The following is a 115,343-nucleotide window of genomic DNA, read 5'->3' on the forward strand; positions in this document are numbered from 1 at the left end:
ACATGGTGCCTCCGATGCATTTTAGTACCACATAAGTGTGGCAGATCCTCGGTAGGGGGAATCCATGTCATTCGTTAACTAGCTAAATATCTATGGGTAAAGAGCCTCATGTGGTATTTGAGTTGCGAAAGGTAATTTAAATAAAGGACTTATTTGTGGCTACAACAATCGAAAAATTTGTTTTTAATCATACGAAAACAAGCCATAAACGTTGGGAATCTATGGTGATGTATGCGCTGCACTATGCGCTAAGAGATGTAAAGCTCTTATCTCAATATCCAGTTAATCAGTATTACATTGATGGATATTTCCCAGATTTAAAACTCGCAGTGGAGATAGATGAACCATTCCATGAAAGAACACAAGAGCAGGATGCTGTTCGAGAAAGGGATATAAAATCTGAACTTGGTTGTGAGTTCTTTCGAATAAATGTGAATGAGCCTGTCTACGAACAAATTGACAGGTTAATTATGAAAGTCAAAGCATCTAACCCGCCTGAGTGGAAGATAAAAGACAAACCTTTGCGTAAAAATATTGGTGAGTTTTCTCAGGATTGCTTTGACAAACTCACTGCGGCGAATGCTTTTGAATTCTTGGATAATATCCAAGAAGAAGTTGAGCAACTAGGTATTTCGGTCTCCACTCAAGAAGCTAACCCTAATACTCGTCCAAGTAATGGGATGGTGAGTTTTAACGTTATTTTTGGAGCCCTTAAACTAACAGTTTTTACCCGCAGTACGTGTAAGCCAAAGATTATAGTTAGTGAATATGATTTGGCCACGATACAACAGGTAGATATGCGTTTATCTGAACCAAGTAAAACGAACCCACCATATTGGAAGATAGTAGGTTTAGATAGACAGTTGACCCGTGATGAAACAGTATCTTATTTGGCAAACCTGTCGATAAAGTACGGAAAATAGAAAGTGCATTACAAGTTAATGGGCAACTTAAATTTTTTATTCGAAGTTCATACAGGCTTCGCTAGTTAACAAATGACTATGGTGTCAATGATTAGTTTTTGGCTGTATTTTCATCCCACATGGCGCCATCTCTCAGCATAGAGTTAAGGGTCACAACCTCTTTTGTACACACACGATTATTGCGACTGTTTTCGGTTTTCCAGATACTCAAAGTCGAGCATAAGTCGCTTTGAATATAGGGTTACATTGCATGGCTGACATGATCGCCATGTATAAAACGGTTCGTACTTACGTTCAACCGCCTTAGATTACGCGCTTACCTTGTAGGGCCCACTTTCGCGTGTTATTGGAACGACACTAATGAGTACATTTTGCTAATGTAGTCAGTAGTTTAGAGCGAGTTACTGTCTTATGAAGTATGACCTTACCATTTTGGTCTACGGCATGAAGACTAAAGTGGTTTTTAGCTAGGTCGTTACCGCAGAAATAAGAATAATCAGGCATGGTACCTCCGATGCATTTAAGTACCGCATAAGAGTGGTAGAACCTCGATAAGGGGGGGATCTATGTCAGTCGTTAGTGCGTTGAACTAAATATTTATCAGATGAATCCTTCGATATCTCTATTTGTAGTGGTTTGTTATGTTGGTTGATCTTTGAAGTGCAGGGTGATAGTACTTAGCTTTAAAGTATTTATGAAACTGAGTAAGGTTAACCTTACTCTCAACTAGGAAATCACATCAGTGTCTAAACATTCCGTAACTGTGCAAATATCTCCCTTATTGATTAAATCTCAAGTGCAGCAAAGTCCATATTTAGTCTATCTTTTAGAACTAGGTTCTTTAGGAACATATGTAGGGATGACGTCTGACTTTATGACTCGCTGGGACTACCACCAAAGCTCCGCTTACAATGCTAATTACACTGGTACTTGTAACGAAAATTTAAGGAAAGCAATTAAACGTTGTCCGGCACCCAAATTTTATATAGTTGCGTTAGCTGATACGAAAGAAAAAGCGGATGATCTGGAAGCTCTTGCTATAGACTTTTATAAACCGTCTCTTAACACTCAACCGGAATACAGCACTCATAAGACAAGCTATTCTTTTGCGCAATTGAAAACCCTATCCAAACGTATTTCAATCGTCTCAAAACGTTCACATGGCAACAATCATCATTACACTGACTCTGAACGAGATATGTACACATGCCAGATGGTTTGGAATAAATCAAAGTTAAGAGTTCAAGTTGTAGAGGGCATTCACAAGGGGAAGTACGTTGAATGTTCAAAGACAGCAAGATCAGAACATGCTTTAGGCACTCGAGTAAAAGTTAAAGCAGTACTAAAGTCTACAGGAACATGCTTAGTTGCCCCTAAGACAGATCGCTTACTTCCTGTTTGATCAGAAACAAGTTCTAAAAGCAGGGAGTAACGTACTAACAAACGACTATGGCGTTATTGATTAATTTTTGGTTGTGTTTTCATCCCACATGGCGCCATCTCTCAGCATAGAATTAAGGGCCACAACTATCTTTCGTACCCACGCGATTGTTGCGACTTTCTTAGGCTTCTCTGCAACGCAAAGTCGAGCATAAGTCGCTTTGGATTACGCGCTTACCTTTGTAGTGCCCACTTTCGTACGTGATTAGAACGACACCAATGAATTCATATTTGCTATTGTAGTCAGTAGTTTAGAACGGGTTACCGACTTGTGAGTGAGTATGACCTTACCATTTTGGTCTACGGTATGAAGACTGAAGTGGTTTTTAGCTAGGTAAGTACTGCAGAAATAAGAATAATCAGGCATGGTGCCTCCGATGCATTTAAGTACCACATAAGTGTGGCAGAGCCTCGGAAGGGGAATCCGTGTCATTCATTATGTGACAAGCGTTAATCCATCGCTGGCGAAAGCACTCGATATCTCATATTGTTAGTGTGAAACTTCCCTTCATGAGGCTGCTATGACGAATCAACTTAGACAAAACAAAGACAATGCTATTGCTTTTTATAGAACTGCTTACATGGGTGATCCAGCAAAAGCAGTAGAGTTGTATGTTGGTGATGATTATATCCAGCACAACCCAGTTGTTGCTGATGGTAAGCAGGGCTTTATAGATTACTTTGAAGAAATGTCTCGGGACTATCCAAAAAAGGATATAGAGTTTTTGAGAATTATTGCTGAAGGTGATCAGGTAGCTTTGCATACAAGGCAAACATGGCCTGCTGGTGAAGAGTACGTAACGATGGACTTTTTCCGTTTCGATTCAAATGGAAAAATAGTCGAGCATTGGGATTCAATTCAAGTGGTCCCGAAAGAGTCAGCCAATAATAACTCGATGTTTTAATAGTCACATAACAAGGCGTTCAAGCCGACCTCTAACGCATGGCACTCTCGCTTCGCGAATTGTAGTGCCATCAGCGTTGTGGCGGCTTAACTTAGCCTTAGGCAAAAAGAAGAAATATTCAACAGAGGAAGTCATGGAAATAAGAGCTGCAAAACTTGAGGACATCAGTCAAATCGTAGAACTACAGAAATCTTGTCATGTATCTAACTTGGATGAATCTGATAAATGCGATGGTTTCTTAAATACAGTGATGGACGAAGTGCTTCTAACTCAAGTTATCGAGCAAGAGCAGGCTATATATGTTGCTGAACTCAACAATACGATAGTAGCGATGGCTGCTTGTGCTTCATGGAAGTTCTGGGAATGTTCAGAAGGACTCACTTCTGTGGCGAACAAGCTTGGTTCAGTGGTAGTTGGGTGTACCCAACTAAGCTCTTCTAATTCATACTTTTGGGGACCTGTCTGTGTGGGTAAGGCTTGTCGTGGTCAAGGTGTGTTTGAGAAGTTGTTTCGGTTTAGTTGTGAAGTAAGAAGTTCTAAATTTTCTTACGTTTACACGTACGTGCATAAAGACAATGCTCGTTCTTTTGCTGCTCATACCAATAAAGCAGGCTTTAAATATACAAAAGACTTCGTTCTCAATGGGCAAACTTTTCAGGAAATGGCGCGCGAAACGAAATTTGCCTAACAAGCGCTCAAGATGAATTCCCAACGCTTTGCAGTTTCGACTTACTTGGCTTTAAAGCGTTTATGTCACAGAGGGTTCGGCCATAACGTCACTCACACCTATACATAGTGTTGCTTTCTACGAGGGAATGAACATGAAACAAGGCATTTTCAAGAATCTGAAGCTGGCATTAGGTGTTGGTTTTGGTGTTTCCATTCATCAGTACTTTTTTATGACGGATGGTGCGTTTGATTTCTATCAGCCACTTGTGGCGTTTGCTTTTACGTTTGTCGTTAGCAGTATTGGTACACTTCTAAAAGAAAGAATCATGCGTAACAAGGAGACTAATGGGACATCATGACTAAAATCTATTTCGTATGTGGCTTTATCGGTTCGGGTAAGACGACTTATTCTAAAGCGCTTGCAGAAAAGCATGGCGCCTTTCGTTTCTCGATTGATGAGTGGATGATTCCTTTGTATGGCGAGCATATGGAGCGTGAAGTTTTCGATCGCCGGCTGGCTACGTTACAAGGTTTATTCAAGGAATCTGCAATGCAGCTCTTTTCCTTGGGTGTCCCGGTGATTTTTGACTTTGGTTTTTGGCGTAAATCAGACCGAGATTCTTTTACAAGCTGGGCGTCAAACCTAGGCGTGGACAGCGAAGTTCACTACCTTGATGTTCCCTTTGATACTTGTAAGCAGAGAGCATTTAGCCGTAACTCGGAACTGAATGGAAAGTCTTATGAAATGACACCTGAAATGTTAGATCTGTTTTGGTCTTGGTTTGAGGTTCCAACTTCAAATGAAAATGTTGTTTGGGTTCAACAGGAAGCTCAATAAGGTATGCAGTCAGGTGCGAAGGTGAGTGGTATTTTTGTTATCTAGCTTGTGTTCTAAGTCTTCCGTTACATTGGGTTTATGAAAGTCTGAGTTGTCCATCGAATAGTCGTGTAACAAGGGCATTTCTCATGCCGTATTTTTGGTAATTGGTTCTTCCTGTCGATTATCGAATTGGTCCTAAACCCACTATTAAGGCAGGGAACCCCAATGAATAGAACGCTATGGTTCGCACTCATTTCGCTTTTGTTTTCAATGACAATGGTATTTTGTACATACAGTTATGGCATAGAGAGCCACGTTGAAGTAATCACACTCACTTTAGTACTATCCGGCCCTCTGATTTTGACCTTTGCGCTTGTTGTCATTTTTTGTGGCGCACCAGTCATTAACAGGTACAAGTTACTTGGAACCGTCGCAATTTGTGTGCATGGATTTACAGCCTCACTGCATGTGCTGTGGAACGGTTTTATGTTTGTCGATGTGATTAATAAACAAGGCTTAGGTCCGGGACAAGGTTATTCTGGCTTGATACTTTGGGTTGGTAGTATCAAGGCGATGCTACTTGGTTTGGTTGTGGGAGTATGCCTGCATTACTTTCTACGATTATTTAGAAAGGCCGCAGTAAGATAGCTGTTGGCTAGTTAATGGATTGTTCGTTGTCTATAGGAGTTGTCACTGTGTTTTATAGTAAGGAATTCAACAAGGGATTGCTGCTCATCCTTGTTGCGATAAGTGCTTTCATTGTCGTTACCTCTGATAATAACTTCGGGACATTAATTGCTCATGCCATCAATGGTTTAATTGCTTTGCTCTTTTTCTCCATGACCATTGAGGTCAAACACAATGTACTAAGCTGGTATTTCGGCTTTGGTGTTTGGCGTAAGAATGTAGAAGTGTCAGACATTACAGAGACATCGTTCTATCAAAGCAAGTGGTATCAAGGTATTGGTATCCGAATGCTGAGCGATGGCTGGTTGTATAATGCATCGATAGGTTCAGCGCTGAAGTTAAGCCTAAACAATGGAAAGCATGTTTACATTGGTTGTAAGGATACGGACGGTTTAAAGCTGGCCTTGAAAACCGCTAACGAACAGATAACCGAAAAATGATTTATTAGGCATGGCATTTTTTGTTCTGAGTTGGGCTAATGTTTAAGGTTCTATGCTTTAAGTGAGTACACTTTAATATCACAACAAATGAATCGGAGGTTGAATGGACCAAGCAATCAAAACACATTTCGACGAGTATCCCGCTGATGTTCGAGCTCGGCTTGACGAATTGCGTTCATTAATCTTTGAGCTTTCATCTGATTTGGAATTAGGTGAAGTCGAAGAGTCTCTGAAATGGGGCGAGCCGAGTTACAGCGTTAAGACAGGCAGCCCAATCCGAATTGACTGGAAATTGAAATCACCAAACAACTATTACTTGTTCTTTAACTGTCAAACAAAGCTAGTCGACACATTCAGAGAATTGCACGATGGCACATTGGCATTTCAAGGTAATAGGGCAATCGTCTTGAACCTAACTGAACCACTTCCCAAAGCACCAATCAAGCAGTGCTTAGAGCTAGCCTTAACTTATCAACAACGAAAACATCTACCGCTTCTTGGCGCGTAACTCTTACGCGCTGTCATTATATTTTTTAAACTGGTTACCTGTGTTCTAGCTATCACTCTTTAAAGCGCTAAGACTGTACCATCTTGATTAGTATCAAGAGGCTAGGGAAACTCGATAACCAACGCTGATTGTATTGCTTACCGTTTAAAAAGGTGTTCTAGTCACCTTGTATTTCAGACTTAAAAGGAAGTTGTATGAATTTAGATAAAGCCAAGAAACGTATCGCAAAGCAGGTTAAAAAAGGCGACCACGGATACCCAAAAATCACGTTAGCGTATTACGGGGCGACCAAAGATCTCGCAACGGAAGTCGCAGTTCAATTTATGCTGGGTGAGGGCGATGGTGTTCAAGAAGAACGTTTTTCTTGTGAAACTGAAATCCGAGATAATGAGCTGATCCAAACAACGTTACTCAAGATAATCGAACGCGCTAATGTTAACTCTGTGATTGAACTTGAAGGCGTGGCTGTTCTTTAGTTTGGTTCGTATCCGAGAGTTTATGAGTTGCCGTCGTTGTCTAGGTAATGTGTCATTACATGGGTTAGTTAATTCAGGATATTTAGAGTAATGCACGTAAGAAAAGCAGAGCTTCATGAGCTAGATGCCATTTATACAATGGGCTTCGATGTTTGGGGTGATGGCTTGACGTTAGACAATTACTTAACAGGTTGTCGTAACAGTGAAAAGTACTTATCTGGTACTTGGTATGTGTTAGTCGAGAAGGATAGAGTCGTGTCGTCTCTTATCGTTTACAGTGATATGTTTGGCCTTGCAAAAGGATGTTTCGGTATTGGCTCTGTGGCTACGCTTCAAGAATTACGGCACCAAGGTTATGCGTCTGAGTTGATCAACTTGGTAAAAACGGAGTTATTCACTCGTCATACTTGTAAGGCTTTATACCTACACAGCGACATTAAGCATCAATTTTATAATAGGCTGGGCTTTGTGAGCATAGTAGGCTCAGATTGTATGTATATTTCGAACGACTCTTCTGAATTTGATGGACGAATACCAGATTACTTTTAGGTGTCAACTCTACTTAGAACAAGACGTGTTGGTTTGGAAACGAAGCCAATACGAGAACTCAGGTGTATAATCCACATTTTTATCGAATTAGGCAGGACACATGGCGATCTCGTTTGAAACTCAAAGACTAAAAGTAGAAGAAGTTGCAGGTGAGCTTACTGTTCCTGAACGTTCGGCACTGCTTGAGCGAGTACCTGGCATTCTAGCCCCATCAGTTGTTGAAAATCTTCCACAATACTTTCACGGTATTGTGTCACGTGAGCTGGCTGAAATTTGGCTCGATCGAATGTTGTCGGAGAGCCGCTTACTTCAAGTGAAAACCCACGATAATCAACTGATTGGTTTTCTGTTCGCTTATGTGGAAGAGGAAAGTGATGCTCATATTGGCTACTTGCTTGCAGAAGAGTTCTGGGGCAAAGGTTTAGCAAGTGAGTTATTGCAGAGTTTCATCACAGAAGTCGCAAAAACGGAGTCATGGTTAACACTGATTGGCGGTGTCGACCGTTCAAACATAGCCTCTACACACTTACTTAATAAGCTAGGTTTTGTTGAGCAAGCCTCTGACGAAAGTGCCGTTGTTTTTTATGAATATAAGCTTTCTCGTCTTAACTCTTAATTATTAACTCTGAGCTCTCAGTGCTTAATTTCTAATCCCTAACTCAAGCCATATCTGCGTTTACATTCATCCCCAATGCTTAAAATCACCCGTTTGATTCAACTTTAGTGTTTACAGCACAAACTTTTAGGTACAGTAGTCGCACTTCTCACTATTGAGTGAAGCGTTATTCGCGAGAACAAGAAGGTTATATGGAAAATATTAGAAAAGCCCAAGCATCTGATTTAGCGTCAATCCAAGAGCTAGCGAGAGACACAATCAATGCGTGTTACCGTTCATTTTTGGGCGACGAAGGCGTGGATTGGTTCATCAACAGTGGTGAGTCTGATAAAGAAGTTGAGAAACAACTCTCAAATTGTGTCGTGCTCGAATCAAATAATCGGATTCAAGGTTATTGTGCGTTTGAAAATGACTTCGTACATATCTTAATGGTTTCCCCGAACATTCAACGTTCAGGCTTCGGTGCGACTCTTCTCAAGCATGTTGAGAATGAGATGAGCACATTGGGCCATGAGCATTATCGTCTTGAAACATTCAAAGGTAATGAGCAAGCGATTCAGTTTTATCTGAAAAACGGTTGGTCAATTGATAGGGAAGAAACCGACGAAGAGTTTGGATTTGTTAGGGTTTACTTGAGTAAGAACGCCTAACAAAACGTCGCTTATTACTCATAATTTATCAAGGAAGAAACGTTATGAAATTAGCTCAGTTGAATATCGCTCTGGCAAAATACCCGTTAGATGCGCCAGAAATCAAAGAGTTTGTCGATAACTTAGAGTTGGTTAATGGAATCGCAGAAAGTAGTGAAGGGTTTGTTTGGCGTCTGAAAGATGAATCTGGTGACGCCACCAACATCCAAGCTTTCGATGATCCTAATATGATCGTGAACATGTCGGTGTGGGACTCTGTGGATTCGTTAAAGAACTTCATGTTCCGCACACATCACCGTGATTTCATGCGCCGAAAGGGGGATTGGTTTCATCGTTTACCTGAAGATACTTATGTTCTTTGGTGGATCGAAGAAGACCATATTCCCACACTCGAAGAAGCGATAGAGCGACTTGAACACCTCAGAGAAACCGGTGATACGCCGTATGCTTTCACTTTTAAAACCAATTTTACAGCATCAGAAGCGCCAAAATAGCGTTCGTCCAATCAGCGTTATGTTCCATTGAAACTAAAATAGGGGCATCTGTGGTGTGTGGGAACTGTTGACGTTGGATGGGTCATCGACAGCTTGATAGTATTCAACCCAAACCTTATTGCTTCTAGGAAACTCTCGTTTCAATACTTTCTTAACGTGTTTTCGAGTGCTTGCTACATCACCTGTATATGCATGGTTGTAGTAACCCGTTTCAATGATCTGAAACTGTGTGTCACCAAGGCAATAAAGCAGAAAACCACGGTCTCTTTTGTACGTTTTAAAGTGTACGGCTTCTTTAGGTTGTAACCACTTAAGCTGCTTTTCGACTAACGTTAGTACTTGGGATATATGAATCATTTGTTGCTCACTCTTGTAGTGAATGAGGCAAGTTTATCAAACAGATAAGCTCTCGAAATATCAATAAATACTGAACATGCGTTTAGTTAAGGCTCGGTTTTATTGGGCTTAAATGGTGACGGGATTAGGCGCTAACAGAGCTAATGTACTAACAAAGCCAAGGTATTAGCATTAACAGTGTACTCTGCATTTAAACAGATAAAGGTAAGTTGTGATTGAATTTAAAACGGTCGGTCTTTTTGTACTTACGGCGGTCGCCGAGATTGTAGGGTGTTATCTACCTTATCTTTGGTTGAGAGAAGACAAGAGCATTTGGTTGTTGATTCCTGCTGCGATAAGCCTAGCGTTGTTTGCTTGGTTATTGACGCTTCATCCTACCGCGACAGGGCGTGTTTATGCTGCCTATGGCGGTGTGTATATTTCTGTTGCCCTAATATGGTTGTGGCTTGTTGATGGCGAAAAGCCGACAACGTGGGATCTGGTTGGTGGCTCAGTTGCACTACTCGGTATGGCGATTATTATGTTTGGCCCTCGAAACGCGTAACGTGCTCACATAAAAATACCGCCGTAATCAACGGCGGTATTTTTTATTATGCTTATTGCATTATTCAGCTGAGAACAGAAAGCGAAGAGCCTAGTTAACGTGGGCTAATTCAACAGTCTGCGTTTCATTCGCGACTTTCCAATCGCCACCTAACGCTTTATACACCGCAATCGTGGTGTTGGCGGTTTGAAGCTTGGCGGCCACTTGGCGATCTTGCATCGCTTTTTGTTGTCTTTGTGCGTCTAACACCGATAAGTAATCGACTAGGCCCGCTTTATAGAGTGACTTTGCCTTGCTCACCGCATTATCAACAGCAAGGGTAGCTTCATCGATGCGCTTTTGGTTCTCTTGGCTACGGCCATAGGCAAACAAACTTGAATCGACTTCTGCAAAGGCGCTGTCTACCGAGTGTTGGTAGTTAAGTGCTGCAGAACGGAACCTTGCTTCGTTCATTTCCACCATGGCTTCGCCTCGGCCACCATCGAATACATTCCAACTGATGCCTGCAGAGGCCGCCCAACCGAATGAGTCGCTACTGAATAGGTCATCAAAACTTCCTGCCGTCACACCTGGCGTGCCTGTTAGGAAGAATTTTGGATAGCGATTGGCAATGCTTGCGCCGAGTTCTTCATTAATGGCTGCCATTTCTCGCTCTGCAATGCGGATGTCTGGGCGTTGTTCTAACAAGTCAGAAGGTAAGCCTGTCGGAATAACATCGTTCATTCTCGGCAAGGTAAATTCTCCCGCTAAACGTTGGTTCACGTTCGTAAGCGACTCGCCTAATAAGACTGCCATGCGTTGTTTGTGGACTTGCTCTGCTATTTCAAGTTGAGGAACAATGGATTCAGTCGCGGCGAGCATGGCTTTGGCTTGAGCAAGATCTAACTCAGAGCCGTAGCCGCTGCGAACAACTTTGGTGACTAATTCTAAGGTCTGTTTTTGGTCGGCAATGTTTTCTAGAGCGATCGCTTTTCGCTCTTGAGCGCCACGATATTGCAGGTAGTTGTGAATGACATCGGCAGTGATCAAGGTGTTCAAACCGGATTGAAAGATCTCGGCTTGTTCCACTCGAATTGTCGCCGCGTTGGATTGCTTGTCGATACGTCCAAACAAGTCCATTTCCCACGCGATGCTCGCCCCTAAAAACCCACCATCGTGTTGGGCTTCCAATAACGACATACCTGTGGCCGATTCAACCGTATCAGAAGCGCCAAATACGGGGCCGAGTAGGGAGTCGTTCTCACTCAGTTGGTAGTTGTAATAACCGCCACCGACATTGATGGTCGGAACTTTGAATGACTCCACAACGCTCTTATATGAGTTCGCCATGTTGATTCGCTCGGCGGCCAATTTAAGTGGGATGTTCTGGTTTTGAACATCGGCCACTAACTGATTGAGCGTTGGGTCATTGAACTGTGTCCACCAATGATTGTGCTGTTCGTTTTGGCTCACGCCGTCTTGGTTCGCATCACCTTGGCTATATAAGAAGGTCTCAGCCATGGTCGTTTGTGGTTCTTCGTAATCGGGGCCAACCGCACAACCTGTCAGCAACAAGGCGAGAGCAATAGGAGCCACTTTAAACTTCGTTAATGGATACATGTTTATTGCTCCTTGTTGAATGAGGTTGTAGTGCCGCTGTTTGTAGACTGAGGTGTTGCATCAAGCACGATCACGGCGTCTTTGATGGCTTCTTCTACCGTCTTTTTCTCTTCAGTTCGATAGAAAAGCTTGTACAGCGCAGGCATTACAAACAGAGACAACACAGTTGCTGCAGCCAAACCACCGATAATGGTTGCCGCCATCTGGTCAAATAGCAGGTCACTGAGCAGCGGGATCATGCCAAGTGCCGTGGTGAGTGCGCCCATAGAGATCGCCATTGTACGGTTCACGGTTGCTTCTTTGATTGCATCAGACAGTGAGCGACCGTTTTTACGTTCAAGCTCAATTTGGTCCATCAATACAATGCCGTTCTTGATGATCATACCGGTCAAGGTTACCGCGCCAATCAATGCCATGAATCCGAATGGTTTATCCAACAGCAATAAGCTGAATGTTGCACCCGTCGCCGCAAGCGGTAGGGTGGTAAAGATGATCACTGGTTGTTTGAAGCCGTTAAACATCGCCACTAAGATAATCACCATCAACAGCATTGCTTTAGGTAGCTGCTTAAGAATATCGCTGACGGCTTTGTGCTCGTCGTAATATTCGCCGCCCCATTCCAAGTGGTAACCATCTGGAAGGTGGATGGATTCAATTTGCTCTTTAACCGAGTTTCTTACCGCTGCAGGAGTGGTGTAACGACCAACGCCAGCTTGTGCAGTGATGGTTTTTACACGGTCACGACGCCAAATCATGGTCTCTTCACTGGTCAGCTCAAAGCCATCAATGACTTGACCCAGTGGAACGCTGTGAATACCTAACAGAGAGCGAACCGGCAGAGTTTCTAGCGACTGAATTGAGCTTTCTGTGCCACGCAGTTGAATCGTCACCAGTTCGTCGTTTAAGTTCATACGACCCAGTGGCATGCCTTCTGACGCGCGTTTCATCGCGAATGCAATGTCGGCACGGTTAATACCGGCTAGACGCATCTTGTCTTGGTTGATGACAGGTTCTAGAACCTTGCTCTTTTGTCGCCAGTCGTCACGCACGTATTTGGTGTCTGGATGACGAGCAAAGATCGCTTTGGCTTGCTCTGATAAGCCGTGAAGCACCTCGACATCTGGGCCGGAGAAACGCGCTTCAACACTGAATTTATCGGCAGTCGCCAGTTTTAAGCTTCTAAAACGAGGATCGGCGTTTGGAAACTCTTCCATTAACCATTTGTCACCACGCGCAATCAGCGGGCTGAGTGACGGGAAATCGGTAGCGTTAATCAAGATCTGACCATAAGCAGGGTCAAACGGTTCTGGTTCAATGGTTACTGAGAAGCGAGGAGCACCCGCGCCAACGTATGTTGAGATACTCTCGACTTCCGGCTGTTCTAACAACCACTGTTCGATGCGCTTCATGTCCTCTGAGGTTTGTTCAACCTTGGCACCATTCGGTAGCCAGTAATCTAGAAATAGGATGGGCCTGTCGGCTTGTGGAATGAAGTTAACCGCGATGCTCGGCACAGCCAATGCCGTCACTAATATCAGCGGTATAAGCCCCGTCAGTGCTTTGAGTGGGTTATCTACCGTCCAGTTTACACTCTTACGGTATAAGCTCACTTTGGTGTTGTCAGCTTGTTTGCTTGGCTTGATAAAGAACCAACACATCAAGGCAGTGAAGGTCATCGCGACGAGCCAAGACAATAACAACGAAGAGGCGATGATAAGGAATACCGAGCTTGCAAATTCCGCCGCATCGGTTTTGGAGAAGATAACTGGGCTTGCACCCATGATAGCAATAACTGTCGCGCCAAAGAGTGGTGTTGCTGTCTCTTTAACAGAATCAATTGCGGCTTTTGTGCGGTCGACGCCTTTGTTGATTTTCACAATCATCATATCGGTGATGACAATGGCGTTATCCACCAACATGCCGAGCGCAAGAATGAACGTACCTAGCGAAACTCGGTGTAAGTCAATTGACGCGATGTTCATGTAGATAAGCGTCAGCAAGATAGTCAGCAGTAAACTTGATCCGACGATGGTCGCGCTTTTTAGTCCCATGAATATCGATAGGACGATGAACACAATCGCGACACTTTCAAGTAAGTTTTGTACGAAGTTATCGATCGATTTCTGAACTTCTTCAGGCTGGTTTGCTACCGTCGAGATATCAACGCCTAACGGCAGAGTTGCTTGGAAATCGCTAACGATCTGATTGATTTCATCGCCAAGCGATACCACGTTAACGCCTGGCACAGGGCTCATCGCTAGCGTCACCGCAGGTACGCCGTTGTAGCGGTTTTCCGTCATCATTGGCTCTTGGTAGCCCATGGTGATGTCTGCGATATCGCCCAAACGGATTAAGCTGGTTCCGAATTCACTCACGCCGCCTTTAATCATCAGGTTTTTGATGTCGTCTAATGAACCAAACTCGCTCGACTGTTGAACGCGAATACGTTCAGTGCCCGCTGAAAATTTGCCCGCATCAAAGGTCATGTTCTGAGTATTAAGCTGTGACCAAACTTGTGTGATAGATAAACCGTATTGCGCCAACCTTTCATCTGGAATATCGATATGAACAACACGTGGCTGAACACCGTGTAACTCAATCTTTTTAATGCCATCGACGGTTTTAATTCTACGTTGAAGTTCTTCGGCGTAACGTCTTAGCTCAGCAGGCGAAGCATCCTTACTGTGGATAGAGAAAAGCATGCCGTAGACTTCAGAAAACTCATCCTGCACGACACTGATCTGCGCCGTCGAAGGCAATAACAGCTTCATGTCTGACACTTTACGACGCAACAAGTCCCACTCTTGTGGTAGTGCTTTTGAATTAAGAGACTCTTTAAGGTCAACAAACACCATCGACATGCCCGGACGAGACAGTGAACGCAGTCGGTTCAATGACCCCATCTCTTGCAGTTTAGTTTCGACGGTATCGGTGACTTGTTGCTCCACTTCTTCTGCAGACGCGCCGGGGTAGAGTGTCACTACAACGGCCGTTTTGATGGTGAAACTTGGATCTTCGAGCTTGCCAAGATCAAAGTAAGAAAACAGGCCTGCGATAACACTCAATGCAGTGAAAAACAGGATGAAGGTGCGTTGTTTGATCGCAAAATCAGCTAGATTCATCATGATTTACCTACAGGCTCTTAATTTGAATATCAGAGAAGTGTTGGCCTTCCATGACGTACTGAGCACCACTTACCACAACGAAGTCGCCATCGCTAAGCGTAGATTCGACACACACGGTATTTTGGGACATCGAAACCACGTCCACAGTCACGCCATGCGCTTGTTCGTTTTGAACGGTGAATACTTGCTCGATACCCGATTGGTTGACGATCGCTGAATACGGTAAGCAGAAATTATTGGTTGGTTCGCCAAGTTGAGTCGTCAGTGTGACGGCTTTACCCGGCAACACCGATTTTTTGGCTGACTCTACATGGTAAGTCACAGCGTAGGTCTGCTTAATAGGGTGAGGGGACGTGGCAATTTCAGTTGCGTGCCCAATCAGTTTTTCCTCTGAGCCATACCAGTTGATACCAGCGGTTTGATTCGGTTGGAACTCATGAATCAAATTTTCTGGGACTTGGATTTTAACTTCAAGCTGCTCAGGGTTGTGGATGGTGAAAACTGAAATGCCCGGCAGGACTTGTTCAAACTGATCGAAGTTAGATGCCGCGACCACGCCGTCGAATGGCGCGAGCAGTTGGGTGTAACGAATTGAATCTTTTGCGCGGCGTATGTTTTGCTCAACCACTTTAACCGCGGCTTCACTTCTTTCATAACCACTGATTGCACGGTCTAGATTAACATCAGCAATCGCGTTGTCGGCAATGGCTTGTTTCACTCGAGCAAGTTCAGTCTTAGCTAGCTTGTGTGCGGATCTTGCTTCAAGAGAACGGGCTTGCAACTCTTCCAACGCCACTTGGTAATCGTGCGGGTCGAGTTGTGCCAATGGTTGGCCTTTCTTAACTGAATCGCCAACAGAGACCAGCATGTTTTGAATAGTGCCGGGTACACGAAACGCGACGCCAGCCGTTTCTGATGACTGCAATTTGCCCGTGAACGATTTTTCACCTTGATGAGAGAGAGGCTCAAGTTGAATAACTTGAATCGGACGCGTTTGTTTTTGAGCTGTCGTCGCCTCAGAGTCATTACAGCCAAACAGAGCAGTTAAGCTTAGTGCAATGACTGTGTATTTGAAGATAGGTGTCTGTTGAAAGATAGACGAACGCTGCAAAACAGATGAATGTTGAGATATAGGCTTCATGGATTACTCCTGTCAATTTATGGAGCAATTCTATCTTTCAGTTTTGTTTAGATAATCTAGTCTATTCGCGAAACACTGTCATGATATTCGTTACAATAACTAAAGATTTGGAAGTTCTTGTAATAGAAAATCAATCAAAAGTTGAGCAGAATGACTCAGCGCTTTGCGTTGCGGGTAGAGTAGCCATGCTTCTTCTTGTTGAAGGTTCTGGTCAGGGAACAGGTTAATCAAGGTTCCGTCTTTGAGCTGTTGTCGTACCAAGAGTTCCGGCAGTAATGCGATGCCTCTGTGACGTGTCGCACCACCGATCACGAAGCCGATACTGTCACTCACCACCGAAGGTTCGACCTTGATGATGTGGTCTTTGATGTCCCATTGCTTGTCGATGTCACCACTTGGCCATCGAAAGCACACAAAGGGGTAGTTGGTGATTTCTCTTAAGCTTGAAGGCGTGCCTTCTTTCTCTAGAAACTCAGGGCTGGCGACAAAAACACGCTGTAAAGTCATAACTTTGCGCGCCACTACATTCGCATCACTCAACGTACCACCGTGCATCGCGAGATCTAACCCTTGTCGGTACATATCGACAAAACCATTACTGACCGTACGAATATCAAGCTCGATCTTTGGGTACATATCTTGGAATTTAAATAGCGTCGATTGCATGATGTCGCTGGTTTCTGGCAACAGACCAATCTTAACTTGCCCGTGTGCAACTTCTGATAGGTTGGAGGCGATATGGTTCGCTTTGTCGAGCGCACTTAACGCATTGAGGAGCTCTTTATAATAAAGCTCACCAGATTTGGTTAAAGAAAGGCTTCGTGTGGTTCTAAAGAACAGTTGAATGCCAAGAGACTTCTCAAGGTCGTTAATTCTGCGGCTAACGTTAGCGCGGGGAAGGTCAAGTGCATTGGCAGCGGCAGTAAAACTACCCAGTTCGACAACGGTGGTAAACAGCTTTAGATCTTCGATTTTCATAACAACGGCATTTAATCGTTTTTAGAACAGTATGTTGGCATCGTATACCAATTGGATTTTAAAATCGAAGCGTTCTTTAAGTTGGCTTGTTTTGAGGCAGTAAAAAGCCAGCCGATAAATGATTATCAAAGCTGGCTTTGTGTTCACATCGGACAAGACTGCTCTATTTACCACCTTGGACTAAGCAGCTTGTTCTTTCACCTTAGACCATACTGGTTTAGCGACCTCGACCATCTACCATGACGATGATTGTTTTAGAGATGATACTAAGATCTGCGGCAATCCAAGACTTAACCGAACATAGGCTTAGTGCGTAACTGTGGTCAAAACCCACTTTACGACGTACATCATCAATGCAGGTGTCGTAACCTTGATTCACTTGTGCAAGCCCTGTAATACCGGGCATTACACCGTATGTACGGTCTGCAAAGTAAGGGATTTCGTTCTCTAGTTTGGTGTAAAAAGTAGGGCGTTCAGGGCGTGGGCCAATTAGAGACATTTCACCTTTCAATACATTGATCAGTTGTGGGAGCTCATCAAGACGTGTCTTTCTCAAAAAGCGGCCAACGGGCGTGATTCGTGGGTCATTCGCGGTAGCCCAAACGGCACCAGAGCGAGTTTCTGCATCTTCATACATGCTACGGAACTTCATGATCTCAAAGATTTCCATTTTCTCCGGTGTCGATTTACCAACACGCAGTTGACGGTAGAAAATAGGGCCACGAGACGTGAGTGCAATCGCCATCGCAATCAACGGAAATACTGGCGCTAGTAAAATCAAAGCAATCAGTGAGCTTACGAAATCGAAAGTACGTTTAGCACGTGAGATTTTGTATTGGTATAGGTTTTGGGTAGATAGCTGTTCAATGTTCATCATAATAAGTCCTTAATGATTCGCTCGTGTCCAAGGTGAGTTTTCTAGTCCGATTAGGTAACGAATGCCACCAATGAAGTTGGCATAGTGTCCAACTATCAAATAAGAGATTAATGAAATAGGTTTGTTTACTAGACGCTTTGGCAAGATACAGCCGAGTACACCAATGATATAAACGGCAACTTGAGCCCATAACAGCGCTTCAAATACCAAGTAGTTGCTAAGTAAGATTGAGCACACTAAGCACACAATCATTAAATATGGCGTGAGTAGGCGAAGCCCTTTTCCTGAGAAGAACGCAAACGCGATGCCTTTGAACTTCGGGCTGAACAAACCAAATAATCGAATCGCTTGTTGCATGTTGCCCGCTGAAATACGAAGTCTTCTTTTGAAGTCCGTTTCTAGGTTCGATTCCTCTAGCTCTAATGCCACCATTTGGGTTTCGTATTCTGCGATGTAACCTTGTTTAACAATTTGCATCGGTAAGATGAAATCATCATTAATAGTGTTAAGTGGAAGCAGTTCAAACAGGTGTGTTCTAAACAAGTAAAAAGCGCCATGGGAACCCAAGCTAGAACCTAATGAAGCCTCTGACTCTTTAACCGCGGTTTGGTACTGCCAATACGTGTTTTCGCCTTCATTGCCTGTCGGGCAAAGCTGATACGTTGCGTTTACCACTCCAACCTTGTCACTTTTAAAATGAGCGGCGGCTATAAGCAACGCATCCAATGAAATAAGGGCAGAAACATCACTCATCGCCGTGATATCACTGGTTATATGTGTCACTTCTTCATTAACAACCGCGACTTTACCTCGGTTTAATTTATGGTCATGTATCTCAAAATAAACATCACTGCACATTGCTTCTTGGATGGTCATTTGTGCAATGGCGACTGTGTTGTCGGTACAACCATCACAAGCAATAATCACTTGTAGCTTCTTTTTTGGGTAATCGAGTGAAGCAAGGTTACGAATCTTGTCTGCGATCCACTGTTCTTCGTTAAATGCAGGAACAAGAACGGTGATGGTCGGCAACGTGCAATCTTGCTGTTCCTCTTTGTAGCAACGATGACTCTCTTCAACTTGACGTGCAGGGTGGCTTTTAGCATACCAACGCAGTAACAAAGGGTAGGCTGCGTGATGATAGACAATCAACGCACCTGAAAACAAACAAAGTCCCGCAAGTAACCAATCAATCATGCGTAAGCTCCTTCTGAGATATCGTTGTAAGACGAAACCATTTTGATGATGTCGAAGTTCTCAAGAACGTAACGTCGAGGTGATAAAAAGCGTTCATTTTGATTCTCTAACAAGGCATTGGCTAATCCCGTGATACTACCTTTTTTAACGAGTGTTCCGCTTATAGGGCACAAGGTTTCATCGACAGCGCCAACGTCCATTGCGACGGTTGGAATATTGCATGCTTGAGCTTCGAGTGTAGAAAGCGGCAGACCTTCGTGGCGTGAAGGTAGGCAGAAGGTATCCAACGCTCCGTAAAACGTGGTCATGTCTTCAACTAGGCCAAGAAAGATCACTCGGTCACTCAGATTCAAGCGGTTAGTAAGTTGCTCTAGTTGATTTCGCTTCGTACCGCAGCCAGCCAATACGACAACCATGTTTTCAGGTAAAAGAGTCAGTGCCTTAATAAGTTGGTCTTGGCCTTTGACATGTTCTAGTCGACCTGCACAACCGATGATGTGTTTGTCTGTCGGCAGGTTTAGGCTTGCTCTCGCTTGGTTTTTCGACATTGGCTTAAACTTCTCACAATCGACGCCATTTTTGATGGTAATGATGTTCTCATAAGAAAAAGCAGTGCGTAGTTGGTTATAAACACGTGTCGCGTCGGCAACTAACGTTGGTTGAGCAGCTTTTAAAGCGAGCGCTTGTAATCGACGACGTTTGCTGTTGTTCAGATGCCAAGCGTCATGTTCGGTATGGATTCGAGTTGGAACCCCTGTTACGCGAGCGGCATAACCAGCGTATAACAGTGGGCCAATATGATGGGTATGAACCACATCAGGGCGAATCGCGTTGAAGGCTTTAATTAGCTTAATAATGATATTGAATTGTACGCCTGGTGCTTTATCCAAAAAGACGATTTGCTCGTTGTATGGCTCTAGCTTCGGCCAGTTGTTTATAGATTCTTGTTTTGTACCTTCTAAACTGACAATCAACACTTGGTCTGTTGGTTTAGCAAGGCGCAGCAAATCCAGAGTTAGGGTTTCTAATCCACCCGGTGCAAGGTGCTGAACAACGTGTATGATCTTTTTGCCATGCTTCGTTAAATGCGTATTCATAGTTTGGACCCTGCCTTTATAATTCTTGTTTCGCCGTTCTGACGTTTCTCTTGAAGTAAATTCTTTAAAACGTTTAACTACACAATGAGATTGCAGGAGTTGTGCCAATTAAATAGTCTTTATTTTTCAGTTATTTAGATTGTTCAATTCCAGGGGGATTTTCATTTCTCAAAATGGGAATCAAAACAAAATACGATAGAATCGCAGTTTGAAACATAGGGCTTGGGTAAATCGAAAGTAGCATTAGAACTTGGGGCTTTAAACAAACAAAACGCCAAGCGAGTGTTGGCGTTTTGCTCTAGGATGCACGAAGCAAGGAAATTAGAAAGCTGTGAAGCTAGCAAGTCGAAAATGACTTTGAGGCTGACTAGCTCATTTTAGGGATCACCGTAATCACTGGGACGCCTAAGATATCTTCGATTTCGTCTTTGCGTTTGATTGAAGAGTCGAACAGTTCAAACAACAAAGCTAAGCCAACACCCAATCCGATACCTGCAACGAATCCAGCCAGAATAAAGACAAAAGTCGGCATGTTAGATTTGATACTCGGTGTGAAAGGCAAATCAATAATCTTCACACGTTTGTTTTGCTCGAATACACCAAGCGAACCCGTTAGCTGAGCCATTTCATAACGCTCTGTCAGTTCATCATATAGTTGACGTTTGATTTCAACTTGACGTTTAAGGCGGTACATCTCTTTTGCATTTTCGCCGAAGTTATTCGCCTTGTGTTCTAATTCGAAAATCATAGTACGAAGGCTTTTGGTCTCTTCGGTTAAAGACTCAAAGCGAGCACGAACCAGCTGTAGGCTGTGTAATTGAGTGACCAGAAGAGGTTGGGTATCAGAAAGTTTGTTCAGTGTCGTGCTACTTGCGATGTCCCAAAGCTGGTCGCTGTTCATCGTTGGCTGGGTTACCTCGAGTAAACTCTTACGTTCATTCTCTAGTCTGTCTAGCTCACGCACTTTAGCTTGCACAGCACTGTGTTTATCTGTGTATTTTGCTTGTAACAAGGTTAGATCGCTTCGAATGTCGATGATCTGGTCTTCTAATTTACCTATCACAGGGTTGGTTCGTGAAAGTTGTTGGTCGATTGACCCTAAACTTTTTTCGACACCCGATAACTCAGCCTCTTTTTCTGCCAGTGTTTGTTTGAGTGACGCTAAGCGATTCAAACTTTGACTTTGTACCTCAGGTGTCGACTGGACGTTTTCGTTCATGTACAAGGCTAAAGCTTCTTCCGCTTCTTCAAGTTCCACACTCCGTTTGTCGATATGAATTTTTAAGAAGTTACTTGAGTCTTCAATTGATGAACGTTCCGGCGCGAGCAACTGTTCAATGAAATGTTCACTTACCGAGCGCAGCGTCGCTTCCATTCCATTTGGTGTGTTCGACGTTAGACTTATCTTTAGAAAATCTTTTCCAAGCTGAGTCACCGATAAACGCTGAGACAGGTCTGTAATGATCTCTTGTTTCTTAATTTCAGGCATATCTGGCGTGGTTAGTTGCAGTTCATCAGCGACTGAGTAAAGCACATGTCGACTGTGAAGCAGTGTTCTCAATGCGTTCAGTCGATCTTTGAGCATCGTCGAAACGGCGATGTCTTCCAAGAATGGATTCATCTTGGCCGTTTCTTGAATCAACATACTGGTATGCGCGTCATATTTAGTTGGAGCCAACTTGCTCACACCAAAGCCTACAAATGGCAAAATAAGCATTGGCAGAACGATAACGTAGCGTTGGCGCCACATCGCATTGATGATAACTAATAACCGCAATTTCAGATTATTCATAATAGCTCCAACATCCAATGTACGAAGTTACCACGGTTTTGCCAGCTCTCTTGTTCGACGACAGAGATAGGTGAATTGCTGAGTTGGCGTGCATGATCAAGCGCCCAAATCATTTGGTTCGCACTACCAACAGTCGTTACGTGCTCTTGATATGGAACCAAAGCAGGGAACGGTGTTGTGATAATGGGTGTGCCAGCCGCAAGGTATTCCATTAGTTTGAGTGGGCTACAAGCTCGGATCTGCTCGTTATCAACAAACGGCAGCAAGCTCACATCCCAGTGTTGAGAATAGCTTGGCAGCGTGTGGTGTGGACGTGGGCCAAGGTAATGTACGTTACTCAACTTAGGTAGCATGAGCGTATCAAGCTCGTTTGGGCCAATGAAAACAAAGTCCCATTCCGGCATCGCATTCGCAACTTGACCAATCATTTCATAATCCAGCCATTTAGAAAGGCTGCCATAAAAACCAGCAATAGGGCGGTGGTTGCTTGGTAAATCATTCGCTCTGGGTGCGGGTGTTGAAAATAGGTCTACGTCGACACCATGTGGTAGCAAGTGCGCTTTATGCTTTGGAAATTTATCCATCAATTTTTTGCTAGCCGCGAATATAAGCGTCGATTTATCGATTAGTTCCGATTCGTGCTGTGCAACGGTTTCATGATCAACACCAGCCAGCGCGCTAAAATCATCACCGCAGTAATAAACCACAGATGACTCGCCTAAGTGTCCGCACAAATCAACAGCGGTCGGAAGAGAAGTCCATAGGATAGGCGCGTTAAGATTAAGCTCCGCAATAACCGGTTTTAGTTGGTGCAACATCATTTGCTGAGCCAACTTTCTAGAAAATTTAGAAGCAGGCGCAGGGATTGTCTTTAAGTTAACGATAGTAATGTTGTCGTGTCCCTCAGAGTCGAGCATGTTTTGAGTAACGGCTTTGGTTTTACCAAACAGCTTGTTGAATGCTCGGCTTACATCTTTGGCGGACAGCTTCGGTTGTCTTAAGCCAATAGAGTTGACCCATAAGACTTTGTGTTGCTTAGCAAGATGACGAACTAAATGTTGAGTCGATGAAGGTAGGCCACCAAAGTCTTCACCAAATACGATTAAATCACGCATGGTCACCTCCATGAGTCTCTAACGAATCGAACATATCGGATTCTGTCACTTCAACGGGTTTAATGTGACCGACAACTCGAGCTGGGTTACCGCCTGCGATTGCGAAGGCAGGAATATTCTTTGTTACTACGCTGCCTGCAGCTATTACGGCACCTTCGCCGATGGTAACGCCACCTTTAACCGTCACATTCGTGCCCAGCCAAACATCGGGTTCAAGAATGATGTCACCGATTTGCTGAGGATCATCGCCTTCACCTAACGCTCGGCGCTTTGCATCAAGCGGGTGTCCGGAGTATCCAAATAGGAAAGCGCCGCCTGCGATTCGTACGTTGTCAGAGATAACGACTTTACCGCCAACAGCGATAGTCGACTGCCAACCGATGTCGACGTTGTTGCCAATCGACAACAGTGGGTGTTCCAAGCCTTCTAGTGGCTGAGTACAACCAGAGAATGTCGTGTGGCCAGAGATACGGCAGTTATCGCCAATCGAAATTTGTACCGGACCACTGACGAAAGGCAGACCACCATACAAATACAGGCGTTTGCCACATTGAGCCACACGACCTTTGAAAGCCGGAGTCCAGTAGAAGAATCGAGTAAAGCCAGAAACCAAATTCACCACTAGCTTGTGCGCTTGATATAGGCAACGATTAAGTATTTGAGGGGTAGGTAGCTCTGCGCTTCTGATGTCTTTCAAAATGAAAAACACATTTCTAATTCGAGAATTAGGATGAAACTTAAGCCAATGTTTGAATTGATGTATAGATACTGACGTCATAATGAAAATCCTCTATTTTGTTATATAGAAGTACTTTCATATACTGTGCCATCTAATAAACACAATATTTTCAATGAGTTAAAATATAGCTTTTAGGTTTTCTCATTTTGACAGGCAGTTTGAGATACGTTTGAGACGCAAACTGTGAGTGCTGCGAGGATATAAATCGGCCAGTTGAAGCCTTGAGTTAAAAATGTACCCGACACGATTGTTCCAATCAGACCTGCATAGATCGCATAGGCGACCGCATTAAGCTCGGGGTCGATTTCTGTGGTCGAGTTTTTTAATCTCGTTAGCGTAGAGCGAGAGGTTTTGATCAAAGAAACGATAAGGCAGACAAAAATGATCAGACCAATAAAGCCAGTCTCTGCTAACACACCAAACCAAGTACTGTGAACGGCGTGATTCAGTCCGTCCCAGTGCGAACTATAAAAGAAGTAGTTCGAGAAGAAGTTGTTCAACCCTACGCCAGTCAGAGGGTTCTCGACTGCCATTTTTACTGCTGCTTCCCATGCATAGATTCGTCCCATTGCAGATTCATCGATACCTTGTTCAGCTGCACCCCCAGAAGATCTGTCTGAGATCCCAGCAACCAAGTAGAGCACCACGGCCGCGACAGTTCCCACTGAGATTAAGAGAACTTTAGAGCGCACTAGTTTCCACGCAAAAATACCAATTACCGCAATACACCCCAGTAGTCCGCCACGGCTTTGGGTCGCAATAATGGCGGCGAGTAGTAACAGACAGACTAAGGCACTGATTAAACGTTTGGACCTTGAGATGCCAGTCGTGGTGGCTTGGCTTATTGTAAAGGCGAGTGGGAACATCAGTACCAGTGCTAGGTCGTTCGGGTCGCCTAACATAGAGCCAAAATCGCGGCCAATAGTCACACGTGAGCCTTCAACAAGCCCAATGCCATTTACTGAGTTGTACACTGCAATAGAGCTGACTAAAGCGCCCGCGTAGATAATCGTCATCGCGGTTTTTGCTAGATTTTCCGTGGTGTTTACTAACCAAGTAATCGCAAGCGTCATCACGATAATTTTCCAATAAACACCTTTGAATTCTGCCAGTGCTATGGGCCTGTTAGACGCGAAGATAATACCAATGAAAACCAACACCCAAAATATGGCGAGCCAATTTAAACAAGGGTGCCAGAAGATTTTAAGTTCTTTACTGATTAATGCATGCCAGAGAAGAGCCGACAGAGCACCTAGTGAAAGCATCAGCGGTATTTTTAACGAATAGAGCTGAGGTACGGCTTCGTGAATTCGGAAAAATGAAAAGACAACGAACAATAGAACTAACCAGAATGTCTTGTTTAACACGAATAACCCGGCCAATGGCACAAGAGCGAGCGCAACAATGACAGCAGGGTGAGGCACAAAGTACCAAACAACACCAAGCCCAACACACAAGGTGCTGATCGTGATGATGACTGGCAATCTATTGGCTTCAGGGTTGACCATTGTGACCTCTATTGGCAAATAAACTCTTCATGACTCGGCTCGTAATCTTTTAAGACGTAGTTACGCCTGATGTTAAAGATTGCAAAGTGAGTGCCAGTTATGCATTTTATTTAACTAACTGATTTACTGTTGGATTATTAAGTGAGGGCGTAGCCTTGAGGTGAGTTTTGTCATTTTGAGAATCAGTATAAAACTGACTAAAGCACTTAAATCATCAAGCCCAAATGACCAGTTAACTACTAAGACGAGTATTAACGGTCGAGTTGATAGATTTCCAACAACTGCGGGACAACAGCTTGTGGCGAGTATTGGTTTTTGACGGTTTCTATCGCGTTACTCTTGAGAGAGTCACGTTGCTCGTTCGTCAATGATATCCACAAAGATAAAAACTGTTGTAGCTCGACCTGTGAATTGGCGAGGTAGCCGTTAACTTGATGCTTGATGAGCTTAGGCAAGTTACCAACTGAGGTGGCGAGAACGGGAATGCCACGAATCATGGCTTCTAATGCCGCCATAGGTAAGCCTTCAAAGCGAGAAGGGATGATTAACAGATCGATTTGGCTCCAGACGTCATCCATATTGGTCTGATGCCCATGAAAGGTCACATTATCAGGCTGCGATTTAACTAAGACGTCCATTTCTGGTCCGTCACCAAAAAGCTCAAACCGAACATCAGGAAACTGTTTGGCTAATGCGACAAATCGATCCGGCGCTTTTTCATGGCTCAATCGCCCCACAAAACCAACATGGAATGGGCTTGATGAAGGGGAGTTTGTTAACCCAGTTGGAACTTTAACAAAGTTATTCAATTGATAGGTTTTACTCGGTACCTTCGCTTTAATCTTCTCACTGACCACGAGCGACTGATCGGAAAGAAAGCTGCTGTAACGGTCGAGCCAGTCATAAAGCCATACTTTGCCTGTTGGGGTTTCACCTGCGTGATAAGTGGTGATTTGCTTTGTGTTGTTTAAGCGAGGTTGGATCTTGATGAGCTTGCTGACCAAACTGGCTTTGTAACCATGAGCATGGATAAGCCTTGGCTGATAATGTTGAACTGCACGTTTAAGCTGTGTCGCGCTATTGCTGCTTGAATCTGCAGAGCAAGAGGCTAAATCGGAAAGGTAACTAAAAGGGATGTTCAGCGTATTCAACTTTTCAACGATGATCGCTTCAGGATTAAACTTAGTTAAAAGAACGATGCGAACAGCCTCTGAATACTGAGCGCTTTCAGAGATCAGGCCTTGTGCTAATTCTAAAACATGCGTTTCTATGCCTCCAAAAGTTTGGCTGTCGATCAACAGCCAAATCTCATGAAGGTTTACGTTAAGTACACCTTGGCTAGGCTTGATTGTACTCATCTTCCGATTCCCAAGCCTGTTTCTTACGATAAACAGTAGAAGGGCTCAGTTCTAACAGCACAGCAGCGTTTAACACATTCCCATCGCAATGATTGATGGCATGTTGAATGGCTTCACGTTCTATTTGCCACATTGGACGAATAGCACCTTCGCTTGTGGTAAATGCAGGCGTCATCGGCTCGTTGTGAGTTTGAGCCACTGACGATTGTTCCAACTCTTCCGGAGTAATCGGTGGCAACTTAGCTTCTGGTGCTTCAACAACTGCAGGTTGGGGCGCAGTTACTCGAATTGGTGTCACTGATTTAGATGATGGAGCTACATCTACTTTATTAATCGGAGGCGGTAACATGTCTTTAGTCACGCTCGTTTCATTGTTCAACACCACGATGTTACGGATGACGTTTTGCAACTGACGTACGTTGCCTGGCCAAACGTAACGTTTAAATAGGTTCTGCGTTTCTTTGTCTATTGATTTAAACTTCTTCTTATCTTGCTTCGCGTACAGCTTCAAGAAATGATTGCAAAGGGTGACAATGTCACTTCCTCGCTCGCGAAGCGGCGGCATCTCAATAGGCACAACGTGAACACGATAGTAAAGGTCTTCTCTGAAGCGTCCTTCTTCTACTTCGACCAGTGGGTCGCGGTTGGTCGCACAGATAATTCTGACGTCCACTTTAATCTCGCGGTTGCCACCGAGTGGGGTAAACGTACCGGTTTGCAAAAATCTGAGGAGCTTCTTCTGCATCTCCAGTTCCATTTCACAAAGCTCATCGAGAAATAGGGTGCCGCCATGCGCTTGCATTGCTGCTCCTTTACGGTCGGTTGTTGCGCCGGTAAACGCACCTTTTACGTGACCGAAGATTTCACTTTCCATTAGGTCTCGAGGGATAGCACCACAGTTAATAGCCACGAAAGGTTTATCATTACGCTGACTCTCTTGGTGAATCGCTTCCGCACACACTTCTTTACCTGTACCACTTTCGCCGTTAATAAACACGCTGGCAGTGGTTGGTGCTACCGAATCAATGATCTTGTAAACCGCCTGCATGGGTAGGCAAGAGCCAATGAAATTATGAAAACGATCACGATCGAATTTGCTTTGCATGTTATCGACGAGGTTTTCGAGTTTCGCTCTTTTTAGATGCAAGCTAACAGAGGTCTTGAGTCGATCGGCTTGAATGGGTTTCTCTAAGAAGTCTTCTGCACCGCGTTGGATAAGGTCTACCGCGATGTTTACTGAACCATGCGCTGTCGCGATGATGACAGCGGTCGGTATTTCGTTAGCAGTAATCCAATCTAAGACTTCTTCGCCTGGCATGTCAGGAAGCTTAAGGTCGAGAATCACAAGCTGTGGAGAGTGCCTTTCAATGAAGGTCTTAGCTTCCGCGCCGGTTTCGACGTGGAAAATATCATAGGGCTCGTCTTTTACGTACTGCTTGTAGAGTACGGCGAGTGAGGTGGAGTCTTCAACTAACAATACTTTAGGGCGCATTGTGTATTCCTTTTGAAACTTTATCCTAACCAATCAATAACATAGTGACATGTAACCATCAATACGATTCGAATGTAATTGTTATCTACCGCATGCAATCTCTTAATATCACTTTGTGTTATGGGAGTGCGCTGTGAATAGATACATGAGCTGTGAGAAAACGATCAGCTGAATCCCACTTCTTTTCGTTCAAGTAGGGCATTGATTGAGCGGTCTGCAAGTTCGAGCAACTCATCAATTCGAAGAAACGCTTCGTCATGTTGCTGCTCTAAACATTGTTGTTCTAAAGCACGTGATAACTCGCCCAATGGACGGTTACCTAACGAAAGCGCAGTACTGCCGAGAGTATGTACCTCGAACTCGAGTGTTTGAGCGTCTCGATTGCTTGTAGCTTCTCTGATCGCCACTAAACGAGTTTGTGATTCTGCCACGTAATGGTCGATTAATATGGGGATGATGTCCGCACTGGTGTCCCGAATCATTTGCTCCAGAACGCTTTCATCAACAAGCTCGAGGTCTACTTGGTTAGTTACATTTTGAGGTGTGTCTGACGTTAAAGTCGAATTCATCAAACGATGTCCTTTTGTTAAGTCGTAATCCAATACGTCTGCTTGAGCTTAATATCGATAGGTACTATTAAGTTTTAGTCATTTTCTAGAATAATTTCAACTGCTTGCCTTAAAAACTATGGCATAAAATCGTGCTGATAGACGTTTTCTAACACTCTAGCTATGGATGTAACAAGTTGATTTTACGAGTTTTTACTTATGAAATATGAACTTAAGTGTCTAACAAACGATTCGCAAAGAGGAGATGCCTTAGAAAAGGCTGAACAAAACTAAAGGCCACTGCATCAAATCAATACAGTGGCCTAGGTTAAGTTGGTGCGTAGAATCCAGTTACGCTAAGGATTAGATTCTGTCCAATTACAGTAAAATAGCGTTTAGGCTAAGAAGCTTTAGCTATCTTTGGCTTTGGGTCGGCTTCTATTTCTTCCTCGCTACTTTCCGAGAAGATATCAGCAACAGCGCTTCTCTCTAATTCACCTTTTAGATTACCGTCTTCATCCACAACCGGAAGAGAGTAGTCACAAGACATAGTGTCTGGTAGCACTTCTTCAATCACCGCATCAGGTAAGATGGCAGGGACTTCTTCGTATATCTCATCACTAAAGTCATGTACCGATGAATCTTCAACGGCGTCTTGTAGGCTCTCTTGTGTGACTAGGCCTTGATAGCCGTCATCCGTTACGTGATAAGCGTAATCGTTTTTAAGCATCTTCATTTGTGCCAGAGCACCTTCAATCGTTTCTGATGTGATTCGATAGAGAGGAGGCTGCATAACGGTTTCAACGGTCAATGCGCGAGCACGGTTTACGTCTTTCACGAACGCTTCCACGTAATCATCGGCTGGATTTAGCAGAATCTCATGTGGTGTGCCTTGTTGTACTAACTCGCCGTCTTTCAAAATTGCGATTCTATCGCCTAGGCGGAGTGCTTCGTCCAGATCATGAGTGATGAAAACAATCGTCTTATGAAGCTTCTCTTGAAGTTCGATAAGCTGATCTTGCATTTCACTTCGAATCAAAGGGTCGAGTGCCGAAAAGGCTTCATCCATTAACAAGATTTCAGCGTTAGTACACAGAGCGCGAGAAAGGCCAACACGTTGTTGCTGACCACCTGAAAGTTGCGCTGGGTATTGCTTGCCGTAACCTTTTAAGCCCACCGTTTCTAACCATTCGTTGGCTTTCGCTAAACGGTCTTCTTTTTTGATGCCTTGTACTTCCAACCCGTACGCAACGTTTTCAACCACAGTGCGATGAGGCATTAAGCCAAAGCGTTGGAATACCATCGACATTTTATGACGACGGAACTCTTCTAGCTGTTTAGTGTTGAGGCTCATCACATCAATGCCTTCAACCATGATCTTACCTTGAGTCGGGTCAATCAAACGGTTGAAGTGGCGAATCAGCGTCGATTTACCCGAGCCAGAAAGCCCCATGATTACGAAGATTTCGCCACGGTTAATCTCAAGGTTAATCTCTTTTAAACCAACGGTATGACCCGTATCCGCAAGAATCTGATCTTTGTGTTCGCCGTTTTGAACTCGGTTCATAACAGACATTGGTTTCGGTCCAAACACCTTGTATAGACCACTAATTTCAATCAATGGTTTAGTCATGCTTGAATCCTCCTAAATGCGCATTAGTTCTTCTTGCGTACGCCTGAGAAGCGCGGTCAAAAAGGATTGCGAGGGCAACGATGGCGAAACCATTCATCAAGCCTAATGTGAAGTACTGGTTAGTAATCGATTTGAGAACCGGTTGTCCTAGGCCTTTCACACCAATCATGGATGCTATAACAACCATAGACAGTGCCATCATGATGGTTTGGTTGATACCCGCCATGATCGTTGGCATTGCTAACGGAAGTTGAACACCCCATAAGCGTTGCTTTTTGCTCGCACCAAAAGCGGTAGCGGCTTCAAGGACTTCCTTGTCGACTAGGCGTATGCCTAGGTTAGTTAAACGAATCACAGGTGGAATCGCGTAGATAACCACGGCGATTAGCCCTGGAATTTTACCGATGCCCAGTAGCATTACCACTGGAATCAAATAAACGAATGCAGGCATGGTTTGCATGATATCGAGCATCGGCGTAACGATAGATTGCGCTCGATTTGAACGAGCCATCGCAATGCCAATCGGAATGCCTAAGAATATCGAAACCAAGGTACACACAGTAATGATACTGAGCGTCCGCATGGTGTCTTCCCACATTCCAAAGTAACCAATGAGAAGTAGAGATACAACACAACCTAAAGCCAGTTTCCAAGAACGGCTTGCTGCGTAGACAAGGCTGGTACACACAGCCAGGACTATAATCCAAGGTGTTGAGATAAGAAGTTTTTCAAACCAAACAAGGAATGAAAGAAGAGGGTCAAAGAGAGATTCAATCATTTCGCCGTATTCACGGGAAAATTCACGGTATGCGCCATCTAGCGTCTTTTTTATGGTTCGTAAATCACCGCGTTCCATCTCTGGAAAGCTTGATAACCAATTGCTGTCAGCCATTTTATATCCTTATAGTTCGGAGCCACTTGTCCATGCGATAAGAAAATCAGCAATGAAAAGGGCTCCGAATCATGAATAACATCAAGTATAGCGACGTTATTTCTATTTTATTGTTGAAGCGTAATTACTTGTTATTAAATCAAGCTCTTACAGCTCTGCTTCAACTTTCTTAGCCACTTCTTCAGAAACCCATGGGTGCCATACTTCTGGGAATTCACTTAAGAAATGCAGACTCGCTTCTTCGCCATCAGCTTGGTTGTCTTCCATCCAAGCAAGTAGCGAGTTCATTTTGTCGTTTGTGAAACCACGTTTAGTAAAGTAGTCGTATGCTTCAGGAGCACGTGACGCAAAACTTTCAGTGGTAATCGTGTGGACAGGTGAAGGCGGGTACATGGTTGCTTTTGGCGATTCACAATCTTCTTTGGTGGTACAGTTAAGGAACTCTTGCTCATTAACGCCACTGCCAAAGTCGACTTTAACCATGTCGTATTTACCTAGCACAGCGGTCGGTGCCCAGTAGTAACCAAACCAAGCTTCTTCACGTTCATACGCTTTTGCGATAGAGCCAGATAAGCCGGCACTCGAGCCTGGATCAACAATCGTGAAACCGCTGTTTTCTAGCTCAAGAGCATTAAACAAGTTTCCGGCGCTGATCTGACAGTTCCAGCCTGCAGGGCAGCTGTAGAATGCAGATGTATCTGGGTCTTCAGGGTGTTTGAATAAGCTTGCGTTTTTGCGTACGCCTTCGATGGTTGCCATTTCAGGGTACTGTTTAACTAGGTAAGCTGGAACCCAAAAGCCTTCTTCGCCGCCGTTCACAAGTGCTTTACCTGCGTAGCGAAGACGTTTTTCTTCAACACCTTTATCTAATGCGTCTTTTAAGCTGTTGCTCCAAAGTTCAGGTGCAACATCAGGCTGGCCTTTTTCGATCATAGACGTGCCTGTTGGCATAGTGTCGCCAGGGATAAGTTCAGCATCACACCCATAACCATGTTCAAGGATGAATTGGTCGATATTGGCGATCAGTGTTGCAGAGTTCCAGTTCATATCTGCGATTGTTACGCTGCCACATTCTCCAGCGTTAGCATTACCGCTGGCTGCTGCTACTAACAAAAATACGGAGCTTAACTTGTATTTCATATTGAGTTTCCTTTCTCTTTAATAATACAACTAAGGTAACCAAGGTAAATTGATTATCTAAATTGCTCGATGGTGATCCTTTCCGTGTATTTGAACCATTTGAGCAGAAGGAGGGATGGGTGAAGTTTGAATAGATAAACGTGCAAAGTCAGTGAAGTGTGATTTGCCAATTCATCCACTGTGTTTCAACAGCCATCGGATAACTTTGTCAAACTATTACAAATTCGTCAAAAACCACCTCTATTTATAATCTTAGGGAATAATCGTACGAATTCCATCTTTGATTCGATTTACATGGCACTTTAACCGTCTGTGTCACATTACCGCTAAAGTTAGGCGTGGGGCTGTTGATTTTTGAAGGGATTTAAAGGTGGTAAGACCATGGTTGATGTGTGTGAAATGCGTTGAATGGTTTTTAAAATCTTATTTTTAATAATAATTTCGCCAAAAACACCCAATTTGGTTTTGAGTTATTAAGAATTTTCGGGGCTTGAAGTCTAATAGGATAGGTGGCTGTCATGATTTTAATGACAGCCAGAAAGTAGCAAAAGAAAGCTACATTGGAAGGTTCAAAAATTCATTTTGATACAGCTTGTTTGCCAAGCTATCGCGAAGCTTAACGGGGATGAATTTCATTCGATTGATTTGTCTGACCAACTCTTGTGCAAAGCTGGGTTTTTGTTTCATGTTCATCACGCAGCCCATTAGGTTGATGCTTTGTGCATCAAGCAGCTTTTTCGCTTGTTCTAGGTGGTGAGTCGACGTTTCACCATAGGCGACAACCATCAGTGTACTGTCACAAGCGCTCGCGACAGACTGCGCCGGAATATTGCCTTTGTTTATGTTGAGAAGCGGTGAGGTATCAATGATGACTCTGTCGTATTTCTCTAACCATTTGTTGACTACTTTTTGTAACGTTGTCGGATCTTTATAAGCCAATTGCGTTGAAGCAACTTGTGGAGCAGGGACACCGATAAACGTGCGCTGAGATTCAACGTGTTCTATCAATTGGCCTTGCTGATTGTCTTCTAGCATATTCAAATCTTTGAAAGCAGGGTTGAACAAGTTGAGATCAACATAAAGCGTTGAATGACCCGCAAGAAGAAAACGCTCGGCTAATGCGGTTGCAATAGATGTTACCCCGTCACCTGAATGGCAGGCGGTGACGCATATTGATTTTTGGCCGTTAAGTTCAGAAGCTAAATACAGTTGCTCGACTTCGGCATGGGTCGCTGAAATAGTCATTATAAAGCTCCTATTAATACGATGGTGGTCGTAATACGCAGTATGTCATCAAGTCCGACACGTGCTTTTTCAATAAAGCTTTCGCGACGGTCTGGAATGTAAATCGTGTCACCAGCGCGTAGCACCGGCAGGTTGTAAATGTTCGCCGTTTTACTGAACTCTACAAGGTCAAAAGTACGAGCCTGACCTTGGCAGCAAGACATATTCACAATGGTAATTTTCTCTACGTAAGCATTGTCGGTAGGGCCTGCTGCTTCTGCCAGAATATCTAGAATGGTCATGTTGTCGTTGAACACATAACGCCCCGGATTGTTAATAGCACCAAGCACACGAACGGTTTCTTCTTTCGGTGTATCTAGCCAGTTTTTGCCTTTCTCTGGGATGTAAATTGTGTCGCCAGTGGTTACGTTTGGCAGTAACGATTCGTCACCGGTTTCGAAGTACAGTGATAAGTTAAGTTTGCTTACTTGCGAATAGGTTTTGTCACGATGCGTTACTCGAACGTTGTGGATGTCAGCATCCTTTGTTGGACCGTCAGCCGCAGACAAGATATCAAGGAAGTGCATGTCTTTGGTGAAGCGGTAACGACCGGGCGCATTCACTTGTCCAAAGATGTAGATCGAAGCATCAGAGCTTTGACGAACCCATTGTGATTTATTGTCTGAAGGATCTTGTGGCAAGTCGTGAACGCGCACGATAGAACCCGCGCGAATTTGTGGCATTTGGTCACGTGGCGCGCCATTTCGAATGAAATCATCAAGGTTAAATACAACCAACTTTCTACCAGTCACGACTTCAATTTTCGATGTGTCAGCGCGTAGCGTAGGGCCGCCGACGTGTGCCAGTAATCCCATGAAGTTCATTTCGTCTGACCATTCAATACGACCAGGTCGATTTACCTCACCAATCACGTTAACTGCTCGGTCTGGCGTGATTTTCAACCAAGACTTCTCGTTCATGTCGGTTTTCTCAGGAACGAAAATCGCGTCACCCGCTTTGATGCTTGGAGGGTTAGAGTTTGGTAAGCCTTCGGTGTAAGCCGCTAAATCGAATTTAAGCACTCTGCCATCTGCTTTGATGACACGGATTTGTCGTGACTCTGCAAATCGAGTTGGGCCGCCCGCATTGGCAAGGATATCCATAAATGTCGCGTCTCTCTTGCCTTCAAAAGCACCTGGAGCTGCGACTTCACCCATCACGTAAACCATGTTTGCGCCAGATTTGATCTCTTCTTCTTGCTTAGGAACGAAAATGGTCGCACCCGGGCGTAAAATTGGAAGCAGGCTTTCGTCACCAGAGTCTAAGTAACGTTTTAGGTTGAATAGCGTTGGTGTGTTGTTTGAGATTACTCGGATTTGTTCAACACTGGCATAACGAGTTACACCGCCTGAACGCATAAGTACGTCGACAAGGTCGGTGTTCTCTTTGTAAGTGAACGAACCCGGCGCGTTTACCTCACCAAACACTTTGATGGAGTTACGAGAGTCGGCACTGTCGCCTGAGTTAGCAAGCTTTGCTGCATCGAACTCTTGTTCAATGTTACCGACTAATGGAGAAGCTGGAACGAACAGTGAATCCAGTGATTGCAGAGTAGGTAATGTCGACTCGTCTCCTGAATCAAGGAATCGTTTGTAGTTAAACTCTTTCTTATCTGCGCCTCGCTTTAGAATAAGCTTGTCCAGTTGTGCGCCCGGGCGTAAACCACCTGCAGCGTAAAGTGCCATTTGGATGCTAGAACCTAATGCGAGCGTGTATTCGCCAGGCTGTTCTACATAACCTTGCACGTAGATGATGATTTGCTGCTCTTTTACATACACTGAAGCGTTCGAAAGATCCTTATAAGCGGTTGCCAGCGACTCTAGAACGACTTTGTTAAGCTGCTCACTGTCGTAACCTGCAACAAACACTGCGCCTACTTCAGGAAGGGTAATACGGCCACGCTTATCCACTTGGAACCCCGTGTTTAAGGTACTTTCACCAGGTACGTTAACTTGGATAAGGTCACCGACTTGAACTGCGTCTGAAAACTCATCGTTAGCATTGACGACATTGGCAAAGCATAACGATAGGGTGATGATAAAAGCGATCAAGGATTTCATAGTCCACCTCCCATTTTCTCGGCATTCTTAGGCGAGATGATTTCGATACTCACTCGGCGGTTCGTTAAACGCGTGCCGTCGGATTCACCTTCAAAAAGAGGGACGGTTTCGCCAACAGAGACGGCTTTGATTCGTTGAGCGCCTAGACCAAAAATAGTCAGGTAGCGTTCGACTTGTTTCGCTCGTCCAAGTGCTAACTTATCGTTGTATTCTTCGGTGCCTGTCGCATCAGCATGGCCGGTAACAACAAGGTCTAGAGATTTGTGTTCTTTGAGTAGGCTGGTTGCTTCCGCAAGTCTTCCCATGTACTTCGGGTTTACTTCAATCGAATCTTCCGCGAATTGGTTATCAACATTAAGTAGGTCATACAACTGTTCGATAACTGACAGTTGCATTCTAAATTGGGTTTCATTTTTTGGTGGCTCACAGCGGGCTTGAGAGGTTACGTAATCCAGTTGGACTTCAAGTTCATTTAGGCGTTTTCTTTGGATCACTAAGTCGTTGGCTGCATCCAGTAGTAGACCACCTTGAAGTTCACGAGCAATACGATTTTGCTTTTCGATCGCTTGGACAACAGCAGCGGGGAAGCACCAACGAGCGCCTTCTTGGATCAAGGCATCAAGGTGCAATTTAGCAAGCTGCCAATCAAAACGTAATCCATGTTCTGGACCAAGAGGCTCGTCTGGCATAACAGGAGAGAAGTCTGAGTTTTGATAGTTGATAGAATCATAACTTTCCGCCAACCCCCCTGTGCCTTGTTCAGGATAGCTAGTACAGCCACCCAGAACGAGAGCGGACAGAGAAAGGGCTATGTAGTTTTTCAGTATTTTCATGCCAACGTCCTATGTTTCTAATTTTTATTATTATTTTTTGTTACTTCTAGCTTAGTGGATCTTCATGAATTTGTAGGATTTTTTGAATTTACTGGGATAGCGTGGCCAATACGTAGTAGGTTCATAATTTCAAGAGGCTGACCAGTCACATTTTCAAGTCGCATGTTGCGTTCGCGCTCAGTCAGGCGTTTGAACATATAAACAATCGCGCCAACACCAGATGAATCTAAAAACTCGACCTGGCTAAAATCAACTTCGATTTCAGGGTGGCCATCGTTAGAAATCACATCATCGATGTCTGTTTGTGCATCACGACTGCCTGCTGCATCCAAATCACCGAAGATAGAAAGCGTCAGTGTCGTTGTATTCAAATCAATCTTACGTAGTTCCATAGCGATATCTCCTTTTAAGTATGTATGGACAATTGCACTGAATGTGCCAACTTTTATATTGTTATTTTTCAATGAGTTATATTTAGTGCGAATTCCCATCTCATATTGAGAAAAGACGTTTCTCAATATGAGAACTAAAAACGGCGGAACATATGAGAGTTATAAGTCATTAATTTAATGAATAAACGCAAAGGTTAGATAAGGTTGATGAGTGGATCGCATCTTCTGCCAAAGATTGTCTAACTGCGTGTTAGAGCGCTTAGGATTAAAGACATTTGTTGACCACTACAGATATTAATACGGAGCAGATGATGAGATTAACCAAACTGGCTTTAGCCACTCTGTGGGCGTGTTCGCTTTCATCTCATTCATCCTATTTACCTCCTGACCATTTGGTGCTTGCAAACTCCTACCAGCAAGGCATAGATGTTTCTGAATACTGGAAGAGTGAAAAACTTGATGGGATTCGGGCTCTATGGGATGGACAGCACCTTTATACACGCAATGGCAATCGCATTTACTCACCTAAGTGGTTTACTGAAAACTTGCCTAAGGTCCATCTCGAAGGAGAGTTGTGGGCAGGAAGGGGCAAGTTCCACCTCGTTCAATCTACCGTTCTCGATCATACGCCGAGTGACACAGCATGGCGCCAAATCGATTTCATGCTGTTTGATATGCCCGGCGCCGCAGGAGATTATCAAAAGCGCTATTACAACATTTTGCATTGGGTAAGCGTGATTGGAGAATCTCATGTCGGCTACATAGAACATGTACCAATTCACAGTGAAGAGGCTTTATTTCATCAACTTGATAATGTCGATGAGCGTAATGGTGAAGGTTTGATGCTTAGAAAGATCACCAGTCGTTATCAAGCAGGCCGAAGTAATGATTTGTTAAAGCTTAAAAGGCATCATGATGCCGAAGCCACGGTTATTGGCTACAAGGGAGGTACAGGGAAGTATAAAGGGATGATGGGTTCAATTTTGGTTCACACAGAAGAGGGTGTGGAATTTTATATCGGCAGCGGGTTCAGTGACCAAATGAGACTCGCACCGCCAGAGATCGGCAGCCGTATTACCTTTCGCTACAATGGTTTTACTCAAAACGGAAAACCCAAGTTTGCCCGCTTTGTTCGAGAGAAGAGTGAATATTAAGGCAGATACGATCTACCTGACCATTAAACGAAAAGAGCCCTGAAAATCAGAGCTCTTTTTTGTATTCGAAATCAGATAGACCGACTTAGTGAGTGCGAATCTAGCGTGAACTAAACTCTAGCTGTACGTCGTCGTCTTGTTTATGCATCCAGTGTAGTCGCATACCCAGCATAATCGCTGCTGATGTTAGACCGACAATGAAACCAATCCAGAAACCGTGCGCGCCCATAGGTTCAACAATCCAATCTTTCATTCCTAAGATGTATCCGATAGGAAGGCCAAGCAACCAGTAAGCAACGAACGTAATATTGAAGATTGAACGCATGTCTTTGTAGCCACGTAGAGCACCTGCAGCGATAACTTGGATGGCGTCAGTGCATTGATAAACCGCCGCGAACAACAGCAACTGCATTGCAACGGTAATTACCGCAGTGTTCTCTGTGTAAAGTAATGCAACCTGCTCTCTAAACAGAACCGTTAACGCCGCTGTCATTAAGGCTGTAACTAAACCAACAATGATACCCACGTGTGTCGCTATCTTAGCGCCTTCGGTGTTGTTTTCGCCCAACTTATGGCCAACGCGAATACTCACGGCAGCACCGATACTCATTGGAATCATGAAAACCAGCGAAGAGAAGTTGATCGCGACTTGGTGCGCGGCAACAATCAATGAACCCAATGGTGCAACTAACAGAGAAACCACCGCAAACAGAGTTACCTCGAAGAAGATAGCGGCCGCCACTGGGAAACCAAGTCTAAACAGACGGATTTGAGCTTTAAGTTGAGGCTTGTGGAACGTACCGAAGATGTTGATTTTCGCCAAACGCTTTGATGTTAAAACGTAAGCGAACAGCAGAGCAAACATCACCCAATATACGATAGCCGTTGCCACGCCACAGCCAACACCACCCAGAGCAGGAGCACCAAGTTTTCCGTATACGAACATCCAGTTCAGCGGGATGTTTAATAGCAAGCCAATAAAACCAATCACCATTGCAGGCTTAGTTAAAGACATACCATCGGTAAAGCTTCGCAATGTTTGGAACAACAAAAACGCAGGTACAGCAAACATCACTGCATTCATATAACCGATGGTCTTTTCCGCCATGAGTTGTTCAATGTCCATCCACTCCAATATCAATTGTGTCTGGAACAGGACGCCAATGATAGGAAGAGAGATAACGAGCGCTAAAAACGCACCTTGTTGAATCTCAAATGGAATTTTAACTTGTCGACCAGAACCATTCAGCTGTGCAACGACAGGAACCAACGCCATCAATAGACCGACACCAAATAAGATAGATGGTAGCCAGATACTTGCTGCAATCGAAACCGCCGCCATATCGATAGCACTTACGCCACCGGCCATTACGGTATCAACAAAACCCATTCCAGTTTGTGCAACAGATGCGATCAATACTGGGGTCGCAAGTTTGATTAGATTCGAGGATTCTTCTTTGTAACGATGCACAAACAACTCCAAATAAGAGGGAAAATTAGAATAATAGTGTAGGAAAGGACATTCTGAAGGAATCAGAGACAATGATCTTAAGCTTCCACTGGACGAATCATAAAGAAATGTCACAATAACTGCTATGAAAAACTGTTATTAGAATGCTAAATAGGAATCTTATGTTTACAGGTATCGTTCAAGGCATGGCAACACTGGTTGCTATAAACAAAAAAGAGTTGTTTCAAACTCATACCATTGAGTTAAGTGACGAAATGGTTGAGGGATTAGCAATTGGTGCTTCAGTAGCTCATAACGGTTGTTGCTTAACGGTAACGGAAATTTCAGGTAACCAGATTGCTTTTGATTTAATGCAAGCGACATTGCGATTGACGAACTTAGGTCGGCTAAATGTTGGTGACAAAGTGAATGTTGAGCGTGCAGCAAAGTTTGGTGACGAAATTGGCGGGCATAGCATGTCTGGCCACATTACTTTGATGGCTAATCTCGTTGATGTGATTAAGACAGAAAACAACCGCACGCTTTGGTTTGAGCTGCCTCAAGAATCAATGAAGTATGTGTTGAGCAAGGGCTACATCGGCGTTGATGGTTGTTCATTGACGATTGGTGAAGTGGAAGGGAACCGTTTCTCTGTTCACCTGATCCCAGAAACGCTGAATCGCACTCTGTTTGGCGGCCGTGAAGTAGGCGACCAAGTAAACATTGAGTTTGATCCTCAAACACAAGCGATTGTTGATACTGTTGAACGTGTACTAGCAAACCAAAAATAGTAGTTGCGGTTTATCAACAGCACTTGCTTAAAAAGCGCTGACTAAGTCAACGTCGAAGACATTAAAAAAGAGCACATTGAGTGCTCTTTTTCTATTTGTATGTATCTGCGTTTTTTTAGGCTAGCCTCAAAATCGAGGGTAGCTTTAAATAGAGGTGTAGATCCAACTCGACAAGAGAGTAGGTGTTAGAAGACTTGTTCGTCGTCTGCATCAATCGAGAGATTAATCCTGTCTCTTACTTCATCTACCTGCATGTCTAGGTGAATGGCATTGCAACACGCTGGGCAATCGTCATAAAAATCTTGGCTCCCATTAGAAGCATCAAGCGTTATGCTGATGGCATGCCCACAGTGGGGGCAGGAGACATGTTTCTCTGTGTATTTATGCATCGCGAATTCTCCTCACTGTAACTTGTTCCAATCGTAGTAGCTTTATCGATCGCAGTAGCTTGTATAGATCGTAGTAACTTTATAGAACGACTTAGCTCGCTGTGATTGGTATTAAACGGCCTGTATCTTCTGAATGCATGCTTCAGTTTGTGCTAAATATTCGCCGCCAAATTGATTGCAGTGGTTAAGAAGATGGTACAAGTTGTAAATGTCTTTCCGATCAGTATAGCCAACGTCGAGTGGATTGACGCTCTGGTAACCGTCATAAAACTCTTTTGGAAATCCTTCAAACAATTCCGTTAACGCCAAATCGCATTCATGATCGCCCCAGTAACAAGCCGGGTCGTAACAGATTGGCCCAAAGGCTGAATTTGCTACATTGCCATTCCAAAGATCCCCATGAAGCAAAGAAGGGCGAGGGTTGTGGCCGGCAAGACGCATATTCACCACATCAACGATGTCATCAATATCACCAAACTCGATGCCTTTCTCTTTGAGCAGTTGCAGTTGGAAACCAATGCGTTGCTCAGAGAAAAAGCGCCCCCATTTCTTATGCCAAGGGTTGGGTTGAAGTGTGCTGCCGATATAGTTGTCTTGGTCGCAACCAAACTCTTTTTGCTCGCCCCATTGATGAAGCTGCGCAAGCTGAACGCCGAAATCGAAGCTATTGTTGCCCGTCTCAAGCGGCTTGGTAGGTAAGTAATTGAGAATAATGAACGAGCACTCTTTGGTTTTGCCAATAAGCACCAACTCAGGAACGTAAACGGTGGAGGTTTCTCTTAACAAGCGTAAGTTCTCAGCTTCAATTTCAAACTTAGGTAAAAATTCTCGCTGATTCACTTTCACAAAGTAACGTTCATTACCATCGCTGATCATATAGCAATCGTTAATGTCGCCACCAGAAACTTTGGTACGTTCAGTAATCTGAAAGTTAAATAGAAGAGTATCTGAAAGTTGTTGAGAAATGGCCTGCCACATAGGAAATCCTCAAAGACTGAAAGTTAAAAAGATTGAAGGTTAGAAATACTGTTTGTTTAATAGCAATAGTTTAGGATAAATCTGAACAATTTATAGACGCACTCGTCAATGTTCTTAGCTCTTCTTCATCTTACGCAGAATCAATTGGCCGAATTGTGAACTCGAACTGATTCAAGCTCTTTGAAATACAAACATAAATTGAAAACCTGACGTGATGAAATAGTTTGGAACTGGTCTCACAATCGAAACGGTTTTGAACGCCACAAACTGGAAAAGTGGTTTGAGCTTGTTATTGTCTACCAACCAATTTAAATGAGCTTTTAGAGTAAGTTGAAAGGGCTATTGTTAACTGGCGCAATACTTTGCTTCAAAGTTTGTCTTACACTTTGTTAGGCGTGAATTTACTTATGGCTCAAGTAGGCAGGTATACCACTTAACCCTATATCGATTTAAATTTAGGCTGAAATACTAACTAGGATCATTTTAATGCGGTTTTGGGCAATAAAGTGATGACAAATAGCTTCATTTACATAGTATTAGGCAAGTACGTATTAATCTGCGCTAGAGCTTAAAACGGAGAATTATTGTGGTTGTAGAAACCGATGGCTATTTGGCTTTAATCGAGCACCTATCATTCAACCTTGATGTGTTTACCAATAGTAATGGTGATACTGGAAACGAAAGTGTCGAAGACATTGTTACCGACATGATTTCAACGAACATCATGGCTATTTTCGAGCAAAACCCAGAGTTGCATTCGAGCGTTCGTTTTCAGCTTTTGAAAGAAGCCGATGCGGTAGTAGCGGATCTTGGTGAAGTATTAGCGGGTGTGTGGGCTAAGAAAGCGACTAACGAACAAATTGTATTCCTTGATGAGTACATCGCGTTAGTGAAGAACCTGTTTGATACTGCTGTTGCTAAATACGACTAACGGTTTGTTTGTCCATTTATTGTCGTAATTAGTCAGCATAAATAAAAACGGGCGTTTAAGTCGTATCTTTCTAGAGTTACCTCGCTCAGCGGTTTATCTTTCGAACCGCTATAAACGCCTAAAGTGCCAAAACTTGGATGCCCAGTAGGGGTTATCTAACCTAGAAATAATGACACCTTTAGATGTCGAGGCATGTAGGAATTGGTTGTTTCCTAAGTAAACGCCTACGTGTCGCACCGTCATCGAAGTCTTGAAAAACACCAAGTCACCGCTTGTTGCTTCCCCATACGCAATTTCTTTTCCCTTTTTACTCTGGTCTTTTGTGGTTCTTGGTAGGGCTTGTTGAGTCGCATTTTGCACGGCGATTTGAACAAAAGCAGAGCAATCTATACCTCGAAATGATGTCCCACCGAAATGGTATGGCACACCTTTCCACTGTTCATACACGTTCATATAAGCGTTTGTAGTCAATTGTTCTGACTTTGATAAAGGTTTCTGTGCGGTTTGACTAAGCTGAGAAGGCGATGGTGACGAGCTACAAGCAGCCAATGTTGCTAAAGTTATTGTAACTACAGCCATTTTTCTGATTTTCATATGTAACTCTTCTGACAAAAAACTGAAATAAAAACGTCATCAAGGACTTCTAGTATACGAACTAACTTAAGGATATCTCTTTTCGTAGTCAAACTGGATTTCACATGCCCGACACAAATTTATCAATAAAACCCTCACGTTATACATTCTCGCTCATTCAAACCGTCACTGCTGTATTTATTTCCATTCTTTTACTCGTTAGTTTTTTATCAATGGTTAGCATTCGGGGCGTTGAACGGGTCGGGGGACATTTTGATGCACTCTCGGAACAAGCATTACCCCTTGCTCTACATAATGCCGAATTAACGCAAAGCGTATTAGAACAAGTAAAACTTCTCACTTACAGCACCCAATCAACCGACTTAGATACACTGAATGCCACAAGGGGCTCAATTGACCAACTCGCGACAGAGAGCAATACCACGCTAGAGGAACTCCTTTTTATCTCCCAATCTTTTCCTGATGCAATCTCTTTAGAGCAACAACAAAACCTTGTCGATGACATGGCGCAATTGCAAACCATGACCAACACGGTACTGCTGGCGCAGATCGAAATTCAAAGTAAGCAAAATCTGATCGACAGTAAAATGGGCGAGTTCCGTTATGGCGTTGGGTCTATCGGACCAGAAATGAATAGAATCAGCTCATTCTTGGTTGAAGACAACCCAGAAGCGAGCGATGCAGCGAACCGATTTACATCCAGCGCGTCTGCTATGGCGAACACCTTCTTGATGCTGATGATGCAATCTGACATTGATAAAGCACAAGACGAATACCGTCAATTGAGAAACCGAATCGCAGGCCTTAACTTGGCTTACAGCGATTTTGCCGATTGGCACCCAGACATCGCTGAGTTCGCGAGCTTAACGGCGCCTTACGAGATGGTGAAAGAAGGCTTTACCGAAGAAGGCGTAATAAAACAAATCCTCTTGAAACTCGAACTGGTTCAGCAGCAAGAGCAGAACTTAACGCAAGTCATTAACTTAGCGAACACCGTCATTAGCACATTGAATCAGCTGTCTTCTACCGCTTCCCACCTGATTGATGAAAGTGAACTGATTGTAAATCAAACCATCACCAATATTGATCGTGTATTGTTTATCAGCGGGTTAGTGATTGCCGTAATCATTGTGATTTCGTGGTTCGTGTTACGCCGTTGGATGAATAAAGGACTTAAAAACATTACTCAACAGTTGAGTTCACTGGCAGATCATGACTTCTCTAAACAGAGCGAATTGCTTGGGCCGCTAGAGCTGCAAGTTATTACTTCAAAGCTCAATACGGTCGTTGATTCAACCGCAGACTCGGTTCGTTTAGTAACGCGTAACTGTGAGACGCTTTATCAAACGGCTGAAGTAAGCCATGACGCTGCAGAGCAAACCAATTCGAGCTTGAACGAACAGAACGAATCACTTCAAAATATGATCACCACCATTACTGAACTAGAAGCATCGATTGGTGAGATAGCTCGTATCTCTAACGCATCGAACGACGATGCACAAATAGCCGAAGATGAGTCAGTGAATGGTAGCCAAGTGGTTGGCCTTAACCAACAACGATTACAAGCGCTTGAGCAGTCTCTTAGCATGAGTGAAGAGTCGATGGCTGACTTGGATGGTCGAGTGAAACAGATTCGTGAAATGGTCGACATGATCAGTGGTATCGCTGAAAACACCAACTTGTTGGCATTGAACGCTGCGATAGAAGCGGCGCGAGCAGGTGAACAAGGTCGAGGTTTTGCGGTAGTTGCAGACGAAGTGCGTAAATTGGCGAGCGGCACATCCCAGCAAACCACCAATATTCGTAGCATGATGAACGAACTAGTAGCAGCAGCCGATCGCTCACGTGCTTCCGTAACGGAATCGAGAAGTGAGATGGCCAATGCACTGCAAACCAGTGGCGATGTAAGACAAGCCTTCGAGAAAATCGAATTCGCGGTGAGCCAGATCAAAGGGCGTGTTGAGCAAATCATGGTGGCTACGGAAGAACAAGCTCGTGCGACTGTCGATGTAACCCATTCAATCACCCGAGTATCTGAGCAGGGCGAGAATACTAAGCTGCAACTTGAATCTATGATCGAGAGTTCAGAGCAAGTCGGAGAGATAGCAGGGCACCAACAAGCCATGCTTCATAAGTACGTTTTAAAGTAAACGAGCGTGCTGAAATAAGCGAGCGTGCTGAGTTAAGCCAAACAGCACAAGAGTTGAAGCCTAGCTGCTCTTATAATTCTATCGATACAGAAACGCCCTTAAATTCTCACATGAATCTAAGGGCGTTTTGTTTTCGGATTAAGCTAAGGTTGGTCTCAATATAATCTTGAGACTCAACCGAATTCGAACCTAATCTTTCGTTGTCGGGAATCGTGCAAATGGCTGACGCAACATTAAATCTAGCCGTTGCTCTTTACCATCTTGAATCTCGGGAACACCAATATGCACCTTATCATGGCCAAGCTTGGGTTGGGCGCGGTAAGTCTTAAACCAGATGTCCCACACAGATAAAAAGAAACCAAAGTTTGAATGGGTTTCTTTCACAATGACCGAGTGATGAACGCGGTGCATGTCTGGTGTCACAATCACTTTTCTTAATCGTTTATCGAACCATAACGGAAGACGTGCATTGCTATGGTTAAACATCGCGCTGGCATTAAGAACAATTTCAAAGATCACGACAGCAATGACAGGCACACCAAGCGCGATCACCAAACTCACCTTGATGAGCATTGAAAGAATCATCTCAATAGGGTGAAAGCGCGTTCCGGTTGTGACATCAATATCGAGGTCCGCATGGTGAACTCGATGTAGCTTCCACAACCAAGGAACACGGTGAAACACCAAGTGCTGTAGGTAAATGGCACAATCCAAGAGCAATACACAGATCAGAATGGTGAGTTCTTTCGGAAGTGACAGGGTATTGAAAAAACCCCATTGGTTGTCTTGTGCGATAACCGCCGCTTGGAATGCTGCAATAGGAATTAGAGTGGCCAATAGAAAGCTGTTCAAAGCGACTAACGCAAAGTTGTTTCCCCAACGAAACCATTTACTCTGAGTCAGCGTTTTACGTGGAAAGCGGTATTCCCAAAGCGCACACAGTCCGAAAACGACAATAAAACAAACAAGGCGAAGCAGTGATGGGTCTTGCATGGGAATTCCTTCTATCATTCTAGGGACACTGTAAGTACAATCGTGCCACTTTTCTAGATTTATCGTTATTGTCCATGAGAATCCACGCTTTTCACCGTTTATATCAACACCGTTTGTCTCTTTCTACCAAGCCGTTTAACGCGCGCGGGTGTAAAGTGGTTCGATGTGAGTTCTGCAAAATCAAACAAGACAGCTGTATCTGTGAACATCAACCAGACGTAAATACGAACGTCGCGACCATGTTGATCTTATCGGACAACGAAATACTCAAGCCAAGTAATACCGGCCGTTTAATCCTTGATACCGTTAAAGACAGCTATGCCTACCTTTGGCACCGCACTGAACCGAATCAAGAGATGCTTGATGTGCTGAAAGACGATAAATATCAGCCAGTCGTGGTCTTTCCTGAAGATTATACCGATGACAAATCGCGCGTGGTTGCAGACCTTTGTGAGATGCGAGATTCGAACAAGACGTTGCTGCTGATTTTTATTGATGGCAGTTGGCGAGAAGCGCGGCGTATCTTCCGTCGTTCAGAGTATCTGCAAGACTTACCCGTGTTGTCGATTGAACCAGAATCGGTTTCGCAATACATGATGCGTAAGTCAGACAACGAACAACATCTTTCGACTGCAGAAGTGGCGAGCTTGGTTTTGAAACAGGCAGGTGAAGAGCAGGGCGCTCAGACTTTACAGCTGTGGTTTGAGACATTTCGCGAAAGCTACATGCTAAGTAAGACGCGTTATAAGTCCGATCCAACCAAACCAAGCCTGAACGCTTTCATAGAGCACACTAAAAATGAGACGTCACTCTAACCTTTAACCGCTTTGTGCTGACTTGTTGTTCAAACAGATTCGAACACGAGATAAGTTTGTTATCTATCACGGTTTGTAGGGGGAGTGTTATGGATAATGCTTCCTAGATGTTTAATTTGAAAAATTTATTTGCCCGAATTTAGGGAAAAATTGGAGAGATTTCATGTATTACGGCTTCGATGTTGGCGGCACAAAAATAGAGTTTGGTGCATTCAATGAAAAACTTGAGCGAGTAGCAACAGAACGCGTACCAACGCCTACTGAAGATTATCAACTGCTACTTGATACGATTGCCGGTTTGGTGAAGAAGTACGACAACGAATTTTCTTGCGAAGGTAAAATTGGTCTTGGTCTTCCTGGTATGGAAGATGCTGACGACGGCACAATGCTGGTTGTTAACGTGCCAGCTTCAACGGGGAAACCACTACGTAAAGACCTAGAAGCGCTTATTGGTCGTAGTGTGAAAATTGAAAATGATGCGAACTGTTTTGCGCTTTCAGAAGCGTGGGATGACGAGCTTAAAGACGAACCATCAGTAGCAGGCCTAATTCTAGGTACTGGTTTTGGTGGCGGTTTAGTTTACGAAGGAAAAGTGTTCTCTGGTCGTAACCACGTTGCTGGTGAACTGGGCCATATGCGTCTTCCTATTGATGCTTGGTTCCACCTTGGCGACAACGCACCGTTACTCGGTTGTGGTTGTGGCAAGAAAGGTTGTCTAGACAGCTACCTATCAGGTCGTGGCTTTGAATTGATTTACGAGCACTACTTCGGTGAGAAGAAGAAAGCAATCGAGATCATTCAAGCGTACAACGAAGGTGAAGCAAAAGCGGCTGAGCACGTTGATCGTTTCATGGAGCTATTGGCTATCTGTTTCGCGAACCTGTTTACCGGTCTTGATCCACACGTAGTTGCATTGGGTGGCGGGCTTTCAAACTTCGAACTTATCTACGAAGAGATGCCAAAGCGTATCCCTAAATACCTATTGTCTGTAGCGAAATGTCCAAAGATCATCAAAGCGAAGCATGGTGATTCAGGCGGCGTTCGTGGTGCTGCATTCCTTAACATTAAGTAGTCGTGACTTAAGATAAGCTAGCTAAGGTTAGATAGTTAAAAAGCACAAATAAAAATGCCGCAATCTCGAAAGAGGTTGCGGCATTTTTTATAGTTCAGTGTTTTCGTTTCTTTCGCTCTAAGAACTTAGAGCTTAACTACAAACGAAAAGCTAGAAGCGACATATCAAGAAAAGAGCCAAGAGGGATTACTTTTTCTTTTTACCAACACCAAGGTTGTCTTTTTGCTTCAACGTAAGCTTAGTAAAGCCAAGCTTGCGGAAGTAGTTGTCTTGGTAGTTGCGAACCGCTTTAGTATCAGAAATCAACTCAAGCTGTTGCTCAGTTTTTAGATACTCAGAGATGTCGATGCCTTCCGCTGCAGCAACAGCTTCTTGGATCGTGCGGTGTTCTTGTTTTGAAAACAGTAACTCTTTGTCTTCGTCTTTGTAAGTGTACAGAATGGTACGAGCCATGGTGCTCTCCAATAGAATTATTACTTTGCGCGCACTCTACATAAAAACCGTACGTGGCTCAAGGTAATGGTAAGAAATCTTAAGATTATCGTTCTAAACGTTTAGCGTAATTTAAGCTATTTGTCTTTTAGGAAACGAACAGGTTGTTTTTCACGAAACGAAAAGAACAAAAAGCCCCTTAACATCGAAAAATCTATATAGGGGCTTCGTCTGTGTCTTGACAAAGATCTTCTAAATCAATTAAAAAGCTGCCAAGTCAATTTAAGTGTTTGCTTTGAGTTAAACGCGACCTTGCAGAGGAATGATCGTCACTGTCTCGCCAACTTTCACGGTATCAACCGCAGGTGAAATCTCGATTAAGCAGTTCGCTTCGCTCATTGAGCGCAGAATACCTGAACCTTGCTTACCCGTTGTTTTCACTTCAAGCACGCCGAATTCATTCATCGAGAACACACCACGGCTGAACTCAGTACGGCCTTGGCGTGAGCGCAGTTGTTCCGTCGCTACAGCATTTGCTTTCACTGGTGTCCAGTTCGTTTGACCTTGAAGCTTGCGGATCGCAGGCTCAACAAAGTTAATAAACGACACCATTACTGCAACTGGGTTACCCGGCAAACCAAAGAACGGTTTGTTTTCAATCTTACCGTAAGCCAATGGGCGACCTGGACGCATGTTGATACGCCAGAAGTTGATTTCACCCAGCTTATCTAACGCAAGTTTGATGTAATCCGCATCACCAACAGACACACCACCAGAAGTCAGAACCATATCGGTTTCAAGAGACGCAGAGTGGAGCACGTCCATCATCTTTTGTTCGTCATCTTCAATGATGCCGTAATCGACGATGTCACAGCCGAGCTTTTGAAGCATACCAATAATAGTGAAACGGTTTGAATCGTAGATAGAGTTTGGTTTTTGCTCGCTACCCGGTGCTTGAACTTCGTCACCCGTTGAGAACACACCCACTTTCACTTTACGCAGAACAGGGCAGGTACCAAAACCTAATGACGCCATCATGCCCATTTCTGGCGCTTCGATGCGTGTGCCACGTGTAAAGACAGGTTGGCCGATTTCTAAATCTTCACCTGCCATACGGACATTTTGTCCAACCGAGATTTTAGCATCAGGGAAGCTCACTTTATCGCCATCTTGAACGGCTTGTTCGCGCATAACGACAACATCAACGCCTTCTGGCATTGGTGCGCCCGTCATGATCTTAACCGCTTCACCTTGTTGAACGGTTTTTTCATAACTGTGACCCGCCATGACTTCAGCAACGATGTTATAGCTGTCCAATTCTAGATCTTCACTACGAATCGCATAGCCGTCCATTGCAGAGTTGGTATTCTGAGGAACGTTGATTGGTGAAATCACATCTTCAGCCAGCACGCGGCCGTAGCCTTGCAGTAATTCAACACTCTCTGTGAGATCAAACGCGTCAATGCTATCAACAATCTTTTGCTGACCTTGAGTAACGGTTAAACCTGCAGGAGAGAACGAATCACAACACACTGCGGGCGTTGTGTCTTTTGAAGGTGAGCATGACACGGCTTTGCCTGTTGTAGAGGCAAGGTCAAAGGACTGCGCGTAATCGATGATGAAATCACGAATCGCTTCTAAGTCGCTGATCGCCATTTGTGGCAAATCGGATTCAACTTGGCTGTCTGCCGCGATAGCAATAATGTTGTTATCGTTCGGGTACAACCAAGGTTTGCCCACTTCATCTCGGTGCAGTTCAATTTTAGGGAAGGCGATGTTCTTACAGCCTTCAACCAAAATCAGATCAAGCGTGTTGGTATCAAATCGAGTCAGCAGGTAATCAAAATCTGCTTCGGCTTCTGGTGTTTCTGTCATCATCACGTGACGATTACGAGAAGCAATCAACATTTGGTTCGCGCCCGCTTTACGTAAGCGGTAACTGTCTTTACCCGGCTTATCGACATCAAAATCGTGGTGAGCATGTTTTAACACGCCAACTTTTAAACCCGCATCAGTCAACAGAGGAAGCAGGGCTTCAAGTACGGTCGTTTTGCCTGTACCGCTATAAGCAGCAAAGCCCAATAAAGGAAGGTTAGGGCGTTGTTTAGAATCTTTCATTATTGAAGCGTTCCGAATTGGGTGAGTTCTTCTGGCGTGTTGAGATTAACAAAGCAGTTAGGAGAATCGCTGAAATCGACGTATTCGGTAACACACTCTTTGTATAGCAAGATGATTTTACGATCACCACGTTCCAAAAACGCTTCTAACTTTGGTAGAACACGTTTGTGGAATAGGGTGAATACAGGTTGCTTAAATTCGCCATCATGCGCGACAAGAATGTCACTGTCTTCTTTAACTGCAGAACAAAAACGCTCAACAAGGTCGTCACTGATTTGTGGGCTGTCGCACGGGACAAAGCCAACCCAGTCGGTGTTCGCATTTTTAAGGCCAGCATGAATGCCACCCAACGGACCCGGGTAGTCAGGGAAAGAATCAGAAACAACCGGAGCAAATGCTTTATAACTGTCTAAGTTACGATTGGCATTGATAATGATGCTGACATCTTGTTGTGACAGCTTGTTTATAACGTATTGAATAAGCGGAGAACCGTTGAGCTCAACGAGTCCTTTATCTTTTCCGCCCATACGGCTGGCCTGTCCGCCAGCCAAAATAACCCAACTAGTTTGCGTTGGAAGCAGCATAAATATTCTCTTGTGCTTTATCTTTCTGAATAACTTGCAGAAGCGGGGATTCGGTCAAAGTATTGTCTTTGATCCACCACTGCTTCTTACATAAATCGGTTAACGCGTTAGTTTGGTGACTGGTGATGACTAAACTCGCGCCTCTCTGAAGAAGATCTTCGGCCATAATCACCAATCTTTCAATAGATTCTTTGTCTAAAGAAGCACTTGGTTCATCCATAAGCAAGATTGAAGGCTTAAGAATCCAAGCTCGAGCCATTGCTACGCGTTGACGCTCACCGCCAGACAACACAGAAATGTGCTCATCTGCCAGGGTTTCTAAACCTACCATTCTCAATGCATTAATTATTTGAGCTCGCTTATCTTTTTGGCTCTCTTTGTTAAAGCGAATGCCATAAGCGACATTTTGGTACACCGAGCCATCAAAAAGATAGGGGGTTTGATGCAGGTAGATGATGTCTTTGAACTTGAGTCGAGGGAATAATCTTTGTTGCCAGCTCTGTGTTGGAGATTGAATGCGGCCAGAGCTCGGCTGAATTAATCCAGACAAGATTTTAAGTAGGGTCGTTTTACCAACACCATTGTCTCCTTTGAGATAAATGGCATCGTTGGGGCCGATCGACAATTCGGGAATGTGGAACAAAACACGCTCTTTGTAGCGCATTGAAATTTGCTGCGTTGTTATTTTTATACTCATGACAGCGTTCCTAAGTTCTTAAATAGCCTTTTCCTCTCACACTGGAAAGGAAAAAGTTAAGGGCTAATGCCAATGCTAATAACACCATGCCGAGGGCGACACCTTGAGCAAATGCGCCTTTGTGGCTTTCCATGGCGATAGCTGTAGGGATGTTTCTTGTCATCCCCATAATGTTGCCACCAACCATCATTGAACAACCTACCTCTGTCACGATACGAGAGAAGGCAGCAATGGTTGCAGCCAATAGAGGAAAACGTGTTTCCCAAATCAAGGTACACGCCACGCGTGTTGTTGATACGCCAAGTGTGCGCGCTGTTTCTACCGCTCGGCGGTCACTGGCCTGCAGAGCGCCGTGCATCATCGCAACTAGGATAGGGAAACAGATCACCATCTGACCTAGAATCATCGCCTTTTGGGTGAACAGCAATTGCCAATCACCTAACGGGCCAGAGCGAGAAAGCATCATGTACATCAACAAACCGATCACCACAGTAGGGATCGCTTGCAGGGTGTTGATCACTGAAAGCAAAGCCCATTTCCCGGGGAACTCGGTATAAGCCAATAAGAAAGCCATAAGGATTGCAGGAACAATCACCAATGAAATGGCGGACAAAGATACGCTGAAGGATACCGCGACGATTTTCCACAATTCGTGGTCAAAACTCACAAGTAGATTCATTGCATCAATCGTTGTTTGCCATAGGGTCATGAAGTATCTCGTGTAAATCGATAATAGGTTTTATCGGTAATGACTGATGTTAATCATAGCTGACCCAAACTATTTGAGTGTGTGTTGGTCAGCTATTGCTCTTAAGCATGATTGTGTTTCTATGCGTGAACGTTATTAAAGCGAGACAGCTTTATAGCGATCTGTTGTTAAAACAAGATAGTTTTTAAAGCGATATTGCTTAGGTGCTTCTGTTAACTGTTTAGTTAAGCGTAGCGCTAATTGATTCGGGTTGAACCCTTAGCGCTACTTTTACTTACAGAAAACGACGGTTCACTTACAACAAACTATTCTGCGCTTGCAACAAACAGTTGTTTGCCATGCAGTTTAAAGTCGTTAATCAGTTTCTGACCTTTAGGGTTAACCAACCAATCACTGAATACTTTCGCTGCTTGGTAGTTAATGCTTGGGTAGCGCTCAGGATTGACCAGAATCACTTGGTAAGGGTTGAAGAGGTTCTTGTCACCTTGGAAAAGGATTTTTAGATCCAGTTTGTTTTGGTAAGCCAACCAAGTACCACGGTCTGTCATGGTGTAGCCTTGCATCTCTGACGCCATGTTCAGAGTAGGGCCCATGCCTTGACCAACACTGCGGTAACCACCAAAGTTTGGTTCAATTTTAGTTTGCGCCCAAATACCCATCTCTTTCTTATGAGTACCAGAGTCGTCGCCACGAGACACAAACGTCACGTTATTAGTCGCGATCGCTTTAAACACATCTGCCACTGCTTTTTGAGATTCAATTTTTGCAGGGTCGCTTTGTGGGCCGACGATGACAAAGTCGTTGTACATCAACTTACGAGGTAAAACGCCGTAACCTTTTTCTACGAAATTCGCTTCAGCCTTTGGTGCGTGAGTCATCACCAAATCAACGTCACCATTTTCACCCATGCGAAGTGATTTACCTGTACCAGCGGCAAGAACATCAACCTTGATACCAGAATCCTTTTCGAACTCAGGCAATAAGTAGTCCAGTAGACCAGAGTGATAAGTACTTGTGGTTGTCGCCAACTTAATATGAGTGGTGTCTTCCGCGCTGCTAGCCGTGTAACTGACGATCGATAGAGCTGCAATAGTTAGGGGAATTGCTTTCATTATTATTATGTCCATTCTGTTATAAATGAATGACATGCCTTCAGTTTTAAAGGGCTCAAAGAAGGGCATGTGCATAAGACGCTAATTGTTGTAATTAGAAATCTACACCTTATAAGCAATCTTAATGCCAACAAATAATGCATCAGATTTCATTAAATTGCTGTTATTTCGGACAAAACTGCGCCATTTACCCCGTTAAAATGAATCAAAACATGAGCTAGGACAAAATGTCGCACATTGACCCTGTTGGACAAAAGGTTAATTGGTACACTCTGTCCCAACTTTCCTCACTGGCTAATCATTATGTCTTTACCTAGTTCATCTGTATCCAATCTCAACCCGAACACATTGACTCAGTATCAGGCGTTTTCCGTTTTGGTCGTCGATGATGAATTGGGTATGCAGGCTATCTTAAAGAAAGCACTAGGTAAGTTCTTTGGCAAGGTATCAAGCGCGGGTTCGGTTGAAGAAGCTGAAACGCTACGTTCTAGCGAACATTTTGATCTCATCGTCCTTGATATCAACCTACCAGGTCGCTCTGGTATTGAGTGGGAAGAAGCCTTTAACGATAGCGACAAACGCGCCGATGTGATTTTCATGACGGGTTATGCCGATCTGGAGATGACCATATCTGCACTTAAGCTTGGCGCTTCAGATTTTATTCTTAAGCCTTTCAACTTAGAACAAATGATACAAGCGGTTCTGCGTTGTATGGACAAACGCCTTGACCAAAGAATGCAGTACGCGTTGAAGCGCGATGTTAGCCGTCATATAAAAACCGAATTAATCGGTAATTCAGACAAGACTAAACAACTTAAACTACTTATCAGTCAATTTGCACCTTCTAGAGCATCGGTCCTAATAGAAGGTGAATCTGGTACGGGTAAAGAGCTGGTTGCACGTGGCGTGCATGAAGCCAGCAAACGCACAGGGCCGTTTGTGCCGATCAACTGTGGTGCGATTGCGCCTGAACTTCTAGAAAGTGAATTATTTGGACACACCTCTGGCGCATTTACTGGTGCGAAGAAAAACCGCGAAGGTCTTTTCCGAGTCGCAAGTGGTGGCACCTTGTTCCTTGATGAAATCGGTGAAATGCCACTACCAATGCAAGCTGCGTTGTTACGTGTATTAGAACAAAGAACCATTCGTCCGGTCGGTAGCGAGAAGGAAATTGCCGTTGACGTACGAGTGGTGGCGGCGACTAACCGAAACCTTCAGGAAGAGGTCGATAAAGGCCACTTCCGTCGCGATCTGTTCTACCGACTCAATGTACTTAAAATCGATGTAGTGCCATTGAGAGAGCGTCCATCAGATTTGATTGAGCTTGTTCCATACTTTACTCGTCTTTTATCACAAGAGCTTGGTATGCCAGTTCCAAACTGGGCGCATGAAGATATATTGGCGATGAATGAATACGAATGGCCGGGGAATATTCGTGAGCTTAAAAATTTAGTCGAACGATGCATTCTGTTAGACAAGCCACCAGCACACTATTGGCGAGAGATTAATGGCGATCCTGTACCGGCTAGTATTTCAGTGACGGTGTCACATGGTGCAGAAATGCCAAACTTGAATAATGCAGACGCTGCCGAGGGTTATCCAAACACCTGGACACTCAAAGAAGTGGAGAAATCTCACATAGAACAGCTTGTTAGTTTCCATGATGGTAATAAGTCGGCGGCTGCAAGAGATCTGGGTGTTGCTCGTAAAACGCTAGAGCGTAAGTACAAAGATTGGAACACAGAAGGTTCAGAATATGCCGATTAGACGTCATTGGTGGTCTAAATGGACGTTCCGATTCAAAACCATGGTGCGTTACCGCTTATTATTCCTAACATCTGCACCGATCATTTTGACCTTGTGTGCACTTGTGGCTATCACTCTTTATTGGTCTGTTCACTATACGTGGCAGGGCGCATTGATTGATGTTGATGAGCGTTTGGATGTTGCCGATAACAGTATTCACCTGATCCAAAATCAGCAAGCATACAACGTTCGTGCGTTTGCCGAGTCTTATAACTTTCGAACCAAACTCGCGAGTGATCTTTCACACGAAGAGCTAACTCGCTGGGTGTCTGAGAACAAATCTCGCTATGAGCTCGATTTTCTGCGTTGGCGCAGTGTCGAGAGCATGGAAAAGAAACTCGAATATCTAAACTTAACTCACAAGTCTTCATTTTTCAGTGTCTTAAGCCGTAATGAACTCAATTATCTCGATCGTGACCTCGCTAAAAAAGCAGAAGTTCCGATGCTCAACGGACAAGAAGTCGAGACTCGAGGATTGGTAAGCCGAACCGTTGTATCCATCAAAGATGAACATGATCATGTAATTGGTTTTCTAGATGGTGGGATCTTACTGAATAACAGCACTCAACTTGTTGACCAAATCAGTAACCTTATCTATCCACAACGAGAAGGGTTTAATCGTCATATTGGTACGGTCACGGTTTTCCTTGATGATCTTCGTGTTAGCACCAACGTGCCTTTGAGCAGTGAAGACAGTGTAGGGCGCGCGATTGGAACACGTGTTTCTCACGAGGTTCACTCGAAAGTCTTGAATGAAGGTAAAGAGTGGCTAGATCGAGCGTATGTTTACGATGCTTGGTATATCACAGCTTACCAACCAATCCATGACCAGTTTAACAATGTGATTGGTATGCTTTACACCGGTTATTTGATTTGGCCGCTGATAGAAACCTACTTGACCAACCTTGGCGAAATCAGCATTACCATTGTGTTGCTGCTGTTGGCATCCGGCTTGATCGTTCACCGTGGTGCGCGTGATCTTTTTAACCCAATTGAACGCATTCATAAGGTCGTAAAGCTAGTACAGATGGGGCAAGACAAGCGCATTGGTACGCTAGGTTTGGATGATCAACACGAACTGACACTGCTCGCTAAACAATTCGACAAGATGTTGGATCTACTGCACGAGCGCAATCAAGAGATTCAACAAGCGGCGTCTGAACTAGAGTGCAAAGTGCATTCTCGTACCGCGAGTTTGAAAGAGAAAACTGAAGAACTCGAACTGCATATCAAGCTTCTCAATCAAGCCAGAGATAAGCTGGTGGTCAATGAAAAGCTAGCCGCGTTAGGTGAATTAACAGCAGGCATTGCTCATGAGATCAATAACCCAACCGCCGTGATTCTTGGCAACGTTGAACTGATGAAGTTTGAACTGGGCGATGAAGTGAGCCGTGTAGACGAGGAAGTCCACGCGATCATGGAGCAGATTGACCGAATTCGAAATATCACGCGAAGCCTGCTTCAATACAGCCGTCACGGTGGCGTACAAGACGAAATTACGTGGCAACATATCAATCCAATTGTCGATGAAAGTATTACGCTCGTAAAAACAGGTGCGAAGAAGAAAGGCATTGTGTACGTATCACAGCTGAACGCTAAAACCTCAGTCGAAGTCAATCGAAACCAATTGCTACAGATTCTGGTTAACCTACAAATGAACGCGATTCATGCAATGGACGGTCAGGGCACGTTAACCATTTCGAGTGAAGACTGGGTTGAAAATGGCGTGTCTCACGGCGCTATCGTTCATGTTCAAGATGAAGGCTGCGGTATTAAGGAAGAACAACTGAAACGTATTTTCTCGCCTTTCTATACCACCAAACGTGATGGCACAGGCTTAGGGTTGTCAGTGTCTCAGAGTATCTTGAGCCAAACTGGCGGCGAGATCCGAGTTGAATCGGAGGTAGGTAAGGGAAGTTGCTTTAGTATCTATCTTCAACAGAAAGCGACGCCTCAATTGCTAGTATCAAACCTATAAGTTCTAAGAACCAATTCACTGATATCATCATCTGATAATATTTCTAACGCGCCTGGGCTATTGCACGAACGTTTTAGCCCAAGCACGAAAATTCCGCACTACTAATCTATCTCAAACCAAATCTCAACCTCTGCCGGTTTGACGAGCACCTCTTTTTGGTTATGTAACACAGTGTATATCTTTTGATCTTGATGCATATCATCTGAACTGTACGAAATTTTGATACCTTGGCCGAAAATCCATAATCAAAACAAATAATAAAGTCAGCCAGCTATGAAATTAAGTAACTTATCTATCAAATCAAAACTCGTCTCCATCGTCATTTTATCGGTTGTTCTATTGGTAATGGCGTCCACTTTTAATCTAATGCAGCAGCGTGCGAGTTCCATGCAAGAGCGCCAAGATAAGCTCAGTGCTCAAGTCGAAACTGCAGTCAGCTTAGCGAGCTACTATTACAACCAACGTAATGTGCTCGGTGAAGAGGTCGCAAAGAAACAAGCACTTCAAGCGATCGAAACCCTTCGTTATGACACCACCAATTACTTCTGGATCTTAAACCAGCAACTCAACGTTGTTATCCATCCATTAAAGCCTGAACTCAATGGCAAGAACGCGGGTAACTTTAAAGATGGTGCGGGGAAACACCACTGGCGTGAGATGGTCACCATTTCTCGTACTCCAGAAGAGAAAGGCTTTCTTGATTACCAATGGATGAGCCCGCAAGGTGAACTCAAAGACAAGATCTCCTACGTACAACTGTTCCCAGAGTGGAATTGGATTGTTGGCTCGGGCATCCTAGTTGCGGACATCCAAGAGGCGTTCTATGCATTGGCGCTCAAAGAGGGATTGGTTGCGGTCGTATTGTCGGGCCTGTTGTTTGCGATGGGTTACGCGATTTCAAATAACATCTTAGTGCCACTAAATAAGCTTATCGACAACACCCATAAGATTGCCGATGGCGATCTTCGTGTACGCATGAACATGACACGTAAAGATGAACTGGGCGATATGAGTCAGCAAATAGATACCATGCTCGACAAACTGCAAAGCACGCTTCGCACAGCCAATGAATCGGCGGATTTATCCAGTAATATGGCGAGCCACATCGCTCAAGCCAGCGAAGAAGCGGCAACCAGTGTTAACTCACAGCATGCACAGCTTGAGTTGTTATCGACCGCAATGACAGAAATGAGTGCCACCATTTCTGATGTCGCCGTTAATGCTGAAAACACTGCCGCAAGCACCAATAAGGTTGTAGACCACGCAAACCAAAACGACCAAAACATGCAGGTAACGTCTGATACTATATCTCAGGTTTCAGAAAACATTTCGACCGCGAACAACTTAGTCAGAGATCTGCAATCAGGTGTGACTGAAATAAGCCAAGTCGTTGGTGTCATTCGTGATGTATCAGAACAAACGAACTTGTTAGCGCTCAACGCAGCAATAGAAGCGGCGCGTGCAGGAGAGCAAGGAAGAGGATTTGCGGTTGTTGCTGATGAAGTCCGTAACCTTGCTAGCCGCACTCAGAATTCAACTAACGAAGTGCAATCCACAATTGAGAAACTGACTCAACAAGCAGAACGCACCTTTAAGGCAATGCAAAGCAGTAACGAGAAGGTTGATCACAGCGTTATCGCGTCTAACGAAACTCGCCAACAACTCGATGTGATAGTGAATGAGCTTCACAACGCCAACGACATGGTCGCACAGATCGCCGCCGCATCGGAGCAACAAAGCACGGTAGCCACTGAAATGAGTGAAAGTGTCACTGGGATTCATCTCGCTGCAAATGAGGTACTGCAGGCCTCACAATCGCTTGCAGAAGACAGTCAGAAAATGGCGAACACTACAGAACACCTTACTGAGCAATTGAAATACTTTAAGGTTTAGCATCAATAGGACTATTCGCTTGAAGATAAAAAGCTCATAAAAAAACACCTCCGCACTTGCGATAAGTTCGGAGGTGTTTTTATTTATGGCTAGTCGCTAGTCATTTGCTATAAGAAACAGACATCTAAAGCATCAAGCCTAATGCGCCGCCACTGAAATCTTCGGTGGGTTGATGTTGTGCTTCTTAAACTCTTTCATCACACGCAGGGTAATGTCGGTTTCAAACAGCTTCTCATATGCAGTATCGACGACATAAGCCTTACAAGTTAGCTGTATCGCTAGATAGTTATCGGTAATCGTCTGTTTAACCAAAACCGTTACAGGCTTCGGCAAGTGGATGTAACGACTTGAAGACGCCGCTTCTTGAATCAGGTCGCGGGCTAGGGTGATGTCTTCATCCATACCGACGTAAAACGGAATCACCACCTGCATGTCCAACGCACCGTAGTTACCACTGGTGGTCACTTCATTTAAGAACTTGTTGTTCGGAATGGTAATTATGTCATCGTTCAGGGTTCTCATTCGCACTGAACGCAAACCGATGGTAATGATATCACCGTAGTTGCCTTCAAACGTGACACGGTCACCAACTTGAAAGGGTCTATCAATCATCACAGTGATACCCGCGATAAATGATGCTGCCAAGTCTTTAAGCGCAAAGCCGACCGACACGGCGAGGGTACCACCAATCAAAGCCAGTATTTGGTCGTTGATTCTAAAGCTCATCATGAACACGATAAGACCAGTGCTCACGTAGATAAAGAACTGAGTAAACGACTGCAGTTTTTGTAGCAACATTCGATATTGCACGAATTGGCTACCAAAACTGGTCACCATTGAGTTGATGAACTTGAGCAGTAACCACATCGCAGCAATAACGATCATGGAGAAGAACACGCCGCTCCATCGCACTAGGCTAGCTATCTTTGAGATGTTTTCTACATTGGCTAACTCTTCCGTCGCAAAGGTCGGGAAACTGACAGCACTTGCCAAGCCAACAAATAGTAGGATAAATAATTTCTTCATTTTACTTCACCAGTAGATGTTGACGGTCGAGAACGTTAGTAATGTGGCGGAACCAGTGCTCGGAAATTCGAGCCTTTTCTTCATGCCAACCAATATAACCACGGCTTTCAAAGTAACGCAGAATGCCCGTTATCTCAGCCGTGCTTAGCTGAGTACAATCAGACAAGACTTCCGGAGATGCGATTTCCAACTGCACGATAGAGCGAAGCACAGCCAACATAGGTTTTGGCATGTTTTCCAGCTCTTGTGCTTCAGGAACATGGAACAAGCGCACCACGGCTTGATCGGTATCTTTGTTTCGATTCAAAGAAAGTCGGAAGAAGCGCAGAGCAACGGTAGGGTTACCATCAGAGTAATGCCACAAGATTCGGTAGAAACCTTGGCGTGCGCGGTCTTCCTCGCTCATGTCATCTTGGTCCCACTGTTTAGGCACCACCAAACCATCAAACGACAGCGGCTTCTCAAGCTCTGTATTGATACGGCTATTCAGAAGCTCACCGACCTGTTTCTCTGTCCAACGTGGTAGAAAACACACCAAATCAAACAGCAGACGTTCACCACGCGCACGATCGACAAATCGCCAGCTCGATTTAGCAATCGAAATCACGATACGGTGGTTCTTTTTAGAACGGCGCAGTAGGTTGGTTAAACGAATCAAATCAGACAGGCCGCCAACCATTGGCTTAACTAGACGTTGTGCATTGTCGATCGCAATCAAGTACGTGGTCTTGCTTTTACGAAGGTGCGCCAAGATCTGAATCTCAGTCGCTTTCTCTTCCAAGCCGATGCTCACCGCTAGATGTGCTAACAGCTCTTGATAACCTGCGTAAGGGCAACTTACGTAGACAGGTTCAGCGTTAGAGACTTTGTGCAATAGGGTATAAAGCAGCGTTGTTGCGCCCACACCACGTTCACCTGAAACAATACAGATAGCAGGGCTGTCTGACATCAGGTAGCGAGACAGTTGCTTAACCTCATCACCGGCGTAATCAATTAGAGTGCTGTCGATATTACCCGGCAGGATGTACTCATAGGTTTGATCGCCTTTGATTCGAACCAAGTTTTGTTGGTTTTTATCAAGGTCAGACTGCTTAGCCACTTCGATTCTAAATAGATAAGCCAAAGCTTGGCTAAACAGCGTGTAATTAGATAGCAAGGCCATGATGCGGTGTTGGAAGCTGTACACGCTCAACCATACGATGCCAATTGCCGTCGCTAATATATTGAGTAGGAAGGTTTCCTTACGGTTTACTGCCCAGTTCACCCATACCGGACGATCGGAGATATGTTGCAGCGTATCAAAGACTTTCGCGCGCCATAATCTAAGCACTGAAATGGTAACCAGTACAAACCAGAAAAATAGGGCGCTGTAGATCCAGCTATAGATAGTACCTTTGCCTAGCGTGATGCTCGATATCTGAAGGGTCACACCCGCAACAATGAAGCTCCATACATAACGGCGAATAGTCGATAGGCGCAGCGCAATCACTTCTTGATTGGATGTGCGACCCAAACGATACGCAAATTCCAAAATAAAGCTGATGGCAATCGAACCACCTAGAATCCACCAGGTGAAGATCTCAAGGAAAATCAGGTGTTGTAGGCTAGGGATGCTGGAGAGCACTCTTAGAGAAAGCGTAATCGCGATTAACCAAGCAATCGCACGATCAGCGCGGCTGATATACCAGATCACACGTACTAAAAATGGAGGGTTCGTTTTCGCTTCAAGAAAATTAATTCTGAACAATTCGATCAAGCGAGTGCTGTTAGCAAGCCACCACACTAAACCAAAATAGATAAACAACACTTTTAACGATGCACCAATCACAGGCACTGGCGAAATAAAGATGTCTTTAACGAGCGCTTTAAAGCTACGAATCTGGAAGTAAACAAGATACTCAATGTTGAGCTTGGTTAATTCCCACTCTTGTTTAAATTGAGTTACGCCGTAAGGGCCAAAACCCGTTAGACGCTCTTTATTAGCGGAGTTCGTCTGCTCTAACAGGTGTTGCTTGCTCACATTCAAGCTATTCAAAGTGACGTAACTGGTTTGAACGGCAAACCATTGTTCGGCGTCGTTGTTCACTCTGTAGGCTTTTATCTGTTGCTCGAAGGTTTTGATTTCCTGCTTTTGAACTTGTAGCACTTCAGCAAGCAATATATTGACTTGGCGTCTGTCCGAAGGCTCCATAAAGAGGGGATCAGGTAACGAATCAATTCGGTCATCGAGATCAACAGCGGAATCGGATACCTGCGGCTGAGATTGTAAGTCATATTCCAAGTTGGCATGACTAGGCCAAGAGAGAATGGCCAAAGTGAGGATTAAGAAGCGCGATAGTGAACGCATAAAAGTCTCTTAGAATTATGAGGTTAGGATTACTATAGTTAGATAATCTGACTTTGTGAAATCCAACCCCGTGTCGGGGGCGAGTACTTTATTCCTGTTTCGAGCGATTTTGTCATGAAATTGTCAGGGATTAAGCTAGTATTTGAGCATCTTTGTTATGTCTGCTGTTGCGTTGATCGGGTTGTTTTTTACTGTGACCAATCAGCATACGATATATTCAATGGTTGGCATGATTTGGGGCGTTATATACCGCCTATTATGAGGCGCTGTTCGATATTTTGTTTTTCCTTAAAATCGACGGTTTTACGGCGATAAATAGAAAATCAAAAATGTGAGTCAGCTCAAACTATGATTTGGCTAGGTTATCACTCACTTAATGGCCAGTAATTGCAATCAATACTTGCAGTTAAAGCCCTGAACAAGTAACGTTGCGGCGTTTTTCACATTAAAAAGGTAATGGCATTGATCTCCACAGCAAATATCACCCAACAATTCGGCGCTAAGCCACTTTTCGAAAATATTTCAGTTAAGTTCGGCGAAGGCAACCGCTACGGTTTAATCGGCGCGAATGGCTGTGGTAAATCGACGTTCATGAAGATCCTATCTGGTGAACTAGAACCAAGTGCTGGTAACGTAAGCTACGATCCAAACGAGCGCGTTGCTAAGCTAAACCAAGACCAATTTGCTTACGAAGAATTCACGGTAATCGACACGGTTATCATGGGTCACAAAGAGCTTTGGGCTATTAAGCAAGAGCGTGACCGCATTTACTCTTTGCCAGAAATGAGCGAAGAAGACGGCATGAAAGTGGCTGACCTTGAAGTTCAGTTCGCTGAAATGGACGGCTACATGGCAGAAGCTAAAGCGGGTGAGCTTCTTCTAGCGGTAGGTATTGAAGAATCAATGCACTTCGGTCTGATGAGTGAAGTAGCACCGGGTTGGAAACTTCGTGTTCTATTGTCTCAAGTACTGTTTGCAGACCCGCATATCATGCTTCTTGACGAACCAACGAACAACCTGGACATGGATACCATCAAGTGGTTGGAAGATACGCTAAACCAACGTAACTGCACAATGATCATCATTTCGCACGACCGTCACTTCCTAAACTCTGTTTGTACACACATGGCTGACCTTGATTACGGCGAACTTCGTCTATTCCCAGGTAACTACGATGAGTACATGACGGCTGCGACTCAAGCTCGTGAGCGTCTATTGTCTGACAACGCTAAGAAGAAAGCACAAATTGCTGAACTTCAAACGTTCGTATCTCGTTTCTCTGCTAACGCATCGAAAGCGAAGCAAGCAACGTCACGTGCTAAGCAGATCGATAAGATCCAACTAGACGAAGTTAAAGCGTCTAGCCGTCAAAACCCATTCATCCGTTTCGAACAGTCTAAAGAGCTATTCCGTAACGCACTTGTGGTTGAAAACCTATCTCAAGGTTTTGAAGAAGACCTATACAACAAGTTCGACGGTATTTTCGAAGTAGGTGAGCGTGTTGCTATCATCGGTGAAAACGGTGTGGGTAAAACAACACTGCTTAACACACTAGCGGGCGCTCTTGAGCCTCGTACTGGTGAGTACAAGTGGTCTGAAAACTCAAACATCGGTTACTACGCTCAAGATCACGCACATGACTTCGAACAAGACATGAACCTGTTTGATTGGATGAGCCAATGGCGCCAAGAAGGCGAAGACGAGCAAGTTGTTCGTGGCTTCCTAGGTCGTATGCTATTTGGTCAAGACGACATTAAGAAATCTGTAAAGGTTATCTCTGGTGGTGAGCAAGGTCGTATGCTTCTTGGTAAGATCATGATGCATAAACCAAACATCCTTCTAATGGATGAGCCAACAAACCACATGGATATGGAATCTATCGAAGCGCTTAACTTGGCTCTTGAGAACTACAAAGGCACATTGTTCTTCGTATCTCACGACCGTGTATTCGTAGACTCGCTTGCAACTCGTATCCTTGAAATCAAAGATGGCAAGATCAACGATTTCCGCGGTACTTACGCTGAGTTCTTGAAAGCACGCGGCTAATACCGTGTAGCAAGAGCTAATACGTAATAACACGTTAGTGCGTATTCAAAATTAGAAAGGCCTCTATCTTAGCAATCAGATAGAGGCCTTTTGTTTTTCCATACCGCATAAATCAACTAGCTTGCGTTAATCACTAATCACTAATCACTAGTACTTAAACTGCGCGACAATCTTCTCTAGCTTCACACTCACACTCGAGACTTGTTCACTGCAACGTACTGATCCAGAAACCACGGTATAGGTATCACTGGCAAGGTGAGCGATATCCGTAATGTTTCGGTCAATCTCAACCGAAACCATCGATTGCTCTTCGGACGCTGTTGAGATCTGACTGTTTAAGTCGAACATCTCGCCAACTTGGAAGTGTATTCCTTCTATCGCATTCACCACGTCTTTGGTTTGGCTTTTCACCAGCTCAGTTTGTTCTAAGCTCGCTGTCATCTTAGCGACGGTCTTGTCTATCCCAGTGGTTAAACCGTGAATCGTGGATTCTATTTGATGGGTTGAGTCGTTGGTCATTAATGAAAGCTCTCGCACTTCCGATGCAACCACAGCGAAACCTCGTCCATGATCGCCAGCACGCGCTGCTTCAATCGCAGCATTAAGTGCTAATAGGTTAGTTTGCTCAGCAATACCTTGAATAGTCGTGACCACCTGATTGATTTCACGGCTCTGTTCTTCGAGCTGAACGATGAGATCCTGAGACTCTGCGATGTTTTCTACCAAGACATTAATACTGTCGTTGGTTGATTGTGTTTTTTGTAGCGCTTGATGGGCATTTTCTTTGATCTTCTCGGCATTGGTTGCGGCATTTTCGATGTTCGCCGTCACCTCATTACTGGTCATCACTAATTCGTTGACTGCCGTCGCTACCGATTCAGATTGCTGCTTTTGTTTCTCTGCATTGCTCATGCTTTTAACTGCCGCTTCTTCAGAGCTGCATGAACTGTCTGTCAACACCGTCATCACACCGGATAGCTCTTTGATGTTACCGTGCAGTTTATCGATGAAGGTATCGAACGAGTGGGCAAGTTGAGCGAGCTCGTCGTTACCTTTGGCGTTCATTCTGACGGTTAAGTCTCCATCTCCATTTGCAATAGACTCCATCATCACGTTTATCGCTTTGATACGACCCAGGATGTTGCGACCGATGAACACCAATAACAGAGAAAGCAGAGCGACGATAGCTGCACCAAACAGATGTAACATGTTTTGTGTGTTTCTAACTGCCGCTGTAATCGCTTGGCTTATCTCATTCTGCACTTCTTCAATGGCTTGTTCCGTTTGATGAACATTGCTACGTAAGGCGCCTCTAAGCCCCAACTCTGCAGACAAACCTAGATTGCTGTTAGCAACCAACAGAGTTTCAACCGCAGCCTTATATTCGGAATAGGCTTGTTCAGTCGCAATCGAAGTTTGGGAGTAGGGTTCAAACTCAACAAGAGCCTTGGTTAACGCTGCATTCGTTTGACTATTAATATGTGCGAGGTAATGGAAGTCTTTTTCGATCAGCTCTAACAACGCAAGTTCCAGTGCCAAACTTGATTCTGATTCGATTGCTGATTTCAGCGTTGTTCTTTTTCCATCGAGAGTTGCGACAATGCCCAAAGGTGGGGTTGTGCGTTCGATGTCGTTCACTTGATTGACGATCTGGTGGAACTGTTTCTGATATTGATGAAGGGTATCGGAGATCTTGGTCATTTGATCGGTCAGGTGAAGCTCGTGCGAGGTTAGGGTTTGGTTCAACGTCACCAATCTTTGATTCAATGTCTCGGCGGTTTTATCGAAACGCTCTGCGTATTTTTGATCGTGGCGAGACAAGAAGTCTTTCTCATGTCGCCTAAGCGTTAATAAATCGACTGAGCTTCTGAGATTTTCGGTTGCAGCGATCTCCAATGATTCCAATTTGTCTAAGCTGAATTGCTCGTAGATGGCATAGATAAAAACAGAAATAAACAGGGTGAGGTTGATTAAAATAAACTTACTGCGAATAGAAAGAGACAGCAAACGATGCTGAGGTTCTGATGGATTGTTCATGGTTAACTCCCTTTAGCCGATGACGTTTCATGTCCATCTATGCTTAATAGCTATTAGATACATTTAAATGATGGATATGTAACTAATAGCCTATAGAGTTGTTAAAGCAAGGTCAGTTGGTGGGGAAAGCAACTTAATCGATGATATGAACCAACTTAACGATTAACTTAGTAATTTGAAGAGCCGACTTTGCTGGATAAGATGAGGTTAAGCACGTGAAATTAGATGCGAAAAGAAAAAGTCCTCATTAACACTCATGTCTGCAATCTTTGAAATTGCAGGCATCGCATTAAGTGAGGACTTTCAGTTATTTTAAGTAGTTAGCTTACTATCGAGTTAACAGTTGTTAGTAACTTTACCGATCAGCTTTATTCGTTTTGTTCATCGAGAAAGTCGGTGTGCTCTAACCACAGCGCATTAATGATTCCAAACGCGCAGGCGAGTAAGACGCCCAGTACCCAACATAAATACCACATAGGTTATCCTCCTATTTCATCTTTAATTAATACAGTGACGAACTGTTATCGTGAATGTATTGGCTATCTAGTCGACCGAACATTTTGTAGTAACACCAGATTGTGTAACCCAAAATAATTGGCACCACGATAACTGCGACAACCGAGATAATGCTTAGTGTCAACTCACTCGATGTTCCGTCCCACAGCGTTAAGCTATGCGATGGCATCAAGCTAGATGGCATGATCATTGGGAATAGCGCAACGCCTGCTGTCGTTATGATGCTTGCTATCGATAAGCTCGACGAAGCGAAGGCCAAACCAGCGCGGTTAAGTCGAGTCATCACTGCACAACTCAGCATTCCGATGATGCCTAGAGCAGGGATTCCCCAAAGTACTGGATAGTTTTCGTAGTTATGTAACAGTAAGTCATCAAACTTCATGACATGTTTTAGCAACGGGTTTGAAACACCATCAGTCACAACTGGGCTAGTAATCAGGTAACCCGGAAGTGTATACGCGTATATCCCACCAACAATAAACAGTCCGACAGTGACAAGCGCCATGCATACGATCACTTTCTGCGCGCGTTGTTTTAAATCACCCGTCGTTTTCATCTGTAGGAATGCCGCGCCTTGCGTGACAACCATCGCCAAGCTCACCAAGCCACATAGTAGTGGGAAGGGCGTGAGTAGATCCCAGAAACCACCTTGGTATGACATCATTAGCAATTCGTTAAATTCAAACGGAACACCAATCATCAAGTTACCGAAACCAACACCAAAGATAACCGGAGGAATGAAGCCACTGACGATAAGTGCAATATCACACGCTTTCTTCCATTGCGGGTTATCGATTTTAGCGCGGTAATCCATACCGAGCGGTCTTAACCACAAGGTCGCCAACACGATAATCATGGCTAAATAGAACCCGGAGAACGCAGCCGCGTAGATTGCAGGCCATATCGCAAAGATAGCGCCACCCGCGGTAACCAACCAAACTTGGTTGCCATCCCAGTGAGGGGCAATCGAGTTAATCATGATTCGTCGATCAACTTCTGACTTGCCTAGAACAGGGAGCAACGCCGCAACGCCCATGTCGAAGCCATCGGTAATGATAAAACCGATCAACAACACGCCAATAACTGCCCATGTAAACAGGCGAAGATTTTCGTAATCAAACATCTGAATTCCTTAATGAAGGTCGATAGTTTTATCTAGCTGACGCGGTGCGCTTTGCTCACCTGTAACGGCTAGATCTTGGTTTGATTGCTCATGGTGATAGCGACCCGTTTTCAGTGCGCTCGGGCCCATTTTTGCAAACTTAACCATCAGGAACATTTCTACAATTAGGAATGCGGTGTAGAACAAGTAAACCAATCCGATAGAGATCCATAGACTTGAAGCGGGTAGATTAGAAGCCGCCATGTTTACTGGCAGAATTTCACCAATAGCCCAAGGCTGACGACCGTATTCCGCAACAAACCAACCGGCTTCACAGGCAATCCAAGGTAGTGGAATCGCGCATATTGTTGCTTTCAGTAACCAACGGTTGGTACCAATCTTATGACGACAAATTTGTACGAATGAAAGACCAATGATGGCAAACATCAAGACGCCACACACCACCATGATGCGGAAGCTCCAGAACAGAGGGGCAACCGTTGGGATTGTGTCTTTGGCTGCTTGTTTGATCTGTTGCTCTGTTGCATCCACTACGTTATCGCTGTATTTCTTAACCAGTAATCCATAACCTAAATCATGTTTAACCGATTCAAAATCATCGATATTTTGTTGTGATTTATCACCAGAACGCAGTTTTTCTAATAGCCCATAAGCTAAGATACCGCTGCGAACACGTTCTTCATTCTTTGCCAATAGATCATGAATACCGACAACTGGCGTATCCAAAGATCGCGTTGCGATAATACCCATCACGTAAGGGATCTTAATCGCGTAGTCCGTTTCCATGGTTTCTTGATTCGGGAAGCCGAACAGTGTGAATGAGGCAGGGGCTTCTTCTGTATGCCATTCAGCTTCAATAGCCGCTAGCTTCACCTGTTGAACATCACCCAATTCATAACCAGATTCATCACCTAGCATCACTGTCGAAACAATCGCAGCCATACCAAAAGCACTTGCTACTGCAAATGAACGACGAGCGAACGGTAAATCACGCCCTTTAAGCATGTAGTAAGCACTGATACCCATGATAAATAGCGCGCCGGTTGTGTAACCTGCCGCAACGGTATGTACGAACTTCACTTGAGTCACTGGGTTGAAGATCACTTCGACGAAGTCTGTCATCTCCATACGCATGGTTTCGAAGTTAAACTCTGCGCCCACCGGGTTTTGCATCCAGCCATTGGCCATCAGAATCCACAGACCAGAGAAGTTCGAACCCAACGCCGTCAACCAAGTTACCGATAAGTGCTGACGCTTAGAGAGCTTGTCCCAACCAAAGAAGAACATACCGACTAAGGTTGATTCCAAGAAAAACGCAATCAAGGCTTCAATGGCGAGCGGGGCGCCAAAGATATCGCCTACGTAATGCGAGTAATAAGCCCAGTTAGTACCAAACTGGAATTCCATGGTTAAGCCGGTAGCAACACCGACAGCAAAGTTAATACCAAACAACTTACCCCAGAACTTGGTCATGTCCTTGTAGATGGTTTTGTTGGTCATGACATACAGCGATTCCATCACTGCGAGTAAGAAGGAGAGGCCTATAGTTAGGGGGACGAATATAAAGTGATAAAGAGCGGTACTTGCGAATTGAAACCGCGACAGATCAACGACATCTGTAAGCATAAAAACTCCTTCCCGCCACGAGTGTGACGGGTAAGATAATGGAAAATAAGATGATAATTAGAGAGAACTAATTAAGGGTTTTACATGTAGCTGTGTGAAAAGAATCTATTACCAACGAAGTGCTTTGTTTTGTTTTTTAGAGAACTGTTTACGTAGCCAGTAATCTGCACTCACGTAACGGCCACCACCGTAAACAAGCAGTACTAACAGCATCACGAAGTAGGTGCCTGCGAACTCCATACCGTTGTTCAGCATTACCGGGTCGCCAAGTTCTGTGATGTAGTTGTAACGACCTGGGAAGTTAACCGCGAGCCATTCGATGAAGCCGTTAAGTCGAACGGTTGCTTCCATACCACCAGTCGCAATCGCATCCCAACCGTGTTTCCAGTGAACCATTGCACTTGCTACGCTCATCATGAAAATCATTGGAATCGAGATAAAGCGAGTAAACAGACCTAACGCGATACAGATACAACCTAATACTTCGGTCGCTGCCGCTAGGAATGCCAGTAGCTCAGGGAAGGGAAGGTTAAGACCACCATCGGCTGCTGAAGCACCAAACCATGCCACTGTTCCCGAGAAGCCCAGCACTTTAGAGCGTGCACCGACGTAAATCACCGGAATCAAATAAAGACGTACTGAAAGCAGTACTAAGTAATCGTATTGTTTGCATTTTTCGACAATAGCGTCGTACCAGCTGAGGGCTGACTTAATCATAATTTTTCTCCTAAAGAGTGAACGCCAATCAGTTCAACTTCACTGAAATGTTCGACCCAATTAATAAACTCGAATCTCGCCAATTGTTGAGCAATTATTTGTTTTATATCGGCTAAAGAACGATTTGGTTGTTGTTGAATTATTTGAATAATCGCAACATCAATTTCTCTTAGTTTTATCGTGTTGACGCGTTGGTCACGGTCGCGATAAATCGCGTAATAAATGGGGTGTCGCCTTTGTGTTAGAAACGTCAGTGACTCACCATGAACAAGGAAAGGTACCTGTACGAGCTTCATCGTACTGTTGACTAACAAACCCAATTGAAGCTGTTGTTCATCAACACGAAGATCACCCGTCCATGACATCGGCAATACTTGCTTTGAAGCGTCAATTTCAACGCAAAAGGCACACCATTCGTACTCCAACACCGCAAGCTGGTCGGCTGTAAGGTCATGACTCGCACTCAAAGTAGACAAATCACTTAGATTAGACATACCCATTGGCTGAGTGCGACGCTGGATAAAGCTGACAAACTCAGTTGCTATATGATGAAACTCCGGCTCTGAGGCGTAATGCACGACAACAAACTCATCAACCAATATCAGTAGTTGGTCTTGGTCGACTTGCTGGCAAAACAGCGGGAATGTGTTGTTCAATACACCAAATACGTTATCTCTAATGAACTCGCTGTATCGACACACTGCGTTGTCTTCAAGTGGCGAACGTATCAGTGCGGTTAGTGCGTGTGTTTGAGTGATCATCATGCTAGGAGGGTTATGCATAAACCAACTCCTGATTCATTGGGCGATGAGCAATACCAGCATCTAGAACCTGACTGTGCATCGTTCGTAATTCCTCAGTCAGCACGACCAAAGGTGGTACGTTGTTGTCTCTTTCGAGCAATAACGGTTTACTGCCATGAATAGAGAAGGTGTAACGCGCCAAGTCAATAACCGCTTGCTGTACCGGCATTCCGTGGGTATCAATCAGCGATTTGTAGCCTCCACCTGAGCCATCACTTTCAACTAAATGTCCAGCAATGTGGTAATAGCGAATAGCATCGCTCGGTAAAGCTTTAAGCATTTCAGCCGCATCAAAGTGGTGGTTCTGACTGTTCACGTAGAGATTGTTGATGTCGACCAACAACTCACAGCCACTACGCTTTGCTATTTCAGCGATAAACTCACCCTCAGGCATCTCATCTCCGTAGTTGTGGTAATAAGATATGTTCTCCATTACCAAAGGACGTTGAATGATGTCTTGGACTTGCTTGATTCTGTCCGCTAAATAGCCGATGTTTTCTGCGTGACGTGGCACGGGTAACAGTTCATACAGATACCCTTGGCTGTCTCGAGAGAAGCTCAAATGCTCGCTGTATACCTGAATATTCAGTTCATCGAGAAATTGACCAACCTGACGTACAAACTTCGTGTTAAGCGGCTGACAATCTCCAATGGATAAGCTTAAACCGTGTGCGATCAAAGGGTATTGCTTCGCTATATCCTGTAGTTGTTCGCGCTTAAGACCACCTAAGCTCATCCAGTTCTCGGGAGCCAGTTCCAGAAAATCAATATCAGGGTGCTTTGGGGAACGAGCGAGCAGTTCAATATGCTCACTGCGTAGCCCAATGCCTTTGTCTGTATTCTGAATGGTTCGCACTTTATGGTTTAACTCGCTGCTTTTAGGGGCTTGGTCATTTGATGCTAAAGCTTTGGTTTTTAAAGCCTTATTTTTTATAGCTTTAGTTTTATGCGTTTCTACTGGCCACATACACCACCTGTCACCTTGCTATTCGCCGTTAAGATGCGCTCTTTGCTTGGCGAGATACCTTCAGCCGTTAAGCCACATTTCCCGTCACGAGCACGCACTAAACGGTCTTGAGGGTTGCTGGTCAGTTCCGCTTTTTCGAAGCGTTTTTCTGTACCACATTTACCCGCAGCACATTTACCACCGTGTCCTGAAGATTGTTTAGCTTCAACAGGGGCTTCGGCAGGTGCATCAGCAAATGCCATTGCAGAGTTAAGGCTAATCACAGACGTGATCGCGATTGATAGGGCGATTTTGTTGTTCATATTATTTCTCCTTTACAGCAGACATAGGGAAGCTCGCTAAATCACGACCAGACATGATTGGTCCGTCGTAGTATTCGCGTACAATTTTGATTGATTCAGATTTGCGCTTAAGGCCTAGACCCATCCAGTGGTTAAGTACCAACATTTTTGGATTGATCTCTTTTGCAATTTCACCAATGACAGAAGGCTTAGCGTGCATGAATGTAGAGACACCATCGGCTTGTTCATGAATCGCCATTGGCATCATCATGATGTCGGCACCACGAGCGAAGTCTAAGAACGCAGGGTTGCTACCGTTTTGGTCAGCCGAAATCACCATTACGCCTTCTTCACTTTCAATTCGGTAAGCGAGACAAGGCACATCACCATGAGGAATACCCAGAGCAGTGATCTTCAAACCATCTTTTTCATAAACAACGGTTGGCACTGTGGATTGATAGTCAACATCGGTAAGATTGACTGGGAATAGACCATCGGTTCCATCGTATAAGCCAGCAAGGTAAGCGTATGCGCCATGGTCTGGGTCAAAGTTCGCTGCAAAGTAACCGTTGAGGCTTGGAAAGGCTGAGCCTGCGGCTGGACCTGAAATCTCCAACGCCTTTTCACGTTCAAAGAAGTAGCCACCTTTAAGAAGAGCAGGCATGTCATTGACGTGATCGGTATGGAAGTGAGTAATACCCATAAAATCTAGGTCTTCAAGTTTTGCACCCGCTTGACCGAAACGTAGGTAAACACCGCCACCGGCATCAATCATGATTCGTGATTTGCCTTTCCACCATACGATTTCACCTGAGGATGCACGTAGGTCATCCGAGATAGGACCACCTGAACCCAGTATTTGTAATGTAAAGTCAGTATCGACCGGCTTAAGTTCAATTGCGTGACAGTTGGCGCCCAAGGTCAATCCAAGAGCAATTGCTAAAGCTTTTAAAGGCTGTTTCATATTGTTATCCAATTCTTTTTTCTTATGTGTTTTCTTCGAAGTGAGCATTCAAAGAAGTGAAACTTTCACCAAGCGGCACAATAAGTGCGTGCTTCGTTCTGTTCACGGAGCACAAGATAAAGAATTGTTAATGTTTGGTATATCTAGTAATTTTGAAATTAACGTTAAGTAAAACTAAACAGTAATATTGAGCGCGTTCTGTTGCTGAAATAACGTGCAGAAAGGGTGGTAACAGCGAACTGGCTGTAAAAATTATGCGAATAAAATGATGGAGCAAGGAGAGAGAATGATAAGGAGACTAAATCGAATAGAGGACACAAAAGAAAAAGGTGCAAGCCTTCGCCTACACCTTATATGAGTTCATCTGAAAATTGGCTTTAGATAGCACTTGCCTTTAGAGAAGTTTGTCTTTAAAGAACTTACGCTGATTGTTCGCCTTTCACATCAAAGTCGATCTTGTCTGCGCCTGTGAACACTTGGAAGCGTAAACCTTTTGCGCGTGCAATAGTGGTGATGCCGAACTTCTGAGCAAGGTCTAAGCCCATTTGTGTTACACCAGAACGTGATAACAGAACAGGGATACCCATCTGAGCAACCTTAATTACCATCTCAGACGTTAAACGACCTGTGGTATAGAAGATCTTGTCTTCACCTGACTCTTTGTTAAGCCACATCTCACCAGCCAATGTATCAACGGCATTGTGTCGGCCAACATCTTCAACAAACGATAGAACCTTGTCGTCTTTACAAACCGCACAGCCGTGTACCGCGCCTGCTTTCTTGTAGGTATCGTTATAATGAGTCAGCGCTTCAAGCGCTGTGTAGATTTCAGATTGTTTAATCTTGTTTTGAGGCACTTGGTAATCTTCCAACTGCTTCATCACGTTGCCATACATAGTGCCCTGACCGCAGCCAGAGGTTACTGTCTTCTTCTTAAGCGCTTGCTCAAGTTGGCTCGTGTCTTCTTTGGTGATAACCGCAGCAGAGCTGGTTTCCCAATCGATGATAATAGATTCAACCGCTTCAGGGTCGGAAAGGAAGCTTTGATTTTTCAAATAGCCTAAGACTAATGACTCAGGACGAGAGCCCAATGTCATTAAGGTTACGATCTCTTTCCAGTTCAACATTACGGTAAGAGGGCGCTCACACGCGATCTGTTTCGTTAGCTTTTCGCCATATTCATCAAACACTTCAACTTCGATTGTCTGAAGTGGGTTCTCACTGGTTTTTATTATGTTTGGTTTTACCACAGTCATTTCCTACTTAATGAGATAGCGATTTTATGAGATAAGAAGTCAACAAGAGCAATAAGGCTCTCATTCATCAATGCGCTAGTTTGTTGGTTCGCTACGGCCTAGGTTTCGATTATCGTTCTGAACATGCCATAGATCTGTGAATACATATCTCTGTGAATAACATTAGCGAATTAGCTAAGGCAAATCTCATTCCAAAATAACGGGGATTGATGGAAACATGAAGCATTAGATTAAAATAGCGCAAAATATGAGAGTTCACCGGGTGGAGTTGTCTGAAATAACCAGTATCGACTAACGTTATAGTGACAACTTGATAACGAACGCTATAGATACGCTCTCACAGTCAATCCGTATTGGCGTGTTTATTGCTTTATGGGGTGTATATGAATGCGCACAGTACAAAATGTCCTAAGTGTATTCAGACCAAAGAAAATCAATTGGGTGAAGTATGTCTGAGATAAAAGAATTCAAAGAACAATATGAAAAAACAGAAGCAGCTTGGCCAATCGGTGTCCAAAGAATAGAAAAAGAGATCAAAACAGGTATTTGGATAACAACGCAATGGGAATTGACGGGGTTTGAACTGTCGCCAGAAGATAATGCCCAAGACGTTTGTTTGCTCCAACTACATAAAGACGAGCGTACAGACTATCGTTTCAACCTCAGCTCGCAGCAACCTAAGCTTTTCTTAGTGATGGATAATGTTGATTCTGGTGTTAAGCCCGTCATTCAGTTACTTACAGCATCACAAACCGTTGCAGGGCAATACATGGACGGTGACAACCAAGTCCTTTCATACGACATTCCATTGCCTGTACAAGCTTGGATGGAAGCATTCATCGGTCGTCATGGCGAGTTATTAGAAGCAAGACGTAAGAAACGTAAAGGCGCGGGTCGATCAAATGGCAACTAACTTTTTTAGCCGTTGGTCTCAACGAAAGCTTGATGAATCAACCGACCAACCATTAGAAGCGCAACAAACGCTAGAGGAAACTGAGCTTACTTCCACTGAAGCTTCGTCTGCTGCTTCATCTATAGACGCAGAAACATCGGAGTCACTAGAACGTGGAGCTTTGGAAAAAGAGTCTCCAGAACACGCTGTCGATTCTCAAACTATTGACTCTCAGGAGATAGCATCAGAAACGACTGAAGACTTGTCTGTTGCTCAATTATTGGTGTCAGAAGCCTCAGAAAGCGTAAAAAAAGCGGCATTGCGTAAATTATTCCTCTCAGAAGAGTTCAACGTTCGTGATGGTTTAGATGATTACGACGACGATTACAGTAATTTGAAGTCTCTTTCTGAAGGGGTTGCGGAAACCTTGCGTGATTGGGTTAAAGATAAAACGGAAGAAGAAGCTGCGCCAGAAGAAGAGCAACTCATTGATAATAAAGATGAAGGTGAAGTTTTAGAAAATTCTGAAGGCGATCTTGAGGTATCTGATAATGAACTTGAAACGTCAGAAAGTGCCGAAATTACCGAACAAGAAAAAGAACTGTATAAAAACACAGTATCAGATAATAACGCTACAATGTCAGACGAAGCTGACCTGAAAGAGATGGGACAAAATATACCACACAAAGAATAGGTACATTTTGACTAAACACTCAATGAACCGCTTGCGACAAAATGTCCCAAGCGGTTTTTTTATACGCACAATAAACGTTATAAAGAACTAAATTACTGATATATAAGGTATATTAAATTGGCATGGCATTTGCTAAATAACGTTCATTATCAACTTTTTTGTAGATAGACGAGTTCACGGTCTGACAAACGACACACTGGCTAAAGGGTTAGTTGTTAACGGATTACTCAGCAAGTTCTCTATCGCTTACTACAATGAAAGTTGAACAGATTATCCATGTCCAAAGATGGAACTGAGCAATGCTTAAACAATTATTAGAACAAGCAAATTCAAATAACGCTAAAGCAAGACTGTATGCATTTGAAAATACAGTTGAGTTAACAAATCTGATTCCACCGACAGTCAGTTATGAAAGCGGTGGTAATACGCTGATTATTGGTCCAACTACGATCATCGAAAGTGCTGCGGCGCAATTGCCTCAATTGACGAGCCTAACCTTATTGTCAACAGATGGCGAAAAAGGCACAAACCCAGAACTGTACTTTGCGAATTCGGTTCAAGTATCCGGTTTCCTTGGTACGTTTGAAGTTGTGATCGAAAGTAAAGGTACATCAAGCAACCTGGCAAAAGTCGCGATTAATCACGATTGTTTCGATGTTGTTCTAGACCTATGTCTGAATAGCTGCATGACAGAAGAAGTACCTGTACCGGGTTATTACCCAGTTGGCCGTGGCTATCCTAAACTGGCTGAAGCGTTAGAAGAAATTCCTACGTTAATGGGCACGTTTGATAAGCCTAAGTTCTTCCGTTTGGACACCGACCTTTGTGCGCACAGTTCTCGTGGCGTAAAAGGATGTGAGCGTTGTGTTGATGCTTGTCCTGCTGGTGCGCTTTCAAGTGAAGGCTCTGATAAGACGGGTCACAAGATTGAGATTAACCCTTACCTATGTCAAGGCGTGGGTACTTGTGCAACGAGCTGTCCTACAGAAGCTATCTCTTACGCATTGCCTAATCCTGATGATACTCAAAAATTCATTGAACGTACGCTAGCTAACTACGAGCAAGCGGGCGGTCTGGATCCTATCGTGCTTATCTGTAGCTCACGTCATGAGACCTACAACGTGATGGCACTTAAAGCGCTACCAGACAACGTGATTCCAATTGTTGTTGAAGAACTGCCTTCTATTGGTATCGATACTTGGTTTGCAGCATTGGTTAATGGTGCGACTCAAGTTCTCTTTGCAGCATCTCGCTTTATGCCAGAAACGATCATTCGTGTTCTGAATAACGAAGTAGGGATCGCTCAAGAGCTACTAGACCAAATCGGAATTCCGAAAGAAACCATCGATATTCTGTACTTAGAATCTCTACGTGAAGGTCCTCCAACACTATGTGTGGATTCATTCGACCTTGCACTTGGCGATCTTCAAGGCAATAAACGTCAACGCCTGTTCACAGCACTTGATGCTATGTCTTCATCTCGCATTCCTGTTGAGAACATTGTTGAACTTCCTTCGAATGCGCCATATGGCACGGTTTCGTGTGAAAGCAAAGATTGTACTTTGTGTATGAGTTGTGTGGCGGTTTGTCCTACACGTGCTCTTCATACTGACGGCACATCTCCATCACTTAAGTTTGTAGAACAAGACTGTATTCAATGTGGCCTGTGTGAAAAAGCGTGTCCTGAAAATGTTCTGACTCTAACACCTCGCATGAACTGGGTGAAAGAAGAACGTCAGAAGGCTGTTGTGATTCATGAAGAGAAAGCAGCGGAATGTATTCGTTGTCATAAGCCATTCGCACCGCAGTCTATGATTGACATGTTACAAAGCAAGTTACGCGGTCACTCTCATTTTTCAGACGAATCTGCAATTAACCGTATTGCGATGTGTGAAGACTGCCGTGTGATAGATATGTTTGATTCGATGGCTCAAGACCCATTGAAGCAACTGAAATACTAGGAGTAGGCATTGGAAACTCATTTAGATCAAGCACAAAGCAAATTTGAACAAGACCAGACACTAAGAACTGAAATCTATTTGGTTCTTTCTGCATTGTTTCGTAGCGCACCTTCTGAAGAGGTCATTGATTTCCTAAAGACGCTAGACATTGAAGCGTCTGAGAGCGCGATGCAAAAAGCTTGGATTGCTATTCAACAAGCGGCAACGGAATCAAATCGCGAAGCATTAGAAGATGAATATCAAGATCTGTTCATTGGCATTGGCCGTGGAGAGATTGTTCCATTTGGTTCATGGCATAGAACTGGCGCCATGATGGAAAAACCATTGGCAGAGATTCGCCATGACCTAGAGCTTTTAGGCATTGAGCGTGATGATCAAGTGAAAGAGCCAGAAGATCATATTGCTGCATTGTGTGAAGTAATGGCAATGCTAACTGGTGAAGAAGAAGCGCTTCAACAAGCCGTTTTCAATAAGCATCTTGGCCCTTGGTTTAACTCTTTTACGCGTCAGCTTGAAAGCGCAGAAAGTGCGAACTTCTACAAATCAGCAGCTCAGCTGTGTGAAGCATTCTTAACGTTAGAACAAGTGCGCTTTAGCGTTAATACAAAAAGCAGTAAGCATAAATTAAAGATTGATGTGAAAAACGTCACTGATTACGAGTAATCGAGCAGTACGCGATTATATCGATAGAGGGGCATTAAGCCTCCAAAAAGATCTACCGTAAGGTAAGGAAGCAATGATGAAAGATAATAAAGAAATAAACACAAGCCGTAGGGACTTACTCAAAGGCTTAACGACTGCAGCCGTAGCTGGTGCCGTTGTCGCTGGTACAACAAAAGTGGCAACTGCTTCAGAAACGGTTGAAATGCCGAAAGAAGACATGAAGAAGACGGGCTATCGTGAAACGCAACATATTCGCGATTACTACGACACGCTTTAGGAGATAACGGATGAAACTTGTCAAACGCTCCGATAGTGTGAGCAAAGAAACCAATCAACTGGGTGTGTCTCGACGTGCCTTCATGAAAAACACCTCATTAGCCGCTGGTGGCGCGGTAGTAGGTGCAAGTCTATTTGCACCTGGCATGATGAAGAAAGCACAGGCTAAATCAGTCGATCCAGAAGCGAAAACAGAAGTGAAACGTACTATCTGTTCTCACTGTTCTGTGGGTTGTGGTATTTACGCTGAAGTTCAAAACGGTGTTTGGACGGGTCAAGAGCCTGCATTCGATCACCCATTCAACGCTGGTGGACACTGTGCGAAAGGTGCAGCACTTCGTGAGCACGGCCATGGTGAACGTCGTCTTAAGTACCCAATGAAATTGGAAGGCGGTAAGTGGAAGAAGCTTTCTTGGGAACAAGCGATTGAAGAGATTGGTAACAAAGCGCTAGAACTTCGTAAAGAGTCTGGCCCTGATTCGGTTTACTTCCTAGGTAGTGCAAAACACAGTAACGAACAAGCTTACGCGTTTCGTAAGATGGCGTCGCTTTGGGGCACCAACAACGTTGACCACCAAGCGCGTATTTGTCACTCAACCACAGTAGCCGGTGTTGCAAACACTTGGGGTTACGGTGCGATGACAAACTCGTTCAATGACATGCACAACTGTAAATCGATGCTGTTCATTGGTTCAAACCCTGCAGAAGCTCACCCAGTAGCGATGCAGCACATCCTTATCGCGAAAGAGAAGAACAACTGTAAGATCGTTGTTGCGGATCCTCGTCGTACGCGTACTGCTGCGAAATCTGATCACTATGTTTCTCTTCGCCCAGGTTCAGATGTTGCATTTATCTGGGGTGTATTATGGCATGTCTTTGCTAACCAATGGGAAGACAAAGAGTTTATCCGCCAACGTGTATTCGGCATGGACGAGATCCGTGAAGAAGTCGCAAAGTGGAACCCAGCAGAAGTTGAGCGTGTAACTGGTGTAAGCGAAGAAGACGTTTACCACACAGCGAAACTACTTTCTGAAAACCGTCCGGGTTGTATCGTTTGGTGTATGGGTGGTACTCAACACACGACGGGTAACAACAACACACGTGCTTACTGTGTACTTGAGCTTGCGCTAGGTAACATCGGTAAATCAGGTGGCGGTGCAAACATTTTCCGTGGTCACGATAACGTACAAGGCGCAACAGACCTTGGCGTACTATCAGACACTCTTCCTGGATACTACGGTCTGTCTGAAGGTTCTTGGCGCCACTGGTCTAAAGTTTGGGACATCGACTTTGACTGGGTGAAAGGACGTTTCGACGACAACGCATACGGCGGCCAAAAACCAATGAACAGTGCAGGTATTCCTGTTTCTCGTTGGGTTGATGGCGTGCTTGAAGACAAAGACAAGATTCGTCAGCGCGAAAACATCCGTGCCATGTTCTACTGGGGTCACGCAGTAAACTCTCAGACTCGTGGTCCAGAGATGAAGAAGGCGATGCAGAAGCTGGATATGATGGTTATCGTTGACCCATACCCAACCGTTGCAGCAGTAATGAACGATCGCACCGACGGCGTTTACTTGCTTCCAGCAACCACTCAATTTGAAACCTACGGCAGTGTAACGGCATCAAACCGTTCGCTACAGTGGCGTGACAAGGTTGTAGATCCTCTGTTCGAATCTAAGCCTGACCACGAAATCATGTACCTTCTTTCTAAGAAGCTTGGTTTCTCTGATCAGCTGTTCAAAAACATCCGTGTTGAGAACAACCAACCATTGATTGAAGACATCACACGAGAATTCAACAAAGGTATGTGGACGATCGGTTACACAGGTCAAAGCCCTGAGCGTTTGAAAGAGCACCAACAGAACTGGCATACATTCCACAAAACGTCTCTGGAAGCAGAGGGCGGGCCTGCAAATGGTGAGACTTACGGTCTTCCTTGGCCATGTTGGGGCACGCCAGAAATGAAACACCCAGGCACACATATCCTTTACGATACGTCTAAGACTGTCGCTGAAGGTGGTGGTAACTTCCGTACTCGTTTCGGTGTCGAATTTGAAGGTCAAAGCCTATTGGCTGAAGACAGCTACTCAAAAGGCAGCGAAATCAAAGATGGCTACCCAGAGTTCAGTGACAAATTGCTGAAACAACTTGGTTGGTGGGATGACCTAACAGCAGAAGAGAAAGCCTCTGCTGAAGGGAAAAACTGGAAGACCGACGTTTCTGGCGGTATTCAACGCGTAGCTATCAAGCACGGTTGTATTCCTTTTGGTAACGCGAAAGCGCGTGCGATTGTTTGGACATTCCCAGACCGTGTACCACTTCACCGTGAGCCACTTTACACACCACGTCGCGACTTGGTTGCTGACTACCCAACATGGGATGATAAAGAAGCAATCTTCCGTGTTCCTACGTTGTACAAGTCGATTCAAGAGCAAGACAAATCTGGTGAATACCCGATTATTCTCACTTCTGGTCGTCTGGTTGAGTACGAAGGTGGTGGTGAAGAGACCCGTTCTAACCCTTGGTTAGCAGAGCTACAACAAGAGATGTTTGTTGAAGTGAACCCTAAAGATGCAAACGATATTGGCTTTAAAGATGGTGATGACGTTTGGGTTGAAGGTGCTGAGAAGGGCCGAATTAAGGTGAAAGCGATGGTAACACGCCGTGTGAAACCAGGTCTGGCGTTCATCCCATTCCACTTCGGTGGTAAGTTCCAAGGTGAAGATTTGCGTTCTAAATACCCAGAAGGCTCTGATCCTTACGTTATTGGTGAAGCTGCTAACACAGCGACCACTTATGGTTACGACCCTGTCACGTTGATGCAGGAAACGAAAGTAACCCTTTGTAATATTCGTAAAGCGTAAGGAGTCTTAAAATGGCTAGAATGAAATTTCTTTGTGACACCAAGCGTTGTATCGAATGTAACGGTTGTGTCACTGCATGTAAGAATGAAAATGATGATGCTCTGGAATGGGGTATTCAACGTCGTCGCGTTGTGACATTGAACGATGGCGAACCGGGTGAAAACTCTATCTCAGTAGCGTGTATGCACTGTACTGATGCGCCATGTATGGCAGTTTGTCCTGCAGACTGTTTTGAACATACCGAAGACGGCATCGTACTTCACAACAAAGATCTGTGTATCGGTTGTGGTTACTGTTTGTTTGCTTGTCCGTTTGGCGCACCTCAATTCCCTAAACAGGAAGCGTTTGGTGAACGCGGTAAGATGGACAAATGTACCTTCTGTGCTGGCGGTCCTGAAACAGAACCAGGTTCTGTTGAAGAGCGTCAAAAGTACGGTGCAAACCGTATTGCCGAAGGCAAACTGCCAATGTGTGCTTCGCTTTGTTCAACCAAAGCACTGCTAGCGGGTGACGCAGAGAAAGTTTCTGATGTTTTCCGTCAGCGTGTTGTTGAGCGTGGGGCGAAAGGTGCGGGTTGGACAAACGGCAATGACCTGTCTTACGACGCAACTAAGAGCTAAGTAGGAGAGACATATGCTTACAATGTTTAAGCGTCTCTTCCTTGTTGTGCTGCCAATGTTGGCAGCACTAACAATGCTTTCTCCTATGAGTCATGCATCTGAGACGAACTCATCACAAACTCAAGCAAGCTCAGCTGAAAGAGAAGTGGTTCAACTTGCTGGTGCGGATTACTGGCGACAAGTTAGAGATGGACAATCAGGTTACACCACATCTCAGTCTCCTGAGCATGGCGTACTCATCAGTACTCCGGGTCAGACTTGGTACATACTAAAAGAGAAGTGGATGTCACCAGCCGGTGCCGTTGCTATCTTTGGCAGTATTGCTTTTGTCACCCTAATGTACGTAGTAATTGGTCCATTGATGCTCAGTGCGCCAAGAACAGGTCGTAAGATCAAACGTTGGTCTCGACTGGATCGTGCGTTGCACTGGAGTATGGCGTTTACTTTCTTAACACTGGCATTCAGTGGTTTGATGTTGGTTTACGGTAAACACTTCTTGAAACCTTATATCCCAACGGATCTATGGGGGTTCATCGTTCTACTGGCTAAGCAATATCACAACTACATCGGCCCGATTTTCTACGTGCTGTTGATGGCTGTTCTTATCAAGTGGTGGCGCAAGTCTATCTTCAAGATGGTCGATATCCAATGGTTCATGAAGCTGGGTGGCATGGTAGGGAAGCATAAAGGTTCTCATCCATCTGCAGAGTTTTCGAACGCGGGTGAAAAAGCACTGTTCTGGCTATTGATTGTTATGGGTAGTGTGGCTGCGATCAGTGGCCTGGTTTTAGACTTCCCAATCTTCGGTCAAACGCGTCGAGATATGGAGCTTTCAAACCTAGTCCACATGTTGGCTGCTCTGATCCTTATCTGTGGTTTCGTGTTCCACATCTACATCGGCTTGTTCGGTATGGAAGGGGCACTAGAAGGCATGGTAACAGGCGAAGTTGATGAGACTTGGGCTAAAGAGCACCATGACCTATGGTACAAAGAAATGATGGAACAAGAGAAAAACGGCGTTGAACAAAGCGCTAACGCAGCAACAGAGAAAACGGAAGGGGTGAATAAGAATGAACAAACCTCATAAAGGTATTTGGGTTGCTTACATCCTAAGCTGCTTTACACCATTTACTTGCCTTCTCTCTGGTGTGGTTGCCATCATCTACGCGGGCTATCGTTTAGATAAAGGCGAAGACGGCGAAGTAGTGGATACCCATTACTACGGCCTTATTCGCTCGTTCTTCTTGAACCTGACGTTCTTTGTGGTGCTTATCGTAACGGTAGCTACATCTAACGGTATTTTGATTGGTGTTAACGATTATTGGTATCAGAACCACTTTATTGATGACATCGCTTACTACATTCCTTACGTGGGTATGTTGTTTGGTGGTGTCGCGATTGTGGTTTGGTTTATCCGCATGTATCAAGGTATGCAGCGTTTGAGTCAAAACTTACCGCAAAACCCGTCGACAGGACCAAACCTGTAACGCTAACACGTTAACGACATATCTAAAGAAAGCCCAGTGATTCATTTCACTGGGCTTTTTGTTTTTTAGGCTCTGGAACCGTAAATAGTTTGCCAGCCGATCTCTGGATCATAACCTATTCATTGACCGCTTCAATATGGTGCAACTCCCTTATTTGGTGCAATTGTCGTTGTTGTTTTTTCAATTTTCAAGAACCATAAAAGTGCGCATAAATATTTAGATTATAATAATCAATAAGTTAAAATTTAAAACTGTTGCACGAAAATTACCCTTCACACTTGGAACACATCTTGCGTTCATTGTTGAGTCTTTAATTAATTACAACATTGAATCGCACGATATCAGTGCAAATCAGATAAAGCGAAGGAGAATGCTTTAATGAGTGAAACGGTGACTCAAGTTCATAGTGCAGTACAAACCCTTACCCAAAGTTCAGATACTTTATTCCTATTACTCGGTGCCATCATGGTTTTCTTGATGCACGCTGGCTTTGCATTTCTAGAAGTCGGTACCGTTCGAAAGAAGAACCAAGTAAACGCGCTCGTTAAGATCCTGTCGGATTTTGGTGTCTCCGCCATTGCTTACTTCTTTATCGGTTACTGGGTTGCTTACGGTGCACATTTTTTTGCAGACGCAGAAACACTGTCGCAAGGCAACGGATATGAGCTGGTTAAGTTCTTCTTCCTTATGACATTCGCAGCGGCAATCCCAGCGATCGTTTCAGGCGGTATCGCAGAGCGTGCACGTTTCTACCCAATTTTGATTGCGACACTGTTTACGGTTGGTTTCATCTATCCATTTTTTGAAGGCATCATTTGGAACGGAAACTTTGGATTCCAAGATTGGCTAGAAGGTCAGTTTGGTTATGGATTCCATGACTTCGCAGGTTCTGTAGTAGTTCACGGCGTAGGTGGTTGGATTGCTTTGGTTGCGGTTTACTTCCTAGGGATGCGTAAAGGTCGAATCCGTGCGGGTAAACACACCAACTTTGCACCATCGAATATCCCATTCTTAGCACTAGGCTCTTGGATCTTATGTGTGGGTTGGTTTGGCTTTAACGTGATGTCAGCTCAAGCGATCAATGGTATCAGCGGCTTGGTGGCGATGAACTCACTCATGGCAATGGTTGGCGGTATTCTTGCGGCTCTAATTGCAGGTAAAAATGACCCGGGCTTCATCCACAATGGTCCTTTGGCTGGTCTCGTCGCTATCTGTGCGGGCTCAGATTTGATGCACCCACTTGGCGCTTTGGTGACGGGCGGCGTGGCAGGCGCGCTATTTGTTTACCTATTTACTTACATGCAAAACAAAACACAGATCGATGATGTACTCGGTGTGTGGCCTCTACACGGCGTATGTGGTGCTTGGGGTGGCATTGCTGCTGGTATCTTCGGTTCACAAACATTCTGGGGACTAGGTGGCGTGAGCTTTGCTTCTCAAGTGGTCGGCACACTGGCGGGCATTACTGTGGCTTTGATTGGCGCAATGATTGTTTATGGTGTGTTGAGCAAACTAACAGGCCTGCGTTTAAGTGAAGAAGACGAATTCAACGGCGCGGATCTTTCAATCCATAAGATCTCGTCTATCAACGAAGACTAACTCTAGTTGCTGCGATGAGCTCTAAACTCTTCAAGTAAACGCCAGTTAAATCAATATAGAGCGGCTTCGGCCGCTCTATAAGTTCCCTAAGCATAAACTCTCTAAGTTAAGTGTTTTCAACTGGTTTATCTGCGGAATAACCTTACCAGTAACATAGCGGGGAGGAGCCAAAGAGGTATACTACCACCGCCCGAACCACCTTGTGCTTCCGTAGGTTCTGTGGGTTCTGTGGGGCTAGTTATTGGAGGTATTGCTACAACATCAGTCCATTGAGTATTCAACGCCATCAGATCAACACTTGTATCTTGCACTTCATCATTACCAATCACTACAACGTACACACTCTGTACAGTATCATTCGCTTGTTCGAATAAAGGGTGTAAGTCAGTGAATGGCACTTCTACCAATTGCGACTCGGTTTCGCCAGAGTCAAAAGCAATACCAATGGGTTCTAAGCTTGTATTTCCAGAATTAACATATCCTCCAGCAATATACAGCTTCATCATTTCTTCGTTAGTAACGTTTAGTCGAGTAGCTTTAAAAGTGAAAACTTGGTTAGTAATATCTTCTTTGATTTCAACACTTACAGTCCGATTGCCAACAGTATCAGTATAATTGGCAGCTAACGGTGCGTAGTGATTAATGAAGTTAATCATATTTGCTTGAGCATCAGAGCAGCCAGTAGCCCCTGTCATTGTCAATTGAGTGTATGGAGTTGAAGATACTGACGTATGCATTAATGATGAATAACCATTATCACATACTTTACCGTACCCATCGACACGGCCTAATCCATCATCATTAAAGTCATCAGAACTTACGTGCTCGCCACCAATGGTATGCAAAATTTCATGTGTTAGTACATAAGGTAGTGAGGTTTGATCATCAGTACCAAGCATCACGCTATGACCAATAGCAATCTTACGTGTTCCTGTTGGATTGCTCGTATAGTAACTTGATAGCATTGCCTCTGCTAATGCAAGTGCAGAACCTGTTTGTTCGAAGACTCCAACAGCCATATCACCGATATTAGTTTCAATGTCGACACCTGACCCGCCATCCCATTGCATAGTTGCTTGACCCCAGTTAACCGTTTCACTTGTACCCCAGCTATTAGTCGATTTAATGCTAATTGGCTTAAGTGTAAGGTCCACTCCATTATCAATGAAGAGTTGATTACCAATTTCCAGTGAACGATAGAATCCAATGACTTCTGCTGACACTTCATAATTCGGGTCTGAATCGAAAGAGTCAGGGTAGAACAGGCTAACCTCAAATGTGTTCGCAGCTACTTTTGAAGCCACTAAAGCTAGACCTAATCCGAGTACCTTTTTCATGTGCATTTCCATGTATATTTAATTAACTGTTACTTAACATATAACGCGACTTAGCATTGTCGCTGTATCCAAGAGGTAACAAGCGAGTCATGTCACAAATAACCAATGAATTCAGTTGGCTAAGACTATGGTCTAATCCCTAAAACTATTGTTGGAATTTGAACAGTGCTAAGCTGTTACAAAGTGACATATTGAAAAGGACGTTGTATGCATTTCCCATATCGAAATATCGTAATTCTTACTGGCGCTGGCATCTCTGCGGAGTCGGGGATACAAACATTCCGAGCACAAGACGGGCTATGGGAAAACCATAAAATCGAAGATGTCGCTACTCCAGAGGGGTTTGCAAAAGATCCCGACTTGGTTCAAGCATTCTATAACAAGCGTCGCCATGGCTTACAAGGTGAGAGCATTCAACCAAACTCTGCCCATAAGGCGCTAGGTGAGCTCGAAGACAAACTTGATGGCAAAGTAACAATCATCACTCAGAACATCGACAACCTGCACGAGAGAGGCGGTAGCAACAACATTATTCACATGCACGGCGAACTTTTGAAAGCACGTTGCAGTGAATCCAATCAAGTTATCGACCATAAAGACAACATCGAAACCGGCGAGCTTTGTCATTGCTGTCAAATTCCAGCGCAGATGCGCCCTCATATTGTGTGGTTTGGCGAAATGCCATTAAGAATGGGCGACATCTATTCAGCACTGGAAGAAACGGATCTGTTTATCTCTATCGGAACTTCAGGTGTTGTTTATCCAGCGGCAGGCTTTGTTCATGATGCGAAAATGCATGGTGCACATACTATCGAGATAAACCTCGAACCTAGTGCGGTTGAAAGTGAATTTGAAGAGAAGCGTTATGGCAAGGCGAGTATCGAGGTGCCTAAACTGGTTGGCGAGCTGTTATGTTCAGAGAAGGGCTCTTTAACGGCCTAAGCCTTGTCTTTAATAACACACATCAGTTTCTGAATCTGAAAAAATAAAGCGGCTTACGCCGCTTTATTTACTTAACTGGTTAACTAACAATAACCTAGTTGTTTACTTTAAGTTTTTGGAAGTACTCGTCATAAATGACACTCGCTTCACCAACTTCGTCTTGCCAAACACCGTTATCCATCACTGATTGTGGTGGGAAAACGTTCTTGTCTTCAGCAAATTCTTTAGGAAGAAGAGGGTAAGCGGTTTTAACTGGCGTCGGGTAACCGATCTCTAGAGCAATTTTCGCAGCGTTCTCTGGGCGAAGAAGGAAGTCGATCATCTTATGAGCCGCTTCTGTGTTCTTAGCACCTGCTGGAATTGCTAGGCTGTCCATCCAGAAGATAGCGCCTTTTTCTGGCCAGATAATGTCAATCGTTGCGCCTTCTTGGCGTGCCATGTAAGCAGAACCATTCCAAAGCATACCAAGAGACACTTCACCTGCTAGGTAAGGGTTCGCTGGGAAATCTGAGTTAAATACCAATACGTTTGGCATTAGCTTACGAAGTTCTTCGTAGGCTTCTTTGATTTCTTCTGGGTTAGTCGTGTTTGGAGAATAGCCCAGTTTAGATAGAGCGATATGGAAAACCTCACGAGAGTCATCCATCATCATCAATTGACCTTCCCACTGCGTATCCCACAGATCGCCCCAGTTTTTAACTGAAGACTTGTCTAGCATGTCTGAGTTGATACCAATACCCGTCGCACCCCAGATGTATGGGATTGAGTAGTTATTATTTGGGTCAAATGGCTTATCTAAGTAATTTGGATCCAAATCTGCAAAGTGGCTTAGCTTGGTTTTATCAAGCTCTTGAAGCATGCCTTCTTTACGCATCTTAGAAACGAAGTAAGTAGAAGGAACCACTAAGTCGTAACCCGTACCTTGAGTTTTTAACTTAGCGTACATGCTTTCGTTAGACTCATAAGTAGAGTAGTAGACTTTGATGCCAGTCTCTTCTGTGAAGTCTTCTAGTACTTCATTTGGAATATATTCAGACCAGTTGTAAAAATACAGTTCTTGGTCAGCTGCGAAAGAGGGTGTAGAAAGTAAAGTAGCAGCACACAATGCGCCGGTATACAGTGTTTTTTTCATTACTGTTCCGTTCATTTGTTTGATTTGTTTGATTTGGAGCTGGGTAGTGAACCCAAGGTAAAGGATTTCGAAAAATCGTGCCATATTATAGCAGCGATATAATAAAATAGGCAGCCTAAGCTGCCTATTCATTGATATTCTTATTTTTAACTTATTGAATCTCTATATCGGCTTGTTAAGTAAACCAGTTACTTAGTTGCCATGAGATAATAAGCTAAATTACTGACCTGCTTTAAGTTTCATGAAGTAATCTTCGTACTTCACTGTCTTATCGCCAACCGCAGCTTGCCATTCAACACGATCAAGGTCTTCTTGCGATGGGAATAGCGCAGGGCTGTCTTTGAACTTCTCGTTAGACGCTTTAACGGCTGTTAGGTAGCCTGTGTCACGAGAAATCTGCTCAGCAATTTCAGGGCGAAGTAGGAAGTCGATCATCTTATGAGCCGCTTCTACGTTTACCGCACCAGAGCTAATCGCAAAGTTATCAACCCAACCGATGCCGCCTTCTTTAGGGAAAACCAGTTTGATTGGTAGACCTTCGTTTTGCGCTGCAGCAGCAGAACCGTTCCACAGCATACCAAGACCGACTTCACCAGACATGTAAGGCGCGCCTGGGTTGTCTGAGTTAAATACTAGAACGTTCGGCATTAGCTTACGCAGCTCAGCGTAAGCCTCGTCGATCTCTTTTTCGTTAGTCGTGTTACCAGAGTAACCTAACTTACGTAGTGCGATGTGGAACACTTCACGAGTGTCGTCCATCATCATCAGTTGACCTTCAAGCTCTGGCTTCCATAGATCAGCCCAGCTTTGGAAATCTTCTGGGTCGTACATGTCAGTGTTAACAGCAAGACCTGTGATCGCAACGACGTGTGGAATAGAGTAGTCGTTGCTTGGGTCGTACGGCTTATCTAGGTAGTTAGTATCTAGATTCTTGAAGTTGTTCAGCTTAGTTTTGTCGATCTTTTGTAGCATACCTTCGTCACGCATCTTAGATACGAAGTAAGTCGACGGCACAACTAGGTCGTAGCCTTTGTTGTGTGTTTTTAGCTTTGCGTACAGGGTTTCGTTCGACTCGTAAGTCGAGTAGATAACCTTGATACCAGTTTCATCAGTGAACTGTTCTAGAATCTCACTGTTGATGTAAGGTCCCCAGTTCATAAATACCAATTCTTTGTTATCTTTTGCAAATGATGGTGCAGATAACATTGAAAGCGCACATGCACTACCAGCTAATAGAGTAGCCCATTTTTTCATTGACGTTAGCTCCAAACTAAACGTTGCCCGAAGGCAGTAGATAGAAAAACAGAATGGCAATTTACCATTCTGTTTATGATTAACACTTTTTTGAACTTGAAGTCTCTTAACTTCTTATCAAGCCAGTCTCTATACAGAGTAGGAGACTTACTTGATTTTTTCTCTCGCTAATAACTGAGAAATGATCACCAGTATCAACGACACCACTAACATCACTGTTGCTAGGGCATTTACCTCAGGAGAGATACCCACTTTAACCATTGAGTAAATCTTCAGTGGTAATATTTCATACGTTGGGCCTGTTACGAAAGAGCTGATGATCACATCGTCCAAAGACAGAGTGAAGCTCAATAACCAACCCGCAGCAACCGCTGGCTTAGCAAGAGGTAGAATGATCTGCTTTAGAATCGTCCATTCACTTGCGCCTAAGTCTTTTGCGGCTTCTAGCATCTTCACATCAAAGCCATTCAAGCGACTGTATACCGTTACTACAACGAACGGTAGACAGAAGGTAATGTGAGCAGCAAGTAGGGTAAAGAAGCCCAGTTGAACACCCATTACCAAGAATAGCGCAAGAAGCGAAATCGCCATTACGATATCTGGAGACATCATTACGATGAACAGCATGCCATTTACGATGCCTTTACCTTTGAATTGGTAACGGAATAGGGCTACTGCTGTAAGGCTCCCGACAATCGTTGCAGCTGTTGCAGAGAACACCGCTACGTTGATCGAGTGCCACGCAGCCTGCATTAGGCTGTCGTTGTTAATAAGCGCGTCATACCATTTAGTGGTGAAGCCACCCCATTTCATACCAAACTTATTGGCATTAAACGAGTTAGCGATCAATACGATAATAGGTAGGTATAGAAAGGCGTATACCAGCGCCATAAAGCTGAACTTAACTGTGCGACCCATTAGTCTAGCTCCACTTTCTTGTTCAATAGCTTACCTGCTCGGTAGTAGGCATACAGCATCACAGCCATTGCCATGGTCAGTGCGATACTCGTCGCTGCGCCAAACGGCCAGTCTCGAGCGTTGAGCACTTGGCTCTTAATCACGTTACCAATCAATAGGTTCTTAGCTCCGCCTAATAGGTCAGAGATGTAGAACATACCTAACGCTGGCAGTAGTACTAATAAACAGCCGCCAATAATGCCCGGCATTGTTAGTGGCAGTACAACTTTCAATAGCGTTTGCAGTTTGTTCGCACCTAAATCTTTAGCCGCTTCTAAGTACGTATCGTCAAGTTTTTCAATCGCTGAATACAGCGGCAGAATCATAAACGGAAGTAGGATGTACACTAAACCGATCATTACTGCGGTTTCTGAGTACATGATACGTAGCGGTTTATCAATGATATCGAGCGCTAACAAGCTTTTGTTCAAGACACCTTGCGTACCCAGTACAATTTTCAATCCGTATGTACGAATCAAAGAGTTAGTCCAGAATGGCACTATCACTAGGAACAACATGATTGGACGCCACTTCGCAGGCATTTTTGCCACGATGTAAGCGAACGGGTAACCAATAACTAAACAAAGTAGGGTTGCGACAATTGCCATATAGAAAGAGTGCATCAACACTTTAAAATACAGCGGGTCAGCCAAACGCACGTAGTTATCGAGAGTGAAGGTCATCTCGATCAAGTTCGCTTCATCACGAGTTAAGAAGCTAGTACCAATGATCATGATGTTTGGAATCATCACGAACAGCACTAACCAACCTGTGATTAAAGCAACAATTGCGTTTTGTAAATTAAACTTCTTGCTCATCTTCTAATACCACTTCCCAGCTCTCAACCCAAGTTACTGCAACTTTTTGGCCCAGTGAGTGATCAACATCAGGGTCATCTTCGTTGAAGAATTCGCTAACCATGACACGCATACCAGATTCAAGTTCTACGACTGAATCTAATGTCATGCCTTTATAGGTTCGCTCGACAATGTGGCCAACAATACCGCGTTGCTCAGACTCTTTAATTTCTTCGATTCGAAGATCTTCAGGGCGAAGCAATACTTGCAGTTTTTGACCCGGTGTTACGTCTTTATCGTGATAGATAATGGACTCTTCACCTTCGATTGTCGCAACAATGCGTTTTTCATCTTGACGAGATTTCGCTGTCGCTTCGAATACGTTAATTTCACCAATGAAACGCGCTACAAATAGGTTCTTAGGCTCTTCGTAGATCTCTCTTGGTGTTCCGTCTTGTTCAATCACACCATCACGCATAACAATAATACGGTCAGACATAGACAGCGCTTCTTCTTGGTCATGCGTTACAAAAATGAACGTGATACCAAGTTGGCGTTGTAATTGTTTCAGCTCGATTTGCATCTGTTTACGTAGTTTGTAATCCAGAGCAGATAGAGATTCATCCAACAAAAGAACTTTAGGCTTATTAACGACAGCACGAGCGATTGCGATACGTTGCTGTTGGCCACCAGATAGCTGGTGTGGCTTTCGTTGTGCCATTTGTTCTAGGCGCACCATTTTCAAAGCATCCATTACACGAGGTTCAATCTCGCTGTTTGGAACTTTCTGCATGCGTAAGCCAAATGCCACATTGTCGAAAACGGTCATATGCGGGAATAGGGCATAGCTTTGGAATACAGTGTTTACATGCCTTTGTTCAGCAGGAACTTGGGTTACGTTTTGTTCAGCTAATAGTATTTGACCACTATCTGCCGTTTCAAAACCCGCAATCATTCTTAGCACGGTTGTTTTACCACAACCTGATGGGCCTAAAATCGTGAGAAACTCACCATGATTTACGTTTAAATCCAGATTGCCGATGACTTCCTTACCATCGAAACTTTTACTGATGCCAGTTAGCTGTACTACTGGCTTTCCTACTGATTTTTTAGCGTTCAACGTCTGTTTTTCTCCACCTTGGTTCTATTTGAGACCTGTTGCTATACACCTTTGAGGCGCGCATCATAATCACCAAAAACGTGAATTCAAAGCATTTTTTACCTTTCGAAGATAAAAAATTTCGCAGGTAAAAGTAAACATCCTTTACCATACTGTTATTTACTGGGTTTACACCCTAACAAGTGTCTAATTATTAACCATTAAGACGCAAAAGCAAGCCTTGTTACAGATTCATATTTTAGTTTGTATCCGACATATGAGTATAATGAAGGTAATTTTTTATCAATAAGTTAGGTGGCTTCGCTTAATCGGCACACCTAGGTATCAATATGAACAACGACATCGAAAAAGATTTTAATTTGGGCGGTAGTATCAACCGTGCACTTTCTGGCGATTATGAGCTCAAAGCAACGGCTGTATTCCAAGAAGCTTGGAAACATACAATAAGTCACTTTCTTTCGTTTTCCCCAGCGATTATTGCTTTGATGTTTGTCCAGCTCGCTATCTTTTATATCGCATTAAAACTACAGCTTGGTGATCCTGCGGTTATCTTGGATGCAGTTATCGACCCAGAGTCGTTTACGCCACAAATCGTTGAATCGATTTTTATTGCGAACTTTAGCTATGAAGTGATCAGCGCGCCTATCTATGCTGGTATCTGTTTAATGGCAATGAGCCACGCCGCTGGCCTACAAACCAAAGTACGCCACATCGGTAAAGGTTTGCAGTTTACGGTTCCCGTGATTCTAGTGACTTTGTTTAGCCTAATGCTTCAAGGCATCGCAGGTATGATTCTGCCGTTCTTGTCGATTTACTTCTCGCTTGCGTTCAGCCATTCAATTCTGCTGATTTGTGATAAGAAAGTGCCGCCAATGCAATCGCTGCTGCTTTCATTAAGAGCAGTAAATAAGAAGATCTTCGTAGTCGCGTCTATTTACCTGATGGTTATGTTGATGTTCATCGTGGCTGCGATGATGTACGGCATTGGCTTAATCTTCGTTCTTCCGTTCTTCTTCCACGTGAAAGGTATCCTTTACCGTGAAATGTTTGGCATCAAGTTGAAACTGATTGCTTCGGATCGTCCAAAGAGCGATGACGATAACAACGACAGCAATAACGACGACAATAACAAAAACCCACAGGTGTTCGATGCATAAAGACACACAGGCAAGCACAAGTAAATCACTTGCGCTTAAAGTGACGGCACTGGCTCTTGTTGGCTCTATTTCACTGATTGGTCCTTATATTTACCAAGAAGAAGAGCGTCGACGTACGACAGAGCAGAGCTCCAATTCAGCTGACCAGTTTGGTGACTTGACGGTTTCTTCGAGCACACCGAACTTTGCGGCCATCGAAGATGTGAATGAGAAAAAGGACACGTTCTTTTCGTTCCTACGTCCAAGCATCAATATTGAAAACAAGCGTATCACCAAAGAGCGCGCGTTTTTATCTAAGCTCTCTGAGTCTGGTTTAAGCAATATTGATTCTGAAGACGCGTCTTATGCGAAAAGGTTAGGGAAGTTGTACAGCCTGCCAGTACCTAGTGAAGGTTTGGTTCAGGCATGGCTGACAGAGATGCTTAACCGCGTCAATGTGCTGCCAGAGGCGCTTGTACTGACACAAGCTGCGAATGAGTCAGCTTGGGGAACGTCACGTTTCGCGACTAAAGCGAACAACTATTTTGGACACTGGTGTTACACCAAAGGTTGTGGCCTTGTTCCGCTACAACGTAACGAAGGTAGCTCGCATGAAGTCGCCACATTCTCTTCAAGCCAAGAATCCGTACATCGTTACTTCATGAACCTTAATCGTAATCGTGCTTACGCCGATCTAAGAGCGATTCGTGCAAAACTTGCTGCGCAAGGTGATGACCTTTTAACAACCGCAACGGCGACAGAGCTCACCAATGGCTTGTTAAAATATTCTGAGCGAGGTTCCGACTATGTGACTGATTTACAAGCTATGATCCGTCACAACGAGGTATACTGGAAAAAGTAACTCATTTTGATACCAACTTGGTTGCCTTCGATAGTCGGCTTACACCAAGTAATATCACCAAAAGAGCAGCTCATTGGCTGCTCTTTCTATTTATAAACGCTCAACTTCGACAAGATTATAATAATGAAAAAGACAGCACTCGCTTTATTAGCCTCATTAAGCCTTGGGGTTTCTCTTCCTGCTTCAGCGCAAGAATACATATTCACGTATTCTAAGCTTTATACTCAGCTGAAAAACAACACCAAAGAAGGGCATGATGATGTCAAAGTTGCGGTCTTCTTTGTTGATCAACAAGCTCAGCAAACCTGTCACATCAGCAAAGCTTGGATGGAAAAAGAAGAGCACTACGAAGAGCTAAAAGTCTCTCCAGCCAATGAACTGCTTCTACCGGTAGATCAAAACCTACGCTCAGCAAATCCTCTTATCTTTGTACAAACTCAGGAACAAGAATGTGCGTATTCTTTAGTTGTGATGACTCAAGAGCCTTTAGCTGGCACAGTAGAAGTTGCACAGATAGAAAACCTATTACCACAGATGCAGGCGATGCTTGAAGACGTCAGCGGCATGTTCTCTGGTTGGTTCACGCCAGATATCCAAGGGCTAACGCTAGAGTTCGCTAATAAGCTGGAAGGTAACATCGAGCTTTCAAATGGTAAGCAACTACCAGTCAAAGAAGGGCGAGCGAAATTCACCTTAGAAGAACTGAATGGAAGTGACAGCATCACGTTACCAGAACCAACAGTCCGCGTATTGCCGTACATTCCCGCGCAATAATTTTTAACGGAATCATTGTTAGTGAAGTAAAAGCTTAGCGAAATTATTCCTCTAAGCTTTCATGACATATCTTAAAGCAGCCTCATCGAATAAGAACAGGCTGCTTTTCTTTATCTGCAATACAAACCGAGAGCTTGTGAAGCCGCGTTTCTCTACCGTTTAGGGCGCTTATCGAACAACAAAAGCAGAATCTTTCTATTACTCAGCTTGTTTATACTGCCGTTACTATTTCAACATCAAATAAAAATCCGTATAATCCACGCCCTAAAACAGTCCCACTAGCAATCTACAGTCGGTAATACGACGGTGTGAGAGTCGCAATGAACCAAAACGATAATAGAAAAGAAACACTTGAATTCAACAAACTTCAGAAACGTCTGAGAAGAAATGTTGGAAATGCCATCATCGACTACAACATGATCGAAGAGAATGACGTAGTAATGGCATGTATTAGTGGCGGTAAAGATTCATTTGCGATGCTAGACATTTTGCTACGTTTACGTGAAGCAGCACCGATCAAATTTGATGTTGTGGCAGTAAACCTAGATCAAAAACAACCTGGGTTCCCTGAACACATTCTTCCTGAGTACTTTGAAACGCTGAACATTCCTTACTACATCGTAGATAAAGATACGTATTCAGTGGTTAAAGAGAAAGTGCCAGAAGGTAAAACAACGTGTGGCCTATGCTCTCGTCTTCGTCGTGGTACTTTGTACTCATTCGCAGAGAAGATTGGTGCAACTAAGATCGCTCTGGGTCACCACCTAGACGACATCGTTGAGACCATGTTCCTAAACATGTTCCACGGTGCACGCCTAAAGGCTATGCCACCAAAGCTTCGTTCAGATGATGGTCGTAACGTTGTTATTCGTCCACTGACTTACTGTCGTGAAACGGACCTAATCAAATACGCTGAACACAAAGAGTTCCCAATCATTCCTTGTAACCTATGTGGCTCTCAAGAGAATCTACAGCGTCAGAACATTAAAGCGATGTTAATTGATTGGGATAAGAAAACGCCAGGTCGTGTTGAGAAGATCTTCAAGTCAATCCAGAACGTAAGCCCAAGCCAACTGGCTGACCGCGAGCTGTTTGACTTCGTGAACCTTCCACTAGACCGTAGTGAAGACCGCAAAGCGTACGAATTCGAAGAAGCTGAAATTTCATCTTCTAACATTGATGAGTCAATGTTCATCGACGTAACGAATGTTTAGCCATTTGATTAGATAAAGATGCTGCTAGCCATTCTGTGTTTGGAATGGCGTTGCTCTAGGTAGATACCCCCGTGCATGCACGGGGTACTTACTGTTACAACTCCATGCGGAGTTGACCAGAATCCTTTTCGCCCTGATGCCTAACATAATTCGCTATAACCTGTTCATTCACGCCTACGCTACTGACAAAGTAACCTGGCGACCAAACAATGTTCTCTTTCCAGTAAACCTTACTTAGCCAACTGAACGTTTTTCGCATGTGATGCGACGATTGGCTTTTTAGTTTACCCATGACGTCTGAAATGCTGTATTTCGGTGGGATAAGCATCATCATATGCAGATGATCTTCATCAAAGCCTATCGTCTCGATCTCAACGCCAGGTAAACTTCGCAGTAACTTTGGCATTACCTTCCGTAGGTAGCTGCACATACCAGGATTCAGGATTTTCCGACGGTACTTAGTCACCCAAACTATGTGATATTTCGTGTAATAGACACTGTGGGAGGAGGTGTAATATTGCATTTAGCCATCGTACCGCCTACAAAGGCATTCATCCACGGGTAAACCCGTGGTTTTCTGTATCCACAGAATAAACAAAAACGCCTCAAGCAATGCTTGAGGCGTTTTTTTATAAGTTAAACTTGTCTCTGACTTAACCTTTCGAAAGGTTAGGGTCTAGTGGGCTCACGTAACCAGACGGTTTAAGAGCCAACACATCACAGTTAATCTTATCGATAACATGTTCCGCTGTATTACCAATAAACACGGCAGACAAGCCAGTACGACCCGTTGTGCCTAGGATCACCATAGCAGCGTTATTTTCAGAAGCGACACGAGGAATAACATCTTCAGGCAAGCCTTGCTCAACCACAGTTTGTTCTTCACACATACCATGCTTCTGGCGCAATGCTTTCATCGCCGTTAAGTGATGGCCACGAACCGCGTCAGTATAAGACGTTGGATCAAACTCTGGCAGTTCAATGGTGATATTCGCAGGTGTCACTGGGTAGGCATTCACCAAGAACGGTTCCGCATCCAAACGACCGGTGATCTCTAGCAATCTGTCGACCATCGTATCGTTAAGCTCTAAATGAGCTTCTGTTTCAGAACCTACATGAACTGAAGCAAAAATCTTCGCGTGATCTGGCCAGAAATCGTTTTTAACCAATAGCACTGGACTAGGGCACTTTCTCAACAGATGCCAATCGGTTGGAGTAAAGATGACAGACTCCAAAGTATCATGCTTACGCGTGCCTTTGATTAAGATGTCGTGTTCGCCACTGTAAACCTCGGCTATGATCGCTTCGTACGGGCGGTTGTGCCAAACCACTTGTACGTTAAATTCAATAGAATCATCTAGGTAAGGTTCTGCGACTTTATTCATCCAAATTTCGCGTTGATGAATTACCCCTTTGCGCATTGCGTCTCTTTCATCGATAGAGAGCATAGATGTCATTTCATACGAGAAGTCGTATATCGACAAAAAGAAAGTGATGTGGCTTGTTGAGGTGCTTTTCTTAGCAAGTTGGATAGCACGAACTAGAGCAGGTTGCTCGTCGTGATTAATGTCTGCGACAACTAAAATTTTGTTATAGATACTCATAACTAAGCCTACTTTTCAGACCGAACATATAAATAATGTAGCGTAGTTATGGAGAGATTAAGAGAAATATAAGAGGTTTTAAGAGAGAAACATGATGTAGCTCATTATTGAACTACATCATTGATATCTAGACTATTCTTTTGAAACGCCAGCAAGTTCCATCAACGCATCGTGATCTTCGATAGTGATATATTTGCCTTTAACGCTCAAGATGTCTGCTTTTTGGAAACGACCTAGAAGACGGCTGATCGTTTCAACAGTCAAACCAAGGTAGTTACCAATATCGCCACGAGTCATCGTTAGGCGGAACTCACGCGGGCTGAAGCCACGTTGAGAGAAGCGAGTAGAAAGGTTGTAAAGGAATGCAGCAAGACGCTCTTCCGCGTTCTTCTTAGAAAGAAGCAGAATCATTTCTTGGTCACCTTTAATCTCGTTACTCATCAGGCGCATAATTTGCTGACGCAATTTAGGCATTTTTCCTGATAGGTCATCAAGAATCTCATATGGGATTTCACATACCATAGAAGTTTCTAGCGCTTGTGCGAAACTAGGGTGTTGGTCACCAGTAATCGCATCGAAGCCAACAAGATCGCCCGCTAGATGGAATGCAGTAATCTGCTCATCACCTTGCTCGGTAATCGTGTAGCTCTTGATCGTTCCAGAGCGAATAGCATATAGAGATTTAAGCTCGTCACCGGCTTTAAATAACTCTTGGCCTTTTTGAATAGGCTTTTTTCTCTCAATGATCTGATCAAGTTGATCGAGTTCAGATTCATTCAAAGTAAACGGAATACAGAGCTGGCTAATACTACAATCCTGGCAATGGATCGCACAGCCACCAGACTGAACACGTTTCGTCACAGGCTTTTCAGAAATCATAACAATCTTTCACTATTTGATATACGTCAATATTTTAGCATTCCTTTATCCAGTTGGGTAGTAAAAAAACCGGATTTAAAGATTGCCTATACGGTATAAATAATGAGCTGCAATGCCATATATCCGGTATAGAAACCATATAGGAGGATTAAAATTGCGCCTAATTGGCGAAGTAAGTCAGCTTGTTGCAGTTTTTTGAGGAAATTAGCGCCCATGCCAACGGTGAGCATTGCTGGAAGCGTACCTAAACCGAAAGCAAGCATGATACCGGCTCCGTTGTACCAACTTCCTGATACGGCCGCCCACGTAAGCATTGAGTAAACTAAGCCACATGGTAGCCAACCCCAAATAAAGCCAAACGGCAAAGCGTGGCTAGGGTGCTTTAATGGTAGAAATGATTTACCTAAAGGAGAGATATAGCGCCATAGCTTCTGTCCGACTTTTTCAAAGAACAACAAGCCGAACCACCATTTACCGATATACAAACCTAAGACGATCATAAAGCCAGCAGCAAATAATCGCAGCCAACCCAGCAGAGCGTTAAAATCGCTTAGCTGACCTATCGAAGAGATTGCACCGCCGATCACACCACCAATCACGGCATAACTTAGCAAGCGTCCTAGATTATAAAGTAGGGGAATAACAGGGGAAGGTTTACTGTTGCCAATCGAAAGAAGCGACGCAATACCACCACACATTCCCATGCAGTGGCCTGCGCCGATCAATCCAACAACAAAGGCTCCGATCCAATCAGGCGTCATCGTTCTTTTTGTCTACGTTAGTTTGGCTTTCGCTGTAAGCTTTCTCATTATTGACAGGTTTGCTATCAGAATGGTTGTGAGCCTTTTCGTCTTCATCAAATAGAATGTTGTGGCCTTGACGTTCTAAGTCTTCAAACTGTTCGCTCTTCACCGCCCATAGAAAAATACCAACAGCGATGCACACTAGTACAATCGCAATGGGAATCAGGATGTATAAACTTTCCATTATTTACCTTGCTCTTTTAAAAGCCTTAACGAGTTAGACACAACAATAATAGAGCTGGCAGACATGCCAACAACGGCAATGTATGGAGCAACCAAACCTGCAACAGCCAATGGAAGAATGAGTAAGTTATACCCTAATGACCAAGCTAGGTTTTCACGGATTATCTTACGCGTTTTTAACGCCAAAGTACGCGACTTAAGTAATCTATCGAGCTTATCACCCAACAACACCATATCCGCAGAAGCTTTCGCCACATCCGTACCGCCGCCCATAGCAACGGAAAGGTGAGCACCCGCAAGAATAGGGGCATCGTTAATGCCATCGCCAACCATCATGGTAATGTCACTTGCATCTCGAGAGTTCAAGTAAGCAAGTTTATCTTCAGGCTTCGCGTTAGCAACAATGTCTGTAATACCGATCTCTTCAGCAACAGGCTTCGCGTTAAGCAAAGAATCGCCAGTAAGCAGAGTCGTTTTGATTCCCGCTTCTTTAAATTGCTTAATAAACTCAATGCTTTCTTTACGGATTGGATCTTCATAAGTAAATGTCGCGATATGACGACCCGCCATCGACAAGTAAATGCCGTTGCTTTCCGATGGTTGAGCTTCACCTAGAATGAATTCGCTACTACCAATCGCAACTTCTTGGCCGTTCCACTCACCAGTGATGCCTGAACCAATTACGTTATTGACAGACTCTACTTCGATATCATCTGAAATATGAGTCTTGAACGCTTTAGCGATAGGGTGGTTAGCGTATTGTTCCAGGCTCGCCGCTACTTTGAGACAAGTGTCTTTATCAAGTTCAGCGAAGGTTTCAACTTGGCTGATACGAATATCACCCTCAGTCAATGTGCCTGTTTTATCGATGATCAAGTGATTCACTTTGCACAAGGTTTCGAATACGTGGCCTTTGCGCAGCAAAATACCGAAGTTACCCATGCGAGAAGTGGAACAGGTAATCGCCGTCGGTGTTGCAAGTGACAGAGCACAAGGACACGTTGCAACCAATACCGAAAGCATGATCCAGAAAGCGTCTTCTGGTCGTGTTTGGTGCCAGTAGAACCAAGTACCGAACGAAATGATTAAGATCACCGCAACAAAGTATCGAGCCACAACATCAGCAATTTCTGCGATGCGAGGTTTAGACAGTTGTGCTTCGTCTTGCAGGCGAACGATATTAGAAATCACCGAATCCGCTTTTGACGTCATCACTTCCAATTCAAACGATTCATCACCATTCAATGTGCCAGCAAAGACGGTATCGCCTTCGTTTTTGACCACATGGATAGATTCGCCAGTCAGCATCGATTCATCAATATGGACTCTGCCAGATAATACTTTGCCATCGGCAGGAATGTGTTCACCCGGAAGAACGCGAATTTGGTCGCCAACTTTTAAGGTTTTTACCGGAACTTGTTCGCCATCTAACGTTGTTGCCATAGCAGGAACGAGCTTAAGCAGGTTACCACTAGCAGCTGCTGCTTTACGACGAGCGCGCATTTCAAGGAAACGACCAAGCAGTAGGAAGAAGGTAAACATCGAGATGGATTCGAAGAAGACTTCACCTTTCTCTGTCACCGTTGCGACCAAACTTGCAACATAGGCAAACAACAGAGCAATCGACACAGGTACATCCATACCCAATGTTCGACCTTTGAGGCTACGCCACGCATTGATATAGAAAGGCAATGCAGAGTAGAGCAGAACCGGTGTTGCAAAGATTAAGCTCACCCAACGGAAGTAACTTTTGAATTCGGGCTCAAGGTTACCAAAGACTTCAAGATAAAGCGCCACAGCCAGCATCATGACCTGCATGGTTGCTAAACCAGCAATACCTAGACGATAGAGATAATTCTTCATCGAACGATGATAGGCGGCTTCTTGTTGATCAGCCTCGAATGGTGCGGCTTTGTAGCCTAGGGTATGGATTGCAGACAACAGCTCGCTCAGTTTAGTCTGAGTGTTGTCCCAACTGAGCAGGGCGCGGTTAGTCGTGGTATTAACACGAATACTCACAACCCCTAATTTTGAAGAGACTTGCTTCTCAATAAGCCATGCACAAGCAGCACAAGAGACACCTTCTAGTGACAATGTCACTTCAGAGGTGTTTTCAGAGTTACGGACGAACTCCAATTGAACATCTTCGTTGTCGTAATGACTGAGTGCCAGAAGTTGCTCTGGCACGAGATCCGCTTTTTCAGCTGGAGCGGTACGATATTGGTAGTAAGAGACCAAACCGCTATCAACGATTGTCTGGGCTACGGTTTCGCAACCCGGACAACACATAGGTCGCACCGATCCTAAGATTTCTACTTTAAAATCCGTTTCCGCTGGTACATCTTCACCGCAGTGATAACAGGATTCACACATAAGCTTTAGTTCGTTAGTTGAGTAGGAGTATCAATAGGGAAGTTCATGCGACCTTGCACTAACCATTCAGAATCATGCGGAGAAAGCTCGATAAACCATGGACCTTGCATTTCATGGTCCAGAGTCAACGTGTAGTTGCCTCTCGCATCAGCGGTCAGTAGCTGAGTAAAATCACGGTCAGGCAGCGTTCGGTGCACGAACATTGCGCTAATAGCAGGGAAGTGGTCTAGCTTGCCTTTGTCTAGGGTAATGATAACTGAGTTACCTTTCTCGCTAACTGAAGCTGATAGGCCAAGCTCTTTAGCAACGTTTACTTTTGAAATGTCGACATTAATACCTTTACCTTTTTTATAGTAATCTTCAGTGACAACGTTAACTGAATGGTTGGTAAGTATCGCGACTCGAACCAATGTTAGCATAGAAACGCCAACGGTTAGGAAGATCAAAAACCACGGCCAAAACTGCTTATACCAAGGTTGTTCCATATTATTATTCTCAATATATACAATGAAATAAAACTAATTTTTACAAACACTTAAGGTTATAACTGTAAAAGAAACACAGCCCCTTAAGAAGGGGCTGTTATTATTATGTTACTCTTTATCTGAGTTGCTGAGGCTCCAGACGTAGGCAGAGACGAGCTGAACCTTATCCTCACCGAGGATGTCCTTCCAAGCCGGCATTACACCAGAACGTCCGTACATGACTGTTTCCGTCACATCAGCGCGAGAATCGCCGAATAGCCAGTCACGGTCAGTCAGGTCAGGTGCGCCAACAGCAGGGTTACCCTTACCATCAGTACCGTGACACGCTGCACACACTACAAAGCGCGCTTTACCAGCTTCTGCTTCACGTGCGTTTACGCTACGACCTGAAAGGCTAAGCGTGTAGCTAACTACTTCTTTTACGCCTTCTTCGCCAAGAGCGTCTTTCCAACCTGGCATTTGACCGACACGACCATGCATGATGGTAGTCACGATAGCTTGTGGTTCACCACCATATAGCCATGCGTCATCAGTTAGGTTCGGGAAACCTTTCTGACCACGTGCATCAGAGCCGTGACACTGAGAACAGTTTTGTAGGAACAAACGTTGGCCCACTTTGATTGCATCAGCATCTGATGCAATGTCAGGGACAGAACGTAGACCATTTTCGTCGTGAGCTAGCTTTCTGAAAGCTTCACCAAAGTAGGTGTCTGCATCATCAAGCTCTTTCGCGTATGCGTCTAACTGTTTGTTTGCTTGCGCAGCAGCGATTGCAGAGCGAGACTCTTCTACGCTACGAACTGTTTGGTTTGAACTCGTCCAACCTAGTAGACCTTTAAAGTTGCCAAGGCCTGGGTATAGAGCTAGATAAACAGCTGCAAATACAATTGTGCTAACGAAAAGGTATGTCCACCATTTAGGTAGCGGGTTATTAAGCTCACGAATACCATCGTATTCATGGCCCATATCCTGACCTTCTTCTACACCTGTTTTATCGTTGGAACACCAACGAAGTAAGGCTGCACAGCCAATCAATGTACCGATTGTGATTACTGTTACCCAAATACTCCAGAATGTACTCATTACTTCGTCACTCCTTGATTTTTATCTTTCGCAGGTGCTTCATCAGCGAACACTAGGTTTGCATCTTCGTCGAAGCGCGACTTACGATTTTTACCGAAAGCCCACCAAACGATGCCGATGAAACAAGCAAAAACAGTAACAGTCCAAACACTTTGAAATGTAATAATGTCCATAATTATTCCTTATTTCATTGCGTGGCCAAGCGATTGAAGGTAAGCGATGATTGCATCCATCTCTGTTTTTCCTTCAACATCTTGTTTAGCGTTAGCAATTTGTTCGTCTGTGTAAGGAACACCAAATTGATTACGGAAGATTTCAAGCTTCTGTTTAGTCAATTTGCCATCAAGTACATTCTCAGCAAGCCATGGGAAACCAGGCATGTTTGATTCAGGAACAAGTTCGCGAGGGTCGATAAGGTGAACACGGTGCCACTCATCAGAGTAACGATCACCAACACGCGCTAGATCAGGACCAGTACGCTTAGAACCCCATAGGAATGGGTGTTCCCAAACACTTTCGCCAGCTACAGAGTAGTGACCGTAACGTTCAGTTTCAGAGCGGAAAGGACGAATCATTTGGCTGTGACATACGTTACAACCTTCGCGAATGTAGATATCACGACCTTCCATTTCCAGAGCAGAGTAAACACGTAGATTTTCTACAGGTTCAGTAGTCTGCTTTTGGAAAATAAGTGGGGTAATTTCTACTAAAGCACCAAAACTGATAGCAATAACGATAAGAATCGCTAGTAAGCCAACGTTCTTCTCTACCAACTCATGGCGATTATTTGAATTTGAGCTCATTCTAAATCTCCTTAAGCCGGTTGAGGGATAGCTTTAAGGCTATCTTTAGGTGCAGAAACAGTTTTGTACGTGTTGTATGCCATTAAGAACATACCAGATAGGAAGATGAAACCACCTAAGAAACGTACAAAGTAGAACGGGTAAGACGCTTCTACAGATTCTACGAAGCTGTAAGTTAATGTACCGTCAGAGTTAACTGCACGCCACATCAAACCTTGCATCACGCCAGAGATCCACATTGCAACAATGTAGAAAACCGTACCAATCGTTGCCAACCAGAAGTGAACATTGATTAGAGATACAGAGTACATACGCTCTTGACCAAATAGTTTAGGAACTAAGTGGTAAACCGAACCGATAGAAACCATTGCAACCCAACCTAACGCACCAGAGTGAACGTGACCGATAGTCCAGTCCGTGTAGTGAGATAGTGCGTTAACCGTTTTGATTGCCATCATTGGGCCTTCGAAAGTCGACATGCCGTAGAATGATAGAGAAACGATTAGGAAACGTAGGATTGGGTCGTAGCGAAGCTTATGCCACGCACCAGATAGAGTCATAATACCGTTGATCATGCCACCCCAAGATGGAGCAAACAGAACCAAAGACATAACCATACCTAGAGATTGAGTCCAGTCAGGAAGTGCAGTGTAGTGTAGGTGGTGAGGACCAGCCCAGATATACAGAGACACGAGAGCCCAGAAGTGAACAATCGACAAACGGTAAGAGTAAACAGGGCGACCAGCTTGTTTAGGAACGAAGTAGTACATCATACCTAGGAAACCAGCTGTCAATAGGAAGCCTACCGCATTGTGTCCGTACCACCATTGCACCATTGCATCGATCGCACCGGAATAAATCGAGTACGATTTAAACGCAGAGACAGGAACAGCAAGGCTGTTAACGATGTGCAACACGGCAACCGTGATGATGAAGGCTCCGAAGAACCAGTTTGCTACGTAAATGTGCGATGTCTTACGTTTAATCATGGTTCCGAAGAACACGACCGCATAAGCTACCCACACAAGAGTAATAGCAATATCGATTGGCCATTCAAGTTCTGCGTATTCTTTACCAGAGGTTAAACCTAACGGTAAAGTAATTGCAGCGGACAGGATAATCGCTTGCCAACCCCAAAAGGTAAAGGCTACGAGAGGGCCACCAAAGAGACGCGTCTGACAGGTACGTTGTACAACATAATATGATGTTGCAAACAGCGCACTTGTACCGAACGCAAAAATAACCGCATTAGTATGCAGGGGACGTAAACGACTGTACGTCAACCACGGCGTATCAAAGTTTAGCTGTGGCCAAACTAATTGAGCGGCAATCAAAACACCAACGCCCATACCGACAATACCCCACAAAATTGTAACTAGGGTAAATTGACGGACGACCGTATAGTTGTAGTTTTGTTCAAGCTGCTTTTCTTGGCTCATTTGCATGCTTCCAATTTCTTATTTACTACACTTTACTTCCAACACGACTCACGTCGTAATGCCACCCAAATTAGAAAAGGAAATTCAGCCTATTCAGGGCTTTATTTCCACTTGCTGATTTTAAAAAAAAGTGGCATTTTCAACGCGACACTATACTTGAATTAACAAATCAATGACAGAGTAGTAACCTTACGCTTGGTCTGGAATTGGATTTTTATTTAAAAACTTTGAACTTTGTAACAAGGAGTAAAGATTATAATGGCGGCACAAAAGCTAACAAAAGGCAGGCTTGTTCAAATTATCGTCATGTTGGTTATTTTAATAGCTGCATTTACTTGGAGAACAGTAACATACGATAATAACGAAACAGTGAACTGTATAGTTTCAAAACCTTGTGAATTTGGTATTGATAATCATAATGTTTTAATTTCGGGCGATAACCTAGGGTATTCGATCGAAACATCTAAAACTGGCAAATTTATCATTAGCTATAATGAAAGCGGAATTCTGGAAGAAAAAGGGCCATCAAATTGGCTGTTACAAACTAATGATAAGACCTCCTCAATAACGGTTACATTTCCACAACAGGTGAGCACGTTTTCTGTAAACTTGTCCAAAGAGTAACAGAGATAAAACTGGGGCACGCCTCGGGTCTTTTGATAGAAATATGTACCAAATCAGTGAAACACAGTGCATTAAAGTGTTATAAAGAGAGCATTAATAAAGTTACCCAGAATCTATGAAATTTCTATCAAAAGTCTCTTACTCCCTAGACGATAAAATCGCAGTAGATGAGTTGCTCAGCGGGGTGGAAAACCCTGACGATATTGCTTGTCTTATTTGCTACTGCACAGAAGAGTATTCGACACTCGCTGTGCAGAGATATTTCGTAGATGCTCTCCCGAACACTCCCATACATGGCTGTACTACTTGTCATGGCATTATGACCGAAACTGGTTTTCATTCTGGTCCAGTCATTGGCGTCCTCATTATATATGACTCGGGGATCAACGCCTATGGTACGGGAATCGAACATTTCAGCGACTCCATCGGCCGCAGTACCTTCAACGCGATAGACAAAGCACTCAAGAACGCCAACCGAGAAGGTGAAATCCCTGATCTTATCTTGTTGCATTCCACACCGGGTAACGAAGAAAAGGTGATGGCGGCTATCGATAAGAAATTTGGTACTGAAGTGCCAATTATTGGTGGCAGTGCTGCAGACAATCAGGTTTCAGGAAACTGGAGTATCTTCACCGAAGAGTCGCTGTCTATAAATGGCGTATCTTTGACGGTAGTGTTTGCGTCTCAGTCCATCTATTCCTCTTTCAGCGCCGGTCATACACCTACGCGCTATTCAGGCACCGTGACCAAAGTAAGAAACCGAATTTTGTTGGAGATAGACCACAGGCCAGCCGTCACCGTTTACAACGAATGGACAAATTTCCACTTAGGTGGCAGTGATGATGGTTATATCTTCGAAAAGTCGTCTGTCTACCCACTAGGCAGGAAAGTCGGCTCTTCATACGATTACCCATATTTCAAATTGTCTCATTCGATCAGAGAGACAGAATGTAATGGGATTGAGCTATTCACAGACATCAGTGAAGGTGACACCATCTACTTGATGCAAGGTTCTAAGCAGCAATTGATTAGCCGCGCCGCGAATATCATTCAGTCCTCATACTACAACGACATGGATCTTGAAGAGAAACTAGGGGCGATCAATATCTTTTGTGCAGGCCCAATGTTGAACCTTAAACAAGATATGGATGAGGTTTGTGAGCAAATAAATCAAGCACTTAATGGGCTTCCGTACATATGTCCATTTACGTTTGGTGAACAAGGCAGGCTCTCTGGTGGTGAGAATGCACACGGGAATTTAATGGTATCGTCTGCAACGTTTTATAGGTTGAAAAAGTAATGGGTTCTGAAGGTCAAGAAGCGCTGCAAGAAGCTCGTATTGAACTGCAAAAACTAAAAGCCCGTGAGCGAAAACTGGCTGAAGAGAACAGGGTGATCTTATCAACCATCTCTGCGATCAGTAAGGCAAGTAACATATCTGAGATATTCTCCAGTCTTGAGTTTGTGCTCAAAAAATACATTAAGTTTGATGACTTTATCGTGGTATCAAGGGTAGGGAACGAAGGCAGTTTCAAAACCCTGCTAAGTAATAACAAAGTCTTCGAACAGATGAATTGGAGCGATTGTGGCAAGCTATCGCGAGTCATTAATGGTGAATGCGCCATTCTTTTCGAACCCAAGTCTCTTGGGGAATTCAACTCTCTGCATCCCATTATTCTCGACCAAATCAACTCCGTTCTGATTACAGGTATAGATAGCGGCCTAACACAATCCGTCATCATCTTTATCCACTCGAATACCAAGCACTTTAGTATTGAAACCAAGGCCACACTAAACCGTTTCCGACCGTTGATAGAGCGTGCTGTTTTCGATATTGAGAACAAAGAAAAGCTTGAAGCAACCGTTCGAGAACGTACAGCAGAGCTTGTCACAGCAAGAAAAGACGCAGAAAGAGCGAACAAGGCCAAGTCTGAATTCCTCGCAATGATGAGCCATGAACTAAGAACACCGCTAAATGCCATCATTGGCCTAATAGACACCCTAAAATCCACATCACTGGACGAAGAGCAACAGTCTATACTGCTTAATATGAGCACATCATCTGAGCTTTTGTTGGCAATTATCAGTGACGTGCTGGATTTTTCTAAGATTGAATCTGGATGCTTCTCACTAGCACCTCAATGGAGCAATGTAAGAGACACTGTAACTTTTGTATTATCTGAACAAAAGAAGACAGCAGACGATAAAGGTTTGTCGCTAACAGTAACCAGCGATATCCCTGAGGGTGAGCTTCATTACATAGACCCAAGCCGATTAGCACAGATCCTATTTAACCTGATTGGTAACGCGATTAAGTTCACAGAGCGTGGGCATGTCCATGTTTCTATCAAGTACCAGCAGAGCTCTTTCTATATAACAGTAGAAGACACAGGGATTGGCATTAGCTCACAACAACTTTCGTCGCTGTTCAGTCCATTTGTGCAAGCTGATAGCACAATCACACGTAGATTTGGTGGCACAGGTTTAGGCTTGGCCATCACTAAAAGACTGGTTGAGCTGATGCGTGGGCGCATATCGGTAAAGAGTAAGCCTGGAAAAGGTTCCAAATTCGAAGTACAACTACCAGTGCTTACTAGAGTTACGAATAATCTGGCCAACAACGAAGATGAATCTTCTCGAGAGTTAAGAAGCCGTTATTCAGTGTTAGTTGTCGAAGACAATCCAACCAATCAAATGGTGATCAAATTAATCCTAACGCGACAAGGCCACGAAGTTTTCATCGCAAGCAACGGTGAGGAAGCGATTGGTTTTGTGGAAAGAGCCAATGACTCGATAGACATTATCTTAATGGATGTGTCGATGCCGGTCATGGATGGATTAACTACAACCAAATACATGAGAGACGCGAACATCAAAACACCAATTGTCGCGCTAACAGCACACACATCAGTAGAAGACAAATGTTCGTGCTTAGATGTCGGCATGAATGATTTCGTGACCAAGCCAGTAAGAACCAAAGAGATCACAGAAGCAATTGATCGATTAATGCTTGAAGTCTAATAAACGTATTCTTAATCGAAGATTAGGAAATATGTTTATTAGGTATTTTATGGTAAATAGCCTTACTGTTAAATAGAACGTCGATTTGATAGATAAACAAGAGGCAGGGCGTCATACAAAGATACCTGCCTTATAAACACCAAAGACAATTTAACATAATATACATAATACGCAGTGATGGAGATTGAAATCTGAGAAGTTTCAGCACCTTAGTCTTTGCAGATTTTGCACACAGCGCCGGATTAAGTCCTTAATGTCGTTGGTTTTATGGATTTTAGCTGCACGTTTATGCATGTTGAGTCCAATATTGTTGGCTATACTTGGTTTTCGTGTCTCTGATTTTTACGCTGACGTGTCGCCGTTTCCAGAGGCTTTCTACTACAAACACACTTTATGAGGAGGAAAAAAACTTTGCGCGCTTGTCTTAATTTTTGAAGGAGATCACATGCTCACGCCACACTTTGCGGATCTCGTGCATCATCACTTTGATGGTATCCACGACGCCGCGGCCTTTTTTCACGTTCAACCGATCACGGTCCAACGTTGGCTCTCAGGTGAAGTCCCTGTGAACCCGATGGCCGAAAAATTGATGAACATCCACGCTCGCGGTTATTTGCCTTTAGACCATCGTTGGAATGGATTTAGGGTTCACTTTGACCGTGCCACCTTGATCACGCCTGAACGACGCGAGTTTAATCCGAAAGAATTGCTCAGTTTTGCGTATTGGCGAGACGAACACCGTCAGCTCGTCGAACGCCATGGTCGAATTGATTCCCCAAAGTTTTACCCACCTAAAGAGCATCCGCTGCCATTTCGTGGCGGTCGTCGTATGCCAGCCAAGCCTTGGGTGCCGACCAAATTCAAGTAACACTTCACGCAGGCCTTAGGGAGTTACCATCCGCATAATAAGAACAAAAATTCCAAATTGTGGTAATGAATCCCTATTGTAAGGTACCGAGAAAAAGGTATGACTCTCCTATCCCACTTTTATACGCTGGCTGTGATTCACTCTTAAATTTATTGTTAGGCTTATTTGCTCTGAGTTATGCGCAATATTCTTTCAATCTGTTCTTTCGTTACCTCACACTTATGAGATGCTCGAACACTGAGCATCACGTCTTCCATGTTGTAGTTTGAAGACATAATAAATGACTCTTTTTCCGAAAGAGCTTTGGTAACAAAGTAAATAATTTGATTTACTTGAACAATGATCTGCGCTGTTAGTTGGTAATCAACAAATACAACTGAGCCATCACTTTGAGTAGCTTTCTCGTTTCGATTTTTAGAGTTTATTTTAATAGACTCTTCATAGGTTTTTATCCGCTTAAATAAGCGCCTATGTTCTGGAAGAACATTTTCTCCAAGATTTTGTTGCAGCGAGTTAAAGTAATCCCAATCAATATCGACAGGGTAAGAAAAGTCCGTTCTCTCCGGTGCTTCATATTCGTTCAACAAAGCTGTTGTGTACCAACTTAAAAATTCTTCTTCGATTAACTTCAACTCTGAATACAAACTTCCTTTGATGTTCTGGATTTGTCTTTCTCGCTTGGAGTTCGAAAGCCAATAACCGAACCATACTGCAAATAAAGTTGAAACGACGGATAATATTTCCAATGTAACTCCTAAGAAGCTTAACGCGCTGTTAAGGTGTGTGCAACGCAATGTCGAAGCTCCCGTATACCACCTTAAACAAAAAACGCAACGCATAGCAAAAATGCGAAGCGTTGCGAATCACTCTTAAATGCTTTGTTAAGTTATCTGATAACGACTAATTCACCATTGTCTAGTGCAAACTTTAACTTATAGTCCTTTGGTAAGTACTCTTTATATATATTAATATTTGGACTCAGTTTTTTAAATGAAAGAAGCTCATTTAATATTGTTAGAAATTCCAGTAGTACCTTACTTTGATCTATTGCGATTTTTCGTTTACCCATCTCAGACAACGGATATTTTTTACCATCTACCGTAATAAAAGGCTTATTTTTGCATAGGGACAATGAGCCATCTTTATTAGTATAATATCCATCCATTTCCTGGTCATACAACGGACACATAAATCCATGCACCCCAGTTTCAACATGATTCAGCAGGATACCATGGTCTAAGCAGAAAACGTGACTTGGAGTATGCTCATAAATTTCACCAACCTCAAACCAATCTTGGAATGTGGTAAATTTCTTTGCTGAACTTGAAAAACCAAAAATATACCCTTGAGGTGAAGTCGTGGAAACAGTATTCCACATAACTGTATCTGCATTTAACTCATAAACAGGATCTACCGGCATTTCTCGAAAGGATTGTTTTATAAATTTTAGCTTTTTTACTGATTTGATATTTTCAATCGCTTCAGTCATTTTCTTTTTGCTTAGTGTTGTCTTAACCTCAATTACCGCATATACAAAATCAACTGGAAAAAACTTAACATCTGTCTGAGCAAATATCTCAGGGTAATTGAATGCGTCATAAATGATGATGTCACACTGCTTACTTTGCTGCCCTTCGTGATCTACTACAACCCCAGTCCCAATCGCATACTTTTTAGGCAGGAACTTCTCTAATAGTTCCACTAATACATTTTCGTTACCTTCGCCTTTAACCCCTTGATGCTCAAATAGATCATTGATATCTGAAACTTCGGCATCGATTTTTTGGGCTATCGCTTGATAATATGGTGATAAAAGCTTATCCATTATTCCTTCCTAACATTTTAAAGTAACTTAACGCCCAATTAAGGGGTGAACAACGCCTCCCCCCAAACCTAAAGCATTATGTTATAAACAATCTGAAGTGCCAAGCGTTGAGAGTCCCTCTTAAATTGCTTGTTAGAATTGTTTATTTTGCACAGAAAATAGACTGTAGAAATACTCAACGGTAGCACCACACAAATTTTTCAGTTCATCAACTCCAATATCAATAGTTTCGCCAACACACTGCTCGGTATCAACTTCTGAAACAAACTTCTCATCAATTTTACCATTTCTATGGATGATAATATGTCTTATTGACTCAATTTTTTTCAGTTGAAGCAAATCAGATTCAGATATTGAAAAACCATATAGTTCTTTGAATATTAAAGAGTACTGGGAAATATTAAACCCTTTGTTCAATATATGCAGGTCATAAAGTTCTTCTAGCGTAAATCCCCCTTGTAGAAGTTGTGTTTTAATCTTGTTTAATAGTGTATTACAACTAGATGATCCTATTTTCAATCCACTAGTGCTTAAGACTGTTAATGCTGATTCATAATCTTTAATTACAATTTCTTTTAAGCACAATTTTGAGTACTTTTCAATACAGCCATATGCATTAGCTAGGATAGAACTATATAACTTATAGTACTTCTCTTTAACTTGCTCTACATCGCTAAGGTGCTGAAATGTTGGAACAACAGCATCAAGTGCTTTTAAATACAGTTTTTCTTTAAATATGAAGTCTGAAAACTCTTTACTCTTTTCACACCCTGCTTTAGCTCTGATGATTAACTCTTTTTGGAGAGTTGTCTGACTAATACCTGAAGCCAGAAAAGCAACAAAAAAAGGTAGGCTACTGACTTCGAAAATTCCCCTAATTTCGTGTAGACATTTTGAATGAAGATCAGCGAAGCATGGTAGAATTTCTCCAATTTCTTCAACTTTATAAAAATCATCATTGCTCAATTCTTTTTTTGTATAAAAATAAAACTTTTCTTGGTATTTCTCGAAATCCCACTCTTCTGACATACATCACCTTAAAATTCTAACGCCCAATTAAGGTGTGAACAACGCAATACTGAAGTTCCCGTATACCACCTTAAACACTAAAACTAACGCATAGTAAAAATGCCACGCGTTGCGAATCACTCTTAAACAGTTTGTAATGCTTTTATTGTGGCGAGCCTTGCCTCTCTACCAGCCTTTAAATTACGAAACAGTTTATCCAGGTCATGCCTAGCATCAAAGTGCGCATGCCTACAATTAGAGGCATTGCCACCAAGAGACTCATAAATAGTAAGGACTATTTCCTTTGCCACATTTGATGCTTTAGTCAGGTCATTTGGCGTAATTCCAGCTCTTTCATAAGCACTGAGCTCTGTAGTATTGCCGCTAACATGTGCGTACACATTATGACGAGGGTGCTTAATATTCACCCAAACGTCATCGCATGATGAATACTTTTCTCTAAGCTCTTGAGTAAGATCCTCACCGATTTGTGCTTCAACTAAATCTAGCAACTTAAGGATATTTACA

110 protein-coding genes and 4 pseudogenes (1 of these 114 running past the window's edge) are annotated in these 115,343 nt (G+C 43.8%); 44 read left to right on the forward strand and 70 right to left on the reverse strand.

Annotation, left to right across the window (positions count from 1 at the left end; translation table 11 throughout):
• Positions 1–155 precede the first annotated feature (155 nt).
• Entirely contained in the window at positions 156–923 is a 768-nt protein-coding gene (locus tag MSG36_RS19950; protein WP_248369428.1) for an AbaSI family restriction endonuclease, read from the forward strand.
• 91 nt (positions 924–1,014) lie between these two features.
• Here the strand turns inward: MSG36_RS19950 and MSG36_RS19955 are convergent.
• Positions 1,015–1,288, reverse strand: a pseudogene (locus tag MSG36_RS19955) (transposase); the annotation flags it as partial.
• A 7-nt stretch (positions 1,289–1,295) separates the two neighbouring features.
• A pseudogene (locus MSG36_RS19960) lies at positions 1,296–1,427 on the reverse strand (IS110 family transposase); the annotation flags it as partial.
• A 238-nt stretch (positions 1,428–1,665) separates the two neighbouring features.
• On the opposite strand from MSG36_RS19960, the gene MSG36_RS19965 reads away from it, so the two are divergent.
• Positions 1,666–2,325: a GIY-YIG nuclease family protein gene (locus MSG36_RS19965; RefSeq protein WP_102502879.1), complete on the forward strand. Its 660-nt coding sequence runs from the start codon at positions 1,666–1,668 to the stop codon at positions 2,323–2,325.
• Between the two features lie 60 nt (positions 2,326–2,385).
• Here MSG36_RS19965 and MSG36_RS19970 read toward each other — a convergent pair.
• Positions 2,386–2,526 (reverse strand): annotated as a pseudogene (locus MSG36_RS19970) (IS110 family transposase); the annotation flags it as partial.
• Between the two features lie 63 nt (positions 2,527–2,589).
• Positions 2,590–2,730 (reverse strand): annotated as a pseudogene (locus tag MSG36_RS19975) (IS110 family transposase); the annotation flags it as partial.
• A gap of 154 nt (positions 2,731–2,884) precedes the next feature.
• Between MSG36_RS19975 and MSG36_RS19980 the strand changes: the two are divergent.
• From MSG36_RS19980 to MSG36_RS20035, 12 genes are all read left to right on the forward strand, one after another.
• Entirely contained in the window at positions 2,885–3,268 is a 384-nt protein-coding gene (locus tag MSG36_RS19980; RefSeq protein WP_059019760.1) for a nuclear transport factor 2 family protein, read from the forward strand.
• Positions 3,269–3,401: 133 nt separating this feature from the next.
• Positions 3,402–3,956 carry a GNAT family N-acetyltransferase gene (locus tag MSG36_RS19985; RefSeq protein ID WP_059019762.1) on the forward strand — a complete coding sequence of 185 codons (555 nt, stop codon included), beginning with the start codon at positions 3,402–3,404 and terminating at the stop codon, positions 3,954–3,956.
• Positions 3,957–4,089: 133 nt separating this feature from the next.
• The gene (locus tag MSG36_RS19990) at positions 4,090–4,296 is read left to right on the forward strand and encodes a hypothetical protein (RefSeq protein WP_248369430.1); all 207 of its coding nucleotides are present in this window, start codon (positions 4,090–4,092) and stop codon (positions 4,294–4,296) included.
• Positions 4,293–4,775: an ATP-binding protein gene (locus tag MSG36_RS19995; protein WP_248369432.1), complete on the forward strand. Its 483-nt coding sequence runs from the start codon at positions 4,293–4,295 to the stop codon at positions 4,773–4,775. The genes MSG36_RS19990 and MSG36_RS19995 overlap by 4 nt, the downstream gene beginning before the upstream one ends.
• A gap of 207 nt (positions 4,776–4,982) precedes the next feature.
• Entirely contained in the window at positions 4,983–5,405 is a 423-nt protein-coding gene (locus MSG36_RS20000; protein ID WP_248369434.1) for a hypothetical protein, read from the forward strand.
• Positions 5,406–5,419: 14 nt separating this feature from the next.
• A complete protein-coding gene (locus tag MSG36_RS20005) occupies positions 5,420–5,884 on the forward strand; it encodes a hypothetical protein (protein WP_248369436.1) in 465 nt (154 codons plus the stop codon).
• A gap of 103 nt (positions 5,885–5,987) precedes the next feature.
• On the forward strand, positions 5,988–6,392 hold the full coding sequence (locus MSG36_RS20010) for a DUF1801 domain-containing protein (protein ID WP_248369438.1): 405 nt from the start codon (positions 5,988–5,990) through the stop codon (positions 6,390–6,392).
• A gap of 194 nt (positions 6,393–6,586) precedes the next feature.
• Positions 6,587–6,868 (forward strand): hypothetical protein, encoded by a 282-nt coding sequence (locus tag MSG36_RS20015; RefSeq protein WP_248369440.1) that lies wholly within the window; start codon positions 6,587–6,589, stop codon positions 6,866–6,868.
• 90 nt (positions 6,869–6,958) lie between these two features.
• On the forward strand, positions 6,959–7,417 hold the full coding sequence (locus MSG36_RS20020) for a GNAT family N-acetyltransferase (protein ID WP_248369442.1): 459 nt from the start codon (positions 6,959–6,961) through the stop codon (positions 7,415–7,417).
• A 100-nt stretch (positions 7,418–7,517) separates the two neighbouring features.
• Complete coding sequence (locus MSG36_RS20025; RefSeq protein WP_248369446.1) at positions 7,518–8,033, forward strand: GNAT family N-acetyltransferase; 516 nt, start codon at positions 7,518–7,520, stop codon at positions 8,031–8,033.
• A gap of 191 nt (positions 8,034–8,224) precedes the next feature.
• Positions 8,225–8,683, forward strand: a complete 459-nt coding sequence (locus tag MSG36_RS20030; RefSeq protein ID WP_248369449.1) for a GNAT family N-acetyltransferase — start codon at positions 8,225–8,227, stop codon at positions 8,681–8,683.
• A gap of 44 nt (positions 8,684–8,727) precedes the next feature.
• Positions 8,728–9,177, forward strand: a complete 450-nt coding sequence (locus MSG36_RS20035; RefSeq protein ID WP_248369451.1) for a DUF3291 domain-containing protein — start codon at positions 8,728–8,730, stop codon at positions 9,175–9,177.
• 33 nt (positions 9,178–9,210) lie between these two features.
• On the opposite strand, the gene MSG36_RS20040 is transcribed toward MSG36_RS20035, so the two are convergent.
• Positions 9,211–9,534 carry a hypothetical protein gene (locus MSG36_RS20040; protein WP_248369453.1) on the reverse strand — a complete coding sequence of 108 codons (324 nt, stop codon included), beginning with the start codon at positions 9,532–9,534 and terminating at the stop codon, positions 9,211–9,213.
• A gap of 211 nt (positions 9,535–9,745) precedes the next feature.
• Here MSG36_RS20040 and MSG36_RS20045 point away from each other — a divergent pair, with 211 nt between their 5' ends.
• Positions 9,746–10,078 carry a YnfA family protein gene (locus tag MSG36_RS20045; protein WP_004733816.1) on the forward strand — a complete coding sequence of 111 codons (333 nt, stop codon included), beginning with the start codon at positions 9,746–9,748 and terminating at the stop codon, positions 10,076–10,078.
• 90 nt (positions 10,079–10,168) lie between these two features.
• On the opposite strand, the gene MSG36_RS20050 is transcribed toward MSG36_RS20045, so the two are convergent.
• The 21 genes from MSG36_RS20050 to MSG36_RS20150 form a co-directional block, all read right to left on the reverse strand.
• On the reverse strand, positions 10,169–11,677 hold the full coding sequence (locus tag MSG36_RS20050; protein ID WP_248369455.1) for an efflux transporter outer membrane subunit: 1,509 nt from the start codon (positions 11,675–11,677) through the stop codon (positions 10,169–10,171).
• 2 nt (positions 11,678–11,679) lie between these two features.
• A complete protein-coding gene (locus tag MSG36_RS20055; RefSeq protein ID WP_248369544.1) occupies positions 11,680–14,799 on the reverse strand; it encodes an efflux RND transporter permease subunit in 3,120 nt (1,039 codons plus the stop codon).
• 10 nt (positions 14,800–14,809) lie between these two features.
• Positions 14,810–15,943, reverse strand: a complete 1,134-nt coding sequence (locus tag MSG36_RS20060; protein WP_248369457.1) for an efflux RND transporter periplasmic adaptor subunit — start codon at positions 15,941–15,943, stop codon at positions 14,810–14,812.
• A 99-nt stretch (positions 15,944–16,042) separates the two neighbouring features.
• Positions 16,043–16,921, reverse strand: coding sequence for a LysR family transcriptional regulator (locus tag MSG36_RS20065; RefSeq protein WP_048612041.1), 879 nt, complete (start codon positions 16,919–16,921; stop codon positions 16,043–16,045).
• A 217-nt stretch (positions 16,922–17,138) separates the two neighbouring features.
• Positions 17,139–17,798 carry a sugar transferase gene (locus tag MSG36_RS20070; protein WP_017063903.1) on the reverse strand — a complete coding sequence of 220 codons (660 nt, stop codon included), beginning with the start codon at positions 17,796–17,798 and terminating at the stop codon, positions 17,139–17,141.
• 9 nt (positions 17,799–17,807) lie between these two features.
• Positions 17,808–18,995, reverse strand: a complete 1,188-nt coding sequence (locus MSG36_RS20075) for a glycosyltransferase family 2 protein (RefSeq protein WP_248369459.1) — start codon at positions 18,993–18,995, stop codon at positions 17,808–17,810.
• Positions 18,992–20,092 (reverse strand): glycosyltransferase, encoded by a 1,101-nt coding sequence (locus MSG36_RS20080; RefSeq protein WP_248369461.1) that lies wholly within the window; start codon positions 20,090–20,092, stop codon positions 18,992–18,994. The genes MSG36_RS20075 and MSG36_RS20080 overlap by 4 nt, the downstream gene beginning before the upstream one ends.
• Positions 20,093–20,459: 367 nt before the next feature.
• Positions 20,460–21,884 (reverse strand): Wzz/FepE/Etk N-terminal domain-containing protein, encoded by a 1,425-nt coding sequence (locus MSG36_RS20085; protein WP_248369463.1) that lies wholly within the window; start codon positions 21,882–21,884, stop codon positions 20,460–20,462.
• Positions 21,881–22,999 carry a glycosyltransferase gene (locus MSG36_RS20090; RefSeq protein ID WP_248369465.1) on the reverse strand — a complete coding sequence of 373 codons (1,119 nt, stop codon included), beginning with the start codon at positions 22,997–22,999 and terminating at the stop codon, positions 21,881–21,883. The genes MSG36_RS20085 and MSG36_RS20090 overlap by 4 nt, the downstream gene beginning before the upstream one ends.
• Complete coding sequence (locus MSG36_RS20095) at positions 22,992–23,777, reverse strand: acyltransferase (protein ID WP_050649018.1); 786 nt, start codon at positions 23,775–23,777, stop codon at positions 22,992–22,994. Before MSG36_RS20095 ends, MSG36_RS20090 begins: the two co-directional genes overlap by 8 nt.
• 92 nt (positions 23,778–23,869) lie before the next feature.
• The gene (locus MSG36_RS20100) at positions 23,870–25,246 is read right to left on the reverse strand and encodes an O-antigen ligase family protein (RefSeq protein ID WP_248369468.1); all 1,377 of its coding nucleotides are present in this window, start codon (positions 25,244–25,246) and stop codon (positions 23,870–23,872) included.
• A 251-nt stretch (positions 25,247–25,497) separates the two neighbouring features.
• Positions 25,498–26,604 carry a glycosyltransferase family 4 protein gene (locus tag MSG36_RS20105; RefSeq protein WP_050052517.1) on the reverse strand — a complete coding sequence of 369 codons (1,107 nt, stop codon included), beginning with the start codon at positions 26,602–26,604 and terminating at the stop codon, positions 25,498–25,500.
• Positions 26,585–28,096, reverse strand: coding sequence for a sigma-54 dependent transcriptional regulator (locus MSG36_RS20110; protein ID WP_248369471.1), 1,512 nt, complete (start codon positions 28,094–28,096; stop codon positions 26,585–26,587). Before MSG36_RS20110 ends, MSG36_RS20105 begins: the two co-directional genes overlap by 20 nt.
• Before the next feature lie 164 nt (positions 28,097–28,260).
• Entirely contained in the window at positions 28,261–28,665 is a 405-nt protein-coding gene (locus tag MSG36_RS20115) for an Hpt domain-containing protein (RefSeq protein WP_248369472.1), read from the reverse strand.
• A 379-nt stretch (positions 28,666–29,044) separates the two neighbouring features.
• Positions 29,045–30,277, reverse strand: a complete 1,233-nt coding sequence (locus MSG36_RS20120) for a glycine betaine/L-proline ABC transporter ATP-binding protein (RefSeq protein WP_050634350.1) — start codon at positions 30,275–30,277, stop codon at positions 29,045–29,047.
• Positions 30,270–31,169, reverse strand: coding sequence for a proline/glycine betaine ABC transporter permease (locus MSG36_RS20125; protein ID WP_019823103.1), 900 nt, complete (start codon positions 31,167–31,169; stop codon positions 30,270–30,272). Before MSG36_RS20125 ends, MSG36_RS20120 begins: the two co-directional genes overlap by 8 nt.
• A 147-nt stretch (positions 31,170–31,316) precedes the next feature.
• Positions 31,317–32,309, reverse strand: coding sequence for an ABC transporter substrate-binding protein (locus tag MSG36_RS20130; RefSeq protein ID WP_052878420.1), 993 nt, complete (start codon positions 32,307–32,309; stop codon positions 31,317–31,319).
• Positions 32,310–32,864: 555 nt separating this feature from the next.
• Positions 32,865–33,554, reverse strand: a complete 690-nt coding sequence (locus MSG36_RS20135; RefSeq protein WP_048612053.1) for a tyrosine-protein kinase family protein — start codon at positions 33,552–33,554, stop codon at positions 32,865–32,867.
• Positions 33,554–35,653, reverse strand: a complete 2,100-nt coding sequence (locus MSG36_RS20140) for an SLBB domain-containing protein (RefSeq protein ID WP_048611051.1) — start codon at positions 35,651–35,653, stop codon at positions 33,554–33,556. The genes MSG36_RS20135 and MSG36_RS20140 overlap by 1 nt, the downstream gene beginning before the upstream one ends.
• Positions 35,650–36,486 carry an OmpA family protein gene (locus tag MSG36_RS20145; RefSeq protein ID WP_248369474.1) on the reverse strand — a complete coding sequence of 279 codons (837 nt, stop codon included), beginning with the start codon at positions 36,484–36,486 and terminating at the stop codon, positions 35,650–35,652. Before MSG36_RS20145 ends, MSG36_RS20140 begins: the two co-directional genes overlap by 4 nt.
• Positions 36,487–36,548: 62 nt before the next feature.
• Positions 36,549–36,878, reverse strand: coding sequence for an STAS domain-containing protein (locus MSG36_RS20150; protein ID WP_004733793.1), 330 nt, complete (start codon positions 36,876–36,878; stop codon positions 36,549–36,551).
• Between the two features lie 311 nt (positions 36,879–37,189).
• On the opposite strand from MSG36_RS20150, the gene MSG36_RS20155 reads away from it, so the two are divergent.
• The gene (locus MSG36_RS20155) at positions 37,190–38,032 is read left to right on the forward strand and encodes a DNA ligase (RefSeq protein ID WP_048611046.1); all 843 of its coding nucleotides are present in this window, start codon (positions 37,190–37,192) and stop codon (positions 38,030–38,032) included.
• A 100-nt stretch (positions 38,033–38,132) separates the two neighbouring features.
• On the opposite strand, the gene MSG36_RS20160 is transcribed toward MSG36_RS20155, so the two are convergent.
• Positions 38,133–39,503: an MATE family efflux transporter gene (locus MSG36_RS20160; RefSeq protein WP_048611045.1), complete on the reverse strand. Its 1,371-nt coding sequence runs from the start codon at positions 39,501–39,503 to the stop codon at positions 38,133–38,135.
• Positions 39,504–39,664: 161 nt separating this feature from the next.
• Between MSG36_RS20160 and MSG36_RS20165 the strand changes: the two genes are divergently transcribed.
• Positions 39,665–40,273, forward strand: a complete 609-nt coding sequence (locus MSG36_RS20165) for a riboflavin synthase subunit alpha (RefSeq protein WP_248369476.1) — start codon at positions 39,665–39,667, stop codon at positions 40,271–40,273.
• 185 nt (positions 40,274–40,458) lie between these two features.
• Here the strand turns inward: MSG36_RS20165 and MSG36_RS20170 are convergent, their stop codons facing one another.
• Together MSG36_RS20170 and MSG36_RS20175 are read right to left on the reverse strand one after the other, a co-directional pair.
• On the reverse strand, positions 40,459–40,662 hold the full coding sequence (locus MSG36_RS20170; protein WP_004733789.1) for a CPXCG motif-containing cysteine-rich protein: 204 nt from the start codon (positions 40,660–40,662) through the stop codon (positions 40,459–40,461).
• Positions 40,663–40,773: 111 nt separating this feature from the next.
• Positions 40,774–41,640, reverse strand: coding sequence for a fructosamine kinase family protein (locus MSG36_RS20175; RefSeq protein ID WP_048611040.1), 867 nt, complete (start codon positions 41,638–41,640; stop codon positions 40,774–40,776).
• Positions 41,641–42,226: 586 nt separating this feature from the next.
• On the opposite strand from MSG36_RS20175, the gene MSG36_RS20180 reads away from it, so the two are divergent.
• On the forward strand, positions 42,227–42,571 hold the full coding sequence (locus tag MSG36_RS20180) for a DUF3802 family protein (RefSeq protein ID WP_010440912.1): 345 nt from the start codon (positions 42,227–42,229) through the stop codon (positions 42,569–42,571).
• 108 nt (positions 42,572–42,679) lie between these two features.
• On the opposite strand, the gene MSG36_RS20185 is transcribed toward MSG36_RS20180, so the two are convergent.
• Positions 42,680–43,165 carry an NlpC/P60 family protein gene (locus MSG36_RS20185; protein ID WP_061039002.1) on the reverse strand — a complete coding sequence of 162 codons (486 nt, stop codon included), beginning with the start codon at positions 43,163–43,165 and terminating at the stop codon, positions 42,680–42,682.
• 104 nt (positions 43,166–43,269) lie between these two features.
• Between MSG36_RS20185 and MSG36_RS20190 the strand changes: the two genes are divergently transcribed.
• Complete coding sequence (locus MSG36_RS20190) at positions 43,270–45,315, forward strand: methyl-accepting chemotaxis protein (protein WP_061039001.1); 2,046 nt, start codon at positions 43,270–43,272, stop codon at positions 45,313–45,315.
• A 189-nt stretch (positions 45,316–45,504) separates the two neighbouring features.
• Here the strand turns inward: MSG36_RS20190 and MSG36_RS20195 are convergent, their stop codons facing one another.
• Positions 45,505–46,308 (reverse strand): sterol desaturase family protein, encoded by an 804-nt coding sequence (locus tag MSG36_RS20195; RefSeq protein WP_248369478.1) that lies wholly within the window; start codon positions 46,306–46,308, stop codon positions 45,505–45,507.
• Positions 46,309–46,376: 68 nt separating this feature from the next.
• On the opposite strand from MSG36_RS20195, the gene MSG36_RS20200 reads away from it, so the two are divergent.
• Positions 46,377–47,123, forward strand: a complete 747-nt coding sequence (locus MSG36_RS20200; RefSeq protein ID WP_248369480.1) for a tRNA-uridine aminocarboxypropyltransferase — start codon at positions 46,377–46,379, stop codon at positions 47,121–47,123.
• 163 nt (positions 47,124–47,286) lie between these two features.
• Entirely contained in the window at positions 47,287–48,195 is a 909-nt protein-coding gene (gene nagK / locus MSG36_RS20205; protein WP_050621335.1) for an N-acetylglucosamine kinase, read from the forward strand.
• Positions 48,196–48,381: 186 nt separating this feature from the next.
• Here nagK and MSG36_RS20210 read toward each other — a convergent pair whose 3' ends face one another.
• From MSG36_RS20210 to MSG36_RS20235, 6 genes are all read right to left on the reverse strand, one after another.
• A complete protein-coding gene (locus MSG36_RS20210; protein WP_017063882.1) occupies positions 48,382–48,648 on the reverse strand; it encodes a DUF2960 family protein in 267 nt (88 codons plus the stop codon).
• 279 nt (positions 48,649–48,927) lie between these two features.
• Entirely contained in the window at positions 48,928–50,745 is a 1,818-nt protein-coding gene (locus MSG36_RS20215) for a bifunctional molybdopterin-guanine dinucleotide biosynthesis adaptor protein MobB/molybdopterin molybdotransferase MoeA (RefSeq protein ID WP_248369482.1), read from the reverse strand.
• The gene (mobA, locus tag MSG36_RS20220) at positions 50,745–51,329 is read right to left on the reverse strand and encodes a molybdenum cofactor guanylyltransferase MobA (RefSeq protein WP_048611024.1); all 585 of its coding nucleotides are present in this window, start codon (positions 51,327–51,329) and stop codon (positions 50,745–50,747) included. Before mobA ends, MSG36_RS20215 begins: the two co-directional genes overlap by 1 nt.
• Positions 51,307–52,026 (reverse strand): energy-coupling factor ABC transporter ATP-binding protein, encoded by a 720-nt coding sequence (locus MSG36_RS20225; RefSeq protein WP_017067175.1) that lies wholly within the window; start codon positions 52,024–52,026, stop codon positions 51,307–51,309. The genes mobA and MSG36_RS20225 overlap by 23 nt, the downstream gene beginning before the upstream one ends.
• A gap of 10 nt (positions 52,027–52,036) precedes the next feature.
• Complete coding sequence (locus MSG36_RS20230) at positions 52,037–52,735, reverse strand: ABC transporter permease (protein ID WP_017067174.1); 699 nt, start codon at positions 52,733–52,735, stop codon at positions 52,037–52,039.
• 305 nt (positions 52,736–53,040) lie between these two features.
• A complete protein-coding gene (locus MSG36_RS20235) occupies positions 53,041–53,847 on the reverse strand; it encodes a substrate-binding domain-containing protein (RefSeq protein WP_017059611.1) in 807 nt (268 codons plus the stop codon).
• 303 nt (positions 53,848–54,150) lie between these two features.
• Here MSG36_RS20235 and MSG36_RS20240 point away from each other — a divergent pair, with 303 nt between their 5' ends.
• The 3 genes from MSG36_RS20240 to MSG36_RS20250 all read left to right on the forward strand — a co-directional run bounded on the left by MSG36_RS20240 (position 54,151) and on the right by MSG36_RS20250 (position 59,524).
• On the forward strand, positions 54,151–55,614 hold the full coding sequence (locus MSG36_RS20240) for a sigma-54 dependent transcriptional regulator (protein ID WP_060982039.1): 1,464 nt from the start codon (positions 54,151–54,153) through the stop codon (positions 55,612–55,614).
• Positions 55,604–57,631, forward strand: coding sequence for a cache domain-containing protein (locus tag MSG36_RS20245; protein WP_248369484.1), 2,028 nt, complete (start codon positions 55,604–55,606; stop codon positions 57,629–57,631). The genes MSG36_RS20240 and MSG36_RS20245 overlap by 11 nt, the downstream gene beginning before the upstream one ends.
• 273 nt (positions 57,632–57,904) lie before the next feature.
• A complete protein-coding gene (locus tag MSG36_RS20250; protein WP_248369486.1) occupies positions 57,905–59,524 on the forward strand; it encodes a methyl-accepting chemotaxis protein in 1,620 nt (539 codons plus the stop codon).
• 138 nt (positions 59,525–59,662) lie between these two features.
• Here MSG36_RS20250 and MSG36_RS20255 read toward each other — a convergent pair whose 3' ends face one another.
• On the reverse strand, positions 59,663–60,550 hold the full coding sequence (locus MSG36_RS20255) for a mechanosensitive ion channel domain-containing protein (RefSeq protein WP_048612067.1): 888 nt from the start codon (positions 60,548–60,550) through the stop codon (positions 59,663–59,665).
• Position 60,551: 1 nt separating this feature from the next.
• Positions 60,552–62,897, reverse strand: a complete 2,346-nt coding sequence (locus tag MSG36_RS20260) for an AAA family ATPase (protein WP_122081563.1) — start codon at positions 62,895–62,897, stop codon at positions 60,552–60,554.
• A gap of 462 nt (positions 62,898–63,359) precedes the next feature.
• Between MSG36_RS20260 and MSG36_RS20265 the strand changes: the two genes are divergently transcribed.
• A complete protein-coding gene (locus MSG36_RS20265) occupies positions 63,360–64,943 on the forward strand; it encodes an ABC-F family ATPase (protein WP_050650342.1) in 1,584 nt (527 codons plus the stop codon).
• Between the two features lie 147 nt (positions 64,944–65,090).
• On the opposite strand, the gene MSG36_RS20270 is transcribed toward MSG36_RS20265, so the two are convergent.
• The 10 genes from MSG36_RS20270 to fdhD all read right to left on the reverse strand — a co-directional run bounded on the left by MSG36_RS20270 (position 65,091) and on the right by fdhD (position 75,227).
• A complete protein-coding gene (locus MSG36_RS20270; protein ID WP_248369489.1) occupies positions 65,091–66,980 on the reverse strand; it encodes a methyl-accepting chemotaxis protein in 1,890 nt (629 codons plus the stop codon).
• A gap of 368 nt (positions 66,981–67,348) precedes the next feature.
• Entirely contained in the window at positions 67,349–67,456 is a 108-nt protein-coding gene (cydX, locus tag MSG36_RS20275; protein ID WP_082151276.1) for a cytochrome bd-I oxidase subunit CydX, read from the reverse strand.
• A gap of 26 nt (positions 67,457–67,482) precedes the next feature.
• On the reverse strand, positions 67,483–68,619 hold the full coding sequence (gene cydB, locus MSG36_RS20280; protein ID WP_050052530.1) for a cytochrome d ubiquinol oxidase subunit II: 1,137 nt from the start codon (positions 68,617–68,619) through the stop codon (positions 67,483–67,485).
• A gap of 9 nt (positions 68,620–68,628) precedes the next feature.
• Positions 68,629–70,245: a cytochrome ubiquinol oxidase subunit I gene (locus MSG36_RS20285; RefSeq protein ID WP_248369491.1), complete on the reverse strand. Its 1,617-nt coding sequence runs from the start codon at positions 70,243–70,245 to the stop codon at positions 68,629–68,631.
• A gap of 108 nt (positions 70,246–70,353) precedes the next feature.
• On the reverse strand, positions 70,354–70,962 hold the full coding sequence (locus tag MSG36_RS20290) for a DoxX family protein (RefSeq protein WP_017083666.1): 609 nt from the start codon (positions 70,960–70,962) through the stop codon (positions 70,354–70,356).
• Complete coding sequence (locus MSG36_RS20295) at positions 70,959–71,744, reverse strand: putative DNA-binding domain-containing protein (RefSeq protein ID WP_046225232.1); 786 nt, start codon at positions 71,742–71,744, stop codon at positions 70,959–70,961. The genes MSG36_RS20290 and MSG36_RS20295 overlap by 4 nt, the downstream gene beginning before the upstream one ends.
• A complete protein-coding gene (locus MSG36_RS20300; RefSeq protein ID WP_248369546.1) occupies positions 71,737–72,621 on the reverse strand; it encodes a DUF692 domain-containing protein in 885 nt (294 codons plus the stop codon). The genes MSG36_RS20295 and MSG36_RS20300 overlap by 8 nt, the downstream gene beginning before the upstream one ends.
• A 98-nt stretch (positions 72,622–72,719) precedes the next feature.
• Entirely contained in the window at positions 72,720–73,034 is a 315-nt protein-coding gene (locus MSG36_RS20305) for a hypothetical protein (RefSeq protein ID WP_004733741.1), read from the reverse strand.
• Between the two features lies 1 nt (position 73,035).
• On the reverse strand, positions 73,036–73,977 hold the full coding sequence (locus MSG36_RS20310) for an MBL fold metallo-hydrolase (RefSeq protein ID WP_046225231.1): 942 nt from the start codon (positions 73,975–73,977) through the stop codon (positions 73,036–73,038).
• 419 nt (positions 73,978–74,396) lie between these two features.
• Positions 74,397–75,227, reverse strand: a complete 831-nt coding sequence (fdhD, locus tag MSG36_RS20315; RefSeq protein ID WP_050052541.1) for a formate dehydrogenase accessory sulfurtransferase FdhD — start codon at positions 75,225–75,227, stop codon at positions 74,397–74,399.
• A gap of 454 nt (positions 75,228–75,681) precedes the next feature.
• Between fdhD and MSG36_RS20320 the strand changes: the two genes are divergently transcribed.
• From MSG36_RS20320 to MSG36_RS20365, 10 genes are all read left to right on the forward strand, one after another.
• Positions 75,682–76,146, forward strand: a complete 465-nt coding sequence (locus tag MSG36_RS20320) for a DUF3305 domain-containing protein (protein ID WP_248369493.1) — start codon at positions 75,682–75,684, stop codon at positions 76,144–76,146.
• Positions 76,136–76,819: a DUF3306 domain-containing protein gene (locus MSG36_RS20325; protein ID WP_248369495.1), complete on the forward strand. Its 684-nt coding sequence runs from the start codon at positions 76,136–76,138 to the stop codon at positions 76,817–76,819. Before MSG36_RS20320 ends, MSG36_RS20325 begins: the two co-directional genes overlap by 11 nt.
• Positions 76,820–77,118: 299 nt before the next feature.
• Positions 77,119–78,780 (forward strand): 4Fe-4S dicluster domain-containing protein, encoded by a 1,662-nt coding sequence (locus MSG36_RS20330; protein WP_248369497.1) that lies wholly within the window; start codon positions 77,119–77,121, stop codon positions 78,778–78,780.
• 9 nt (positions 78,781–78,789) lie between these two features.
• On the forward strand, positions 78,790–79,443 hold the full coding sequence (locus MSG36_RS20335) for a molecular chaperone TorD family protein (protein WP_248369499.1): 654 nt from the start codon (positions 78,790–78,792) through the stop codon (positions 79,441–79,443).
• 76 nt (positions 79,444–79,519) lie between these two features.
• The gene (locus MSG36_RS20340) at positions 79,520–79,720 is read left to right on the forward strand and encodes a twin-arginine translocation signal domain-containing protein (RefSeq protein ID WP_004733728.1); all 201 of its coding nucleotides are present in this window, start codon (positions 79,520–79,522) and stop codon (positions 79,718–79,720) included.
• Positions 79,721–79,730: 10 nt separating this feature from the next.
• On the forward strand, positions 79,731–82,586 hold the full coding sequence (locus MSG36_RS20345) for a formate dehydrogenase subunit alpha (RefSeq protein WP_248369501.1): 2,856 nt from the start codon (positions 79,731–79,733) through the stop codon (positions 82,584–82,586).
• An 11-nt stretch (positions 82,587–82,597) separates the two neighbouring features.
• Positions 82,598–83,206, forward strand: coding sequence for a formate dehydrogenase FDH3 subunit beta (gene fdh3B / locus MSG36_RS20350; protein ID WP_061017924.1), 609 nt, complete (start codon positions 82,598–82,600; stop codon positions 83,204–83,206).
• A 13-nt stretch (positions 83,207–83,219) separates the two neighbouring features.
• The gene (locus MSG36_RS20355; RefSeq protein ID WP_248369503.1) at positions 83,220–84,293 is read left to right on the forward strand and encodes a formate dehydrogenase subunit gamma; all 1,074 of its coding nucleotides are present in this window, start codon (positions 83,220–83,222) and stop codon (positions 84,291–84,293) included.
• Positions 84,277–84,693 carry a hypothetical protein gene (locus MSG36_RS20360; protein ID WP_061017922.1) on the forward strand — a complete coding sequence of 139 codons (417 nt, stop codon included), beginning with the start codon at positions 84,277–84,279 and terminating at the stop codon, positions 84,691–84,693. The genes MSG36_RS20355 and MSG36_RS20360 overlap by 17 nt, the downstream gene beginning before the upstream one ends.
• Positions 84,694–85,071: 378 nt before the next feature.
• Positions 85,072–86,292 carry an ammonium transporter gene (locus tag MSG36_RS20365; RefSeq protein ID WP_248369505.1) on the forward strand — a complete coding sequence of 407 codons (1,221 nt, stop codon included), beginning with the start codon at positions 85,072–85,074 and terminating at the stop codon, positions 86,290–86,292.
• Positions 86,293–86,417: 125 nt separating this feature from the next.
• Here the strand turns inward: MSG36_RS20365 and MSG36_RS20370 are convergent, their stop codons facing one another.
• Positions 86,418–87,629, reverse strand: a complete 1,212-nt coding sequence (locus MSG36_RS20370; RefSeq protein WP_248369508.1) for a gammaproteobacterial enzyme C- transmembrane domain protein — start codon at positions 87,627–87,629, stop codon at positions 86,418–86,420.
• A 207-nt stretch (positions 87,630–87,836) separates the two neighbouring features.
• Between MSG36_RS20370 and cobB the strand changes: the two genes are divergently transcribed.
• Positions 87,837–88,571, forward strand: coding sequence for a Sir2 family NAD+-dependent deacetylase (gene cobB, locus MSG36_RS20375; RefSeq protein ID WP_248369511.1), 735 nt, complete (start codon positions 87,837–87,839; stop codon positions 88,569–88,571).
• Between the two features lie 94 nt (positions 88,572–88,665).
• Here the strand turns inward: cobB and MSG36_RS20380 are convergent, their stop codons facing one another.
• The 5 genes from MSG36_RS20380 to potA all read right to left on the reverse strand — a co-directional run bounded on the left by MSG36_RS20380 (position 88,666) and on the right by potA (position 93,831).
• Complete coding sequence (locus MSG36_RS20380; protein WP_017059627.1) at positions 88,666–89,703, reverse strand: extracellular solute-binding protein; 1,038 nt, start codon at positions 89,701–89,703, stop codon at positions 88,666–88,668.
• Positions 89,704–89,922: 219 nt separating this feature from the next.
• Positions 89,923–90,957 (reverse strand): extracellular solute-binding protein, encoded by a 1,035-nt coding sequence (locus MSG36_RS20385; protein ID WP_048610987.1) that lies wholly within the window; start codon positions 90,955–90,957, stop codon positions 89,923–89,925.
• Between the two features lie 147 nt (positions 90,958–91,104).
• A complete protein-coding gene (gene potC, locus MSG36_RS20390) occupies positions 91,105–91,875 on the reverse strand; it encodes a spermidine/putrescine ABC transporter permease PotC (RefSeq protein WP_004733706.1) in 771 nt (256 codons plus the stop codon).
• Complete coding sequence (potB, locus tag MSG36_RS20395) at positions 91,875–92,732, reverse strand: spermidine/putrescine ABC transporter permease PotB (RefSeq protein WP_248369514.1); 858 nt, start codon at positions 92,730–92,732, stop codon at positions 91,875–91,877. The genes potC and potB overlap by 1 nt, the downstream gene beginning before the upstream one ends.
• Positions 92,716–93,831: a spermidine/putrescine ABC transporter ATP-binding protein PotA gene (gene potA, locus MSG36_RS20400; RefSeq protein WP_017059631.1), complete on the reverse strand. Its 1,116-nt coding sequence runs from the start codon at positions 93,829–93,831 to the stop codon at positions 92,716–92,718. The genes potB and potA overlap by 17 nt, the downstream gene beginning before the upstream one ends.
• 329 nt (positions 93,832–94,160) lie before the next feature.
• Between potA and MSG36_RS20405 the strand changes: the two genes are divergently transcribed.
• The 4 genes from MSG36_RS20405 (at position 94,161) to ttcA (ending at position 97,817) form a co-directional block, all read left to right on the forward strand.
• Positions 94,161–94,988, forward strand: coding sequence for a hypothetical protein (locus MSG36_RS20405; protein ID WP_048612081.1), 828 nt, complete (start codon positions 94,161–94,163; stop codon positions 94,986–94,988).
• On the forward strand, positions 94,981–95,829 hold the full coding sequence (locus tag MSG36_RS20410; RefSeq protein WP_248369517.1) for a glucosaminidase domain-containing protein: 849 nt from the start codon (positions 94,981–94,983) through the stop codon (positions 95,827–95,829). The genes MSG36_RS20405 and MSG36_RS20410 overlap by 8 nt, the downstream gene beginning before the upstream one ends.
• Before the next feature lie 123 nt (positions 95,830–95,952).
• Entirely contained in the window at positions 95,953–96,603 is a 651-nt protein-coding gene (locus MSG36_RS20415) for a DUF2987 domain-containing protein (protein ID WP_248369520.1), read from the forward strand.
• A gap of 320 nt (positions 96,604–96,923) precedes the next feature.
• Positions 96,924–97,817 (forward strand): tRNA 2-thiocytidine(32) synthetase TtcA, encoded by an 894-nt coding sequence (gene ttcA / locus MSG36_RS20420; protein ID WP_017059635.1) that lies wholly within the window; start codon positions 96,924–96,926, stop codon positions 97,815–97,817.
• Between the two features lie 94 nt (positions 97,818–97,911).
• On the opposite strand, the gene tnpA is transcribed toward ttcA, so the two are convergent.
• From tnpA to ccoN, 11 genes are all read right to left on the reverse strand, one after another.
• Complete coding sequence (gene tnpA, locus MSG36_RS20425) at positions 97,912–98,340, reverse strand: IS200/IS605 family transposase (RefSeq protein WP_048667491.1); 429 nt, start codon at positions 98,338–98,340, stop codon at positions 97,912–97,914.
• A 130-nt stretch (positions 98,341–98,470) separates the two neighbouring features.
• A complete protein-coding gene (gene uspE, locus MSG36_RS20430) occupies positions 98,471–99,421 on the reverse strand; it encodes a universal stress protein UspE (protein WP_017070547.1) in 951 nt (316 codons plus the stop codon).
• A gap of 132 nt (positions 99,422–99,553) precedes the next feature.
• A complete protein-coding gene (locus MSG36_RS20435; protein WP_017059637.1) occupies positions 99,554–100,300 on the reverse strand; it encodes an FNR family transcription factor in 747 nt (248 codons plus the stop codon).
• 86 nt (positions 100,301–100,386) lie between these two features.
• The gene (locus MSG36_RS20440; protein ID WP_248369523.1) at positions 100,387–101,061 is read right to left on the reverse strand and encodes a sulfite exporter TauE/SafE family protein; all 675 of its coding nucleotides are present in this window, start codon (positions 101,059–101,061) and stop codon (positions 100,387–100,389) included.
• Complete coding sequence (gene ccoS / locus MSG36_RS20445; RefSeq protein WP_248369525.1) at positions 101,051–101,287, reverse strand: cbb3-type cytochrome oxidase assembly protein CcoS; 237 nt, start codon at positions 101,285–101,287, stop codon at positions 101,051–101,053. The genes MSG36_RS20440 and ccoS overlap by 11 nt, the downstream gene beginning before the upstream one ends.
• A complete protein-coding gene (locus tag MSG36_RS20450) occupies positions 101,287–103,659 on the reverse strand; it encodes a heavy metal translocating P-type ATPase metal-binding domain-containing protein (RefSeq protein ID WP_248369527.1) in 2,373 nt (790 codons plus the stop codon). Before MSG36_RS20450 ends, ccoS begins: the two co-directional genes overlap by 1 nt.
• Before the next feature lie 5 nt (positions 103,660–103,664).
• Positions 103,665–104,144 carry a FixH family protein gene (locus MSG36_RS20455; protein WP_017059641.1) on the reverse strand — a complete coding sequence of 160 codons (480 nt, stop codon included), beginning with the start codon at positions 104,142–104,144 and terminating at the stop codon, positions 103,665–103,667.
• Between the two features lie 108 nt (positions 104,145–104,252).
• The gene (gene ccoP, locus MSG36_RS20460) at positions 104,253–105,227 is read right to left on the reverse strand and encodes a cytochrome-c oxidase, cbb3-type subunit III (protein ID WP_017063857.1); all 975 of its coding nucleotides are present in this window, start codon (positions 105,225–105,227) and stop codon (positions 104,253–104,255) included.
• Positions 105,227–105,400 carry a CcoQ/FixQ family Cbb3-type cytochrome c oxidase assembly chaperone gene (locus MSG36_RS20465; protein WP_004733679.1) on the reverse strand — a complete coding sequence of 58 codons (174 nt, stop codon included), beginning with the start codon at positions 105,398–105,400 and terminating at the stop codon, positions 105,227–105,229. The genes ccoP and MSG36_RS20465 overlap by 1 nt, the downstream gene beginning before the upstream one ends.
• A 9-nt stretch (positions 105,401–105,409) precedes the next feature.
• Complete coding sequence (gene ccoO / locus MSG36_RS20470; RefSeq protein WP_017059643.1) at positions 105,410–106,030, reverse strand: cytochrome-c oxidase, cbb3-type subunit II; 621 nt, start codon at positions 106,028–106,030, stop codon at positions 105,410–105,412.
• A gap of 11 nt (positions 106,031–106,041) precedes the next feature.
• A complete protein-coding gene (gene ccoN / locus MSG36_RS20475) occupies positions 106,042–107,475 on the reverse strand; it encodes a cytochrome-c oxidase, cbb3-type subunit I (RefSeq protein WP_009846707.1) in 1,434 nt (477 codons plus the stop codon).
• A 252-nt stretch (positions 107,476–107,727) separates the two neighbouring features.
• Between ccoN and MSG36_RS20480 the strand changes: the two genes are divergently transcribed.
• The 4 genes from MSG36_RS20480 (at position 107,728) to MSG36_RS20495 (ending at position 111,982) form a co-directional block, all read left to right on the forward strand.
• The gene (locus MSG36_RS20480; RefSeq protein WP_048610975.1) at positions 107,728–108,093 is read left to right on the forward strand and encodes a hypothetical protein; all 366 of its coding nucleotides are present in this window, start codon (positions 107,728–107,730) and stop codon (positions 108,091–108,093) included.
• A 115-nt stretch (positions 108,094–108,208) separates the two neighbouring features.
• The gene (locus MSG36_RS20485) at positions 108,209–109,393 is read left to right on the forward strand and encodes an FIST N-terminal domain-containing protein (protein ID WP_052878447.1); all 1,185 of its coding nucleotides are present in this window, start codon (positions 108,209–108,211) and stop codon (positions 109,391–109,393) included.
• Complete coding sequence (locus MSG36_RS20490) at positions 109,393–111,114, forward strand: ATP-binding protein (protein ID WP_248369530.1); 1,722 nt, start codon at positions 109,393–109,395, stop codon at positions 111,112–111,114. The genes MSG36_RS20485 and MSG36_RS20490 overlap by 1 nt, the downstream gene beginning before the upstream one ends.
• Before the next feature lie 445 nt (positions 111,115–111,559).
• Positions 111,560–111,982: a phage protein gene (locus MSG36_RS20495; protein ID WP_048612102.1), complete on the forward strand. Its 423-nt coding sequence runs from the start codon at positions 111,560–111,562 to the stop codon at positions 111,980–111,982.
• A 161-nt stretch (positions 111,983–112,143) separates the two neighbouring features.
• Here the strand turns inward: MSG36_RS20495 and MSG36_RS20500 are convergent, their stop codons facing one another.
• The 4 genes from MSG36_RS20500 to MSG36_RS20525 form a co-directional block, all read right to left on the reverse strand.
• Positions 112,144–112,728: a hypothetical protein gene (locus MSG36_RS20500; RefSeq protein WP_248369532.1), complete on the reverse strand. Its 585-nt coding sequence runs from the start codon at positions 112,726–112,728 to the stop codon at positions 112,144–112,146.
• Positions 112,729–112,868: 140 nt separating this feature from the next.
• Positions 112,869–113,807, reverse strand: a complete 939-nt coding sequence (locus MSG36_RS20510; RefSeq protein WP_248369536.1) for a DUF6602 domain-containing protein — start codon at positions 113,805–113,807, stop codon at positions 112,869–112,871.
• 132 nt (positions 113,808–113,939) lie between these two features.
• Positions 113,940–114,836: a hypothetical protein gene (locus MSG36_RS20515; RefSeq protein WP_248369538.1), complete on the reverse strand. Its 897-nt coding sequence runs from the start codon at positions 114,834–114,836 to the stop codon at positions 113,940–113,942.
• Positions 114,837–114,958: 122 nt separating this feature from the next.
• On the reverse strand, positions 114,959–115,343 hold the 3' portion of the coding sequence (locus MSG36_RS20525; protein ID WP_248369542.1) for a hypothetical protein. Its footprint extends 233 nt past the window's final position; 385 of the gene's 618 nt are visible here — the last part of the coding sequence; its start codon lies off the right edge, out of view — the gene reads right to left on this strand; it ends in the stop codon at positions 114,959–114,961.

The sequence above is a fragment of the Vibrio sp. 1CM8B genome (assembly GCF_023161685.1).
GTDB classification, from domain to species: Bacteria; Pseudomonadota; Gammaproteobacteria; order Enterobacterales; family Vibrionaceae; genus Vibrio; species Vibrio coralliirubri.

Bases quoted from the DNA above. Each gene is read 5' to 3' on its own strand.
- MSG36_RS19980 (WP_059019760.1), top strand. From the start codon at position 2,885: ATGACGAATCAACTTAGACAAAACAAAGACAATGCTATTGCTTTTTAT.
- MSG36_RS19985 (WP_059019762.1), top strand. From the start codon at position 3,402: ATGGAAATAAGAGCTGCAAAACTTGAGGACATCAGTCAAATCGTAGAA.
- MSG36_RS19990 (WP_248369430.1), top strand. From the start codon at position 4,090: ATGAAACAAGGCATTTTCAAGAATCTGAAGCTGGCATTAGGTGTTGGT.
- MSG36_RS19995 (WP_248369432.1), top strand. From the start codon at position 4,293: ATGACTAAAATCTATTTCGTATGTGGCTTTATCGGTTCGGGTAAGACG.
- MSG36_RS20000 (WP_248369434.1), top strand. From the start codon at position 4,983: ATGAATAGAACGCTATGGTTCGCACTCATTTCGCTTTTGTTTTCAATG.
- MSG36_RS20005 (WP_248369436.1), top strand. From the start codon at position 5,420: ATGGATTGTTCGTTGTCTATAGGAGTTGTCACTGTGTTTTATAGTAAG.
- MSG36_RS20010 (WP_248369438.1), top strand. From the start codon at position 5,988: ATGGACCAAGCAATCAAAACACATTTCGACGAGTATCCCGCTGATGTT.
- MSG36_RS20015 (WP_248369440.1), top strand. From the start codon at position 6,587: ATGAATTTAGATAAAGCCAAGAAACGTATCGCAAAGCAGGTTAAAAAA.
- MSG36_RS20020 (WP_248369442.1), top strand. From the start codon at position 6,959: ATGCACGTAAGAAAAGCAGAGCTTCATGAGCTAGATGCCATTTATACA.
- MSG36_RS20025 (WP_248369446.1), top strand. From the start codon at position 7,518: ATGGCGATCTCGTTTGAAACTCAAAGACTAAAAGTAGAAGAAGTTGCA.
- MSG36_RS20030 (WP_248369449.1), top strand. From the start codon at position 8,225: ATGGAAAATATTAGAAAAGCCCAAGCATCTGATTTAGCGTCAATCCAA.
- MSG36_RS20035 (WP_248369451.1), top strand. From the start codon at position 8,728: ATGAAATTAGCTCAGTTGAATATCGCTCTGGCAAAATACCCGTTAGAT.
- MSG36_RS20040 (WP_248369453.1), bottom strand. From the start codon at position 9,534: ATGATTCATATATCCCAAGTACTAACGTTAGTCGAAAAGCAGCTTAAG.
- MSG36_RS20050 (WP_248369455.1), bottom strand. From the start codon at position 11,677: ATGTATCCATTAACGAAGTTTAAAGTGGCTCCTATTGCTCTCGCCTTG.
- MSG36_RS20055 (WP_248369544.1), bottom strand. From the start codon at position 14,799: ATGAATCTAGCTGATTTTGCGATCAAACAACGCACCTTCATCCTGTTT.
- MSG36_RS20060 (WP_248369457.1), bottom strand. From the start codon at position 15,943: ATGAAGCCTATATCTCAACATTCATCTGTTTTGCAGCGTTCGTCTATC.
- MSG36_RS20065 (WP_048612041.1), bottom strand. From the start codon at position 16,921: ATGAAAATCGAAGATCTAAAGCTGTTTACCACCGTTGTCGAACTGGGT.
- MSG36_RS20070 (WP_017063903.1), bottom strand. From the start codon at position 17,798: ATGATGAACATTGAACAGCTATCTACCCAAAACCTATACCAATACAAA.
- MSG36_RS20075 (WP_248369459.1), bottom strand. From the start codon at position 18,995: ATGATTGATTGGTTACTTGCGGGACTTTGTTTGTTTTCAGGTGCGTTG.
- MSG36_RS20080 (WP_248369461.1), bottom strand. From the start codon at position 20,092: ATGAATACGCATTTAACGAAGCATGGCAAAAAGATCATACACGTTGTT.
- MSG36_RS20085 (WP_248369463.1), bottom strand. From the start codon at position 21,884: ATGAATAATCTGAAATTGCGGTTATTAGTTATCATCAATGCGATGTGG.
- MSG36_RS20090 (WP_248369465.1), bottom strand. From the start codon at position 22,999: ATGCGTGATTTAATCGTATTTGGTGAAGACTTTGGTGGCCTACCTTCA.
- MSG36_RS20095 (WP_050649018.1), bottom strand. From the start codon at position 23,777: ATGACGTCAGTATCTATACATCAATTCAAACATTGGCTTAAGTTTCAT.
- MSG36_RS20100 (WP_248369468.1), bottom strand. From the start codon at position 25,246: ATGGTCAACCCTGAAGCCAATAGATTGCCAGTCATCATCACGATCAGC.
- MSG36_RS20105 (WP_050052517.1), bottom strand. From the start codon at position 26,604: ATGAGTACAATCAAGCCTAGCCAAGGTGTACTTAACGTAAACCTTCAT.
- MSG36_RS20110 (WP_248369471.1), bottom strand. From the start codon at position 28,096: ATGCGCCCTAAAGTATTGTTAGTTGAAGACTCCACCTCACTCGCCGTA.
- MSG36_RS20115 (WP_248369472.1), bottom strand. From the start codon at position 28,665: ATGAATTCGACTTTAACGTCAGACACACCTCAAAATGTAACTAACCAA.
- MSG36_RS20120 (WP_050634350.1), bottom strand. From the start codon at position 30,277: ATGACTAAACCATTGATTGAAATTAGTGGTCTATACAAGGTGTTTGGA.
- MSG36_RS20125 (WP_019823103.1), bottom strand. From the start codon at position 31,169: ATGGCTGACAGCAATTGGTTATCAAGCTTTCCAGAGATGGAACGCGGT.
- MSG36_RS20130 (WP_052878420.1), bottom strand. From the start codon at position 32,309: ATGAAATACAAGTTAAGCTCCGTATTTTTGTTAGTAGCAGCAGCCAGC.
- MSG36_RS20135 (WP_048612053.1), bottom strand. From the start codon at position 33,554: ATGACTATTTCAGCGACCCATGCCGAAGTCGAGCAACTGTATTTAGCT.
- MSG36_RS20140 (WP_048611051.1), bottom strand. From the start codon at position 35,653: ATGAAATCCTTGATCGCTTTTATCATCACCCTATCGTTATGCTTTGCC.
- MSG36_RS20145 (WP_248369474.1), bottom strand. From the start codon at position 36,486: ATGAAAATACTGAAAAACTACATAGCCCTTTCTCTGTCCGCTCTCGTT.
- MSG36_RS20150 (WP_004733793.1), bottom strand. From the start codon at position 36,878: ATGGAACTACGTAAGATTGATTTGAATACAACGACACTGACGCTTTCT.
- MSG36_RS20155 (WP_048611046.1), top strand. From the start codon at position 37,190: ATGAGATTAACCAAACTGGCTTTAGCCACTCTGTGGGCGTGTTCGCTT.
- MSG36_RS20165 (WP_248369476.1), top strand. From the start codon at position 39,665: ATGTTTACAGGTATCGTTCAAGGCATGGCAACACTGGTTGCTATAAAC.
- MSG36_RS20170 (WP_004733789.1), bottom strand. From the start codon at position 40,662: ATGCATAAATACACAGAGAAACATGTCTCCTGCCCCCACTGTGGGCAT.
- MSG36_RS20175 (WP_048611040.1), bottom strand. From the start codon at position 41,640: ATGTGGCAGGCCATTTCTCAACAACTTTCAGATACTCTTCTATTTAAC.
- MSG36_RS20185 (WP_061039002.1), bottom strand. From the start codon at position 43,165: ATGAAAATCAGAAAAATGGCTGTAGTTACAATAACTTTAGCAACATTG.
- MSG36_RS20190 (WP_061039001.1), top strand. From the start codon at position 43,270: ATGCCCGACACAAATTTATCAATAAAACCCTCACGTTATACATTCTCG.
- MSG36_RS20195 (WP_248369478.1), bottom strand. From the start codon at position 46,308: ATGCAAGACCCATCACTGCTTCGCCTTGTTTGTTTTATTGTCGTTTTC.
- nagK (WP_050621335.1), top strand. From the start codon at position 47,287: ATGTATTACGGCTTCGATGTTGGCGGCACAAAAATAGAGTTTGGTGCA.
- MSG36_RS20210 (WP_017063882.1), bottom strand. From the start codon at position 48,648: ATGGCTCGTACCATTCTGTACACTTACAAAGACGAAGACAAAGAGTTA.
- MSG36_RS20215 (WP_248369482.1), bottom strand. From the start codon at position 50,745: ATGAAAGATTCTAAACAACGCCCTAACCTTCCTTTATTGGGCTTTGCT.
- mobA (WP_048611024.1), bottom strand. From the start codon at position 51,329: ATGCTGCTTCCAACGCAAACTAGTTGGGTTATTTTGGCTGGCGGACAG.
- MSG36_RS20225 (WP_017067175.1), bottom strand. From the start codon at position 52,026: ATGAGTATAAAAATAACAACGCAGCAAATTTCAATGCGCTACAAAGAG.
- MSG36_RS20230 (WP_017067174.1), bottom strand. From the start codon at position 52,735: ATGACCCTATGGCAAACAACGATTGATGCAATGAATCTACTTGTGAGT.
- MSG36_RS20235 (WP_017059611.1), bottom strand. From the start codon at position 53,847: ATGAAAGCAATTCCCCTAACTATTGCAGCTCTATCGATCGTCAGTTAC.
- MSG36_RS20240 (WP_060982039.1), top strand. From the start codon at position 54,151: ATGTCTTTACCTAGTTCATCTGTATCCAATCTCAACCCGAACACATTG.
- MSG36_RS20245 (WP_248369484.1), top strand. From the start codon at position 55,604: ATGCCGATTAGACGTCATTGGTGGTCTAAATGGACGTTCCGATTCAAA.
- MSG36_RS20250 (WP_248369486.1), top strand. From the start codon at position 57,905: ATGAAATTAAGTAACTTATCTATCAAATCAAAACTCGTCTCCATCGTC.
- MSG36_RS20255 (WP_048612067.1), bottom strand. From the start codon at position 60,550: ATGAAGAAATTATTTATCCTACTATTTGTTGGCTTGGCAAGTGCTGTC.
- MSG36_RS20260 (WP_122081563.1), bottom strand. From the start codon at position 62,897: ATGCGTTCACTATCGCGCTTCTTAATCCTCACTTTGGCCATTCTCTCT.
- MSG36_RS20270 (WP_248369489.1), bottom strand. From the start codon at position 66,980: ATGAACAATCCATCAGAACCTCAGCATCGTTTGCTGTCTCTTTCTATT.
- cydX (WP_082151276.1), bottom strand. From the start codon at position 67,456: ATGTGGTATTTATGTTGGGTACTGGGCGTCTTACTCGCCTGCGCGTTT.
- cydB (WP_050052530.1), bottom strand. From the start codon at position 68,619: ATGTTTGATTACGAAAATCTTCGCCTGTTTACATGGGCAGTTATTGGC.
- MSG36_RS20285 (WP_248369491.1), bottom strand. From the start codon at position 70,245: ATGCTTACAGATGTCGTTGATCTGTCGCGGTTTCAATTCGCAAGTACC.
- MSG36_RS20290 (WP_017083666.1), bottom strand. From the start codon at position 70,962: ATGATTAAGTCAGCCCTCAGCTGGTACGACGCTATTGTCGAAAAATGC.
- MSG36_RS20295 (WP_046225232.1), bottom strand. From the start codon at position 71,744: ATGCATAACCCTCCTAGCATGATGATCACTCAAACACACGCACTAACC.
- MSG36_RS20305 (WP_004733741.1), bottom strand. From the start codon at position 73,034: ATGAACAACAAAATCGCCCTATCAATCGCGATCACGTCTGTGATTAGC.
- MSG36_RS20310 (WP_046225231.1), bottom strand. From the start codon at position 73,977: ATGAAACAGCCTTTAAAAGCTTTAGCAATTGCTCTTGGATTGACCTTG.
- MSG36_RS20320 (WP_248369493.1), top strand. From the start codon at position 75,682: ATGTCTGAGATAAAAGAATTCAAAGAACAATATGAAAAAACAGAAGCA.
- MSG36_RS20325 (WP_248369495.1), top strand. From the start codon at position 76,136: ATGGCAACTAACTTTTTTAGCCGTTGGTCTCAACGAAAGCTTGATGAA.
- MSG36_RS20330 (WP_248369497.1), top strand. From the start codon at position 77,119: ATGCTTAAACAATTATTAGAACAAGCAAATTCAAATAACGCTAAAGCA.
- MSG36_RS20340 (WP_004733728.1), top strand. From the start codon at position 79,520: ATGAAAGATAATAAAGAAATAAACACAAGCCGTAGGGACTTACTCAAA.
- MSG36_RS20345 (WP_248369501.1), top strand. From the start codon at position 79,731: ATGAAACTTGTCAAACGCTCCGATAGTGTGAGCAAAGAAACCAATCAA.
- fdh3B (WP_061017924.1), top strand. From the start codon at position 82,598: ATGGCTAGAATGAAATTTCTTTGTGACACCAAGCGTTGTATCGAATGT.
- MSG36_RS20355 (WP_248369503.1), top strand. From the start codon at position 83,220: ATGCTTACAATGTTTAAGCGTCTCTTCCTTGTTGTGCTGCCAATGTTG.
- MSG36_RS20360 (WP_061017922.1), top strand. From the start codon at position 84,277: ATGAACAAACCTCATAAAGGTATTTGGGTTGCTTACATCCTAAGCTGC.
- MSG36_RS20365 (WP_248369505.1), top strand. From the start codon at position 85,072: ATGAGTGAAACGGTGACTCAAGTTCATAGTGCAGTACAAACCCTTACC.
- MSG36_RS20370 (WP_248369508.1), bottom strand. From the start codon at position 87,629: ATGAAAAAGGTACTCGGATTAGGTCTAGCTTTAGTGGCTTCAAAAGTA.
- cobB (WP_248369511.1), top strand. From the start codon at position 87,837: ATGCATTTCCCATATCGAAATATCGTAATTCTTACTGGCGCTGGCATC.
- MSG36_RS20380 (WP_017059627.1), bottom strand. From the start codon at position 89,703: ATGAAAAAAACACTGTATACCGGCGCATTGTGTGCTGCTACTTTACTT.
- MSG36_RS20385 (WP_048610987.1), bottom strand. From the start codon at position 90,957: ATGAAAAAATGGGCTACTCTATTAGCTGGTAGTGCATGTGCGCTTTCA.
- potC (WP_004733706.1), bottom strand. From the start codon at position 91,875: ATGGGTCGCACAGTTAAGTTCAGCTTTATGGCGCTGGTATACGCCTTT.
- potB (WP_248369514.1), bottom strand. From the start codon at position 92,732: ATGAGCAAGAAGTTTAATTTACAAAACGCAATTGTTGCTTTAATCACA.
- MSG36_RS20405 (WP_048612081.1), top strand. From the start codon at position 94,161: ATGAACAACGACATCGAAAAAGATTTTAATTTGGGCGGTAGTATCAAC.
- MSG36_RS20410 (WP_248369517.1), top strand. From the start codon at position 94,981: ATGCATAAAGACACACAGGCAAGCACAAGTAAATCACTTGCGCTTAAA.
- MSG36_RS20415 (WP_248369520.1), top strand. From the start codon at position 95,953: ATGAAAAAGACAGCACTCGCTTTATTAGCCTCATTAAGCCTTGGGGTT.
- ttcA (WP_017059635.1), top strand. From the start codon at position 96,924: ATGAACCAAAACGATAATAGAAAAGAAACACTTGAATTCAACAAACTT.
- tnpA (WP_048667491.1), bottom strand. From the start codon at position 98,340: ATGCAATATTACACCTCCTCCCACAGTGTCTATTACACGAAATATCAC.
- uspE (WP_017070547.1), bottom strand. From the start codon at position 99,421: ATGAGTATCTATAACAAAATTTTAGTTGTCGCAGACATTAATCACGAC.
- MSG36_RS20435 (WP_017059637.1), bottom strand. From the start codon at position 100,300: ATGATTTCTGAAAAGCCTGTGACGAAACGTGTTCAGTCTGGTGGCTGT.
- MSG36_RS20440 (WP_248369523.1), bottom strand. From the start codon at position 101,061: ATGACGCCTGATTGGATCGGAGCCTTTGTTGTTGGATTGATCGGCGCA.
- ccoS (WP_248369525.1), bottom strand. From the start codon at position 101,287: ATGGAAAGTTTATACATCCTGATTCCCATTGCGATTGTACTAGTGTGC.
- MSG36_RS20450 (WP_248369527.1), bottom strand. From the start codon at position 103,659: ATGTGTGAATCCTGTTATCACTGCGGTGAAGATGTACCAGCGGAAACG.
- MSG36_RS20455 (WP_017059641.1), bottom strand. From the start codon at position 104,144: ATGGAACAACCTTGGTATAAGCAGTTTTGGCCGTGGTTTTTGATCTTC.
- ccoP (WP_017063857.1), bottom strand. From the start codon at position 105,227: ATGAGTACATTCTGGAGTATTTGGGTAACAGTAATCACAATCGGTACA.
- MSG36_RS20465 (WP_004733679.1), bottom strand. From the start codon at position 105,400: ATGGACATTATTACATTTCAAAGTGTTTGGACTGTTACTGTTTTTGCT.
- ccoO (WP_017059643.1), bottom strand. From the start codon at position 106,030: ATGAGCTCAAATTCAAATAATCGCCATGAGTTGGTAGAGAAGAACGTT.
- ccoN (WP_009846707.1), bottom strand. From the start codon at position 107,475: ATGCAAATGAGCCAAGAAAAGCAGCTTGAACAAAACTACAACTATACG.
- MSG36_RS20480 (WP_048610975.1), top strand. From the start codon at position 107,728: ATGGCGGCACAAAAGCTAACAAAAGGCAGGCTTGTTCAAATTATCGTC.
- MSG36_RS20485 (WP_052878447.1), top strand. From the start codon at position 108,209: ATGAAATTTCTATCAAAAGTCTCTTACTCCCTAGACGATAAAATCGCA.
- MSG36_RS20490 (WP_248369530.1), top strand. From the start codon at position 109,393: ATGGGTTCTGAAGGTCAAGAAGCGCTGCAAGAAGCTCGTATTGAACTG.
- MSG36_RS20495 (WP_048612102.1), top strand. From the start codon at position 111,560: ATGCTCACGCCACACTTTGCGGATCTCGTGCATCATCACTTTGATGGT.
- MSG36_RS20510 (WP_248369536.1), bottom strand. From the start codon at position 113,807: ATGGATAAGCTTTTATCACCATATTATCAAGCGATAGCCCAAAAAATC.
- MSG36_RS20515 (WP_248369538.1), bottom strand. From the start codon at position 114,836: ATGTCAGAAGAGTGGGATTTCGAGAAATACCAAGAAAAGTTTTATTTT.